Source organism: Pandoraea pnomenusa (assembly GCF_040391475.1).
GTDB classification, from domain to species: Bacteria; Pseudomonadota; Gammaproteobacteria; order Burkholderiales; family Burkholderiaceae; genus Pandoraea; species Pandoraea pnomenusa_C.
The window spans coordinates 115,344-230,686 of the sequence record NZ_JBEBXS010000001.1; the positions used below are offsets into that span (position 1 = coordinate 115,344).

88 protein-coding genes (1 of these 88 only partly in view) are annotated in these 115,343 nt (G+C 65.4%); 31 read left to right on the top strand and 57 right to left on the bottom strand.

What is annotated here, in order from left to right; all coding sequences use genetic code 11:
• The 4 genes from ABWO90_RS00485 to ABWO90_RS00500 all read right to left on the bottom strand — a co-directional run.
• Positions 1-706, bottom strand: partial view of a PAS domain-containing sensor histidine kinase gene (locus tag ABWO90_RS00485; RefSeq protein ID WP_353189235.1) — the 5' portion only. Its footprint begins 407 nt before the window's first position; the window shows 706 of its 1,113 coding nt (coding positions 1-706); its start codon is at positions 704-706; its stop codon lies beyond the left edge, outside the window.
• Between the two features lie 186 nt (positions 707-892).
• Positions 893-2,515: an AAA family ATPase gene (locus tag ABWO90_RS00490; protein ID WP_353189236.1), complete on the bottom strand. Its 1,623-nt coding sequence runs from the start codon at positions 2,513-2,515 to the stop codon at positions 893-895.
• 62 nt (positions 2,516-2,577) lie between these two features.
• On the bottom strand, positions 2,578-3,333 hold the full coding sequence (locus ABWO90_RS00495) for an alpha/beta hydrolase (RefSeq protein WP_502922515.1): 756 nt from the start codon (positions 3,331-3,333) through the stop codon (positions 2,578-2,580).
• Positions 3,334-3,427: 94 nt separating this feature from the next.
• Positions 3,428-4,318 carry a LysR family transcriptional regulator gene (locus ABWO90_RS00500; protein WP_353189237.1) on the bottom strand — a complete coding sequence of 297 codons (891 nt, stop codon included), beginning with the start codon at positions 4,316-4,318 and terminating at the stop codon, positions 3,428-3,430.
• Between the two features lie 104 nt (positions 4,319-4,422).
• On the opposite strand from ABWO90_RS00500, the gene ABWO90_RS00505 reads away from it, so the two are divergent.
• Positions 4,423-5,436 (top strand): NAD-dependent epimerase/dehydratase family protein, encoded by a 1,014-nt coding sequence (locus tag ABWO90_RS00505; RefSeq protein ID WP_353189238.1) that lies wholly within the window; start codon positions 4,423-4,425, stop codon positions 5,434-5,436.
• Positions 5,437-5,445: 9 nt separating this feature from the next.
• Here the strand turns inward: ABWO90_RS00505 and ABWO90_RS00510 are convergent, their stop codons facing one another.
• Positions 5,446-6,297, bottom strand: coding sequence for an IclR family transcriptional regulator (locus tag ABWO90_RS00510; protein ID WP_353189239.1), 852 nt, complete (start codon positions 6,295-6,297; stop codon positions 5,446-5,448).
• Between the two features lie 33 nt (positions 6,298-6,330).
• Positions 6,331-7,008: a hypothetical protein gene (locus ABWO90_RS00515; RefSeq protein WP_353189240.1), complete on the bottom strand. Its 678-nt coding sequence runs from the start codon at positions 7,006-7,008 to the stop codon at positions 6,331-6,333.
• A gap of 212 nt (positions 7,009-7,220) precedes the next feature.
• Between ABWO90_RS00515 and ABWO90_RS00520 the strand changes: the two genes are divergently transcribed.
• Entirely contained in the window at positions 7,221-8,483 is a 1,263-nt protein-coding gene (locus ABWO90_RS00520; RefSeq protein WP_353189241.1) for an MFS transporter, read from the top strand.
• Between the two features lie 114 nt (positions 8,484-8,597).
• Here ABWO90_RS00520 and ABWO90_RS00525 read toward each other — a convergent pair whose 3' ends face one another.
• From ABWO90_RS00525 to ABWO90_RS00545, 5 genes are all read right to left on the bottom strand, one after another.
• Positions 8,598-10,490, bottom strand: coding sequence for a feruloyl-CoA synthase (locus tag ABWO90_RS00525; protein ID WP_353189242.1), 1,893 nt, complete (start codon positions 10,488-10,490; stop codon positions 8,598-8,600).
• Positions 10,475-11,647 carry an ABC transporter substrate-binding protein gene (locus ABWO90_RS00530; protein ID WP_353189243.1) on the bottom strand — a complete coding sequence of 391 codons (1,173 nt, stop codon included), beginning with the start codon at positions 11,645-11,647 and terminating at the stop codon, positions 10,475-10,477. Before ABWO90_RS00530 ends, ABWO90_RS00525 begins: the two co-directional genes overlap by 16 nt.
• Before the next feature lie 63 nt (positions 11,648-11,710).
• On the bottom strand, positions 11,711-12,631 hold the full coding sequence (locus tag ABWO90_RS00535; protein ID WP_353189244.1) for a beta-keto acid cleavage family enzyme: 921 nt from the start codon (positions 12,629-12,631) through the stop codon (positions 11,711-11,713).
• Between the two features lie 69 nt (positions 12,632-12,700).
• A complete protein-coding gene (locus ABWO90_RS00540) occupies positions 12,701-13,627 on the bottom strand; it encodes a 3-hydroxyacyl-CoA dehydrogenase NAD-binding domain-containing protein (protein WP_353189245.1) in 927 nt (308 codons plus the stop codon).
• Positions 13,628-13,655: 28 nt separating this feature from the next.
• A complete protein-coding gene (locus tag ABWO90_RS00545; RefSeq protein WP_353189246.1) occupies positions 13,656-14,414 on the bottom strand; it encodes a crotonase/enoyl-CoA hydratase family protein in 759 nt (252 codons plus the stop codon).
• 218 nt (positions 14,415-14,632) lie between these two features.
• Between ABWO90_RS00545 and ABWO90_RS00550 the strand changes: the two genes are divergently transcribed.
• From ABWO90_RS00550 to ABWO90_RS00570, 5 genes are all read left to right on the top strand, one after another.
• Positions 14,633-15,550 carry a helix-turn-helix transcriptional regulator gene (locus ABWO90_RS00550; protein WP_353189247.1) on the top strand — a complete coding sequence of 306 codons (918 nt, stop codon included), beginning with the start codon at positions 14,633-14,635 and terminating at the stop codon, positions 15,548-15,550.
• Between the two features lie 210 nt (positions 15,551-15,760).
• Positions 15,761-16,270 carry a sigma-70 family RNA polymerase sigma factor gene (locus ABWO90_RS00555; RefSeq protein ID WP_353189248.1) on the top strand — a complete coding sequence of 170 codons (510 nt, stop codon included), beginning with the start codon at positions 15,761-15,763 and terminating at the stop codon, positions 16,268-16,270.
• Positions 16,267-17,289: a FecR domain-containing protein gene (locus ABWO90_RS00560; protein ID WP_353189249.1), complete on the top strand. Its 1,023-nt coding sequence runs from the start codon at positions 16,267-16,269 to the stop codon at positions 17,287-17,289. The genes ABWO90_RS00555 and ABWO90_RS00560 overlap by 4 nt, the downstream gene beginning before the upstream one ends.
• Positions 17,290-17,508: 219 nt before the next feature.
• The gene (locus ABWO90_RS00565; protein ID WP_353189250.1) at positions 17,509-20,010 is read left to right on the top strand and encodes a TonB-dependent siderophore receptor; all 2,502 of its coding nucleotides are present in this window, start codon (positions 17,509-17,511) and stop codon (positions 20,008-20,010) included.
• 8 nt (positions 20,011-20,018) lie between these two features.
• Positions 20,019-21,491 (top strand): alpha/beta hydrolase-fold protein, encoded by a 1,473-nt coding sequence (locus ABWO90_RS00570; RefSeq protein WP_353189251.1) that lies wholly within the window; start codon positions 20,019-20,021, stop codon positions 21,489-21,491.
• A gap of 36 nt (positions 21,492-21,527) precedes the next feature.
• Here the strand turns inward: ABWO90_RS00570 and ABWO90_RS00575 are convergent, their stop codons facing one another.
• Positions 21,528-21,989 carry a helix-turn-helix domain-containing protein gene (locus ABWO90_RS00575; protein WP_353189252.1) on the bottom strand — a complete coding sequence of 154 codons (462 nt, stop codon included), beginning with the start codon at positions 21,987-21,989 and terminating at the stop codon, positions 21,528-21,530.
• Between the two features lie 112 nt (positions 21,990-22,101).
• On the opposite strand from ABWO90_RS00575, the gene ABWO90_RS00580 reads away from it, so the two are divergent.
• Entirely contained in the window at positions 22,102-22,623 is a 522-nt protein-coding gene (locus tag ABWO90_RS00580; RefSeq protein ID WP_353189253.1) for a DUF2938 domain-containing protein, read from the top strand.
• Positions 22,624-22,775: 152 nt separating this feature from the next.
• Positions 22,776-23,561: an FRG domain-containing protein gene (locus tag ABWO90_RS00585; protein ID WP_353189254.1), complete on the top strand. Its 786-nt coding sequence runs from the start codon at positions 22,776-22,778 to the stop codon at positions 23,559-23,561.
• 12 nt (positions 23,562-23,573) lie between these two features.
• Here ABWO90_RS00585 and ABWO90_RS00590 read toward each other — a convergent pair whose 3' ends face one another.
• Complete coding sequence (locus ABWO90_RS00590) at positions 23,574-24,974, bottom strand: diguanylate cyclase domain-containing protein (RefSeq protein ID WP_353189255.1); 1,401 nt, start codon at positions 24,972-24,974, stop codon at positions 23,574-23,576.
• Between the two features lie 428 nt (positions 24,975-25,402).
• Here ABWO90_RS00590 and ABWO90_RS00595 point away from each other — a divergent pair, with 428 nt between their 5' ends.
• Together ABWO90_RS00595 and ABWO90_RS00600 are read left to right on the top strand one after the other, a co-directional pair.
• Complete coding sequence (locus ABWO90_RS00595) at positions 25,403-26,938, top strand: amidase (protein WP_353189256.1); 1,536 nt, start codon at positions 25,403-25,405, stop codon at positions 26,936-26,938.
• 57 nt (positions 26,939-26,995) lie between these two features.
• Positions 26,996-27,466 (top strand): VOC family protein, encoded by a 471-nt coding sequence (locus ABWO90_RS00600; RefSeq protein ID WP_353189257.1) that lies wholly within the window; start codon positions 26,996-26,998, stop codon positions 27,464-27,466.
• Positions 27,467-27,497: 31 nt separating this feature from the next.
• On the opposite strand, the gene ABWO90_RS00605 is transcribed toward ABWO90_RS00600, so the two are convergent.
• Positions 27,498-30,440 carry a VTT domain-containing protein gene (locus tag ABWO90_RS00605; RefSeq protein ID WP_353189258.1) on the bottom strand — a complete coding sequence of 981 codons (2,943 nt, stop codon included), beginning with the start codon at positions 30,438-30,440 and terminating at the stop codon, positions 27,498-27,500.
• Between the two features lie 90 nt (positions 30,441-30,530).
• Entirely contained in the window at positions 30,531-31,124 is a 594-nt protein-coding gene (locus tag ABWO90_RS00610; protein ID WP_353189259.1) for a DUF4142 domain-containing protein, read from the bottom strand.
• 658 nt (positions 31,125-31,782) lie between these two features.
• Here ABWO90_RS00610 and dapA point away from each other — a divergent pair.
• Positions 31,783-32,730 (top strand): 4-hydroxy-tetrahydrodipicolinate synthase, encoded by a 948-nt coding sequence (gene dapA / locus ABWO90_RS00615; protein WP_353189260.1) that lies wholly within the window; start codon positions 31,783-31,785, stop codon positions 32,728-32,730.
• Positions 32,731-32,864: 134 nt separating this feature from the next.
• On the opposite strand, the gene ABWO90_RS00620 is transcribed toward dapA, so the two are convergent.
• Together ABWO90_RS00620 and ABWO90_RS00625 are read right to left on the bottom strand one after the other, a co-directional pair.
• Entirely contained in the window at positions 32,865-34,502 is a 1,638-nt protein-coding gene (locus tag ABWO90_RS00620; protein WP_353189261.1) for a methyl-accepting chemotaxis protein, read from the bottom strand.
• Between the two features lie 239 nt (positions 34,503-34,741).
• The gene (locus ABWO90_RS00625; RefSeq protein WP_353189262.1) at positions 34,742-35,665 is read right to left on the bottom strand and encodes a LysR family transcriptional regulator; all 924 of its coding nucleotides are present in this window, start codon (positions 35,663-35,665) and stop codon (positions 34,742-34,744) included.
• A 137-nt stretch (positions 35,666-35,802) separates the two neighbouring features.
• On the opposite strand from ABWO90_RS00625, the gene ABWO90_RS00630 reads away from it, so the two are divergent.
• Positions 35,803-36,657 (top strand): NAD(P)H-binding protein, encoded by an 855-nt coding sequence (locus ABWO90_RS00630; RefSeq protein WP_353189263.1) that lies wholly within the window; start codon positions 35,803-35,805, stop codon positions 36,655-36,657.
• 65 nt (positions 36,658-36,722) lie between these two features.
• Here the strand turns inward: ABWO90_RS00630 and ABWO90_RS00635 are convergent, their stop codons facing one another.
• Both ABWO90_RS00635 and ABWO90_RS00640 read right to left on the bottom strand, forming a co-directional pair.
• The gene (locus ABWO90_RS00635; RefSeq protein ID WP_353189264.1) at positions 36,723-37,394 is read right to left on the bottom strand and encodes a glutathione S-transferase; all 672 of its coding nucleotides are present in this window, start codon (positions 37,392-37,394) and stop codon (positions 36,723-36,725) included.
• Between the two features lie 93 nt (positions 37,395-37,487).
• Positions 37,488-38,240, bottom strand: a complete 753-nt coding sequence (locus ABWO90_RS00640) for a TSUP family transporter (protein ID WP_353189265.1) — start codon at positions 38,238-38,240, stop codon at positions 37,488-37,490.
• Between the two features lie 160 nt (positions 38,241-38,400).
• Here ABWO90_RS00640 and ABWO90_RS00645 point away from each other — a divergent pair, with 160 nt between their 5' ends.
• On the top strand, positions 38,401-39,384 hold the full coding sequence (locus ABWO90_RS00645; RefSeq protein ID WP_353189266.1) for a LysR substrate-binding domain-containing protein: 984 nt from the start codon (positions 38,401-38,403) through the stop codon (positions 39,382-39,384).
• Here the strand turns inward: ABWO90_RS00645 and ABWO90_RS00650 are convergent.
• From ABWO90_RS00650 to ABWO90_RS00685, 8 genes are all read right to left on the bottom strand, one after another.
• On the bottom strand, positions 39,317-40,189 hold the full coding sequence (locus ABWO90_RS00650; RefSeq protein WP_353189267.1) for a helix-turn-helix transcriptional regulator: 873 nt from the start codon (positions 40,187-40,189) through the stop codon (positions 39,317-39,319). The two genes, ABWO90_RS00645 and ABWO90_RS00650, sit on opposite strands and share 68 nt — an antisense overlap.
• A gap of 129 nt (positions 40,190-40,318) precedes the next feature.
• Entirely contained in the window at positions 40,319-41,134 is an 816-nt protein-coding gene (gene tam / locus ABWO90_RS00655) for a trans-aconitate 2-methyltransferase (protein WP_353189268.1), read from the bottom strand.
• 39 nt (positions 41,135-41,173) lie between these two features.
• Entirely contained in the window at positions 41,174-42,028 is an 855-nt protein-coding gene (locus ABWO90_RS00660) for an anti-sigma factor family protein (RefSeq protein ID WP_353189269.1), read from the bottom strand.
• Positions 42,021-42,689, bottom strand: a complete 669-nt coding sequence (locus ABWO90_RS00665) for an RNA polymerase sigma factor (protein ID WP_353189270.1) — start codon at positions 42,687-42,689, stop codon at positions 42,021-42,023. The genes ABWO90_RS00660 and ABWO90_RS00665 overlap by 8 nt, the downstream gene beginning before the upstream one ends.
• 115 nt (positions 42,690-42,804) lie before the next feature.
• A complete protein-coding gene (locus tag ABWO90_RS00670; RefSeq protein WP_353189271.1) occupies positions 42,805-43,176 on the bottom strand; it encodes a cupredoxin domain-containing protein in 372 nt (123 codons plus the stop codon).
• A gap of 25 nt (positions 43,177-43,201) precedes the next feature.
• On the bottom strand, positions 43,202-44,134 hold the full coding sequence (locus ABWO90_RS00675) for a metallophosphoesterase family protein (RefSeq protein WP_353189272.1): 933 nt from the start codon (positions 44,132-44,134) through the stop codon (positions 43,202-43,204).
• Positions 44,135-44,350: 216 nt separating this feature from the next.
• Entirely contained in the window at positions 44,351-44,995 is a 645-nt protein-coding gene (locus tag ABWO90_RS00680; protein ID WP_353189273.1) for a M23 family metallopeptidase, read from the bottom strand.
• A 523-nt stretch (positions 44,996-45,518) separates the two neighbouring features.
• Entirely contained in the window at positions 45,519-46,670 is a 1,152-nt protein-coding gene (locus ABWO90_RS00685; RefSeq protein WP_353189274.1) for an acyltransferase family protein, read from the bottom strand.
• A gap of 275 nt (positions 46,671-46,945) precedes the next feature.
• Between ABWO90_RS00685 and ABWO90_RS00690 the strand changes: the two genes are divergently transcribed.
• Entirely contained in the window at positions 46,946-47,632 is a 687-nt protein-coding gene (locus ABWO90_RS00690) for a phosphatase PAP2 family protein (RefSeq protein ID WP_353189275.1), read from the top strand.
• A 488-nt stretch (positions 47,633-48,120) separates the two neighbouring features.
• Positions 48,121-49,794: a PHA/PHB synthase family protein gene (locus tag ABWO90_RS00695; RefSeq protein ID WP_502922516.1), complete on the top strand. Its 1,674-nt coding sequence runs from the start codon at positions 48,121-48,123 to the stop codon at positions 49,792-49,794.
• On the opposite strand, the gene ABWO90_RS00700 is transcribed toward ABWO90_RS00695, so the two are convergent.
• Positions 49,776-50,366: a hypothetical protein gene (locus tag ABWO90_RS00700; RefSeq protein WP_353189277.1), complete on the bottom strand. Its 591-nt coding sequence runs from the start codon at positions 50,364-50,366 to the stop codon at positions 49,776-49,778. The genes ABWO90_RS00695 and ABWO90_RS00700 overlap by 19 nt on opposite strands.
• A 47-nt stretch (positions 50,367-50,413) precedes the next feature.
• Positions 50,414-51,157, bottom strand: a complete 744-nt coding sequence (phbB, locus tag ABWO90_RS00705) for an acetoacetyl-CoA reductase (protein WP_353189278.1) — start codon at positions 51,155-51,157, stop codon at positions 50,414-50,416.
• 462 nt (positions 51,158-51,619) lie between these two features.
• Here phbB and ABWO90_RS00710 point away from each other — a divergent pair, with 462 nt between their 5' ends.
• Genes ABWO90_RS00710 through ABWO90_RS00725 form a run of 4 tightly spaced genes read left to right on the top strand, consistent with a single transcriptional unit; the run spans position 51,620 to position 58,276 of the window.
• Complete coding sequence (locus tag ABWO90_RS00710) at positions 51,620-52,798, top strand: efflux RND transporter periplasmic adaptor subunit (RefSeq protein WP_353189657.1); 1,179 nt, start codon at positions 51,620-51,622, stop codon at positions 52,796-52,798.
• A complete protein-coding gene (locus ABWO90_RS00715) occupies positions 52,795-56,031 on the top strand; it encodes an efflux RND transporter permease subunit (protein ID WP_353189279.1) in 3,237 nt (1,078 codons plus the stop codon). The genes ABWO90_RS00710 and ABWO90_RS00715 overlap by 4 nt, the downstream gene beginning before the upstream one ends.
• Entirely contained in the window at positions 56,028-57,587 is a 1,560-nt protein-coding gene (locus ABWO90_RS00720) for an efflux transporter outer membrane subunit (RefSeq protein ID WP_353189280.1), read from the top strand. The genes ABWO90_RS00715 and ABWO90_RS00720 overlap by 4 nt, the downstream gene beginning before the upstream one ends.
• Positions 57,584-58,276, top strand: coding sequence for a TetR/AcrR family transcriptional regulator (locus tag ABWO90_RS00725; protein WP_353189281.1), 693 nt, complete (start codon positions 57,584-57,586; stop codon positions 58,274-58,276). The genes ABWO90_RS00720 and ABWO90_RS00725 overlap by 4 nt, the downstream gene beginning before the upstream one ends.
• Here ABWO90_RS00725 and ABWO90_RS00730 read toward each other — a convergent pair.
• Together ABWO90_RS00730 and ABWO90_RS00735 are read right to left on the bottom strand one after the other, a co-directional pair.
• Complete coding sequence (locus ABWO90_RS00730; RefSeq protein ID WP_353189282.1) at positions 58,189-59,436, bottom strand: MFS transporter; 1,248 nt, start codon at positions 59,434-59,436, stop codon at positions 58,189-58,191. The genes ABWO90_RS00725 and ABWO90_RS00730 overlap by 88 nt on opposite strands.
• Positions 59,437-59,589: 153 nt before the next feature.
• Positions 59,590-64,689 carry an ESPR-type extended signal peptide-containing protein gene (locus tag ABWO90_RS00735; RefSeq protein ID WP_353189283.1) on the bottom strand — a complete coding sequence of 1,700 codons (5,100 nt, stop codon included), beginning with the start codon at positions 64,687-64,689 and terminating at the stop codon, positions 59,590-59,592.
• Positions 64,690-64,900: 211 nt separating this feature from the next.
• On the opposite strand from ABWO90_RS00735, the gene ABWO90_RS00740 reads away from it, so the two are divergent.
• On the top strand, positions 64,901-66,160 hold the full coding sequence (locus tag ABWO90_RS00740; protein WP_353189284.1) for an NAD(P)/FAD-dependent oxidoreductase: 1,260 nt from the start codon (positions 64,901-64,903) through the stop codon (positions 66,158-66,160).
• Positions 66,161-66,288: 128 nt separating this feature from the next.
• Here the strand turns inward: ABWO90_RS00740 and ABWO90_RS00745 are convergent, their stop codons facing one another.
• From ABWO90_RS00745 to bcsB, 8 genes are all read right to left on the bottom strand, one after another.
• A complete protein-coding gene (locus ABWO90_RS00745; protein WP_353189285.1) occupies positions 66,289-67,224 on the bottom strand; it encodes a universal stress protein in 936 nt (311 codons plus the stop codon).
• A 172-nt stretch (positions 67,225-67,396) separates the two neighbouring features.
• Complete coding sequence (locus tag ABWO90_RS00750) at positions 67,397-68,392, bottom strand: aldo/keto reductase (protein ID WP_353189286.1); 996 nt, start codon at positions 68,390-68,392, stop codon at positions 67,397-67,399.
• Between the two features lie 147 nt (positions 68,393-68,539).
• Complete coding sequence (gene bcsG, locus ABWO90_RS00755) at positions 68,540-70,183, bottom strand: cellulose biosynthesis protein BcsG (protein WP_353189287.1); 1,644 nt, start codon at positions 70,181-70,183, stop codon at positions 68,540-68,542.
• Between the two features lie 12 nt (positions 70,184-70,195).
• A complete protein-coding gene (bcsA, locus tag ABWO90_RS00760) occupies positions 70,196-72,853 on the bottom strand; it encodes a UDP-forming cellulose synthase catalytic subunit (RefSeq protein ID WP_353189288.1) in 2,658 nt (885 codons plus the stop codon).
• Entirely contained in the window at positions 72,850-73,626 is a 777-nt protein-coding gene (locus ABWO90_RS00765) for a cellulose synthase operon protein YhjQ/BcsQ (protein WP_353189289.1), read from the bottom strand. The genes bcsA and ABWO90_RS00765 overlap by 4 nt, the downstream gene beginning before the upstream one ends.
• Positions 73,627-73,724: 98 nt before the next feature.
• Positions 73,725-77,591 (bottom strand): cellulose synthase subunit BcsC-related outer membrane protein, encoded by a 3,867-nt coding sequence (locus ABWO90_RS00770; RefSeq protein ID WP_353189290.1) that lies wholly within the window; start codon positions 77,589-77,591, stop codon positions 73,725-73,727.
• Positions 77,564-78,823 (bottom strand): cellulose synthase complex periplasmic endoglucanase BcsZ, encoded by a 1,260-nt coding sequence (gene bcsZ, locus ABWO90_RS00775; RefSeq protein ID WP_353189291.1) that lies wholly within the window; start codon positions 78,821-78,823, stop codon positions 77,564-77,566. The genes ABWO90_RS00770 and bcsZ overlap by 28 nt, the downstream gene beginning before the upstream one ends.
• Complete coding sequence (bcsB, locus tag ABWO90_RS00780) at positions 78,824-81,046, bottom strand: cellulose biosynthesis cyclic di-GMP-binding regulatory protein BcsB (protein WP_353189292.1); 2,223 nt, start codon at positions 81,044-81,046, stop codon at positions 78,824-78,826. It lies immediately after the preceding gene.
• Positions 81,047-81,473: 427 nt separating this feature from the next.
• Here bcsB and ABWO90_RS00785 point away from each other — a divergent pair, with 427 nt between their 5' ends.
• The 4 genes from ABWO90_RS00785 to ABWO90_RS00800 all read left to right on the top strand — a co-directional run bounded on the left by ABWO90_RS00785 (position 81,474) and on the right by ABWO90_RS00800 (position 85,559).
• Positions 81,474-81,689 carry a hypothetical protein gene (locus ABWO90_RS00785; RefSeq protein WP_353189293.1) on the top strand — a complete coding sequence of 72 codons (216 nt, stop codon included), beginning with the start codon at positions 81,474-81,476 and terminating at the stop codon, positions 81,687-81,689.
• 7 nt (positions 81,690-81,696) lie between these two features.
• The gene (locus ABWO90_RS00790) at positions 81,697-82,347 is read left to right on the top strand and encodes an HAD-IB family hydrolase (protein WP_353189294.1); all 651 of its coding nucleotides are present in this window, start codon (positions 81,697-81,699) and stop codon (positions 82,345-82,347) included.
• A gap of 22 nt (positions 82,348-82,369) precedes the next feature.
• Positions 82,370-84,295: an FUSC family protein gene (locus ABWO90_RS00795; protein ID WP_353189295.1), complete on the top strand. Its 1,926-nt coding sequence runs from the start codon at positions 82,370-82,372 to the stop codon at positions 84,293-84,295.
• 100 nt (positions 84,296-84,395) lie between these two features.
• On the top strand, positions 84,396-85,559 hold the full coding sequence (locus ABWO90_RS00800; RefSeq protein ID WP_353189296.1) for a methyltransferase: 1,164 nt from the start codon (positions 84,396-84,398) through the stop codon (positions 85,557-85,559).
• 135 nt (positions 85,560-85,694) lie between these two features.
• Here the strand turns inward: ABWO90_RS00800 and ABWO90_RS00805 are convergent, their stop codons facing one another.
• Entirely contained in the window at positions 85,695-87,029 is a 1,335-nt protein-coding gene (locus ABWO90_RS00805) for a TIGR03862 family flavoprotein (RefSeq protein ID WP_502922517.1), read from the bottom strand.
• 270 nt (positions 87,030-87,299) lie between these two features.
• On the opposite strand from ABWO90_RS00805, the gene ABWO90_RS00810 reads away from it, so the two are divergent.
• Positions 87,300-88,049, top strand: coding sequence for a class I SAM-dependent methyltransferase (locus tag ABWO90_RS00810; protein WP_353189297.1), 750 nt, complete (start codon positions 87,300-87,302; stop codon positions 88,047-88,049).
• 57 nt (positions 88,050-88,106) lie between these two features.
• Here the strand turns inward: ABWO90_RS00810 and ABWO90_RS00815 are convergent, their stop codons facing one another.
• The 6 genes from ABWO90_RS00815 to astD all read right to left on the bottom strand — a co-directional run bounded on the left by ABWO90_RS00815 (position 88,107) and on the right by astD (position 92,955).
• A complete protein-coding gene (locus tag ABWO90_RS00815; RefSeq protein WP_353189298.1) occupies positions 88,107-88,298 on the bottom strand; it encodes a DUF2964 family protein in 192 nt (63 codons plus the stop codon).
• A 160-nt stretch (positions 88,299-88,458) separates the two neighbouring features.
• Positions 88,459-88,671 (bottom strand): DUF2964 family protein, encoded by a 213-nt coding sequence (locus ABWO90_RS00820; RefSeq protein ID WP_353189299.1) that lies wholly within the window; start codon positions 88,669-88,671, stop codon positions 88,459-88,461.
• A 235-nt stretch (positions 88,672-88,906) separates the two neighbouring features.
• Positions 88,907-89,209 (bottom strand): DUF1488 family protein, encoded by a 303-nt coding sequence (locus tag ABWO90_RS00825; RefSeq protein WP_353189300.1) that lies wholly within the window; start codon positions 89,207-89,209, stop codon positions 88,907-88,909.
• A 205-nt stretch (positions 89,210-89,414) separates the two neighbouring features.
• Entirely contained in the window at positions 89,415-89,975 is a 561-nt protein-coding gene (locus ABWO90_RS00830; RefSeq protein WP_353189301.1) for an NADPH-dependent FMN reductase, read from the bottom strand.
• A gap of 73 nt (positions 89,976-90,048) precedes the next feature.
• Positions 90,049-91,431 carry an N-succinylarginine dihydrolase gene (astB, locus tag ABWO90_RS00835; protein ID WP_353189302.1) on the bottom strand — a complete coding sequence of 461 codons (1,383 nt, stop codon included), beginning with the start codon at positions 91,429-91,431 and terminating at the stop codon, positions 90,049-90,051.
• Between the two features lie 42 nt (positions 91,432-91,473).
• Positions 91,474-92,955, bottom strand: a complete 1,482-nt coding sequence (astD, locus tag ABWO90_RS00840; protein ID WP_353189303.1) for a succinylglutamate-semialdehyde dehydrogenase — start codon at positions 92,953-92,955, stop codon at positions 91,474-91,476.
• A 200-nt stretch (positions 92,956-93,155) separates the two neighbouring features.
• Here astD and astE point away from each other — a divergent pair, with 200 nt between their 5' ends.
• The 4 genes from astE to ABWO90_RS00860 all read left to right on the top strand — a co-directional run bounded on the left by astE (position 93,156) and on the right by ABWO90_RS00860 (position 97,926).
• Positions 93,156-94,217, top strand: coding sequence for a succinylglutamate desuccinylase (astE, locus tag ABWO90_RS00845; RefSeq protein ID WP_353189304.1), 1,062 nt, complete (start codon positions 93,156-93,158; stop codon positions 94,215-94,217).
• Positions 94,218-94,407: 190 nt separating this feature from the next.
• Positions 94,408-96,222, top strand: coding sequence for a hypothetical protein (locus ABWO90_RS00850; protein WP_353189305.1), 1,815 nt, complete (start codon positions 94,408-94,410; stop codon positions 96,220-96,222).
• 129 nt (positions 96,223-96,351) lie between these two features.
• Positions 96,352-97,545: an AI-2E family transporter YdiK gene (gene ydiK, locus ABWO90_RS00855; RefSeq protein ID WP_353189306.1), complete on the top strand. Its 1,194-nt coding sequence runs from the start codon at positions 96,352-96,354 to the stop codon at positions 97,543-97,545.
• A 126-nt stretch (positions 97,546-97,671) separates the two neighbouring features.
• Positions 97,672-97,926 carry a hypothetical protein gene (locus ABWO90_RS00860; RefSeq protein ID WP_353189307.1) on the top strand — a complete coding sequence of 85 codons (255 nt, stop codon included), beginning with the start codon at positions 97,672-97,674 and terminating at the stop codon, positions 97,924-97,926.
• Positions 97,927-98,026: 100 nt separating this feature from the next.
• On the opposite strand, the gene fahA is transcribed toward ABWO90_RS00860, so the two are convergent.
• Together fahA and hmgA are read right to left on the bottom strand one after the other, a co-directional pair.
• Positions 98,027-99,301 (bottom strand): fumarylacetoacetase, encoded by a 1,275-nt coding sequence (gene fahA, locus ABWO90_RS00865; protein WP_353189308.1) that lies wholly within the window; start codon positions 99,299-99,301, stop codon positions 98,027-98,029.
• A 100-nt stretch (positions 99,302-99,401) separates the two neighbouring features.
• Positions 99,402-100,721 carry a homogentisate 1,2-dioxygenase gene (gene hmgA / locus ABWO90_RS00870; protein WP_353189309.1) on the bottom strand — a complete coding sequence of 440 codons (1,320 nt, stop codon included), beginning with the start codon at positions 100,719-100,721 and terminating at the stop codon, positions 99,402-99,404.
• A 113-nt stretch (positions 100,722-100,834) separates the two neighbouring features.
• On the opposite strand from hmgA, the gene ABWO90_RS00875 reads away from it, so the two are divergent.
• Positions 100,835-101,740, top strand: coding sequence for a LysR family transcriptional regulator (locus tag ABWO90_RS00875; RefSeq protein WP_353189310.1), 906 nt, complete (start codon positions 100,835-100,837; stop codon positions 101,738-101,740).
• A gap of 33 nt (positions 101,741-101,773) precedes the next feature.
• Here the strand turns inward: ABWO90_RS00875 and ABWO90_RS00880 are convergent, their stop codons facing one another.
• The 9 genes from ABWO90_RS00880 to ABWO90_RS00920 form a co-directional block, all read right to left on the bottom strand.
• Positions 101,774-105,157, bottom strand: a complete 3,384-nt coding sequence (locus ABWO90_RS00880) for a hybrid sensor histidine kinase/response regulator (RefSeq protein ID WP_353189311.1) — start codon at positions 105,155-105,157, stop codon at positions 101,774-101,776.
• Between the two features lie 29 nt (positions 105,158-105,186).
• Positions 105,187-105,861 (bottom strand): response regulator, encoded by a 675-nt coding sequence (locus ABWO90_RS00885; RefSeq protein ID WP_353189312.1) that lies wholly within the window; start codon positions 105,859-105,861, stop codon positions 105,187-105,189.
• 214 nt (positions 105,862-106,075) lie between these two features.
• Positions 106,076-106,651, bottom strand: a complete 576-nt coding sequence (locus ABWO90_RS00890; RefSeq protein ID WP_353189313.1) for a hypothetical protein — start codon at positions 106,649-106,651, stop codon at positions 106,076-106,078.
• Between the two features lie 455 nt (positions 106,652-107,106).
• Positions 107,107-107,958, bottom strand: a complete 852-nt coding sequence (locus ABWO90_RS00895) for a sulfite exporter TauE/SafE family protein (RefSeq protein ID WP_353189314.1) — start codon at positions 107,956-107,958, stop codon at positions 107,107-107,109.
• Between the two features lie 220 nt (positions 107,959-108,178).
• The gene (locus ABWO90_RS00900; protein WP_353189315.1) at positions 108,179-109,504 is read right to left on the bottom strand and encodes a CaiB/BaiF CoA transferase family protein; all 1,326 of its coding nucleotides are present in this window, start codon (positions 109,502-109,504) and stop codon (positions 108,179-108,181) included.
• Between the two features lie 289 nt (positions 109,505-109,793).
• Positions 109,794-110,771 (bottom strand): magnesium/cobalt transporter CorA, encoded by a 978-nt coding sequence (corA, locus tag ABWO90_RS00905; protein ID WP_353189316.1) that lies wholly within the window; start codon positions 110,769-110,771, stop codon positions 109,794-109,796.
• 84 nt (positions 110,772-110,855) lie between these two features.
• A complete protein-coding gene (locus ABWO90_RS00910) occupies positions 110,856-113,561 on the bottom strand; it encodes a bifunctional acetate--CoA ligase family protein/GNAT family N-acetyltransferase (protein ID WP_353189317.1) in 2,706 nt (901 codons plus the stop codon).
• Between the two features lie 142 nt (positions 113,562-113,703).
• The gene (gene dps / locus ABWO90_RS00915) at positions 113,704-114,189 is read right to left on the bottom strand and encodes a DNA starvation/stationary phase protection protein Dps (protein ID WP_353189318.1); all 486 of its coding nucleotides are present in this window, start codon (positions 114,187-114,189) and stop codon (positions 113,704-113,706) included.
• A gap of 127 nt (positions 114,190-114,316) precedes the next feature.
• Positions 114,317-114,889: an HdeD family acid-resistance protein gene (locus tag ABWO90_RS00920; protein WP_353189319.1), complete on the bottom strand. Its 573-nt coding sequence runs from the start codon at positions 114,887-114,889 to the stop codon at positions 114,317-114,319.
• Positions 114,890-115,343: the final 454 nt, after the last annotated feature.

A 115,343-nucleotide genomic window follows, 5' to 3' on the forward strand; every position in this document is an offset into this window, starting at 1 on the left:
CGTGTCGTTGCGAGAACGATTCCGTGAGCCATTCCAGCGCGGCGTGCAGCCCCAGTTCATCGAGTACGGCCGGGCGCAGATCGGCGGCAATGCGATGAACCGCGTCGATCGTCTCGTCGACCAGTTCCTTGAGCATTTGAATATGCGCCGACTGGTCGGCAGGCGACGCATCGGAGGGGGTTTCCAGATAGCTCAGGCCGAGGCGCAAGCCGCCGAGCCATTGCCCCAGCTCGTCGTGTAGCTCGCGTGAGAGACGCGTGCGTTCGGCTTCGCGCACGGTTTGCAGGTAGGCCGATAACTGGCGCAATTGCGCGCGCGAATCGAGCAAGGCCATCTCGGAGCGTTTGCGGTCGGTGATGTCGCGTGAAATGCCGACGGTGCCGACGATGCGTCCGGCCTCGTCGCGCACCGGCATCTTGACGGTGTCGAACCAGCGCGGGGCGCCGTCGGCACCCGGACGACTCTCTTCGTAGCGCCGGCGCACACCGCTGGCGACCACAGCCTTGTCGGTCGCGAGATAGACTCGCCCCCATTCGGACGTCCAGACCTTGTCGGGGGTGCGGCCGATGATCTCGGCCTCCGTACGGCCACAGGCGGCCATGAAGGCTTCGTTGACCAGGATATAGCGCGACTCGGTGTCCTTGAGCCACGCCTGATCGGGGATGTTGTTCAGAATCGCCCGGTGTAGCTCGCCATGCGTCTCCACTGCTTCTCCTTGCCTCACCATGAAATGGCGCAGCGCAGCAGTGTCAGGGGTGTCCGGGCGGGGTCTGCGTCCCGCCCGAGGCACGTCGCGATGCTGGCGCCGGTCCGGCTTCAATATAGCCAGACCGGCGGGCGCGCGCGCCTCTAGTTTTCCCGTATATCGGATTGTTGCAGCACGCCATGATTTTCATTCATACCCGCGAAACAGTCCGCACAGCCGGAACACGTCCTCCGTGTATGGCAGGTTCTTGACCTTGCAATAGCGACTCGCTAGCTTCATCAACTCCTTGATGTCACGCCCGCTCGCCTTCGGGTAGCGGCTCGCCAGCGTCTCGATCAGACCGTCGTCGAGATACGCCCCCACCTGCTCGGCCTGCATGCGCCAGAGGCGTCTGGCGTCGGCCGCCGACGGCGTGTCGTAGTGAATCGTCGCGATGCAGCGCGACAGGATCGCGTCGTCCACGTCGCCGCTGCGGTTCGTCGTCATGAACAGCAGACCGTGGAAGTATTCGAGCGAGCGCAGGAACTCGGCCACGATGGCGTTGTGCTCCAGGTCGTTGTCGCGCCGCCGGATGTACACATCGGCTTCGTCGAGCAACAGGATCGCGTTCCAGCGCATGGCGCGGCGCAGGATGCTCATGAGCGTGGCGCCCACCGACGCCGCCGTCGTGCCCAGTTGCCCCGAATGCACGCGATACAGCGGCTTGCCGACCACCTCGGAATAGATCTCCGCCGTGAGCGTCTTGCCCAGGCCCGGTGCGCCCTGACAGAGGATCGTCGCGCCGCCCGATTTGCCCGGTACGAAGTCGGGCATCATCACGTTCATGTTCGACGTGAGAATGTCGATGAGGTCGTGATGATGCGCAGGCAACACCAGCTTGTCGCGCAGTTCGGGCTGGTACGCGTACTCCGTCATGTTCTGCACGTGCACCCAGAGATTGCGGTGCCAGTCGAGATGGAATACGTGCACATAGCAGTGCAGCGGAATCGTCTCGAAGGCCTGACCGATTTCGGCATTGCGCCAGAAGTCGGCATCGCACGCCATCTCGAAGTTGCGCTCGAGACGCTCCTCGTCGTTCACACACTTCGCGGTGGCGCCGTCCACCACGCGGATCAACTCCGTGGCGCCCTTCGGGTCGACCGAGAACGCGGCACGCTGGATCATGAATTGCGCCCCGAACGCGCGCTGCACTTTCAGGAACCGCTGCGCGTGCAGCTCGTACTCGTGCTTGAACTCCGCGCACTCCTTGTAGAAGCCGAACTCGGCGAGCAATTCCGGGATGGTCCGATTCGCAATGTCGTCACGCGTGAAGATGAGCGCCGTCGTCATGCCCGAGCGGCGCAAGCGCTGTTCCGTCAGATTCGAATTGGCCGACTGCATCGTATTGGCCAGCATGTCCATGACGACATACGGCGCGCCCTGCTCCGGCTCCACGTAGCGCAACCGACGCACCAGCCACGGCAGCAATGCGCCGTCGCGATGGCGCTGGTACAGCCAGCCGTCGATGACATCGCGTGCCAGGTACGCGACGAGCCCCGGCACCAGCTTGTCCAGACTCGGGATCACGCGCGCTTGCGGCGCGTTGTAGACGTTGTCGAGCGCCAGCATCTGGAACATCAACGCTCGCTCGTTCTGCGTCTTGCACAGCACGTAGAGCGTGTTGAGCGATTTGGCGTCGAACCACTCGCTCGACACCATCATGTTGCCTCGACACACCCCGTAGGCGGTCAACTGCTTTCCCAATGCGGAATCGGTACCGATCAGTTGCAGCAGCGGATGAATCAGTGACTCTGGAATTTCGAAATCCATGAACGGCACTCCCCGTAAGGCGTAGTTGCCCGTGCGTGCTTTGCCCCTCGGCAGCGCGCGTGTCAGGCGAGGAAGAAGTCGATGGCACGCGCCACGACGCCCGGCTCGATGATGTGCAGCCCGTCGAATTCGACGTACTCCACATCGTAGCCCGCCGCCTTGAGCTTGCTGGCATTTGCGCGGCCGCTGGTCGCGATGGGTAATTGCTCGTCGATCAGGCCATGCGCGACGAACACGCGCGGCTGGCCCTCCTGCATGAAGATCGACATGAAGCCACCGGAGAACGCGATGACATGGCTGGCGATGTCGCCGTTCGTCACGCCGATGGACAGCGCATAGCTCGCACCATCGGAAAAGCCCGCGAACGCCACTCGGCCTGCGTCGATACGATAGCGCTGCGCAACCGCGCGCAACGCCTGCTGAAGGCGCTCCAGATCAGGACCGCTGCCCCCGATCACGATGTCCCACGTCGGGAATGTCGAGTGCGGCGCAAGCACCACAAACTTGTGTTGCTCGGCGTGCGGTTCGATATGCGGCAGCACTTTCTCGGGGAAGCCGCCGGCCCCGTGGAACATCACGAACAGCGGGACGGGCCTGTCGTCCGGCAGATCGGTGGGCACGTAAAGCACCGCGTCGCGGCTCTCGCTCAGGCCAAGCGAATGACGCCCGGGCGGTAGCGGCGAATGACCGGTGGTGCAGACAGTCGGGGAAATCGAAGGCGTCGGCGCGGTGGCCGACATCGGGTCCGGCACGGCCGGTTCAGATGCGGACGCGAGAACGTCCGGTGACATGCGTCCGAACAAGGATGGGTCGAACATGGCGCGGTGATTGTCTCGTGATCGTTGATATTATTGATATATTGTATATCATGAATCTTCCCTGTTGAGACGTGTCATTTGCGCATGCAGCGGATTATTCGGCCATGTACGCGGACAATCCGGCCACCAGCGCGTCGAACGTCGCCTTGCAGCGCGGACTCGAGCGCAGGTCTTCGTGCATGGTGACCCAGGCCTGGAGCTTGAAGCGAAACGCGCCGGGCAGCAGGCGCACGAGTCGGGCATCGCGCCGGGCCAGCGGCACCTGACAGGCGCCGATGCCATACCCTGCGCGCAGCATCGCCAGTTGCGCGAGGTCGCTGTCGGCGCGAAAGGCAAACCGCTCTCGCGCCCAATCGGGATAACGCCGCGTGGCGTCGCGCAGAAACGGCGTCATCCGGTCGAAACCGATCACCGTGTGGTGGACCAGATCGACCAGTGTCGACGGCGCCCCGTAGCGCGCGAGGTAGTCGTCACGCGCATGCAGGCCGACGTCCACACTGCCGACACGACGCGCAATCAACGCCTCCTGCTGCGGAGGCGCCATGCGCACGGCAATGTCCACCTCCCGATGCAGCAAATCCTGGATGCGGTTGGTCGGCACGAGTTCGAGCGTCAGTTGCGGATACGCGCGGCGCAAGGCACTCAATATCGGCGGCAGGACCTCCACGCCCACGACTTCACTGGCGGAGATTCGGACGACACCGTTCACACCGTCGCCGTGAGTCGCGGCCGCGCGTTCGAACGCCGTTGCCGTGTGCTGCATCGCCTGCGCGTGCGGACGCAGCGACTGCGCCGCATCGGTCGCCAGCAGGCCAGTTTGCGATCGCGTGAACAGTGTCTGCCCGAGCGCTGCTTCCAATGCCGCGATGTGGCGCCCCGCCGTCGGTTGGGTGATGCCCAGTGCACGCGCCGCACCCGATAACGATCCTTCGGTGAGCACCGCGAGGAATGTCCGGTAGAGATCCCAGCTGAGATTCTGTGTCATACAAAAATGTATAGACGATAGATGGATTTCGGCAATTTTAATGCAATGGCTACGCGCGGAGAATGGCCTCATTCATCCCATTCCCGTGCTCAAGGAGCCATGTCATGACCCACCCGTCTCATCAACTCGAAACTCGCGCCCTCGTCCTTGGGGCGACAGGCGGCATCGGTGGCGAGGTTTCGCGCCAACTGCTCGCCGCCGGCTGGCAAGTCCGCGCGTTGCGACGCGGCGGCGCGCCGAATGCCACGCCGGACACGTCGATCGAATGGATCGACGGCGACGCCATGCGCGCCGAAGACGTGCTCGCCGCCGCGCGCGATTGCCGCGTGATCGTGCACGCCGTCAATCCTCCCGGCTACCGCAACTGGGACACGCAGGTGCTGCCCATGCTGGACAACACCATCGCGGCGGCCATGCTGCACGGCGCTACGGTGGTCCTGCCTGGCACGGTCTACAACTACGGCCCGGAAACCTTTCCTGTGCTGCATGAAGACGCGCCGCAACGACCGCTCACCCGCAAGGGACGCATTCGCGTAGCGATGGAAAGTCGTCTGCGCGACGCCAGCGGGCGTGGCATGCAGACGATCATCGTGCGCGCGGGCGACTTCTTTGGCGCGCAGACACGCAATAGCTGGTTCGGACAGGGGCTGATCAAGCCAGGACAGACGACGCGCGTTGTTCAGGTACCCAATGCACCCGGCGTCGGGCACGAATGGTCCTATCTGCCGGACGTCGCGCGCACGATAGTCGCGCTCATTGAACAGCGCGACACCCTCGGCGCCTTCTCGAACTTCCACATGGCAGGCCACTGGGATGCCGATGGCACGGCGTTGGCTGCCGCCATCGTGCGCGTGATGGCCACGCGCGGCGTCGCTGTGAAGACGCGTCGCTTCCCGTGGTGGCTCGTGGGCATGGCGGCCCCCTTCGTGACCACGCTGCGCGAACTGCGTGAAATGCGCTACCTGTGGACGCGGCCGGTGCGCATGGATAACGCGCACCTCGTGGCCGTGCTCGGCGAAGAGCCGCACACGCCGCTCGATCTCGCCGTGCACGCGACGCTCGAAGGCCTTGGGTGTCTGCCGGATAGCCCGGCCACGAAAGGCGCGTTGCAGGTGTAGCGATGCGGGTCAGTCCGCGCGGCCTCCGCCGAGCAGACGCGAGATGCGCCGTGCGGCGTCGGTGAGTGCGGCAACGGTTTGAGGATTCGGGTGTGCGGGGAGATAGTGAATCGAGCCGACGATGGCGAGCGTGCCGAACAGCGAACCGTCGTCCTGCACGATGGGCGCAGCCAGCGCGTTCACACCAAGGAAAACTTCCTCGGGGGCGTCGGCCCAACCGCGCTCGCGCACCAGCGCAAGCTCATGCGACAGACGCATGGCATCCGTGATCGTATGCGGCGTGCAGGCTTCGAGCGGCCCGGCCAGTGCCGCCTCGCGACGCTCCGCCGCACCGAACGCCAGCGCGATCTTGCCCTGCGCCACGCTGTGCAGTTTGAACTGCGTGCCCGGGTGCAGCAGGATCTCGAGCGGACTGCGTCCGCGCATCACGTCGAGCACGACCACGTCCGTCTCGGTAAACGAACTGATGACGATGGTCTGCCCGACCGCGTCGCGCAATTCCTCCATCACCGGGCGCGCCAGTCCCACCACGTCGAACTGCTTGACCAGCTTCTGCCCCAGCAGGAACAGTCGCCAGCCAATGCGATAACGACTCGTGCGCGGGTTCTGCACCACGTAGCCTTCCTGACGCAGCGCCGTCAGATGACGGTGCACCCGCGCCTTGGGCACGCCGAGCGCCTCTGCCAGATGCGTCACGCCGCACTCGGCATTGCGCTCGGCCAGCAACTCCAGAATGCGCAGCGAGATCACCGACGTCGACGACGTATTGAGTTCGTCCCCGCCCGCCTCGGCGTTCGATGCCACCGAAGTGGCGCGCGCACTGCGCATGACGTCGTTCGGGGTGTCCTTCGATGCTTTCACTGCGTGTCCTTTGTCACGATTGCCGTGCGATGACTACTCCGTGTCGAGCGAGATGAAACGCTCGCCGAACACATGGTAGCGCTGCGGCTTGTTCTTGTTCGCGTCTTCGGCGTTGACGTACCGGATCGAGCTGCGATTGCGGCACGCCCGCGGCAGGATGAAGCAGCGGATGAATGTCGTATCGCGCGCCTCGGTCGTCGGCGCCAGCACCGGCGCATGACCGAGTTCGAGCCAGGCATCGCCCGGTCCGTGCGTGTGCGACGCACCGAGTGTCTCGATCGTGATCTCGCCCTCGAGCGTGCAACGCACACCGGGCCCCTGATGCACGTGGGTATGCGCCACGCCGCCGGGGGGGAATTGTACCTTGTCGCAACGCATGAGCCAGCGCTGGCGCGGGTCCAGTTCGATCGGCGCATCGAGCTTCAACGTCGACGTGGCGCCCGGCGCCGAGGCGATCTCGCCCGGGGTCGGCGCGTCGCCCGACATCAACTCCCAGCGCCACAGCGTCGCACCTTCGCTCCCCGCCATCAGTGCCACGTCGCAGTCACCGAGCCAGGCGCTTTGCGCCGGATGATGCTGCGCGCCCGTCTCGTATTCCACGGCGACGTCGCCGCGCACCACATAAATGGCCCGGCGGGCCGCCGGCAGATAGACAGGCGCGTGGTTCGGCGCAATGACGTCTTCGTACAAACGCAATTGGAACGGCTTCACTTCTCGATCTCCTGTGATCAGTCGATGCCCCGACCATCGAGACAACACTGATACACAGTATCGATCATCGATACACAAAGTACTATTTATGGTTTACCACGACACACGATGTCGCGATGGCCTGTTACCATTCGAACGAAATCATTCCTTTTCGTATCGATAGTCGATACACAAGGCGTGACATTAGGATGGGTTCCATGAAGGAGACAAGAATGGACACTGGCACGACCGCGCTGAAGGCGGCGGGCACGGCACGTCGACCGTGGTATCGCGGCGCGAGCCCTGCGCAATGGCGGGCATTTGGTTCGGCCTATATCGGCTGGATGCTCGACATCATGGATTTGATGCTGTTCGCGATGGTGATTCGCTACATCAGCGTCGATTTGCATTTCGACAAGGGCGTGGCGGGCATGATCGCATCGCTCACCCTGCTGGCCACCGCGTTCGGAGGATTGTTCTTCGGGTTCCTCGCCGACCGTATCGGTCGCACCCGCTCGATGATTCTCTCGATCCTGTGCTATTCGATCGGCACCGCCCTGTGCGGCTTCGCCGATTCGGTCACGCAGCTACTCGTGTTCCGCTTCCTGCTGGGCCTGGGGATTGGCGGCGAGTGGTCGGCCGGTGCGGCGCTCATTACCGAGACGTGGCCTGCCGAGCATCGTGCCAAGGTAATGGCCTGGGTTCAGAGTGCGTTTGCCGTGGGCTATGCGGTGGCCGCCATCGTGGCTGCCGTGATCCTGCCGCACTTCGGCTGGCGCTGGGTGTTCGCGTTTGGTTTGCTGCCGACGGTGCTGGCGTTCTGGGTGCGCCGCCATGTCGAGGAACCGGCGATCTGGCGTGAGCAGCGTGTGCGTCTCACATTGGGTCAGACCCTCGGCATGCTGTTCGGACCGTACGCACGCAGCACGGTCGTCGGCCTGGCATTCACGGCGGCGGCCATGTGCGGCTACTGGGGACTGTTCACGTGGATTCCGGCGTATCTCTCCACGCCGGTCGATCAGGGCGGCCCGGGCTTCGACCTGATGCGCTCGACAACGTGGATCGTCATCATGCAGATCGGCGCCGCCGCCGGGTTCGTGTGCTTCGGCTACATTGCCGACCGCATCGGTTGCCGCAAGTCGTTCCTGCTGTTCTTCATCGTGTCGGCAGTCACGGTGCCGCTCTATGTCGCGATTCGCGAACCGCTGCTGTTGCTGGTATTCGGGCCGGTCGTCGCGTTTTTCGGCACCGGCTTCTATAGCGGCTTCGCGCCGACCTTCGCCGAAATGTTCCCGACACAGGTGCGTGCCACGGCACAGGGCTTCATCTACAACACGGGACGTGCCGCCAGCGCCCTCGCCCCGGCCGCCGTCGGTCTGCTCTCGCGCGGTGAAAACGTAAGCGCTGCGCTCGGCGCGACGGCCGGCTTCTTCCTGCTCGCCGCCATCATCGTGTACTTCTTCCTGCCGGAGAGCCACGGCGAGGCCCTCGCCTGACGGGCTTCGATCCGCGCTGGCGACTTCGCGCGCCGGTGGCCCTGCTGCCACCGGCGCGCGGTCGCTCTCACTTCCCCATGTTTCCCGCCGCGCAGGATACCGTCACCGACGACTTCAAGTCGGCGGCAGGTGGATAACCGACGTACACGCCGAGTAGAGTCTCGCGACATCGTCGGCGCGCAGGTTCAGCACCGCACGCTGATTGACGTAGCCCTTGTCGGTGATCTCGCCCTGCTCCAGCGACGGCGGCGACGCCAGAATCGCCGCACGCGCCGCTCGCTGCGAACTACCCGCGTCCTGCGCCAGCTGCGCGAGCGCAGCACCAATCGCCGCGCGCACCTCCTCGTGCATCGCCATCGCCTTACCTGCATGCGATTCGCCGTCGACCGCCGATGTCTCGTTCGAGGCTTGCGCCAGCTTCGCCCGCATCGCCGGACTCGGGAAGATCAGCAGGCCGATTTCGTCGCGATCGTGCCCGGCGATCACCACGTCGGACGCCAACGGCGCCAACGCTGTCACAGCGCGCAAGCGCAACGCCCCCACCGACACCCATGTGCCGCTCGTCAACTTGAAGTCTTCCGAAACGCGTCCGTCGAAGATCACCCCCGCGCTCGGGTTTTCCGGATCGGAAAGCTTTCCCGCGTCGCCAGTACAGTAAAAGCCCTCGTCGTCGAAGGCATCTGCCGTGGCTGCCGGATCGCCCGCGTAACGCTGAAACACGGACGGTCCGCGCACGCGCATCTCCAGCTTGTCGCCGTTGGGCACGAATTTCAGTTCGTTGCCGGGCGTCGGAACCCCGATGTTGCCTGCGCCCGGGATCGGGAAGTGCACGCTGGTAATGAGTGGCGAGGTTTCCGTCGCGCCCCACGCCGAGGTGAAGAACGGCAGCGTGTCGCAATGGCGCGAGGCGAGCCGCTCGAAGCGCTGCCAAACGGCGGGCGGCAGGCTCGCCGCCGCGTAGAACAACACCTGCAGACGGCCGAAGAATCGTGCCGCGAACGCGTCGTCGTCCTCCAGAAACGGCGCGAGCGCCTCGAACCCTTTCGGCACGTTGAAGTGCAACGTGGGCGACACGTCGCGCAGCGCCTCGACCGAGCGTCCGATCAACTCCGGCACCGGGCGACCGTCGTCGACATAGAACGCGCCGCCGTTGCGCAACGCCATGTGGAAGTTGTGGTTGGCGCCGAACGTGTGGCTCCACGGCAGCCAGTCGACCACCACGGGCGCCGCATCGTCGATGAAGTGCCAGCACTGGGCAATCATCTGCTGGTTCGCGGCAAGCATCCGATGCGTGTTGACCACGATCTTCGGCTTGCCCGTCGAGCCCGAGGTCAGCAACAGCTTGGCCGTGTCCTCCGGACGCACTTGCGCGAATGCCGTATCGACGGCAGACGACGCGGCCGTCGCCGCCAGCGCCGCGAAGGACAATCCGCCGGGCACCGGGTTACGCGTGGCGACAATCGGGCAGCGGATCGGCGCACCGGTCAGCGCACGGCCATAGGCATCGCCATCTTCGACATAGACGAGCGCCGGGTCGAGTCGCGCCAGAATGCCGTGCAGCTTGCTCATGTCCTTGGCGATGCGCGAATACGCCGACGACACGATGGCCGTCTGACGCCCCGCAAGCATCGCACCGAGCACGAGCAGTGCATGATTGACGCTGTTGTCCGAAAGGATCACGACCGGTCGCTCGTGCGGCACGTCGAGATCGATCAGCGACTGCGCGATGCCTCGCGCCATCGTCAGTGCGTCTCGATACGTCACGCGCCGCCAGAGACCGTCACCGGCCCCCCCCTCGCCCGGCTGCGCACGCTCGGCGACGAACACGGCATCGGGCGTGCGTGTCGCCCATTGCACGAGCCAGTCGGCCGGGCTGCGCGCGAACGCGCCCAGCGGCGTGCGCGAACGAATCACGAAGCTGCCGTCGGCACGTGTCTCGCGTTCGATGTCGGGCCGGGCCAGCCGCCGCGCGCCGCCGGCCGTCGTGGCGTTCAGTCGATCGTCCACTTGCCGCCCTTCACCGTGACGAGCACCCGACCATCTTCGCCATAGGCCGAATGGTCCTGCGCGTTGACATTGATCATGCCGTGCGTGCCCGCAAGGCTGCGCGTCTGTTCGATGGCCGTGACCAGCGCGTCGCGAAACGCCTGCGTGCCCGGCTGCGCGTTCTTCGCCGCAACCGCCACGGCGCGATCGAGCACCAGGTAAGCGTCGTAGGCGTAGCCTGCGAACAGATTGCGCGAGCCCGCGCCGTACTGGGCTTCGTAGCGCTTCACGAAGTCGGTGGCGACCGCCTTGCCCGGATGGTTCGCGCTCAGCTGCTCCGCGACGAGGATGTTGCCCACCGGCAGAATCGCGCCTTCGGCACTCTTGCCCGCCACGCGCAGGAAGTCATTGTTGGCGACCCCGTGCGTCTGGTAGATCCGGCCCTTGTAGCCGCGCTCGCGCAGTGTGCTCATCGGCAAGGCGCCCGGCGTGCCGCTCGCCGCGATGATGACCGCGTCGACATTGGCCGACATCATCTTGAGGACCTGCGCGGTGACCGACTGATCGTTACGCGCATAGCGCTCGACCGGCGCCACCTGGATCTGACGCGCCCCCGCCCGCGCCTGGATGTCCTTGAGCCACGCTTCGCCATACGAGTCGTTGAACCCGATGAAGCCGAGCGTCTTCACCTTGTGCGCCTTCATGTCGTCGAGCACCGCATCGGCCATCACGGCGACGGACTGTGGCAACGAGAAGACATAGCGCATCTGCGTGGCGCTCGGCACGAACGGACACAGGCCCAGTTGCGGCGTGCGCGTGTCGGCAGCCACCGCGGCTACCGCCAGGCAGGCCGGCGTGGTGGACGACCCGATGATGGCGTCAACCTTGTCTTCCGTGGCGAGACGGCGCGCGTTCTTCGTCGCCGTGGTGGGGTCGGTGGCGTCGTCGAGCACGATGTAGCGCACCGGCATGCCACCGAGCGTCGGCGGAAGCATGCCGATCGCCTGCTTCTCCGGAATGCCGAGCGAGGCGCCCGGTCCGGTCGACGACAGCGTCACCCCGACCGTTACGCCGGCCGGTTGCGCGTTGGCTTGCGTTGATGCACAGAAGGTGGCCACGCACAGCGAAAGCGTGGACAGCGAGAAAGCGATACCGCGTGTAAACCTGTTTGCCGCCATGTGACATGTCTCCTTGTCTTTTCGTTTTTTGGGGCCCGACAGCTTGCAACGCACCACAACCGGTCAAATCACGGCAAACTCCGGCACCACTTCGCGGTTACGCGGCAAACCCATGATTTCGCGCGCCTCGGCCGGGGTCGCAGGCTCGTAGCCCATGTCGCGCACCATGCGCACGATCCGCTCGGTCAGTTGCTGGTTCGTCGCCAGCACGCCTTGTTCGTAATAAAGGTTGTCTTCGAGGCCCGTACGCACGTGCCCGCCGAGCAACAGCGAGTTCATGGCGGACGGCAACTGCGCCGGACCGATGCCCGACACGCAGAAGATGCTGCCCTTGGGCAACATGTCGACCATTTGCTGAAGCACGCGCGGCGTGTACGGCATGGCGTTCTGGAAGCCGCGATGCACGCCGAGCACGAGGTTCACGAAGAACGGCTCGTCGTCGAAACCGGCGGCCGTGAGCGTGGCGAGGTCCTGCACGATGTGCGTCGGGCTGAAGACTTCCCACTCCGGCTTGATGCCGCGCTTCTTCATCTCCACGGCGAGTTGCTTGCAGCGCTCCGGCGAGGTGTGCATGAGCAGTTCCTTGCCGCCGAAGCTCGCGATGATGGTCGTGGCGTCGAGCGTGCACATTTCGGCACCGGCATCCATGCCCTTGATGCGTTCTTCCCAGAGAATTTCCCAGTAGCCGCTGTCGGCCTGCCCGATCATGTCGCCGTGCACGCCACCGCCGGTGGAGTTGTTGATGACGATGTCGCACTTGTCGCGAATGCGGCGGTTGATGTCGCGATAGATCGCCGGATTGCAGGTCGCGCCGTCGTCTCCCGGCCGCCGTGCATGAATCGCCACGACGCTGGCGCCCGCGTTGTAGCAGTCGTAGACGTCGCGCGCGATCTCGTCGGGTTGCGTGGGCAGATGGGGGTTCTGCGACTTGTGGGCCATGCCGCCCGTGGGGGCGATGGTGACGATGACTTTCGGTTTGCTCATGCGTGTCTCCTTTGTTCGTTCGATGTGTTCTTGCGCCAGCCAGCGCTGCATTGCCCCGGCCTGGCGGGATTACGACTTGTTGGCGAGAATGCCGAGGATGACGGCGTCGCGCTGGGCTTCGAGCCGCGCATTGCCACGACCGGCCAACTCGGCTTCCACGCCTGCAGTGATGCGAGCCTTGAGGTCCTCCGTGAGTACCGGTGCCCCCAGATCTGCCCACCACGATTCGATGGGCGGACCCAGGTGGTCGAGCAGATGCGCAATCCCGCCCGCACCACCCGAGAGATGCAGGTTCAGGAAGGGACCGAGCGCCGCCCAGCGCAGCCCAGGGCCGTAGGCAATGGCGTCGTCGATGTCCTCGACCGACGCGACACCCGCGTCGACAAGATGGATCGCCTCGCGCCAGAGCGCCGCCTGCAAGCGGTTCGCGATGTGGCCCTTGACCTCTTTCTTCACATGGATGGCGCGCTTGCCAATGGCACGGTAGAACTGCATGGCGACATCGATGGCGTCTTGCGACGACTGTTCGCCACCGATGACTTCGACGAGCGGGATCAGATGCGGCGGATTGAACGGATGCCCGAGCACCACACGGCCCGGGTGCTGGCACACCGACTGCACCCGGCTCATCAGAAGGCCCGACGAACTCGACGCAATCACCACCGACGGCGGCAGCGCTGCGTCCATCTTGCGGAACAGGTCCTGCTTGAGGTCTTCGCGCTCCGGGCCACTCTCCTGCACGAAATCGGCACCGGCGAGCGCCGCGTCGAGCGTGTCGTGAAAGGTCAGCGCATCGCGCGTGGCGCCGGGCGTCACGCCAATACGGATCAGCGTCGGCCAATGGGCGTCGATCGCCTCGCGCAGACGTTCGCGCGCACCCGGGGCCGGGTCCCACGCGCTCACGCGCAGGCCGCGCGCAAGAAAGTACGCGGCCCAGCTCGCACCGATCACACCGGTGCCGATGACCGCGACCTGCTCGATGTTGTCGTATTTCATAGTCGTCTCCGTTGGGGGAATCCGGCGATCAACGCGCCGTGCGGCCCAAAAAGCCTTGCATTCGCTCGCGTGCCTCGGGCGTTGCCAGCATCAGCGCACTGGTGACCGACTCGGTGAACAACCCGTCGGACATCGACATATCGTGAATGCGCGAGAGCGCGTGAATCGTCGCCCAGTTCGACAGCGGACTGTTCGCCGCCGTGTCGCGTGCGAGTTGCGTGGCGAGGGCGAGCCCCTCGCCTGACGCCGTGAGATAGTGACCGAGTCCCAGGCGTTCGCCATCGACCGCGTCGTAGCGACGGCCCGTCAGCATCATCTCCGTCATGCGGTCGGGGCCGAGAATGCGCGCCACGCGCACCGACGCGCCACCGCCAACGAAGATGCCACGCTTGCCTTCGGGTAACTGGAAGAATGCACCGCGCTCGATGACACGCACGTGCGCGGCCAGCGCCAGTTCCAGACCGCCGCCGATGACGGCGCCGTGCAGCACCGCGACCACCGGGCGCCCGCCGAACTGAATCTCATGGAACACCTTGTGCCAGCGCTGGGAGACACGCAGCACGTCGACAGGATCGCGCGTGCTGTTCTCCGCGAGATCCAGTCCGGCGCAGAAATGCTCGCCCGCGCCGGTCAGCACCACGGCCCGGACGCTATCGTCGAAATCGCGAAACGCCGCTTCCAGCGAGTCGATGGCCGCGTCGCACAAGGCGTTGCGCTTGTCTGCGCGGTCGAGGGTCACGAAGGCGATGGCGTCTTCGATACGCACACGCAAGTGGGGATAGGTCATTGTCAACAGTCGCTCCAAATCGTGAAAAGTATCTTATAAGATATTTTTCGGTTTGCGCGACTTGTGCAATGCACTTCAGGGTTAACAGGGATAATTTCGCAACATCGGCAATTTAATGCACATTGCGACCGCCAGGTGCGGCTGATCCTCAGTTCGTTTTCCGCGCTGTTGGTATCTCATAGTATATTTATCGGCATCACTCGCGATGCCATTGCCCCATGCCAAAACTGCCTGCCGACGCCGCGCTGTCCGATCCGGTCGATGACATCGACTCGGGTGTGACGTCGCGTCTCGCCTCGCTGGCGCGGCAAGTTCGCACGCTTCGCGCGCAACGTGGCATGACGCGCAAGCAACTCGCGGCGCAGTCCGGCGTCTCGCTGCCGTACCTCGCACGTGTGGAAGCCGGCACCGGCAACGTCTCGCTGGCCGTGCTGCACAAGCTCGCGGAAGCCCTGAACGTGGGCGTGGAGACGCTCGTTGCCGAACGCACCGCTTACGACGGCGACCTGCTCATCCTCGTCGAGTATCTCCGTCAGCAATCGCCCGAGACGCTCTCGCGGCTGCGCCGTCAGATCGTGGTGCCGCAAGCGCTGGACAGCCGTCGCACGGGACAGCGCATCGCCCTCATCGGCCTGCGCGGCGCAGGCAAGTCGACGCTCGGCCCCGCACTGGCGCAAGCCATCGGCGCACCGTTCATCGAACTCGACAAGGAAGTGGAACGCGAGGCAGGCATCGCGATCGGCGAAGTCATCACGCTCTACGGTCAGGCTGCCATGCGGCGCATCGAGCGGCAATGCATCGAGCGGATCATTGCCGCGCACGAGCACGTGGTGCTTGCCACCGGCGGCGGCATCGTCTCCGAAGCGCCGACTTACGAACGCGTACTGCGGGCGTTCCGCACCGTGTGGCTGTGTGCGCGTCCCGAGGTCCACTTCCAGCGCGTGATGCAGCAAAACGATGCCCGCATCGCCACCGAAGCGCTGCGCAACGAGGCACTCGAACACATCCATCGCATGCTCGATGCTCGCGAGTCGCTCTATCGTCTCGCCGACGTGACGCTTGACACCTCGGACATCACGCCCGAAGACGCGCTCGCCGCCCTGAAAGCACAACTCTCCCCCGCGCGCGCGGCCTGACGCGCGACTGCACTCGTCCACGGCGCCTCACGCGCCGGTTGCCGTGTTTTCGCAGCAAGAGGTGAACGATCTCGTCGAAGCGGGCGCTGCTGCTGCCCGCCCGAATGTCACGCCTATTGCGTCCCCTCGCGATTAGCGCTTAGAATTAATAAGAATCATTATCATTTGCAGGCAACGCCCATCCGGCGTGTCATGCGAGCACGGGGAATCATGGAAAGTCATTTTCAGCGCGAGGTGGGCACGCTCTACAGCGATCATCACGGCTGGCTGCGAGGTTGGCTGCGCAAGAAGCTCGGCAATGCCATCGACGCCGCCGACCTCGCGCACGACACCTACCTTCGTGTGCTTTGCGCCGGCCGCGCCCCGCAAGCGGAAGACTCACGTCGCTACCTGGCGCGCATTGCCAACTGCCTTGTCGTCGACCTGTTCCGGCGGCGTCATCTCGAGGCTGCCTATCTGGAAACGCTCGCCGCGCTGCCCGAAGCCGTGGCACCGTCGCCCGAAACCCGGGCGCTCGTGCTCGAAGCCCTGGTCGAGATCGACACCCTGCTCGCACGTCTGCCCGCCAAGGTGCGTACCGCGTTTCTGCTGTGCAAGCTCGAAGGCCTCGGCTATCGCGAGATCGCCGGACAGTTGCAAGTTTCCGTGTCGTCGGTAGAGAAGTACATCGCGCACGCGCTGCGCGAGTGTTACGCGGTGCACTACGGGACAGTCGCATGAGTTCGGTGACCGACACGCGTGGCGCGCTCCCGCCGGAAATCGTGGAGCGCGCGAGCCTCTGGCTGGCCCGCCTGTGGTCCGAGACCGCGACGAAAGACGATATCGACGCTTGCGAACGCTGGCGGGCGGCGCATCCCGATCACGAGCGCGCGTGGCAACGGCTCGGCGTTATCGGACAGAAGTTCGACGCGGTGCCGTCACGTCTTGCGTTCGACACGCTGACGGCGCGTCCCTCACCTCGGGCGAGCGCCGTCGGACGACGCAGGGCCTTGCGAATGTTCGGCGGCATCGTCACGTTGGCGGGCGCCGGTTACACATTACGCCAGTCGCCCATGTGGGACACCGTCGCGGCCGACTACGCCACCGGCGTTGGCGAGGTCCGACGCATTCGGCTGGCAGACGGCACGCACCTCTGGCTCGACACAGCCTCCGCCGTGGATGTGCGAATGTCCGCCGGCGAGCGCCGCATCGTCTTGCGACGCGGCGGCATCTGCGTCGAGACAGCGCAGGCCGCGTCGACGGACTCGCGCCCGCCCGCATCGACCTACCGAAGCGCCCCGCTTGTCGTGGTCACCCGCCAGGGGGAAATTCGCGACATCGGCACGCGCTTCACGGTGCGCGACGACGGTGAACGTACGCAAGTGGCTGTTTTCGAAGGCATCGTGCTCGTGCGCACCGCCAACGGTGTGCATACCGAGCGCCTCGATGCCGGTCAGGCTGCCAGCGTCTCGCCCAATGCCATTGCGTTGGCCGCCCCCGCGGATGCGTTCGACGAGAACGCTGCGGCCTGGACTCGCTCGCAACTCATTGTCGAGCGCCAACGGCTGGGCGATCTGGTCGCGACCCTCGCCCGTTACCGGCGCGGCGTGCTCCGGTGCGATGCCGCAGTGGCCGACCTGCGCGTGAGCGGCGTGTTTTCGCTCGCCGATACCGACCGCGCGCTGGCCAGCCTCACCGTCGGGCTGCCGGTCGAGACGATCTATCGCACGCGTTACTGGGTGACGGTCAAGGCGCGGTAGTGTTGCCGCCAACGTCGGCGCTCCCCCTTCGGCCAATTCCCCCGACACGTCAATCTGCGACTCGGCAACCTGCCGACAACTTATTTCAATTTTTTTGCCATCGCCATTGAGGGTTTGTCGATCTCGTTCGGAATACCTGTATGGGCTGATGCGACGCGTGCGCATCGGTAATCCGTTTTCGAACATTTCGAACATTTCGAACCCTCAGGCACTCCGATCGTGTTCCATTCCGAAGCCGTACCCCTGCGCCCGACGCCCTTCGCTTCGGCGCTTCGTCCCGCCGTCGCCTTGTTGATTGCCGTGGCTGCCGCCGGCGTCGCCACCCACGCCGACGCCGCACCCGCCACCTTGTCGGCCCCGAACGCCGCGAACGCCCCGAATGCCCATCCTGCCCCCAACACGTCTGGCGCCGCCGACGCGCGCCGGACCTGGCAGATCCCCGGCGGGACACTCGACGCCGTGCTCAACCGATTCGCCAACACCGCCGGCATCGAACTGGTGATCGACGCTTCGTTGACGCAGGGGCGTCAGAGCACCGGACTCGACGGCGAGTACACGCTGAGTCAGGCGCTTTACCACTTGCTTTCGCCGCATCAACTGCAGGCGATGCGCAGCAGCCACGGTGTCTATACGCTGCGTGCCGCCGCGCAAGACAGCGCAGCAGCGGCGCAAAGCGACGGTGTCCTGCTGCCCACCACGCATGTCGTGGCGCGTGCCGTCGGCCTGCCCGAAGCCTACGACGGGGGGCAGGTCGCGCGCGGCGGCCGCCTCGGCTTGCTCGGCAACAAAGACTTCATGGACATGCCGTTCAGCCTCACGGCATATACCGCGCAGACCATTCAGGACCAGCAGTCGACCACCCTCGCCGACGTGCTCGACAACGACCCGTCGGTGCGCTTCACGACGTCGAGCGGGCACATGTACGAGAACTTCAGCATTCGCGGCTTCCCGCTCACGGCCGACGAAGTCTCGCTCAACGGCATGTTCGGCCTCTCGCCCTACGGCCACGTGCCGACCGAGTTCATCGAACGGGTCGAGGTGCTCAAGGGCCCGAACGCGCTGCTCAACGGCATGTCGCCGTCGGGCGCCGTGGGGGGCGCCATCAATGTCGTCACGAAGAAGGCCGAGAGCGAGCCGCTTACACGCCTGACCGCCGACTACCTGTCCGATTCGCAATTCGGCGTGCAAGCGGATATCGGGCGACGCTTCGGCGATCGCGAGGAAATCGGCATCCGCTTCAACGGCGCACTGCGCGACGGGCGCACTACGCTCGATGGCCAGAACAAGCAGCGTCAGTTCGGCTCGGTGGCATTGGACCTGAAAACCGACCGCGTGCGCATCGGTCTCGACGCCTACACCGACACCGAGAAATTCACCGGCGGCAGTCCGTGGATGGCGACCTTTGCGACCACTGTGGTACCACCGCCGCCTTCGGGCACCAATGTGCTGCGGGGCGAATTCGGCAATCTCGAAAGCAACGGCGCACAGTTGCGTGCCGAGGTCGACGTCACCGACGCGGTCACGGCCTACGCAGGCATCGGGGCATTGAGCTATCGCTATTCCGGGTTCATCACCGGCACGCGCACGGGCCCGATCAAACCTGACGGCAGCTACACCGGCGCGACCTACTTCCAGCGCGGCTGGACCGACAACCTCTCGCTCGACGCCGGCGTGCGCACGCGCTTTCGCACCGGTTTCGCCAAGCACGAGCTGACGCTCTCGGCCACCGCACTGGAGACGACCAGCGGGAACGTGTTCACCACGAGTGCGAACTACAACTCGAACATCTACGCGCCGGTCAATCCGACGCTCGCAAAAGATCCGGGCGCCGCACCGAAGACGGCCGAATCCACGCTGTCGAGCTTCGCGCTGGCAGACACCATTTCGATGTGGCAAGACCGCGTGACGCTGATCGCCGGGGTGCGCAGTCAGCGCGTGCGTGCGGCGGCCTTCGCTGCGGCAACCGGTGCACGCACTTCCAACTACGACGAGAGCGCCATCACCCCTGCGTTCGGTCTCGTACTCAAGCCGTTCGGGCCGAATCTCTCGCTGTACGGCAACTACATCGAAGGACTGACCCAAGGCGGCATGGTCACCGACGTGAGTGCGGCCAACTACGGACAGGTCTTCGCGCCTTATCGCAGCAAGCAGGCCGAGGTGGGCGTGAAGTGGGATGCAGGCAGCTTCTCCAACACGCTGTCGCTTTTCCAGATCACCAAGCCCGGCATGATCAAGGACGTGGCCACCAACACGTACAACCCCGACGGCGAGCAGCGCAATCGCGGCGTCGAGTGGAACGTCTTCGGCGAATTCACGCCGCGCTGGCGCGTGCTGGGCGGCGTGGCCTACACGCGTGGCGAGCTGACCAAGACCGCAGGCAATCTCTACAACGGCAACACACCGTATGGGGTGCCGAAGTGGACGGCCAACCTCGGGACCGAATGGGATCTGCCGTGGGTACCGGGCCTCACGCTTACGGGCCGCATGATCTCGACGAGCGCGCAGTACGTCAATTCCGCCAACACGCAGCAGATCGGCGGCTGGACGCGCTACGACGTCGGCGCGCGCTATCGCACGAAGCTCTACGGCAAGGGCGTGGTGTTCCGCGCCGCCGTGGAAAACGTGACCAATCGCATCGCGTGGTCGGGCACGTTCAACGACGGTTACGTGATCCAGAACGCACCGCGCACGTTCAAGCTCTCCGCCAGCATCGACTTCTGAGGTTCGTCATGACACGTCCCATGATCCGGTCGGCCGTGACAGCCGCCATCACCCTGCTCGGCGTCGCGTCGAGCCACGTCCACGCCTCGCCGGGCGCCGTTGCGTCGACGCCAGACGCCTGCGCGGGAGACCCGCAAGCGCCGAAGTACCGGCTTGGACTCGTCAGTCCGCAACTGCTCGCGCTCAACGCGGCCCTGTGTGCGGGCGGCACGACCGACGCCTTCTGGCAGGCCGTCGACGTGCAAGGCACGCCCATGATCGAAGCGGTGCCGCCGGGCACGCTCACGGGCGACGAGTCGGCTTCGCTGCTCGCGACGCCGAGCGATAACGTTGCATTGCTGACCTTCCTCTGGCGCGGGCATCCGCGCAACGTGCGCATTCTGGGGGCGCCATCAGGTGATCATGACGACATGCGCCAACTCGGCAACAGCGACGTCTGGTACCGCAGCTACGTGGTGCCCGATACCGCACGGCTGTCGTACCAGCTTGCGCCGGATGTGCCGGACATCGACGGTACGGCGATGGAACGTCGTCGTGCGGTGGTGAAGACATTGCAAGCCGATCCGCGCAATCGTCATCCGTTCGTGGTGGAGGGGTTCGACGGCAAGCGCAATACGAAGTCGTCTGTCACGCTCCCGGGGGCGCCGCCGCAGACGTGGATCGATCGGCGCACCGACGTGCCCGCCGGAACCGTACGGGCCACGCGTTTCACCAGTCAGGTGCTCGGCAACACGCGCGACGTCTACGTGTACCGCCCGGCGGGCTATCAGCCCGGCGACGCGTCGCAAGGCCTGCTCGTCGTGTTCGACGCGCACGCTTACGTGAACACCGTGCCGACGCCAGTGATACTCGACAACCTCATCGCCGAGAAGCGCATCCCGCGCACCGCTGCGCTGATAGTCGGTGTCATCGACGGCAACACACGGGGCAAGGAACTGCCGCCGAATCCGGCGTTCATCAGGTTCCTCGCCGACGAGTTGATGCCCTGGGCCAAGGCACAGGGCATCTCGGCATCCGCCGCGCACACGGTGGTCGCCGGGTCGAGCTACGGCGGACTCGCGTCGGCCTGGGCGGCCTTCGAAGCGCCCCAGTGGTTCGGTAATGTCCTGTCGCAGTCCGGCTCGTACTGGTGGGCGCCGTCGCAAGGCGACGCAGCCGCGCGCGAATCCGGCTGGCTGATCCGGCAGTACGCGCAGCGTGACCGTCTGCCGGTGAAGTTCTACCTGGAATCCGGGCTGTTCGAAGACCGACGCGGGCCGACCGGCATCGGCACCTCGGGCCGTCACATGCGCGACGTGCTTCGCGCAAAGGGCTATTCGGTGACTTACGCGTCGACGGCGACCGGTCACGACTACCTGCATTGGCGCGGGTCGCTGGCATGCGGTTTGATGGCGCTGATCGGCACACCCGAGACCCAACGTGCGCTTCACGAGACGTCGGATTCGCCGCAAAGTCTCGCGCGCCTTTGTCCGATGCAGTGATACGTCGTGGCAGGCGGTCATTGCGACCGCCCGCCCTCAAACCGTCTTGCGTGCCGCCTTGTGTTGCGGTATCGACACCGTGTCACCGGGCGGTTTGGCGCCCCTGGCACCGCGAGCACTGGCCAGGCGCATCAGACGCTGAAACTGCGGACAGGCCAGATGCTCGGGCGCCGGACACACGGCAGCGTGACGCAAGCCGTCGCGCAAAGCGCTCAACTGCCGGATCGTCCGATCGATGTCGTCTGCCCTTGACTGCAACCGCTCGCGATCGATGCTCGCGCCCCCCTTCGGCAACAACATGCCTGCGATGTCATCCAGCGAAAACCCCGCCGTGCGACCGAGCGCGATCAACGACAAGGTCTGCAATACCGACGCGTCGTACTGGCGGCGCAAACCACGGCGCCCTGTCGTCGCAATCAGCCCCTTCTCCTCGTAGAAACGCAACGTAGACGGCGGCACACCCGCGCGCGCTACGACTTCGCCGATATCCAGTGTCATGCCGAAACTCCCCCGCGTCGCTTGACTTCAAGTTGACTTGAATTCGTATATTGCCTCAATGGCGCGCACTTCGCTGCGCCAGGCATCTCGCAGATCGACTCAGGAGTTGAACATGACATCGACCACACTCTCCCTTGCTGCACAGATCCTCACGATCGGCGTTTGCGCGACCGCCGTCATGGACGTGTGGGCACTCATCCTTCGGCATGGCTTCGGGCTGACGTCGCTCGACTATGCGATGGTGGGCCGCTGGCTCGGCCACATGCCTGCCGGACAGTTCGCGCACGCGGGCATCGGACGCGCCGCGCCTGTCCCCGGGGAAAAGGCGATGGGATGGGTCGCGCATTACGCGACCGGCGTGGTTTTCGCCGCCGGACTCGTTGCATCGACGGGCGCCGACTGGCTGGACACGCCGACGCTTTTGCCCGCGCTCGGGTTTGGCCTTGTCACCGTGGTCGTGCCGTTCTTCGTGATGCAACCGGCGTTCGGTGCCGGTGTGGCGGCGTCGAAAACGCCGAAGCCCGCGCAGGCGCGACTGCGCAGCCTGATCACGCACAGCGTGTTCGGCCTCGGCCTGTATGCGGGGGCATGGCTGGTGAGCCTGACACCGCTGGCAAGCAGCCTTGCCAGGTGAGAGAACATTCGACGCCAGCGCTTGAGCTGTCACAGTCGCCGTACTATAGTGGCCGACGCCATGCATCGCTTGCGGTGCGTTGGCATCCTCACAAAAAATGGCACGGCGGCGGCTGACAAGGCCTTCGTGCCGCCTCAAGGATTGCGCCCACTATGGACACCACCGTCGTCGAAAGCTGGAAGGATTTCATGGAGTTGTCCTCCCGCTTCGAAGGATGGGCCTTTCGCGGGCAACAGGACGCACGCTGGCACTTGCAGAGTTCGCTCTCGCGCTATCTCCACGCCTTCGTATCGGACAAGGAACAGTGGCGCAGCCGCGAAGCGCGCGCCATTCGCATCTTCCGGCGCAAGGCGCACAATCACGTGCCCTGGCCGGATCTGCTGCGCGACGACCTGCGTTGCCTGGGCCTGATGCAGCACCACGGCGCGCCCACGCGGCTACTCGATTTCACGAAGTCGCCATTCGTTGCCGCCTTCTTTGCGCTGGAACGCGCCACGAGCGATTCCGCCATCTTCGCGCTCAACACGCCCGCGCTGTACGACGACCGCGCCCGGCCGCGCCACGCCCCCTGGCTCACCCGCGACACCATCGATCCACGCGTGAAGGGCAACATGGCGAAGTACTTTCTTGGCAACGACAACGAAGTGGTCTGGTTCGGCGAGCCGGAGGAAATGGACGGTCGTTTGATCGCCCAGTCCGGGACGTTCGTGGTACCGGGGGTCATCGACCGGCCGCTGCACCGCATTCTCGACGGGTATGAGAGCGACGAGCCGCTGCTGCGCAAGATCGTGCTGCCGGCCGCGTTGCGCGCCGACGCCATGAAGTGGCTCTACCGGATGAACGTCACGAACGCGTCGCTGTTCCCCGACCTCGACGGTCTCGCCCGTTCGATCGCCGTGGAAATCGAGATGGTCTGGCCAACGCAAACGCTGGGTTGAGCCCGCAGGCGGTCACTTCAGGCGCTGGAGGAAATCCACGGCGCCGCCTTTGCGCTCGGACTTGTTGACGTACATACGCTGGTCGGCCACGCGAATGAGCTCGCTCATCGACTCGCCGTCGTCGGGGAAGACCGCCACCCCCACGCTCACGCGCACATTGACGTCCGCGTCGTTGACCGGAATGGCCTGCTCGATCTCGGCACGCAAACGCGTCACCGCGAAGTCGATGCGCTCCACGACCTCTACATCCTGAACGATGGCGACAAACTCGTCGCCGGAATGTCGCGCAACGAACCCGCCCTCGGTGACCCCGGCCTTCATGCGCTGGCCGATTTCGCGCAGCAACTGATCGCCGACGGCATGACCGAGACTGTCGTTGACCCCCTTGAAGCCATCGATGTCGGCGAACAGCAAGGCCAGCTTCCCGTTGGTACGCCGAGCCTGCCGGACCGCCTCGCTCGCAAACTCGCCGAAGGTTCGTCGGTTGGGCAAGCCCGTCAGTTCGTCGAATCTCGCGGCGTGATAAAGCTCGTCGATGAGTTGCTTGCGCTCGATGGCCAGTGCCGTCTGGTCGCATACGAAGGCCAGCAGGCGCTGCGCCGCGTCGTCCTGTAAAGCACCGGCGGGGCCGTAGATCATCAGCGAGCCCACCACGCGCCGAGCCGTTTGCATGGGAAGCACCACCAGCACGGGCTTGCCGTGCCCGGCATTCTCGTCGGGCAAGAGCGCCTCGATAGGCGGCACGGACCCCGCCGTCGCGTTGACAGCCCCCGATTCGGCGGCGACGAGACACCACTGCGCACGTCGCTGCTGCGTGGCTTGTGTCGAAATGGCTTGTGCCTGCGCCCAGTCGACCAACACGACATCGGCGCTCTCGCGGTACTGATACGCCTTTTCCCACGTCGCGGCGTTCATGTCACAGGTCGCGACTACCATGCCATCGATGGGAAACAGGGTGGCCAGCGTGTCGTGCACGGCCCGGCAAAGGGTGCGGATATCGGCCGCGTCGTGCGCGGCTTCGGAGATCGAGTAGGTGGCACGTTGCAGGGCTTCGGCCTGCTTCCTGGCAGAAATGTCGCGGGCCACGCCGATGCGCAGTCCGTGGGCTTCGGACCAGCGGGCGGACCACATGATGTGGACGTAATGCCCGTCCTTGTGAATGTAGCGATTCTCGAATCCGATTCGGGGAATGCCGGCCATCACCCGTTTGGACTCCTCGATCGTTCGCTCGCGATCTTCCTTCGCGACGAAATCGATCATCGAGCGCCCCATCAGCTCCTCGGGTGAGTAGCCGAAAATGGCAGCGCAGGCCGGGCTCACATAGACCAGTGTGCCAGTGCGATCAACGAGAAATACGGCGTCCAGCAGCAGCTCCATGCAGCTCGCCAGTACGTCTTTTGTTACGAATTCCATGCGTTTCGAACAGACACGACGCGCTCGCTCCCCCGCATACCGATTTCATTCCGGTATGTGAACATTCCAACGATGGACTGCCTGCCACCCCGGCCCGTTTCGCTCACAAATTCCGTGGATTTACCCTCGGATCCTCCCCGACCGCTGGTTGCACCGCCGGGTGTTGTCGGGGATTGTCACTTGCGCGATTCAAATTGGCAATCACAAAGATTGCCCTCGCGTGGCGAGCGCGCCACGGCGGCACCCGGCCAATAATTTCGCGAAATTACCCGGGAAAACATGCATTTTCCTTCCAACATTTCCATCCTCCCGAAGCTTGCGTTGGAATACGAAGAAAACGAAGCTCAACCGCCGCATCGCATTGCGATATAGTCATTGCATCAGTGACTGCGTTGAATTCCAATACCTGATACTCAGGAGAACGATTCATGGTCGACCGTCGCGATTTTCTTCGTGTCTCCGGACAGATTGCAGGCTCTGCGCTCATGGCCGGTTCTCCGTGGCAGGTCCGTGCCGCGAACGTCGACCCGGGCCCGGCATATCTCAGTGCCACCGAGCTGATCGCGCACTTCCGTCGCGGCACGCTTTCGCCGGTCGACGTGCTCGAAGCGCAGATTCGCCGCATCGAGGCACACGACGCCGAAGTCAACTGCATCACGGTCAGACATTTCGAAGACGCGCGCGCCGCAGCGCGTGAATCGGCGGCGCGCTACCGTCGCGGCGCCCCCCGACCGCTCGAAGGGCTCACGGTCGCCGTCAAGGACGAGTACGCGGTCAATGGCTGGCGCACCACGATGGGCGCCACCTTGCTCAAGGACGCGCCGCCCGCCGAAGCGGACGGGCCGGTAGCCGAACGGCTGCGCGCAGCGGGCGCCATCTTCCATATCCAGACCACGGTGCCCGAGTTCTACGTGTGGATGACCACGGCCACGAAGCTCTGGGGGATTACGCGCAACCCCTGGAACCTGGCCTACACCCCGGGTGGCTCGTCAGGCGGGTCGGGCGCGGCACTCGCCGCCGGTTTCACCACGCTCGCGCTCGGCTCGGACATGGGCGGATCGATCCGGATTCCGGCGTCCCAGTGCGGACTCTACGGCTTCAAGCCGCCCTTCGGCCGCGTGCCGACAAGCGAGGTGCCTTATGAGGCCGAGGGGCCGATGGCGCGCACGTTCGACGACCTGACCCTGCTCACCGACGCGATGGTCGGCCCCCACCCCCTGATCCATAGCTCGCTGCGCCCAAGGCTGCGCTATCCCGCGCGCTTCGAGTCCGTCTCCGGCTGGAAGGTCGCCTACGACCCGATGCCACGGCTTACCCCGCTCGACCCCGCGGTGAACGCGGCCATGACAAAGGCCATCGCCGCGCTGCGACGCGCCGGGGTCAGCGTGGAGACGGTGGACGTGGGCTTCGATGCCAACGACATGGAGACCTATCTGGTCGGACTGATGTCGACTAGCATGGGAGGCATGATGTCCGAGGCGATGAAACATCCGGATCAGTTGATGCCGTACACCCGCTCGGTCTTCGAACGCATGCAGGGCAAGGCCGGGCCGGACGCGCTCGTACGCACGGAGGAACTGCTCAACGAGTATCAGCGCCGGGTTCAGGAGGCGGTGTTCCTCAAAGGGTATCGGGCGCTGGTCATGCCGACGGTGGGCACGCCGCTCATTCCGGCAGAACATGGCCTGCACCCCGATACCGACACCGCGAAACTCGGCAACGAGCGCGTCACCGGGCTGAAGTTTGCGATGACATGGGTGTGGAACCTGCTTGGCCTGTATCCGGTCGTATCCGCACCTGTCGGCATCGGTCCGGGCAATTTGCCGATGGGCATGCAGATCGTGGCCAATACGCTCGACGATCTGAGCGCATTCCAGCTCGCAGCGGCGTATTCGCGCGTCGCACTGCCGCTGTACTCGGGCAGCGCGAGTGCATTCCCGGACTTCCGCAACCAACCGGTATAGCCGCGCCGGCATGCCGCATCTGCCGCTCTCGCGAGTGGCACACGACAGGAGACCGTCATGACGAAGCTCGTCACGTGTGTTTGGTTCAATGGTGATGCCCGCGATGCGGCAGAGTTCTACGCTGCGACATTCCCTGACAGCAGCGTTGAAGCAGGCCACCCTTCGCCAATTCTCGGCGTGGGCGCCGGCAAGGAATTGACCGTCGAGTTCACCGTGCTCGGCCGGCCGTTCGTCGGCCTGAACGGCGGCCCGGAATTCAAGCCGAACGAAGCCATCAGTTTCATGGTGCTTACACAAACGCAGGAAGAAACCGATCGCTACTGGAATGCCATCGTGAACAACGGCGGTGCGGAATCCGCCTGCGGCTGGTGCAAGGATCGCTGGGGCTTTTCATGGCAAATCACGCCGCAGCGTCTGCTCGATCTCATCACCAGCACCGACGTGACGCAAGCGCGCCGCGCCATGGAGTCGATGATGACCATGCGCAAGATCGACATCGCCGCACTCGAACGCGCGGTCGCCGACTGACGCCCCGACATTCGCGCCGCGCCACGCTGCTTCAGGCCGATGTGTCGTCGGCTGTCGTTGCGGCGGCATCGTCCTGTGAAATGTCGTGCGTGGCACGTATCGGTTCGATCACCGGCGGCAGGCCACGCAGCGGTGCGGTCGTGCGCAGCGCCGCCACCAGCGGCAAGTGGTCCGACGCGCGCCGGGCAAGCGGCGACGCATGACGCCACACCGCCCCCAAGTGCGCTCGCGGCGACGTCCAGATGCGGTCGAGCGCCAGTAATGGCCAGCGCGACGGGAACGTCGCCACATGTGGCGCGCGCTCGAAGTAGCGATGCAGCCAGCGCAGTGGGCGGCCCCACAGAAACCATTCATTCACGTCGCCCAGCAGCACCGTCGCCGTACGCGGCTGATTCGCCAGACATTCCAGGAGACGACGCACCTGCTCACGGCGCTCGCCCGGGCGCAGCCCCAGGTGTGTGGCAATCACGCGCAGTTGCATCTCGCGCCCGTGCGTGTCGTGCCACATGAGGGTGGCGTCGATGGCGCCGCGCGGTTCCCGGCCGGTCACGCTCAAGTCGATGTGACGTACCGTGACCGGTGCGAAACGCGTGACGATGGCATTGCCGAAGTCGACGCCGGCGCGCGTGAGCGTCGGCCCCGGAATCACGTGCATGCCCCGCGCCTCGGCCAATTGCGCAAGCATACCGACACCCGTCGCATTCGCTTCGACTTCCTGCAACGCCACGATATCGGCGTCGATTTCGTCCAGCACACGCGCAACGCGCTCCGGTGCATGCAGCCCGTCCGCTCCCACACCGCCGTGCACGTTATAGCTGGCGACCGTCAGTTCGCGGCTCACGGCTTCGGGGCGCGAGTCGACACTGTCCTGTGCGTGCCTCGTCCCTCCTTGCGCGCGCCGCTGTGTCTTGCCGCCAATGCGCCGCTTGAGCAGCACGATGCCCATCCCCGGCAGCACCAGCACGGCAGCCAGCAACGCGGCCGTGGCGCCGCTCGGTCGTTGTGCCACCGCGGCAATACGATCGACCAGCGCGGCCGCCACGAGAATGCCCGGAGACATGCCGATCACGGTGCCGAGCAGGCAATCGCGCAACCGGATACGCGAGGCCCCGACCACCAGATTGACCAACGTGAACGGCGCAAGCGGCATCAGGCGTAGCACGATCATCGCGAGCAATCCGTGATTGCCGATCTGCTGACTCAACTTGTTCAGATGGTGGCCGCCGAACCGTCGTACGGCGTCGCGCCCCGCGACACGGCCCACGCCGTAGCCGGCCATCGTGCCGAGCACCGTGCCCAGCAGCGCGTAGGCCGCCCCCATGAACGGCCCGAAGACAATGACCGTCACCACGATCAGCACCGTCACCGGCAACATGATGAGCGCGCCGCCGAGATAAACGCCCATCATGACGAGCGGCGCCATCGACATGTGGTGGATTCGCTCGACCATGCCGAGCACGCGCCGTACGTCGGCCCATTCGCGCAGCGGCGTATAGCGCCACGCGAGGGCGAGACTCGCCAGCACCAGGAGCAGCACCACGAGCGACGCAATCCGCCCGATCAGGCGCGGCCGGGCCTCGGTGGCGATGAACGTCCCCATGACGTTCTCGAAGTCGATGGGCTCCATCGGATCGAGCACCACCGAGCCCGGCGACGCGGCGTCGTCGGCCTCGCGCAGTTCGGGCGTGAACGCCTCGAGCGTTCTCCCGCCGTCGCGATGCAATGCGTCGATGGCACCGTGCAACCCCTTGTCACGCGAGAACGCGTCCGATACAGCCGACTCGGTCAAGTCGAGGTGCTCTGCCATCAAGCGATTGCGCGCCCTCGCGATGCCCGCCGCGATGCGCGCGTCGCCGTTGGCCGCGATGGCGAGATTGCATTCCGTATCGAGCGCCATCGACCGGTTGTTGAGGTTGGCGGAGCCGATGACCAGCAGCGCGTCGTCGACGACCATCACCTTGCTGTGGACATTCACGCAGGCGGGCGCTATGCCGGGCACCTCCGGGCAATACAGGCGAAAGCGTCGCTTCGGATCGGCTTCGCGCAGACGCCGGTACAGGCGCGCACGCAACACGCCCATGCTCTGCTCCTGCAACCAGCCCGACTCCGCCCGACGCGACACCACGGCAATGTCGGGGCAAGCCGGCATCGACAGCCGCGCGGTAAGCGCGTCGCCGATCGGACTGGCCGTGAAGTACTGGTTCTCGAAATAGAGCCGGTGCCGCGCGCTGGCGATGGCGTCGAGATAGAGCGACTGGATTTCCTGTACCGCCGGGCGACCGTCGAACGCGGGTGCCGTGCGCGAGATGCCGACGTCGACGTCGGTCAGGTCGGGCGCGATGGACGCGGGCCACGGATCGAGTGGCGCGTACGGGGCATCGCGTGCGTCGCGCAGACGCAAATCGACGTGAATGCCGGTAGCCCGATGCCAGCGCGCCTCGGCCAACGCCGCAAGCGCATGCGCGGCTTCGCCGTCGACCATCGCGTGGACGTCGTGAAATGGCGGGTACTCGTGCCCCGACGGATCGCGTCGCCCCGGTTCGTCGGGCGCATGCTGCGGCGTGTCCCAGCGACAGCGCGTGAGATCCAGCCCGCCCACGAACGCAAGCCGATGATCGATGACCACCACCTTCTGGTGATGCGACGCGCCGCTCGGATGCTTGCCGTCGAGTCGGAAGCACAAACGGCGATGCGTGCGCCAGTCGAGCTTGACCGACGGCAGCCACTCGCGCTCCAGCGCGTAGAGCATCGCGAAGTCCCAACTCAATCCGTAGATGTGGAGTCCCTTGCGGCGACGAACGAGCGCGTCGAGAAAATCGCGCAGCCCCGAAGGCAGCCCGTCGTCGGGGCCCTTGGGCGTGAGCTGCATTCGGCTGTCGATGTCCCAGCCGAGAATGAAGACGGTGTGGCGCGCCGAGCGAAGCGCTTCACGCAGTGCGCTGAAATACGCCTCGCCGTCGACGAGCATTCGCATGCGCGCGGCCGGCGCGATACGCCAGCAATTGCGGCCCTCACACAGCAACGGTTGCGCAGCCGGCGCGTCGGGGGGAGTCGCGCTGCGCACTCATTTCCCCATCTCGACCTTGGCGGACACTTCGCGCGCCTCACTCAGGTGGTGACGCAACGTTGGCAAGGTCTCGCGCGCAAAAGCGCGCAAATCGGGGTCCTGCCCCTTCTCGGCTTCGGCCTGGAATAACGCGAGCGCCTGCTCGTGGGCATCCGGTCCCGCAAGCGCCATGTAGGCAACATCCAACTCGCGTCCCTTCTTGCGCTTGAGCGCTTCGACATCGGGATCGACCGCCGCATCGTTGGGGACGCTCACCCCCTTCTTCGCCGCCAGTTGGCGCAGCGCTTCGTTCGCCTTGCTGTGATCGGTGACCATCTGTTGCGCGAAACGCTTGACCGCCGGGTGGTTCGAGTGCTGAAGCGCCAATTGGCTGGCCTGTACCTCCGTCTTGCCCGCCTTCTGTGCCTTGTCGACGAACTCGACGTCCGGTCCGGCTGTCGGCTGCGCCGTGCGCACGATCGCAGGTTTGGCCTGCGTGACCTCCTGCCCCGCGCCGAGGCCGGCCTGATCCGTACCGCCGTCTTGCGCAGGCACGCCCTTGGGCAATTCCTGCGCGCTCGCCAGTGCACTGCCGAATAGCGCAGCGCTCATCAGTACCCCTGTCAGCGTGCGCCTCGTGATGTCTGTCAGACATGTCTTACGCGTGCGTGAATGCCGTAATCGGTATCGCGATTGCATGCAGCCCTCCCGGTATGGATCTGGGCGTTCGAAGCTGATGCCATTGCCATTCGACGCCCACTCGATGCGCTTCCCCGTTCGACTACGTCATTTGCGAAGCCGTTCGGCCGGCCTTCATCGAAACTTCCTATGCGCTCGGCGCATCGACTACACAATTTCAATCGACGTGACGGCACCGGTGGCCCAATGGCGATGCATCTCCTCGCGCCACACGATCGCCGTGCACGCGCTTGACGTATCCCGCACAAAACGGATACAGTGCCCCGATGACGAATTCCAGCACCGCCCGCTCGCAAGCCTTGCGCGTTGTCCCGATGGGACAGCGAGGTGCGTTCGTCAAAAGCAAAAAACAGTCGCTCAACTGACCGGAGCGTGCTGTTCCGTCAGTTGAGCGACGGAATAGCCACGTGGACCCGGCAGTCCCGCCCGCGCCTTGCGCCCTCTTGCACCACCCGGCCGATCTGCCTCGTAGTTCCCGCACGTTCTGGTTGTCACGTCGCCCCGCTGAACGGTTTCCGTACAGGTCACTACTCGTTCGTGCCCACGTATCGTATCGTCCAGGGAGACACCCATGCAGATCGCGCAACCCCATTCCTCGTCGAATGCCTCGTCAACCTTCCACGGCATCTGGCTGCCGCTGGTCACACCGTTTCGCCGCGACGGCGTCGGCACACCGGTCGATCACGCCGCGCTGCGACGTCTCGTGGCCCAATATCGTCACTCGGGCATTGCGGGTCTGGTGATCTGCGGCACGACCGGAGAAGCCGCCGCGCTGGACGACGACGAGCAGATGGCCGTGCTCGATACCGTGCTCGGCGAAGCGGGCAATCTGCCGGTCATCGCCGGCCTCGCGGGCAATCATCTCGGTCACACGCTCGCGCGCCTGGACGCCTTCAATGCACTGCCGTTGGCGGGCGTGCTCGCACCCGCGCCGTATTACATCCGGCCGTCGCAGGCGGGGTTGATCGACTGGTTCCAGACGCTCGCCGAGCGGTCCCGGGTGCCATTGGTCCTGTATGACATTCCGTATCGCACGGGGACCACGCTCACCCTCGACACACTGCTGACGCTCGCGGGTCACGGCAATATCTGCGGTGTCAAGGATTGCGGCGGCAACGCCCTCACAACGCAGGCACTGATCGCCGATGGACGTTTGTCCGTGCTCGCCGGTGAGGACCATCAATTGCTCTCGACCCTCGTCATGGGGGGGCACGGTGCCATCATCGCGTCGTCGCATTGCCGACCGGCCCACTTCGCGGCGCTGTATCGCGCAGTCAAGGCGCAGCAACTCGATGTCGCCCGCGTGCTGTTTCACGCCGTCATGCCGATGATCAAATTGCTCTTTGCCGACGCGAACCCCGGCCCGGTCAAGGCCTGGCTGGCACGGGAGGGGTTGCTGGAGGACGTGTTGCGTGCGCCGATGACGAGTGCGTCACCCGCCTTGGCACAACAGTTGGTGGAGGCGGTCGCCGCGATCGATGCCGCCTTCGGTGCGAAGGGTGCGGCCAACGCCGCCTGACATGCTCGGCGGCGTTCGGTGAGATAAGCCAACGCCGCCGGATGTCCTCGGCGGCGCGCGGTTGGATAACGGAATGCGCCGCACGAATGCAGCGCGTAATGCCAGACTACGGTCAGCCTGCGCTCAGACTGCGGTCAAGCTGCGGCGCGGTGTTCGAGACGCGGCGTGCCGCTCGACGATGCCGCAAGTACCGGTGCCGCGCGCACGACAGGCTGATGCTGGCCGGCGTCGCCGTCCACGCGGAATTTCGACGCTTCGTCGACTAGGTCGGCAGCCTGCTGACGCATATGCTCGGCAGCGGCAGCGGCCTGTTCGACCAGCGCGGCGTTCTGCTGCGTGACGTGGTCCATCTGGGTCACCGCCTGATTGACCTGTTCGATGCCTCGCGCCTGTTCGTCGCTGGCCGCCGCAATTTCGGCGATGAGTTCGTTCACGCGGCGCACCGAGACCACGATCTGATCCATCGTGCGACCAGCCACTTCGACCCGCGAGGTACCGTCTTCCACTTGCTGGACCGACGCCGCGATCAGTTCGCGAATGTCCTTGGCAGTGCCTGCCGAGCGCTGTGCCAACGTGCGCACCTCGCCCGCCACCACGGCAAAGCCGCGCCCCTGTTCGCCCGCACGCGCCGCTTCCACCGCCGCGTTGAGCGCAAGAATATTGGTCTGGAACGCAATGCCCTCGATGGCCGCGATCATCTCGCTCATGCGGGCCGAGGCGTTCGCCATCGATTGCATCGTTTCGATGACGGCCCGCACACTCTGCGCGCCGGCGTCGGCTACGCCCGACGCTTCCTGCGACAGACGGCGTGCCTGCATCGCGTGCTCCACGTTCTGCCGGACGGTCGACGTCAACTCTTCCATGGACGCGGCGGTCTCTTCGAGCGAGGCCGCCTGCTCTTCCGTGCGTTGCGACAGATCCGTGTTGCCCTGTGCGATCTCGCGCGCCGCATTGTCGATGGCACCCGATGCGCTCTGGATGTTGCGTACCAGACCGCTCAACTGGCCGATGGCCGTGTCGAGCGCATTGGCCATCTGGCCGATTTCGTCGGCGCGTTCGGCATGCACGCGGTGCGTCAGATCGCCGCGCGCAAGGGCGGCGGCGCCTTCGGCTGCGGCCCGGACCGGGCGCGTCACGGAGCGCACGATAGCCAGCCCGGAGACGACGGACAGGGTAACGGACGCCAGCAGCGTCACGAGCAGCCAGATCCGTGCCGACGCATACGCTGCGTTCGCATCGGCCGCTTCCTTGGCACTGACGGCCTTGCCCACGCCCATCAGGTCGTCGAGCGGCGAGAAGTAGGCGAGCTGCACCTTCTGCATCGGCCCCATCAGATCCGCCTTGGCCTGCGCGAAGTCGCCGCTCTGCACATGCGACTTGAGGGTCTGGAGTTGCTTGCCGTACTCCACGCTGGCTTCGGTCAGCGAGCTATATAGCGCCTTACCCTTTTCCGTGTAGAACATCGTGGCCATGCCGGCGATGGTCTTGTCGTTAGCCGCCTTCAGTTCGTCGATCTTGGCCAGACGCGCGTCGATCTGCGAGGGGTCTGCCGACATCACGATGTCGCGCAGGATCACGGCGACGTATGCCGCGCGATCCTTCAGGTTATGGAATTCGAGAATCTTGTTGTTCAGGTCCGAAACGATGAGCTGGGTGTTGGCGTCCATCGTGGACATCTTGGTCACGGCGACGATTGCAACGACCATCAGCATGACGACATTGATGGAAAAGGCGGCGGTCAGCCGTTTGCTGATACTCAGATTCTTGAACATTGCCTGGCGCGTTGAGCGGTTCGTCCCGCGTGTCGTTGAAGTCCTTCTGAGAAGACTTAACGAATGCTTTCGGCGAAACTTGAGCCGATTCCCGAAAACCTATGGAATACCCTGAAGGCCTAGTCAGGCAAGGCTCAGGCCCGTGTTTCACTGGTGGAAACGCCTGCCCGAAATGATGCACCGCTTTAAGTAAATTGCAGCTCCTGTGCCGCGAGCGAGCCAGCGGTGCGACGGCTGCGTCATGATGACGCGCTCTGCGACGTCAATGCAGTGACGAAGTCGAGAAACGCATGGGTCTTGGCAGGCGGATGATGGCGCGACGGGTGATAGGCATACAACGGAAATCGTTCGTCCGGCCAGTCGGGGAACAACACCACCAATTCACCACTTTCGCGCCAGCTTTCGGTGCCGAAGGCCATCACTTGCGCAATGCCGTATCCGGCCAGACAGGCGCTGAGCAACGTACCCGCGTCGTTGACGACAAGACGCCCGTGCGTCGGCACGACGAGGTGCTTGCGCTTACGATGAAACTCCCAGGGAAACGGACGCCCTGTCAGCGGGTCGCGAAATTCGATGCAGGTATGCGTGCCGCCCGACAATTCCTCGGGGCGCAGGGGACGCCCACAGCGCTTCAGATACGACGGCGCGGCCACTGTCAGGATCGGCGTTTCGAGCAATTTCCGGGCCACGAGCGTCGAGTCCGGCGGCACGCCGAAGCGCACGGCCAGATCGAATCCATCGGCGATCATGTCCCCCAGACTGTCTCGCGTAATCAACTCCAGGTGCAGCAGCGGATGCCGTGCCAGAAAGGCCTCCAGCTTCGGACCAAGGATCAGCCGAGAGAAGAACGGATCGAGATTCACGCGCAGGCGGCCGCGCACCGTCGTCGCACCGTCCGACGCAGCCGAGGCGGCATCTTCAAGTCCGGCCAGCAATGGCGTGACCTGCGCGTAGAAGCGCCGCCCTTCGTCCGTGAGCGAGACCACGCGAGTCGTCCGGTCGAACAAGCGGATACCCAGCCGCTGTTCCAGCCGTGCCACCGCCCGGCTCACGCCCGGCTGCGACATATCCAGACGCTCGCCCGCCGCCGCGAAGCTGCCCGCCTCCACGATGGCCACAAACACGCTCATCCCGCCCAGCATTCGCACGTCGAATCCACGCATCCTGTTGCTCCGCCTCGCTTCGCATCACATGCCAAAACGGCATCAATCAAATGTCATTCATGTTATCGCGAAATGTCGTGGCGCTACCGACAATGGCGACGAGCGCGGTGTGGACCGCGACCGTTCGAGGATTCGGAATGTACGCCATTACAGGAATTACCGGCCAGGTAGGCAGTGTTGTCGCGCAAACGCTACTGGACCGTGGAGACGCCGTGCGCGCAGTGGTGCGCAACGCGGCGAAAGGCAGCGCATGGGCGGCACGCGGCTGTGAGGTGACGGTGGCCGACATGGCCGATGCGGACGCCCTTGCCCACGCCTTCGACAACACGGAGGGTGTGTTCATCCTGTTGCCGCCGAACTTCGATCCCGCGCCGGGGTTTCCGGAATCCCGCGCGATCATCGCGGCAATCGTGAAGGCACTGCAAGCGGCGCGACCAGCACGTGTCGTCTGCCTGTCGACGGTGGGCGCGCACGCCGTGCAGCCCAGCCTGCTCTCGCAACTGTCGCTTCTGGAACAGCACTTGAGCGCGCTTCCGCTGCCCGTCGCCTTTCTGCGCGCGGCATGGTTCATGGAGAACGCAGCCTGGGACGTGGCACGCGCGCGCACTGACGGCCGACTGGAGAGTTATCTGTCGCCGCTCGAACGGGCCATCCCGATGGTGGCCACCGCAGACGTGGGCGCCACGGCCGCCCAGTTACTGCGTGAGTCGTGGGAAGGAAAGCGCGTGGTGGAATTATGCGGTCCGCAAGCCATCTCGCCGGAGATCCTCGCCCGCGAACTCGGCAACGCACTGGGTCGTGGCGTGAGTCCGGTCGTCGTGCCTCGACTGGAGTGGGAGGCGCGCTTTCGCGCACAAGGCATGCAACATCCGGTGCCACGCATGCAGATGCTCGACGGCTTCAACGGGGGCTGGATGTCGTTCGAAGGTAAGCCACGACGCGGTACGACGCCGCTCTCGGTCGTGCTGAATGCGCTCGTGGCACAACACTGATGCCATGTGCCAGACAGGTCGACGTGCGCTAAAAAGGCGCACGGCCGCCTGTCAGTGCGGCAGTCTCACCCTGGAAGCGCGTAAGGTCCGCCGCGTGCGAGTGCACGTTGGTAGGCATCGCGAGCGTGAATGCGCTGCAGGAAATCGGTGATGGCGGGCCAGCGTCCCTGCCCGCCCGCCCGCGCCGCAGCCGCTTCGAGCGGAAAGCTCATCTGGATGTCGGCGGCACTGAAACTGTCGCCGACAAACCAGCCAGTCTCCGACAACGCATCGTTGACGTAATCGAAATGCAGCTTCAGCTGCGGATCGACGAAGCTCGATTGCAGCGTCTCGCTGATCTTGCGGGCAATCGGCCGTGCGAAGAACGGCATTGGCGCTTTCGCAATTCGCAGCGCCACGAGCTTGAGCAGCAAGGGTGGCATGGCAGAGCCCTCGGCATAATGCAGCCAGTACGTCCAGCGCAACCGCTCCGGCGTATCGCGTGGCGGCACCAGTCGGCCCTGCCCGTAGCGATGAACGAGATACTCGATGATCGCGCCCGACTCGGCCAGCGTAAGCGCATCGTCGGTCACCACCGGCGACTTGCCCAGCGGATGCACGTGCTGCAACGCCGGGGGCGCGAGCATCGTCTTCGGGTCGCGCTCGTAGCAGCGCAGCTCGTACGGTACGCCAAGTTCTTCAAGCAGCCACAGCACGCGCTGCGAGCGTGAGTTGTTCAGGTGGTGAACCGTCAGCATGGTTTCGGGCTCCGGCGGGAAATCCGCACGTCATTGTCGCCGTATTGCTGGCGGAATGGGCGGCGGGTATGTGCGTCGTTCCGGCTTCGACGCTCAACGCCACGCGGCACTAAGCATTACACCGCCCGAGATGACGAGCATGGCGTCGAGCAAGCGCTGGAACACCCCCGGGGCCAGCCCAAGCACGAATCGCTTGCCGAGAAAGGTGCCGAACATCAGCGTCATGCCGACGATCAGGCCATTGGCCCAGGACTCGGGCGGCAACGCGCCGAGGCCCGAAAACATGAGCACCTTGGCGACGTAGATCAGGACGGAACTCGCCGATTCCGCGCCGAGGAAGGCGCCGCCGGACAAGCCGTATGCCGCGAACGCGGGCACACTGAGCGGGCCCGTCGACAGCACGATACCGGTCAGAAATCCGACGACCGCACCGACGCCCGCCAACTGCCACGCGGACAGTCGCCATTGGCGGCGACGCAGGTAGTGCCGCACCGGCACCATGGCCACGAAGAACAGGCCGAGCGCGATATCCACCACCGTGCCCGGCAGGCTCCACAGCGTGCGCGCGCCGAGTGCGGCTGCCGGTGCCCCTGGCAGCGAATAGGCCAGCACGGCACGCCAGTCGATGTCGCGCCACCACGCGAGGACCTTGGAGACGTTGCCGACAATGGCCGCGACGGCCATGATCGGCACTGCCTGCTTCGGCCCGTAGGTGTAGACGAGCACGGGTAACAGCATCATCGACGACCCGGTGCCGACCACGCCGCTCACCACCCCCGCTGCCGTGCCCACAACGGCGATCATCGCCATTCCCAATGCATGGTCCGCCAATAGTTCTGCCAACATTCCCGCCTCGTCGGTTACCGTCTCCCCGCAACAGACGAATGCCGCGCGAGCCATGAACGCGACAATAATGCATGACGTTCTCTCACACCATCGACAAATTGGCCGGGCTTCTGTGATAAAAAGTCACAATTGCGGAGTCAATCGTTGATGAGAGGACAGGATGTCGCGTCGTGAACTCCCCCCGCTGCATGCGCTGCGGGTATTCGAGACGGCGGCACGCGCGCAGAGTCTGAGCGCCGCCGCGCAGGAACTGTCGATCACGCACGGGGCGGTGAGCCGTCAGATCGCCTTGCTGGAAGACTGGCTCGGGCAGACACTGTTCGTCCGGCAGGGGCAGCGCAACGTCGCTACGGATCACGCTCGTGCGTTTGCCGCCGAGATCAGCGCGGCGTTCGATCTCATCGGCGACGCCGCACTGCGTTTCGGCAAGGCGCCGCAGACGCGCGTCGTGCGTGTGAACGCCCAGACGACGCTCGCGATGCACTGGCTCATTGCCCGTCTGCCGGCTTTCCACGCCACACATCCGGATGTGCAGATCGTGGTCACCACGTCGAGCAGCGCCGACCCGGCGTTCCGGGGCGGGTTCGACGTGGCGATCCGCCGCGATCCGCCACCACGCCCGGAATGGCAGCCGTATGAGAAGTCGGTACTGTTCACCGAGCGCGCGACGGTCGTTGCGGCCCCCGCACTATTGCGCGCACTCCCTGTGCGACGGTTGAAAGATCTCGCGAAGCACACGTTCATCGCAACGCAAACGCGCGTGGGCGCATGGGAAGACTGGCTGAGTGCCGCCGGCGTGCCCGCGCTGCGCCCCGTGCGATTCCATCGCTTCGACCATTATCACGTGAGCTTGCAAGCCGTGATCGACGGGTTGGGCGTGGGGATCGGCTGTCTGCCGACGTTGAGCCGCGAACTGGCGGCCGGCCGCCTCGTCATGCCGTTTCCGGATATCGAGGTCGACGGACCGACCTACGTCACGCTCGTGCCGCGCGACGCCGACAAGTCAAAACCGTTGCGGGACTTTCTGACGTGGGTGCACGGCGCGGTCACCACGCCCGATACCCCCACCGACGAACTTATGCCTGCGGTCCAGCACGCCACTTCCCGGGCGACACGCCGAACGCGCGCCGGAAGTAGCGAGTGAAGTGCGACAGGTCGTTGAAGCCCTGCGCCAGCGCGACATCGGTCGCCGACGCCCCGGCGCGCAGTGCCGGCAAGGCGCGCGCCACACGCAGCTGATTGCGCCAGGCGTGTGGTGCGAGCCCCGTCTCGCGCGAAAACAGACGCGCGGCATGGAAGGGCGACAAATCCACCGCCTCGGCCAGCGACGTGAGCGACATGGATTCGGTAAGGTCGGCAGACAAGCGTGCCTTCATGGTCTCGACACGCACCGCGTCGCGATGCACCGGCATGTCGGGCACGCGCGCCTGCGCATGCCGGATCAGCATCATCGAGACGGCATCGATCAGCGCACTCTCGGCCACCAGGGGATCGGCACCGGTCTGGAGCAGACGATGCGCCGCGACCAGACGCTGCATCGCCTGTGCGTCGCGCACGACATTCTCGCCGAACCATGGCAGCGCATCGTCCGGCGCCGCCAGTCCGGCCAGCGGACTCGTCAACTGGCGCTGCACGCCCTGCACGAATCCGACCGGGAGGTAGAAAACGCGATAACGCCAGCCGAAATCCGTCTCGCGCGCGCCCGTGTGCACCTCGCCCGGGTGGATGATCGCCACCGACCCGGCGTCGGCCACGTGCTCGCCGCCGCGATAGGCGTATCGCTCGGCCCCTTCGATGATGCAGGCGAACGTGTACGCGTCGTGCCAGTGGGGCGCGAAGGTATGGTCGTTGTATTCGGCCGTCACCATGTCGCCCTCCGGTACGAGCGACGAGCGCCAATACAGGGGAGCGTTGCGGAACGGCTGAAGGGGTGAGCGCACGGCGGTCATGGCCGCTACTTTACACCGGGCGGCAAACGGCTGCCCGCATGCACGAGGCACGCGGTTCGCCCCTCGTGGTCAGCGTTACCGCACTCGCTGCCATGTCTCGCACAGCCGCCGTGCGGCCCCCTGCTCCGATCAGCGCGTGGCCACCACGAAGAGCCGTGGAAACGGCAGCAGCACCGTGCCGTCTGCCAACGCCGGATAGGCCTTGGCGATCTCGTCGGTGTAGCGCGCGAGAAATGCCTCGCGCTCGGCGTCGTCGAGCTTCGCCAGAAACGGGCGCAACGCGCTGCCCTTGAACCACTCCACGACGGCCGATGCGCCGCCCGCGAGCGGGTGGTAATAGATGGTGCGCCAGATATCGACGCGCGAGCATGTCTCGCGCAGCAGCGGGTAGTAGAAGGCGGCACCGTGACGCGCCGTGCGCTCGACCCCTTTGAGCTTGTCGGCCCATCGCGCATCGGACGCCACTTCGCGCATCAGACGATGGGCGGGTTCATCGAGGTTGTCCGGTGTCTGTACGGCCAGCGAGCCGCCAGCGGCGAGACACGCCACCAGTCGCGGATACAGCGTTTCGTGCTCCGGCAGCCATTGCAGCACGGCGTTGGCGAGAATCACGTCGAACGGCCCATCCTGCCAGGTGGCGATGTCCGCGACATCGAACCGGAACTGCGGCAGACGCTGGCGGGCAGCGTCGATCATGTCCTGCGAACTGTCCAGTCCGAGCACATCGGCCTGCGCATAGCGCGCAGCAAGGACTTCCGTCGAATTGCCGGGGCCACAGCCAATGTCCGCGACGCGTTGGGCCGCCCGCGCGGGCAGGTTCGGGATGGCGGCGACGAGATCGCGCACCGGACGCGTGCGCTCGTCTTCGAACTTGACGTACTGCGCCGCCTGCCATGCCGGATTCACGGGCGTGCCCGGGGCGGAAGACGATGAAGCGTGCGACATGGATGACTCCAGAAAGCGGTCGGGTATGTCCGCACGATATCAGGTCGCCGCCTGCATTGCCTCTACGAATACGCGCAGGTGCGACGGTTCCGCGTCCGTGATCGCCCAGTAGGTCATGCCACCGCGCCGCCAGCGCGCGATGGCGTAGCCGTCGGCACCGGACAGCGTCGGCGCGGCGGCCGTCTTGTCGCGCGCAGGAAAGACGTAGACGTCGATGGGATGCTTGTCCGTCCGGTAGACGAGCACTGCCACCGTGCGACCACCGATGTAGTCCAGGCGCCCGCCTGCGAGCGGAAAGCCCTTGGCCGACAAATCGACCACGGGTGGCGCATAGTCGATGCGCCCGTTGAACCACGGCTTGACGGTGTGTTGATCGGTCGAGATCACGTCGATCGGATGCTGCGACAGTAACGCGCGCACATGACTCGACACGATCTCCGTCGCCTGCACGCCCGATGAGACCTCCGCCTCCGGGGCTTGCGAGGGCGTCGACGGACGCCCCACAAGCAACGCCATCGCCACTGCCAGCCCGCCCAGCAGCGCGCCGCCCGCGCCGCCGAACAGCCATGGCGCAAGGCTCGGCCCCCACGCCGCTTCGGCAGGTTCGGCATTGCGCGCAGGCCTGGCCGGTGGCGTCCGTGGCTTGGCCTCGGTTGACGGCTTTCCCGGCGCCGACACTTCGGGAGACGGCTTTTCGCTCTGGCGCTCCGCGCGTGCGAGCTCGTCGCGCAACCGTTCGCGCAGCGACGCCGGCGCGTCATGACGCATCGAACCGTCGCGCAGCAGTTTGCCCAGCGTGGTGACGTCGCCCGGGACAGCCCCTGCTTCCGGGCCTTCGCCGCGCGTCATGTCGTGGGGATCGTTGGGATCGTTGGGATCGTTCGGTTTATTCATCGCGCCCTCCCCGCGTGGTGCCGTCGGACGACAAGCCGTTCGACCGTGCAAGCCGCGTGACCTGTGCCGATGCGCCGGCCGCCGCGCTCGCGCGGCGAGCCTCCTGCGCGACGCGTACGGCATCGGCCAGCATGCGTCGGCCGCGCGCCAGACGCGACATCACCGTGCCGGCAGGCACCCCGACAATCGTCTCGATCTCGCGGTAACTCAAGTCTTCCATCTCCCGTAACACCAACACCTCGCGAAACACGACCGGCAACGTCGCCAGGGCTTCACGCACCAGCGCCCCCTCGTCGCGTCGCACGGCCAATCGCTCCGGGTCGCCTGCCAACGCGTCGTCCCACCCGGGCAGGCGCGCGTCGTCGTGCAAACCGTGCGCCGCTTCGTCGAATGGCGTGCCGTCGGCCGCGTCGGAGCGGCGGCGCCACTCCGTGAGCCATGTGTTGCGCACAATGGCGAGCAGCCACGCGCGCGCATTCTCGCCACGGAAGCCGTCGAAGAACCGCAACGCGCGCAGGTAAGCTTCCTGCACGATGTCGTCGGCGTCGCTCGCGCTGCCCGACAGCCAGCGCGCCAGGTTGTATGCCGCATCGAGATGCGGCAGTGCCAGTGCTTCGAACCGCCCCGGCGCCTGTGCGCCGGGTTTGTCAGTGTCGGTCACCGGGATCTCCCGAGAACGGGCAGCGCCGCTGCCCGCGATGAGTCGGCCGGACGTTGCCGCCGCAACGTCACTGCGCCCATTGAATCACATCTGCCGCAGTAGCGACCGCGCGCGCTCATTTCACGACGATCACGCCGGTCATGTGCGGATGAATCGCGCAGTAGTACGCGTAGGTTCCCGGCTTGTCGAACGTGAAGGCGAACGTGCCATCGGTGTCGAGCGCCCCCGACGCGAAGGTGCGTGGATTGCCCGAGCTCGTGACCGTGTGCGGCTCGTCGTCGCGATTGACCCACGTCACACGCGTGCCCGCCCGGACGGTGAGTGTCGCCGGAGAAAAGGTGAAGTTATCGATGTGAACGGTGTCGGGGTCCCCGGCACGCGCGGACACCGACACCGTGAACAGGACGAGGCTGGCAGTGGCCAATGCAAGACCACCCAGGATGGCGCGTCGCGACATGCCGCGCGCAATGAGGACAAGCGGGTTCATGAGAGCGCTCCGGAAGACGGTGGCGTCAGGACGCCAGCGTGGTATCGCCAAGCATCGGCGCGCCGTCGAGCGTCGTGAAGTCGACGCGACGGATGCCGAGCGTCTGGCGCAGTTGCGACGCATCGACCTTCAGCGGCCCCGGCCCAGGACCGTCGCCCGGCGCGGGCTGCGGGAAGGCCGTCGACATCGCCGTTTGCAACCGGACATTGCCCTCCACCTTCTGCAAGACCTGGTGGATGTGGCCGTTGAGCACCGTGACCGAGCCGAAGGGCCGGAGCAAGGCCAGCGCCCGCTCGCCGTCGTCGGTCCCCCAGCCCCACGCCGGATACACCGACCACAGCGGCATGTGGGTGAAGACGACCAGCGGTGTGCTGGCCGAACGCCCTTTGAGATCGGCCGCGAGCCATGCCAGTTGCGTGTCACCGAGATAGCCCATGCCGCCGGCCTTGAGGTTGAGCACGTTGACCAGCGCGACGAAGTGCACGCCGTGATCGTCGAAGCTGTACCAACCGGTGCCTTGCGATCGGGGCGAGAAGCGAGCGAAGAACGCACGACCGTCGTCGCCGATCACGTCGTGCTCTCCGGGCACGTAGTGCGTGTCCAGCCGCGCCCCGTTCACGATCTGCTGCGCCGTGTCGAATTCTTCCGCGCGGGAAAGATGGCTGACGTCCCCCGTGTGCAGCATGAATGCAGGGCGCTGCGAGGCGGTGCGAATGCGTTCGATGGCCGATTGCAACGTGGCGGCCGGATCGGGGTTGGGTGCCTTGTTGAAACCGATGTGACTGTCGCTGATCTGCACGAACGACAGCACACCCGATGCGGCGGGCATCTCCGCTGCGGCAGCGGACGTGCCCATCGCATTGACGATGGAGGTACCGCGCGGCACACCGCCATCGAGCGTCCACAGGATGCCGGCGCCGGCCCACGCGAGACAGGCCATCGCACGGCGACGGGACATCGAAGGCGCATCAAGGACTTGCCCGGGGAAGGCGTCGACGCCAGCGTCGGCGCTCGGGGGACGTGTCGTTTTCCGGCTCATGGCAGACCTCCACGCATTACGAGTGAGACGTGCGCTGGCCCGGGCCGTCGGGGCGACGGTTTTCGGTAGCGCCGTTACTCGTATTACCGCGTCAGGTCAGGAATTATTCCCGGTCGGTGCAGCCGTGCGGAAAACTCAGAGGGGAGCGTATTGCCAGTGTGTCGCGGCCGCGCTGCCGCCATGCAGATGCCCCGGTGCGACAGCGCTCTCCGCGCTCTCGCAGTCGTGGGTGTTCGGCGCGCTCGCTACATGCGTGTCGCCCGTCGCTTCGTTCGTGGCGGCAAGCGCGGCGCGCCGCAGCAACGGGCCGGGGTCAACCGGTTCGCCGCCGCGCCGCAACTCGAAGTGCAAGTGCGCACCGGTCACCATGCCCGACTTGCCAACCGCGCCGATCACATCGCCCGCACGGACGGCCTTGCCAACGCGCAGACTCCGGGCTGTCGCAGACAGGTGTGCGTAGACCGTCTCGCTGCCGTATCGGTGGGAGAGCACGATGTAGCGTCCAAATCCTCGACGCTCGAAGCCGATGACCTTGACTACGCCCTGGGCAGCCGCGCGTACCGGCGTGCCGATGGGTGCGGCGAGATCGATGCCGGTATGAACGTGCGAAACGCGCTTCACCGGATGACGGCGCGCACCAAAGGGCGACGTGACACGCGCGTTGTCCACCGGCATCACCACACGCTGCGCTGCGCGCGCCGCCGTCATCGACGAGAACAGCCTCGCCCCCCCGAAGCGGCCCGCGCCACGCCAGGATTCGACAGGGGTCGAAGCTGACATGGTGGACTGTGACGTGACAATGCCGCACACGGACCGAGTGACGGTCGCGCGCGCGAGGGCTAAAACGTACTCGGGTTTCGGAGGTCGGGCGGACAGGCCAAGCGGGTGCGGTGCGATCAGGCGTGGATGCAAGTGCAACGTATCGTCCCTCTCGTCCCTCTCGCCCCTCTCGCCCGCCGCCGCCAACCCGGACAACGGAACGGTCAAACATAGCCAGACCCACGCGGCCCACAGGCCGGAACGACGTCGCCCGGTCAGACCCCACAGACCGTGCCCGCCAATGTCCGATACCGCGCGCCGCCGCCCCGTTGAAGGAGAACAGAAAGACATCGCTTGAAAGACAAATCGGAAGCGACGCAGTCTACGGTGCTACAAACCGATATATGCCGGGAAAGTCCCCAATACGCGTACCCGCACCCGTTAAAGCGACCACTTTCGGGAACATACCCAACGTCGTGCACGCTGACGGCGCCCGAAGCGCGCCTGCACGGTGCGCCGTCCTGCGCTCAGGATGGCGGCCGTCTCACACGACTTCGGCGGTCGTCGGCGCCATGCGACGGCGCGTCAGCCGCCGCGCCGCCGGGCCACTGACGTGGCGATGCAGCGCCCCGCCGAGTAGTGTGCAGACGACCAGCACCGGCACATAGACGAGGAAGGTCCAGCGCATGTCACCGCCCGCGAGTGCGAGATAGGCGGGGGTGACCGCCAGCACCACGAACATGTGGCTCAGATAGATCTCGTAACTCCATCGGCCCATCTGCGTGAGCCAGTTCAAGGCGCGCGGCACCGTGCGCGACGAACCATGCGCCGCCGCGAGCCAGAGCGCCGCGCTCACGCAGAGCAACAGCATCAGGTGATCGTGCAGCAGCCGCCACATCACGTCGCCGAAGAAAACCACGGCGACCAGACCGGCCACGCCCAGCGCCCCAGCTACGCGAGCGATGCGGCGCGGCAGCGTCACACGCTGCACTGCCAGCGCGGTCAGTACGCCCCACGCGATCGCCGCCATGCCCGGCAGATAAGCCTTCTCCTGCCAGATTTCGTTGCCTGCCAGCGCTGCCCGCGTCCAGGGCAATGAGAGCGCCAGTGCCAGCAGCGCCACCACGCGCACCGGTCCGCGGAGCATCAGGCAAAACAACGGGAACGCCAGATAGAAACACTCTTCGATGGATAGCGACCAGAGCACATCCCAAGCGCCGGGCAGCCAGTTGGTGCGGCCCTCATACCAGTTCAGCGTCATGGTGAGTGCCGACGCCAGCGCCCCGCCGAGCGACTGGCCGGGTTTGTTGATGATGAAACCGGGTACCGCGAGCCAGTGCATGACGGCCAGTATCGCGAGCAGCAGCAATAGCAACGGAAAGATGCGCACGGCGCGCATCGCGTAGAAATTGCGCCACCGGAACGTGTCCAGCGAACCGTAGCGTTCCAGCGACCGGCGGGTAATGACAAAGCCCGATATCACGAAGAAGACGAATACGGCTTCGTAGCCGTTGAAGCTCAACCCCTTGACGACGCGCGCCGGCAATACGTCGCCCAGCAGGCTGGGGCCGAGCGGCAAACGGAATTTGAGGGCGAGGTGATGAACGACCACGAACAGAATGGAAAGGCCGCGCAACAGATCGATGCCGTCGTTACGCGTGCCGGGCGGCGTCGGGTGCGCCGGTGGCAGAACCATGCAGTCTCCTGAGGTGTGTGTCGAGGGACACATCCGCGGGCATCGTACTACGGCCGCGTGCAGACTTCAGCTCACGAAACCGGCAGGCGTGCCCCGGGGCACGCCGCCGTTCGTGTCCCTTGCCCCCTGCCGTGCATCGAACGAACGCTCACAAGCGCTGTCCGACGCCATGAGTCCGCGTGCGCCGGTACTCACGGCGTGTTCATGCGACGCCTGCACGCGTAAGATACTGCTTTCGCCCAACGCGCCAGCCGCCGGGCCGTTTCTCGGTCGTCATGTCAAGCTCCTGGATCACTATTACCAACTTCGGCGGTGCCGCCGTCACGGTGCCCGCCGCTGCGGCCCTCACGCTCTGGTTACTCTCGGCTCGCGCCTGGCGCATGGCGCTCACCTGGGGCGTCCTGTTCGGCGCGGGGGCGCTGGTCGTTGCCGCCTCCAAGGTCATGTTCCTCGGCTGGGGCATGGGTGTGCGCGAACTCGACTTCACCGGTGTGAGCGGCCACACGATGCTCGCCGCCACCGTGTACCCGGTCATCGCCTGGCTGCTGCTGCGCCGGGTCGCGTGGCCGTGGCGCGTGCTGGGCATGGCGCTCGCGATGGCGGGCAGCGTGGCCGTCGGCGTTTCGCGTGTCGCGCTCTCGGCCCACTCGATTTCGGAGACGGTGGCAGGCTGCGTCGTCGGCTTTACCATCTGGGCGGCGTTCGCGTGGTTCACCCGACACGACGACGCCCCCAATCTCAAGACACTGCCGATGGCCGCGAGCCTGTTCGTGCTCGTCATGTGGTTGCACGGCGAGCGCGTGCCCACGCAACGCTGGATCACGCACATCGCCCTTACCCTGTCGGGCCGCGAGCAACCGTTCCGTCGCCTCAGTTGGCACGCACGCAAGCCTGTGCCCACGCCCGCTGTCCCGGCAACCGCGCCGCTCTCCACGCCCCCTGCCCCGTCCCCCGCGCGGTAAGCCCCGCCGCCGTCGCATGACCCGCCGACGTCGATCGCCGGCGCCCCCCGATGCAACTTGTCGCAGATCACGGAAGTCATACGTGGTCTGCGTTATATTGGATCTCATGTTCGCAAGATTCGCATTCCGCCACCTGCATTGACGTCACCGTACGCGGCGTCGATACGCGTTGCCGCCAGCCCTCGTTGCCAGCGCCGCATGCGCGAACGCGTGTGCCGCTGACCATCGGAACGGAGTCCGCCATGCCTGCTCGCAGTGCCAAGACGTCCCCGTCGACCTCCCCGAAGTCAGTCTCTCCCGAGTCGTCGACGTCATCCACGGTCGCATCGCGCGCCAGAGGTGCTTCGAAGACCGCGGGCTCTCGCACACGCCGCGCCACACCGCCCGGGCCAGCGCCCGCTCACGCGACACCCCCCGTTCCCCCCGAGGCCGCGCCCTCCGAACCTGCTTCGGCCCCGACCTTCACCGAGCACCTCGACCGCGCGGCGATGGCCACGACGGCCCGCTTCACCGGCAACGTCTCACCCGCGGCTGTCGCGTTGGCCTGGGCCGACTGGGCCATGCATGCGGCGACCGCACCCGGCCATCAACTCAACGTTCTGAAAGCGTTTGCCGCCATCGACAAACCGGACGCCACCCAGCCGACGCAGCCGAGCGGTCCACCCGACATCGACCGGCGCTTTCGCGATCCGGCGTGGGACAAGCCGCCGTTTTCCTGGTGGCGGGCGAGGTTCCTTCGCACCCAGCACTTCGTCGACGAGATGACGGGCGAGATTCCCGGGGTCGATCCGCATCATCGCGATGTGGTCCGGTTCATGGCGCGCCAATGGCTCGACATGTTCTCGCCCAGCAATCTGTGGTGCCTGAACCCTGAGGTGCTCGCCGCCATCCGCGAGTCGAACGGGGAGAACCTGCTCAAGGGTGCGCAACGCTTCTGGTCGGACTTGCAGGACATGGCCGCCGGCAACGCGCCGGGCGCGGGGCCAGACGCGTGCAAGGCGTTCCGCGTGGGCCACGAGATCGCGGCAACGCCAGGCAAGGTCGTCTTTCGGAATGCCTGCTTCGAACTGCTGCAATACGCGCCGTCCCAACCGCAGACGTGGCGCGAACCGGTGCTGATCGTGCCGTCGTGGCTGCTCAAGTACTACATCCTCGATCTCGAAGCGCAGCATTCCCTGGTGCGGTATCTGGTGGCGCAGGGGCATACCGTCTTCATGATCTCGTGGCACAACCCGGGCCCGGAAGCGCGCGATCTCGGACTCGACGACTACCTCGAATCGGGACTGCTCACGGCGTTGCGGGAGGTGCAACGCTTGACCGGCAACGTGCCCGTACATGCTTGTGGCTACTGCCTTGGCGGTACGCTGCTGGCCATCGCGGCGGCCACCCTCGCGCGACGCAACGGTCGCGGGGACGACGCCCGCCCGCTCGCCAGCGTGACATTACTCGCCGCGCAAACCGACTTCAGCGAACCGGGAGAGCTGGGATTGTTCATCGACGCCAGTCAGGTGGCCTATCTGGAGGCGATGATGTGGCGACAGGGATACATCAGCGGCGAGCAACTCGCGGGCACATTCCAGTTACTCAATTCTCGCGATCTGATCTGGTCGCGCCTCATGCGCGATTACCTGCTCGGCAAACCCGCACAAACTGCCGATTTCACTGTCTGGAACGCGGACACCACGCGCATTCCGGCACGGCTTCACAGTCAATGCCTGCGTGAGTTGTATCTGGACAATGCGCTCGCGACCGGCACGCTGAAGGTCGACGGCCAGCCAGTTGCGCTCTCTGACATTCGCGTGCCGGTGTTTGTCGTGGCGACCGAGCGCGATCACATCTCGCCGTGGCGTTCCGTCTACAAGATGCACCTGCTCTACAACGGCGATCTGACGTTCGCCCTCGTCTCGGGGGGGCACAACGTGGGGGTGGTGTGTGAACCGGGCCACGCCCGCAGTCATCATCGCGTTGCGGCGCGCCCCGCTGGCGCGCCGTATCGAGATCCGGACGAGTGGTTCGCCGCCACACCCGCCATGGCAAGCTCATGGTGGCCAGCCTGGCAAGCCTGGCTATTGGCGCAGGGCAGCGGCCAATCCGTCACCGCCCCCTGGCCGCCAGCGAAGTCGCTGGGAGATGCCCCCGGCGATTACGTGCTGGAGCGATGAGCGTGTGCGCCACCGCGCTTGGGCGGCACGCGGCCGTTGAGCGGCGACTGCTGTGATACGGCCGCCTCGGTGGCCTGCGCGGCTTCCGTCGACATCCGGCGCCAGGCATCCATCGTGCCCTGCGTGGCGTCGTTGAACGCCTGGAACCACTTCTGCAGCGGGGCTTCGGCAGCCTTCGCGGCGTCGCCCGCTGCTGTGCCGGCACTCATCAGGTCGGGCATCGTCATCGCGCCCGCCATGCCATGCTGGAGTTCCTCGCCCGTCTTGCGGCAGTGCTCCGCCCACAACATCTGATTGTTCGCACACACGGCAAGCCATTCGCGCCAGAACTCGTTTTGCTGGGCAAGCTGCCCGTTGAGCAGTTGCAGATGCGTCGTGAACAACGCGTTGAAATCCTTCGCGGCACCCAGCGACTTGGCGGCTTCCGAATGCGTCTTGAGCAATTCCGTATCGCGCTCGACTTGCAGTTGATGCATGCGTTGCGCCGCTTCGAGCGCAATGCCGTATGCCCCCAACGCACTCGCGGTACCGAGTTTGACCAATGCCAGTGCGGGGTTCGTTTCCTTTGCCATTGTGAATCTCCTGAGTCAGTAATGAGTTGCCGATGTGTCGCTGCGCGTTACTCCATGTGCATGCCGCCGTTGATGGCGATATTGCTGCCGGTGATGAACCCGGCATCGTCCGACGCGAGAAAGGCGACGAGCGCTGCCACCTCATCGGGACGGCCGAGCCGTCCGACCGGAATCTGCGGAAGAATGCGCGATTCGAGCACTTCCTGGGGAACTGCCGTGACCATCTTCGTGGCGAGATAGCCCGGCGAGATCGTATTGACCGTGACACCCGACTTGGCGACTTCCAGTGCAAGGGCTTTCGTGAAGCCATGCATGCCCGCCTTCGATGCCGCGTAGTTCGCCTGCCCGAAGGCGCCACGGCTGCCGTTGACCGACGAGATGTTGACGATGCGGCCCCAGCCGCGCGCCACCATGCCGCCGAAGATCGGCCGGGTCATGTTGAAAACGCTATCGAGATTCGTGCGCAATACCGACTGCCAGTCTTCAGCCGTCATCTTGCGCATTGTCGCGTCGCGCGTAATCCCCGCGTTATTGATGAGAATGTCCACCGGACCGGTGTCGGATTCGACGGCCTTCGCACACGCTTCGCACGACGCGAAATCGGCAACATCGACACGATAGGCGGCGAATTCGCGCCCCGTTTCGCGCATGCGTTCGACCCAGGCTTCGCAATCGTGATTCTGCGGGGAACAGGTGACCGCCACGCGGTACCCGGCATCGGCAAGGCGCAGGCTGATCGCCTCGCCCAAACCGCCCATGCCGCCTGTGACCAAAGCAATTCGTGTTGTCATGGCTATCCGTCTCTGGTTAACGTCGATCGTTAAACTTCGGATACATCCAGCATAGTCCCGAACCGTAGACTCGCCGCCCCATTCGACACCCTGGCATGACCTTCGCTTGATGCCGGTCAAGCCTCGCCTTCGGAAATGTCTCTCGCCGGCGTTTGGGCGCCGGTCATGTGCTGCCGGGTGTCATGGCTTTGATGCCGCCAGTCGTTGCAACTGGCCCGAGTGCGACCCCAACCACATGGTAATGTTCCTCGGATGTGACAATATTTCCCGATCGAGTCATCGTACTCCAAAACATTTCGCCGGTCGGCGTTTGCCGGGGACTTCACAACAATCCAATGACACGCCCCTATCGATAGTCACAGGCCCCTGTGAAAACGGCGTGACGCCCGTTGCGGCGCATCTGCAATCCATATATCATCGCCCGTAGATTTAATTCCTCACCTTGTGAGCCACGAGCGCATGATGCCTTCTCATATCGATACCGCACCACGCCGCCGCCGGCTCGCGCTGGCGATCGCCACCACGGCCATTGCCGCCGCCGCCCTCACCGCCTGCTCCCGCAAAGCCCCGCCGGAAGCGCCCCCCCGGCCGGTCGTCGCCGTGGCCGCCAAGCTCACGGATCAGGCGCCCATCGCGTCGCTGCCGGCCCAGATCGAGGCGCGTTACACCACGCCGCTGTCGTTCCGTGTCGGGGGCAAGATCATCGAGCGTTCCGTCCGGCTCGGCGATGCGGTGAAGGCCGGGCAAGTCGTCGCACGACTCGATCCGGCGGACCTCTCGAAGAATGCCGCCAGCGCCCGCGCACAACTCGACGCTGCCCAGCATCAGCTCGACTATGCGACGCAAACCGTCACCCGGGATCGCGCGCAGGCGCGTGAGAGTCTGATTGCGCCCGCACAACTCGAGCAATCGGAGAACGCCTACGCGAGCGCCCTCGCGCAACGCAATCAGGCGAACGAGCAGGCCGCGCTGGCCGGCAATCAGTTGAGCTACGGCAATCTGACGGCCATCCGCGACGGCGTGATCACGGCCGAGCAGGCCGATACCGGGCAGAACGTGAACGCCGGACAACCGGTCTACCAACTGGCCTGGACGGGCGATGTCGACGTGATCGCCGATGTGCCCGAAGTCGCGCTTGGCGCGTTTCGGATCGGACAGACCGCGAGTGTCACGCTCCCCGCGCTGGCGGGCAAAACGTGGCAGGCCCGCGTGCGCGAGATCTCGCCTGCGGCCGATCCGCAGAGCCGGACGTATCGCGCCAGACTCACGCTTCTCTCGCCCGGCCCTGACGTCAAACTCGGCATGACGGCGAATGTCGCCTTCGCCCAGCCGTTCGCTGCACCGGTCACGGCGTCAGCCGCTTCCGCAGCAGGCGCGGCAGGCCAGGCGACGCAACCGATCACGCTGCCGTCGACCGCACTCTTCCACGATGGCAACCAACCGGCCGTGTGGGTCGTCAAGCCAGACGACACGCTGGCCCTTCGCCGCGTGCAGATCGCCCGCTATGGCGAGCGCACGGTCACGGTCGCGGGCGGTATTTCGCCGGGCGAGCGAATCGTCTGGCAAGGCGTGCATACGGTGACCGCCGGCGAAAAAGTCCGGGTCATCGCCCCGCTCCACCCCGAGGACTTCGCGTCATGAGCACGCAGGACGGGAAGCCGCCCGTGCCCCAGACGACACCGCCAGCCCCCGCCGCCGAGCCGCAGGACTACCGTCACGAAGAGGGGCGCTTCAACCTCTCCGCGTGGGCCCTGCGGCATCGCTCGCTCGTGGTCTTCCTGATCGCGATGGCGACGATTTTCGGCATCCTCGCGTACTCGCGCCTCGCCCAGTCGGAAGACCCGCCGTTCACGTTCCGCGTGATGGTGATCCGCACCTTCTGGCCGGGGGCGACCGCCAAACAGGTGCAGGAGCAGGTGACCGACCGGATCGCGCGCAAGTTGCAGGAAATGCCGTCGATCGACTTCCAGCGCAGCTACTCGCGCCCCGGTGAATCGCTCCTGTTCTTTTCGATGAAGGATTCCGCACCCGCCAGCGAAGTGCCGGAGGAGTGGTATCAGGTTCGCAAGAAGGTCGGCGACATCGCCTATACGTTGCCACCCGGCGTGCAGGGACCGTTCTTCAACGACGAGTTCGGCGACGTCTACACGCACATCTTCACGCTCGAGGGCGACGGCTTCGGACCGGCGCAACTGCGCGACTACGCCGACGCCTTGCGCACGGTGTTGCTGCGCGTGCCCGGCGTGGCGAAGGTCGACTACTTCGGCGATCAGGATCAGCGTGTCTACGTCGAGATCAGCAACACGCAACTCACGCGCCTGGGCATTTCGCCGAACGACATCGCGCAGGCCGTGAACGGCCAGAACGCCGTCTCGCCTGCCGGCACCATCGACACGCCCAACGACCGTCTGGTCGTGCGCCCCAGCGGTCAGTTCCGCAGCGTCGACGAGCTCGCCGACACGCTCATCCGCGTGAACAACCGCACCTTCCGCCTCGGCGACATTGCCACGATCAAGCGCGGTTACGTCGATCCGCCCGTTTCGGAAATGCGATTTGGCGGCAAGCCCGTGCTCGGCATCGGCATCACCATGCAGAAGGGGCAGGACGTCATTCACCTCGGCCGCGCACTCACCAACACGATGGGCGAATTGCGTGCCCAGTTGCCGGCCGGCCTGACGCTCACCGAAGTGGCCAGCATGTCGCAGTCGGTGTCGCACTCGGTCGACGACTTCCTCGAAGCCGTGGCCGAAGCGGTGGCGATCGTGCTGATCGTCAGTCTCGTGTCGCTGGGGTTCCGCACGGGCATGGTGGTGGTGATTTCGATTCCGGTCGTGCTCGCCGTCACCTCGCTGTTCATGTACATCTTCGACATCGGGTTGCACAAGGTCTCGCTCGGCACGCTTATCCTGGCGCTCGGCCTGCTGGTCGACGACGCCATCATCGCCGTCGAGATGATGGCCGTGAAACTCGCGCAAGGCTGGGATCGCAAACGCGCCGCCGCCTTCGCCTATACCAGCACGGCGTTCCCGATGCTCACCGGCACGCTCGTCACCGTCTCGGGCTTCCTGCCCATCGCACTGGCCAGATCGAGCACCGGCGAGTACACCCGTTCGATCTTCGAAGTCTCGGCCATCGCGCTGCTCGCGTCGTGGCTTGCGGCCGTCGTGCTCATTCCGCTGCTCGGCTACAAGATGTTGCCCGAGCGCCCGCGCGAAGCGCATCACGGCGACGATCACGAACACGAGGTCTACGACACCAAGTTCTATAACCGCCTGCGCGGCTGGCTGACGTGGTGCATCGAGCGCAAGATCGTGGTGCTCGCCATCACGGTGGTGCTGTTCCTGATTGCGATGGCCGGTTTCTCGCTCATCCCGCAGCAGTTCTTCCCGAGCTCCGACCGTCCGGAATTGATGGTGGATCTGCGCTTGCAGGAAGGCGCGTCGTATCAGGCCACACTGCGCGAGACGCAGCGCCTCGAGAAATTGCTCGAAGGCCGCAAGGAAATCAATCACACCGTGAGCTTCGTCGGCACGGGCGCGCCGCGCTTCTATCTGCCGCTCGACCAGCAACTGCCCACGCCGAACTTCGCCCAACTGGTCGTCACGACCAGGTCGGTGGAAGATCGCGAGGCCCTTGCGCAGTGGCTTGAACCGAAACTGCGCGAGACCATGCCCGGCGTGCGCACGCGCCTGTCGCGGCTGGAAAACGGACCGCCGGTCGGTTTCCCGGTGCAGTTCCGCGTGAGCGGCGACGACATCGGCACGGTGCGCAAGATCTCCGAACAGGTGGCCGACGTCATGCGCGCCAACGGCAACACCGTCGACGTGCAGTTCGATTGGGACGAGCCGTCGCAACGCTCCGTTCGCTTCGAAGTGGATCAACAGAAGGCGCGCGCGCTGGGCGTGAGTTCGGCGGACATCTCGAACTTCATCGCCATGTCACTCACCGGCTACGACATCAGCCAGTACCGCGAGCGCGACAAGCTGATCTCGATTACGATGCGGGCGCCGAAGGCAGAGCGTGTCGATCCGGCGAAGATCGCCACGCTGGCGATGCCCACGCCGAACGGCCCCGTGCCGCTCGCCACGCTCGGTCGTGTGGTCAATAAACTCGAGTACGGCGTGATCTGGGAGCGCGATCGTCAGCCGACGATCACCGTGCGCTCGGACGTGCGCGCCGGCAAGCAAGGGATCGACGTGACCGACGCCGTCTACAGGAAGCTCGGCGATATTCGCAAGGCACTGCCGGTCGGCTACCGCATCGAGATCGGCGGATCGGTGGAAGAGTCGGCCAAGGGACAGGCGTCGATCAACGCGCAGATGCCGATCATGATCATTGCCGTGCTCACGCTGCTGATGATCCAGTTGCAGAGCTTTGCGCGCACCATGCTGGTGGTGCTCACCGCCCCGCTGGGCATGATCGGTGTCGTGGCCACATTGCTGCTTTTCGGCAAACCGTTCGGCTTCGTGGCGATGCTCGGCGTGATTGCCATGTTCGGCATCATCATGCGCAACTCGGTGATTCTGGTCGATCAGATCGAGCAGGATGTCTCGGCCGGGCACCCGCGTTTCGATGCGATCGTGAGCGCCACGGTGCGGCGCTTCCGACCGATCACGCTGACAGCCGCGGCCGCCGTGCTCGCGCTGATCCCGCTGCTGCGCAGCAACTTCTTCGGCCCGATGGCCACGGCGCTGATGGGCGGCATCACGAGCGCGACCATCCTGACCGTGTTCTTCCTGCCCGCGTTGTACGCCACGGCATTCCGCGTGCGGCACGACGAGCGTGCGTCGCATGGCACGAATACACCCGGCGCCCCTGGCGCAACCGGTACGCCCGCAACGCCGTCCGGCACCCCGCAAGGAGACCCATCATGACTTCGCGTCTCACCCTGCGCCGCTGGGCCCCGCTCCTGCCGGTCCTGCCGTTCTGGCTCGGCGCCTGTTCGTTCACGCCGGGCGACAAGCCGCCCGCGATGCCCTCGCCCGCGCACTACGGCGTCGATGCCGTGCCGGCGCGTACGGTGAGCGCACAGGGGGCGTCTCAGCAGTTCGACGTCGGCGCCGCGCCCGTCAAGGCATGGTGGTCGGCCTATCGGTCCGACAAACTCGACGCGCTCGTCGACGAGGGGCTGCGCAACAGCCCGAACCTCTCGTCGGCCGATCACGCATTGCAAGCCGCCCGCGAGCAGTTGAAGGCACAGGTCGGCTCGTCGCTCTTCCCGTCCATCGACATCGGCGGCGAAGCCGCACGCGAGCGCAATCTCGGCATTCCGACCTTCGGGCCGCCGACCGCGCTGTACAACATGTTCGTGGGACAGATCCAGGCGCGCTACACGTTCGACTTCTTCGGGGCATCGCGCTTCGCCAATGCGTCGCTCGCGGCACAGGTCGATCAGCAGGCGTTCCAGCTCGCGTCGGCGCGTCAGGCGCTGGCGGCGAACATCGTCTCCGGTGCCATCAGTGCATCGGTGCTCGGTGCACAGGTCAAGGCGACCGAGCGGCTCGTGACACTCGCGCAGACCGATGCCACGGAGATGGCACGGCGCGAAGCACTCGGCGCCGTGTCGCGTGCCGATGCGCTGGCATCCGCACAAACGGCCGAATCGCTCGCCGCCTCGTTGCCGGGGCTGCGCGCGCAATGGCAATCGACGCGTCATGCGCTGGCCGTGCTGCTCGGCCGCACGCCAGATCAGGCACCCGACGACCTCTCGCTCGGCGAACTGAAGGTGCCGGAGCGACTGCCGGTCGTGGTGCCTTCGACATTGCTGCAAACGCGCCCGGACATTCAGGCGGCGGAGATGGCGCTCAAGGCGGCATCGGCCGAGGTCGGCGTCGCCACCGCGCAAATGTTCCCGAGCCTGTCGCTGACGGCATCGATGGGCAAAGGCGGCTTCAACTGGCCGACGGTCATGTCGAACGCCGGATCGTTGTGGAGCATTGCAGCATCGATCTCCCAGCCGATCTTCCACGGCGGCGCGTTGCTTGCGCAGCGGCGCGCGGCGATGGCGACCTACGAGGCGTCCGTCGATCAGTACAAGCAGACTGTATTGACCGCGTTCAAGAACGTGGCGGACACGCTGGCTTCGCTGGAGGCGGACAACACTTCGCTGCTGCACGCGGACAACGCCAGCGCCGCCGCCGAGCAGATCTACCGGGACACGGCGGCACGCGTGCGTCTGGGGGCGCTCCCCGCGTCGGCAGCACGCGGACGTGAGCAACAGTACTGGAACGCCTATCTGACGACAGTGCGTGCAACCGGCGCGCGTTTGTCGGATACTGCGCTACTGTTTTACGCGATGGGGGTGCCGCAGGAACCCGCCGCCAACGGTGCAGCCCAGTCCGGAACGCCCGACACCGGGAACCCCGGTCAGACGCCGGACGCCGCGCTCGCACCGGTGGCTCGCCCCGCGCAAGATGTCGCCAGACGATGACTGCCACACCGATTACCCGGGGTCGACGCCCCAAACACCTTCCCGATGGCCGCGCGGCGCTGCTGAGCGCAGCCATCCACGCCTTCTCGCAACACGGTTACGACGGGGCCAACCTGCGCGGCATCGCCCGTACGGCGAAGGTCGACGCGAGCCTCGTGCGCGTGCATTTTGGCTCCAAGGAACAACTGTGGCGCGCGTGCGTCGACACGCTCGAAGCGGCCCTCGCCGAGCCGGGCGAGCGTTTGCGGGCGCTCTCGCTCGACACGTCCCGCCCGGTCACCGACCGCCTGAAGGAAGCCATCGCGATCATCGCCGCGCACGCAGTGAGTCATCCGGAACACAAGCAGTTCATCGCCCAGCACGCGTCGGAGACCGGCGAGCGCGGCGCGATTCTTCACCGGCATCTGGTCATGCCGGTGTACGACTGCATGGAGCCGCTGATCGTGCAGGGTATGGAGACGGGCGTCGTGCGCGCCGAACATCCCGCCATGTACTTCTGCCTGCTGGTGCATGCGCTGCATCCCCCGCCCGGCTCGCCGGTGCTGATGCAACTGATCGCACCGCAAGTCGGCGGGGACGCATTCGGCCCAGCACTGCTCAATCAGGTCGCCATGCTGTTCTTCGCCTCCCCCGACGGCAAGGCCGCGCCGGTGTGCAGCACCACACCGCGACGTTCGCGTCCGAAGTAGACCATCACCGCAATCACAACAGCCACCGTCCCGGCGACGAGCGCCATCGCCAGCCCGAAGTTGCCGTCGTGCGCTTTCGCGATCATGGTCTGCAAGTTTGCGTTCACCGAAGCGAACAGATTGCCGAGTTGATAGACGAGCCCCGGAAAGGTGGCGCGAATCTCGTCGGGCGACAGCTCGTTGAGGTGAGCCGGGATTACGCCCCAGGCGCCTTGCACCGAGATCTGCATCAGGAACGCGCCAACCGCCAGTAACACTGCACCACTCGAGAACGCCCACAACGGCAGAACAGGCAAGGCGATCAACGCGGCGATGATGATGGCCCGACGTCGGCCGATCTTCTCGGAGATCGCACCGAAGAACAGCCCACCGATGATGGCGCCGATGTTGTAGGTAATCGCAATCCAGCTGACCGTATGCGGCGCGAACTGATGCTGCACCTGCAGGAATGTCGGGTACAGGTCCTGCGTGCCATGAGAGAAGAAGTTGAACGCCGTCATCAGCACGATGGCGTACAGCGCGAGCTTCCAGTCACGCGAGAGGACCTGAAGGAAGTTGGCGCGCGGTGCTGCGCTCGTGGCATCGCCCTTTTGCCACGCGGGCGACTCCGGCACGTGTCGCCGGATGTAGAAGACCAGCAACGCCGGCAAGACCCCCACGAAGAACATGCCCCGCCAGCCGAGGCTCTCGTAGAAGAGGCCGTACACGACGGATGCCAGCAGGTAGCCGCTCGGGTAGCCCGCCTGCAGCAGCCCGGAGACGATACCGCGCGAGTGCGTCGGCACGCTCTCCATCGTGAGCGCCGCGCCCACCCCCCACTCGCCGCCCATCGCGATACCGAAGAGCGCGCGCAGGATCAGCAGCACCGTCAGACTCGGGGCGAAGCCCGAGGCCAGTTCGAGCAGCGCGTAGAGCAGCACGCTCGCCATCATCGCGGGCCGTCGCCCGAACTTGTCGCCGAGCCGCCCGAAGACGAACGCCCCGACCGGGCGCATCGCCAGCGTGAGCAGCAACGCAAACGCCACGCTGCCCAGCTCGGTATTGAACTCCTTCGCGATGTCCTTGAGCACGAACACCATCAGGAAGAAATCGAACGCGTCGAGCGTCCACCCAAGATAACTTGCCGTTACCACATGCTTCTGTTCTTTGGTCCAGGACATGGTGTCTCCTTCATCGGCGGCAATAATGCGCGACGAATTGACTCTACTCCTGAATCCGGATCGTCATGCGAGCCGGGGCCGAATCGCCCCGGAACCCGTATGGATGCTCGGCACAAAGCTTTGCGACGAAGGTTTTACCTGCTACAACACTCGTCAAAAGCGATAACTCAGGCCAACGCGCGCAGCCTGCGCCGACGTGTTGCCGGTACCGACCAAGGCGTCGACACTCAGATCGAGATCGAGTGCCTTCGTGAGCGGAAGCTTTGCACCGGCGCCGACCGTCAGCATGGCCCGCGAAGGCGCGATCCCCGCGATGACGAAGCCGGTACCGTCTGCCGCAGTCACGGCGACGTTGCGATCGGTGCTCATCGTCTCGTAGGCGAATCCGACGCGCGCTTCGATCATGGCCGGGCGTGCCGAGGGGGAAGCCAGCGGCAACCCGATCGACAGTCCGACGTACGGTTGCAGACTGCGCAGACTAATGTTGCCGACGCCAAGGTTCTGGCTCGTCGGCCCCGTCTCCGAGAGACTCTGACCACCGTAATACGCGTATCGTGCACCCGCGCGCGGCGTGACGACAACCGGTCCGACCGTCAGAGGCAGGCTCGCCTGCAGTCCTGCGTGGAACTCCTGTGCGTGACCGTCGGCCTGCGCTTTGCCGAGCGTGCCGAAGCTGCGCGCCGTCGAGAGGAAATCGTAGGCATAGCCTGCCGTTGCTCCGACGTTGACCGGCCCAAACCAGCGGCCGCCGTACCCGGCAAGGCGAATCGCGTCGACGGTTCCCTTCGTTCCGGTCGACTCCGACACATCGACATGCGTGTAGCCCGCCGCAGCGCCGACCGTCCAGTCGCCAGCGCGGTGTTCCAGACCGGCAAGGAAGCCGAACGTGCGGCTGTCGTAGGAAGGAATGCCGTTCTCGCTGTCCGTGCGTGCCTTCTGGCCGGTGAGTTGCATCCAGCCCGCGGTGTCGGGCCCTGCGCAATCGGCTCGCGCCGTCGTCGACATGTCGCATGCATTGCCCAGACGCGCAAGCAACGTCTCGTTGGTTCGCTGCGTTTCGCGCATCGCCGACCCCGCCAGCGCGCCGAAAAGCGTTGCGTTGGTCGGCGCGACGACAACGCCGCCGACCGTGCCGTTGCCTGTCAGCGACGCCACCACGCCGTCGGTCAGTGTGCTGATGTCTAGCGCAATGCCTGACGGCGCGTTCGACACGACATTCGAGAACGTACCCGCGACCGAGTTGGCCGCGATAAGTCGGTACGTCGCCGCCGAATACGTGCCGGGGCCGAACAGCACCTGAATCGTGCCCGCCAGCGTGGCCGTGCCGTTGACGATCAGTTGCGACGCCGACGTCGGACTGATGTCGAACATCAGCGTGGCCGACGGCGACTGCGTGTAGTTGCCGTTGATCGTGAGCGTGCCGATGGAGCCGCCGGGACGCACGGTGCCATCGTTGCGCACGCTCCCGGCAACCGTGCCGTGACCTCGCAAGGTACCGGCGGCATTCACTTGGACGTCACCCGCGAGTCGCGCCGTCGGCGTGTTCAGATCGCCGACTTCGAGCGTCCCGCCGTTCACGCTCGTCAGGCCCGTGTACGTGTTGATGCCATTGAGGATCAGCATGCCCGTGCCTGACTTCGTCAGCCCGCCGCTCCCGGAAAGGGTGCCGGAGAAAACACTATCGAGCGCGGAGTCCGACGTCAGTGTCGTCGCACCAAGCAGTACGCTGCCCGAGCCACCGAGCGTGCCGACCGTCTGCGCACCCGCCGTCGAGACATCGAACAGCGCGCCCGACGCGACCGCCACGCCCGACGAACTCGCAATCGACGCGTTGGGCGTGAGCCGCAGCGTGCCTTCGTTCACACGCGTGGCGCCGGTATAGGTGTTTTGGGCCGCCAGGACCAGCGTGCCCGGCCCGGCCTTCGCGACGCTGCCGCTGCCGGACATCGTCCCGTTCACGGTGAACGCATTCGAGGCGGCTTCGATGTTGATCTCCCCGCCGTTTGTGCCGAGCACGATAGGACGCGATGTCGACGCGTAAGCGGTGCTCGTCACATGAAACGCGCCGCCGTTGAGCGTGAGCGCGCCTGCGCTTGCGCCGAGACTGGCGTCCTGACTCACCGCCAGAACGCCGGCATCGACGGACCATGGCGTGACACCGGTGGACGTGCCCGTGAGTGTCCAGACGTTGCTGTCGCGCTTCGCATACGCGCCGAATCCGATGAACGTGCTGCCAATCTGCGAGACGTCGAAGGAATCGTTGGTCGTTCCGCCAAGCGCAAGTATGTCGGGACTCGCCGCGCCGCTATGACTGACCGCGTTGCCAACCAGCGTGTAGCCGGTCTGGAGGACGAGCGCGTTGCCACCCCCGGTCATCGATATCGCGCTGGCGCGGGTGCTGCCGGAAAAGTCGGTGCCACCGACAATGGTGCCGCTCAGATTGATGGTCGCGCCCCCGGTGGCGAGCAAACCGACACCGCCAGCCGTGACGGTGCCCTGCCCGTTGCCCCCGCTTGCCCCAAGGATTTGCCCGGCGTTGGTCACCGTGCCGCCCTGTCCCACTACCACGCCTGCGGCGCCGTCGGCCTTGTGGCTCTCGCCCGCTTGAACGGTTCCGCTGCTGCCATTGACAAGCGTTGCGCCCGAGCTCACGCGCGCGCCCACGCCCCCGGTACCGTCCAGAAAAAGGACGCCGAGATTCTCCGATCCATTGCCGCCTTTGACGATGCCTTGGTTCGTCAGTGTCGCCCCTGTGAGGAGCGTGACGCCGTCTCCGCCCGTCCCGCCATGTCCTGAATAGACGATGGTGGTAGGTGTCGTGCCGTCTGCCCCCCCGTCGCCGCCGAAGATCATGCCGTAGTTGGTCGCGCTCGCGCGGTTCGAAAGGATGACGCCGCTCCCGCCGTTGCCGCCGTCGCCAACCAATCCGGGGAAACCGGCATCGCCGATACCGCCTCGCCCCCCAGTGCCCCCCGTGATGCTGCCGCTGTTGGTCAGTACGGCGCCCAGCCCGGAAAGGTCGACACCGGCGCCACCGAGCCCGCCCGCGCCGGCACCGCCTCCTGTGTTGACGAGCGTGTTACTCCCTGCGCTCCCTCCCATGCCACCGTTACCGCCAACCAACGCCCCTGGTGCCCCAAGGACACCGCTTCCGACATTGGTAATGGTCGTACCCGCGCCCGCCACGATGGCGGTGCCACCTGCCCCTCCCGTGCCGCCGGCGCCCGCCCGTCCGCTGGTGGCAAGCGTTGCGCCATTGCCACTGTCGCCCCCCTTTCCCCCCTCGCCGCCTAGCCCTCCGGAGATCGTCCCTTCGTTGAAGATGGACGTGTCGACGTCGACGACCAGCACGCCCGCCGCCCCCGAACCGCCGCGACCTCCGGCGCCACCCTTCCCTCCCGTGATGCCCTGACCGTTGCCGAAAATCGTCCCTCCCGGCACACCATTTTCGCCGGCGCCTCCGCTTCCCCCCATACCGCCCGAAATCTGCTGACGATTCGCAATCGTGGTGTTTGCCCCGGCAATCAATCCCGCACCGCCGGCACCGCCGTCGCCGCCAGCGCCGCTGTCCCCAATCGTGCCTTCTAATTCGATCACGGACCCAATCGCGTCGGTCAGAAAAATCACCCCCAGGCCGCCCAGGCCGCCGTTTCCCCCGCGTCCGCCTGCGCCCCCCATGATCTTTCCTGATCCGTTCGTGACCAATGCGCCGGCCCCTACCTGCGCACCTGCCCCCCCTGCGCCACCGTTACCCCCGACGCCTGCCGTGCCGCCAACGCCACCGTCGCCGATATCGCCACCGGATGCGCCGGTCGTATCGAACGATATGAGGTTGTACCCTCCCGTTCCGCCCACCCCGCCATCCCCTCCCGCGCCACCGGTGATGACGCCGCCGTTCCCGGTGCCGTCTTCCACAGTGACTATCGGGCCGCTTCCGGCGGCAAGTCCGAGGCCACCATTCCCGCCCGCGCCGCCGCCTGCCCCCAACCCGCTTCTCTCACCCGTGCCCCCGATCGAAACCCCAACGTCCGCGCCCGCCCCACCCTGACCGCCTGCGCCGCCGTTGCCGCCCGAAATGGTGCCTGCACTGCTTCCGGTCGAAACGACACTCGTATCCCCGACTCGCACACCATCGCCTCCGTTGCCGCCTTGCGACGCAACGCTCCCATCGCGACTGCCCGCGCCAGAAATCGAGCCCGCCATGCCGTCGGCCCCAATTCCTCCGTTGCCACCCGTTACCGTGCCAGGAAGTGTCAGCTGAGCGCCGCTTCCCAAATCAATACCACGACCTCCCGCCCCGCCGCGGCCGTTGTCCGCGTTGCCTCCGGTCGCGCCGTTGCCGCCACTCCCGCCCATCACGAGGCTTACAGCGCCAAGGACAACGGAAATGCCGTCAGCACCGCGAATTCCCGCGCCTCCCCCGCCGGCAATCCCCTGCACGAGGCCCCCACCCGCATCCCCCCCTAGTCCTCCAACGGCCGCAGAAACAGTGTTCGCCGTGGACATGTCCAATCGGAAAGCGCCATCGATGAATATGCCGTCGCCACCGTCGCCTCCGCTACCGCCAGTCCCACCGCTGCCTCCTGCACCGCCATCACCACCCACCCCGGCAAACCAGTTGGTTGGCTGAAGATCGCCCGTCACCCTGATCGCGGTTCCCCCCGCTCCACCACCTCCGCCGCCACCGCCTGCTCCAGGTCCCGTGATGCCGCCTGCTCCACCATTCCCGCCGCTCGGGCCATACATCAACACGGCCGTGGTGGGGTCCAGGATGCCGTCCACACCATAGCCTGCGGAAGCACCGCCCCCGCCGCCCGCATTGCCGGTGCCGTCGCCACCGTTGATGTTCGATGACCCCGCCACACCGCCGGCGCCGCCAGCATTGCCGAGCGAATCACCTCCGCCCGCGCCGCCATTACCGCCGTTGCGCCCTCCGCCACCGCCCGCGCCGCCGTTGTTCGTCGACGGATCGAGCGCGCTGCTCTGCCCGTTGCCACCGTTTTGCGTTGTCCCGCTCGCCCCCGCGCCACCTGCCGCCGAAGGACTGCCCCCCGTCCCGGCGCCACCGTCACCACCTGCGGCCTGTGCGCTCGCTTCCGTCACCCCAGCGACTGCACCGATCAAAATGGCCGCAGCCATCGCCGCGCGTCTGGTGCGGCGGCCAGCGCCCCGGGTGCGCGAGCGTCCCGACTCCGACACGACCTGAAACAGCCCCAGACTCGTGTTCCATACCACTCGATAGACGTGATTCACGCGCAGCCCCCGATTTCTTTGATTTGTCGATGGGGGCAGGCTATCGGCGACGCGGCATCAGCACATTGGACTAAAGTCGTAGTCCGAAGAAAAAAGTCGGAATTTCGGGGTCGCCGAACGCCGGGTTCGGTCGCCGCTTCGCGGTATCCGGGACGCCGGCGACCCCGCAATGCATTACACTGGCGGCCGAATTCCTACGCCCTACACGTTCATGTCCGAAGCTACTTCCACCACCGTCATCCTCGGCGCCGGTCAGGCCGGCGGCGAAACCGCCCTCGCGCTGCGTCAACTCGGCTACACCGGCCGCATCGTTCTGGCCGGCAGCGAAACGCATCTGCCGTATCGCCGTCCGCCGCTCTCCAAGGCCTTTCTCGCCGGTCAGGCCGACGAAGCCAGCCTGCTGATCCGCCCGGCCGACGCCTGGGAGAAGGCCGAGATCGACGTGCGCCTCGGCGTGACGGCCACCGCCGTCGACCGCGCCGCGCGCACCGTGTCGTTCGACGACGGCCAGACGCTCGGCTACGACCACCTCGTCCTCGCCCTCGGCGGCCGCGTGCGCCCGCTGCCGATGCCCGGCGGCGACGCATCCAACGTCTATTACCTGCGCAACATCGCCGACGCCCAGCGTCTGCGCGAAGCCCTCACGCCGGGCAAGCGCGTCGTCGTGATCGGTGGCGGTTACATTGGTCTGGAAGTGGCAGCCAGCGCCGTCAAGGCAGGCACCTCGGTGACGGTGCTCGAAGCCGCACCGCGCCTGCTCGCACGCGTTGCCGAGGCCGACCTGGCCGGCTTTTTCGCCACGCTGCATCGTGAGAACGGCGTCGACGTGCAAACCGGTGTCGGTGTCACGGCGCTGGAGCAAGACGCCTCCGGTCAGGTCGTGGCCGTCGTCGCCGGCGACAAGCGCTTGCCCGCCGATGTCGTGGTCGTGGGGATCGGCCTGATTCCGAACGCAGAACTCGCACAGGCGGCAGGTCTGACCGTGGACAACGGCATCGTCGTCGACGAATTCGCGCGCACCAGCGACCCCGCGATTCTGGCAGTGGGCGACTGCGCACACCATGAACATCCGGCACTGGGCCGCCGCATCCGTCTCGAATCGGTGCCGAGCGCCAGCGAGATGGCCAAGGTCGCCGCCAGCGTCGTTCACGGCGACGCCCCGAAAGCCGTTGCCACGGCACCGTGGTTCTGGTCGGATCAGTTCAACGCAAAGTTGCAGATGGTCGGGATGACGGACGGTCACGACGCCGTGGTCGAGCGCCGTTTGCCGGACGCGCAGGGTGCGCCCGTCTTCATGCTGTTCTATCTGCGTGATGGCGCCGTGGTGGCTGCGGCCAGCATCAACCGTGCACAGGAGTTCATGGCGGCACGCGAACTGGTCGGCCGCCGCGCAGTGATCGACCCGGCGCGTCTGGCCGACGCCGCCACGCCGCTCAAGACGTTGCTCGCCGAACTCGGCCCGGCTGCCTGACGCGTTCGACGTCACGTTCGACACCACGCTCGACACCACGCTCGACGTCAATCACGCCGCACCTCCGCGATGCCGCCGGCGCCGTTCCGGCACATCGCGGAATATCGCCGCGCGACCGTCTGCACCGCCTAAGCGTGACGCGCGTGGGCGGGCAAGAGCAGCACCGGACGGCCCGCATGACGGGCCGTGTCCTCCGCCACGCTACCCAACGTAAAGCGACGGAAACCGCGCCTGCCGTGCGTTCCCAGCACGATCACGTCGGCATCGGCATCCCTGCCTGCCGCAATGATCTGGTCGGCGACACCCTCGCCCACCGGCTGAATTTCGCGCATCTCCACTTCCCCCGGCACACCCGCCTCCGTCAGACGCTGCGTCGCCCAGGCGCGGACCTGCTCGCCCACGGCACGGACGGCGTCGAGCATCGGCTCGGGGTCGAAGCCCGCGAGAAACGGCCCCGGCATGTCCAGCACGTGAACGACGCGTAACGTTGCCCCGTGGGTTCGCGCCAGCGCGAGCGCGTAGTCAAACGCCCGGCGCGCGGTTTCGCTGTCGTCGAGCGCAACGAGAATCTGAGCGTAATGCCCACCGGCGCGCAGTGGCTCATGGGGACGCGCTTCACCTGCGACCAGCATCACCGGCACCTCGGCGCTGCGCAGAATCTGTTCGGCGACGCTGCCCAACATGGCACGACTCACCCCGCTACGGCCATGCGTGCCGACGATGATGATGTCGGCCCCCCACTCGTTCGCCTCGCGGGTCATGGCTTCGGGGACGGTCTCGCCCGTGGTGCGCAGATCGAGCAGATGCGCCTGTGCGTCGAACCCCTCCTCGCGCAAGTACAGCACCGCGCGTGCCAGATGCTCCTCGCCTTCGCGCTGCATGTCGCGACGCACCTGTTCCAGATCGATGAGCTTGCTGAATGCCGACGTGAGCAGCGTCACGGGATCTTCGACGGTATGAATCACGCGGATCAGGTCGCCGTTGCGCGCAAAGGCAGCGGCCTCGCGCAGCGCTCGTCGCGACGATTCACTACCATCGGTTGCCAGCAGGATGCGTTTAGTCATGGGCGGCCTCGCATGGAAAGTGGCAGAAGGTCGCGCGCGCCGCGTCGAACTCGTTGTTTCGACTGACGAACTGCCAGCGCGACCCTTCCACTATACCGCCCGATAGTGGCCAAAGACCACCCATCAAGCCTGACATCGCGTCAGGCTCTGATGCAGATCAGTCTTCCGGGCGTTACCGCGCGGCGTCACCCCAGCGATAGGCGTGCGAGGCGTCGTCAAGCTTCGCCTTGAGCGCCGGGTCGAGGGTGTAGTCGATGGTGCCGAGCGTTTCGTCGAGCTGTTCCACGCGGCTCGCACCGATGATGGCCGAGGTCACGACCGGGTTCGAGAGCACCCAGGCCAGCGACAGACGCGTCAGCGACTCGCCGGCATCCTTCGCAATGCCCTTGAGCGACTCGATCGTCTCGAACTCGCGCTCATGCCAGTAACGCTGCTGGTACATCGCCCCCGCCTTGCCGACGGTCGCGGTGAAACGTCCTTCGCTGGGTGCGGCGTCGTGACGGTACTTGCCTGTCAGGAGCCCGCCGGCGAGCGGGTTGTACGGAATGACCGCCAGCCCTTCTTCGCTCGCGAGCGGCAGCAGTTCGCGTTCGATCTGACGAAACAGCAGGTTGTAGCGCGGCTGTACCGACACGAAACGCGCCACGCGCAGCACGTCCGCACGACCCAGGGCGCGCGCAAGACGATACGCCAGGTAGTTCGACACACCGACATACCGCGCCTTGCCCGACTTCACGATGGTGTCGAGTGCCTCGAGCGTCTCGTCGATCGGCGTATCGGTGTCGTCGGAATGGAGTTGGTACAGATCGACGTAGTCGGTGCCCAGGCGGGCGAGCGATGCGTCGATGGCGCTGAGCAGGTGCTTGCGCGAAGCGCCCTTGTCCCACGGCGACGGCCCCATCTGGCCACAGGCCTTCGTCGCCACGATGAACTTGTCGCGACGCCCCTTGAGCCAGCGGCCGACGATCTCTTCGGTGCGCCCGGCGAGCGACGTGTCGGCACCCAGCGGGTAAACGTCGGCGATGTCGATGAAATTGACGCCCGCGTCTGTGGTGCGGTCGAGGATGGCGTGGCTCGCGGCCTCTTCGGTCTGCAGACCGAACGTCATGGTGCCCAGGCACAGGCGGGAAACGCTCAGGCCGGTACGGCCGAATTTCGTGTATTGCACGGTAACTCCCGGAAGGTTCGGATCAGGCGGTGACACTGCACGGCGCCCGCATGCGCATCGCACTTGACGAAAGCGCCTGCGGGAAAACGCACAGTATGCGCGATTCCGGAAAATTTCGCGCAGCCCTCCGGCGTGCCTCGCCGTGCCCTACTCGAGCGACTTCAGGTCGACCCAGACGCCATCCGCGCCACGAATGAGCATCTTGCCGCCGTATCGCATGACGGTCGTGTTCTCGTTCTCGGAGACGAACGCCGTCTGTGGCAGATCGTTCGCGTACGAAGCGAGATCCGGCGTACCCGCGAACGGATTGTTCGCGATAAGGTGCGAGACGAGCGTCATCATTGCCAGATAGCTCGTCGGCGTCGAAATCACCGTTGGCCCGCCGTGCGAACCGCTCGCGGCATCGCCGAAACCCACGAGCTTCACGGCCACCGGCACGTGCGTGATTTCCGGCAACGGAATTTCGCGCATGCCCGCGATCTGCAGCTTGCTGCCGCGCAGTGCCGCACCGTGCTCGGGCACGAACACCACGATCGCCTTGCGTCCCGACTTCTCGATCGTATCGATGAACTGTCCGAAGTCGTCGAACATGGCCTTCGCGCGGATTGGATAGCTTTGCACGCTGGTGAGCTTCGAGCCTTCGAGGCGATTGCCGTCGTGCAGCGAGATCGTGTTGTAGTAAAGCGCTACGCGCTTGTCCGGCAGGGCCGTGCGCTGCTTCCACCACGATTGCAGCACGTCGCCGTCGGAGCGGATCGGCGTCTCGTCGAATGCGCGCATGGCCACGCGCGTGCGCGTGTTGTCGAAGGGCGTCACACCCTGCACGTTGAAGTTCTGCTGCACTTCCTGCATGAAGTTGTCGAAGTGCCCGTCGTGATTCATCGCGAGCTTCGGCGTAAAGCCCAGGCTCTGCAGGTTGCTCATCACGTAGCACTGCGGCCCCGCCGGATCGTACAGGGCCTTGTGTGTCGGTTGCCCGCACCCGGCACGCAGCACGCGAATGGCTGCCGGGCCGCTATAGCTCGCCGCCGAATTGAAGTTCTTGAAGATGTAATCGAAACGCGCGAGCAGCGGCTGGTTCTCGAGTTTGTCGTAGTCGAGATCGTCCTGCGCGAGCGAGCAGATGTGCAGGAAGATGATGTCGAAATCCGGCCCGGCCCCTGCCTGTGCGGGCATCGAGACCGAGCGCGTCAGTTCGCGGGCAAAGAAGGTGTTCAGCGCCGCATTCGGATTCGCCCCCGGGGGCACCTCGCCGTCACCGCTGACGAACTCGCTCCCGCCACCGCCTGCCGTCGCCGCCGCATCCGCCGCATTGGCCGGCCCGCTCGCCAGCGACGTCGGATGGCCCTGCGAGGCAACGACCGGCGGGACCGAGACCAGCGTGCCCACGCGCAGCACGCCCGGCACGATCAGTAACGCGAGCAGCACGAACGTCGTGACCCGCACCCAGCGATTCACGATCCAGTACGCCAGCAACAGAATCGCCAGCAGCAACCAGTCGCGCGCCGAAACGAAGCGGCCGAGCAATTCGATGATGTACGAGAAGCGGAACTGCATCAGCGCGGGCAACTGCTCGATGAAGCGCGCAAACGGCGGCAGGTTCGAGTCGTAGTAGAGCAACGCCGCGCCTGCGGGAATCGCAATCACCTGCCGCGCGATACGCGCCCATCGCGGACGCAGCCGAATCGTGAGCAGCAACGCGAAGATGAAGTTCGGCACCACGTGAAAGCCGATGATGCCGGCCCACAGCAGCAGAAGCTTCAGAATGAAATAGAGGTTCCAGATGCCCATCTTGGGGTTCCCTCAGGTATGACGTGCGCCGCGCAGACGATTCTGCCAACGCGTCACCAGTTTGCTCAGCAAGTAATTGGCCAGCACCTGATAGCCGCGCAATCCCATGCCCAGCATTTCGAACAGTGCCTTGATCGGTTCGTCGCGCGTACGCTCGGCGTCCCAGTCGCGCCACGCGTCGGCCCGCCCGAACGTGAATTGCACGAGATGCTTGTCCTGCTCTGCCGTCAGCGGCATGAAGGCGAGGAACAGCTGTTGCCCACGCGCGCCGACCACGCTCACCGGAAAACCGTATTCCGTGGTGCCGCGCGTGAGCGCCACCTGCGCTTCGGTGCCCGCCGGCAAGTCGAGTGGCGTCGGCAGTTGCAGCGCCAACCCGCCGCCCGAGAAGTCGCGCGTGTGGCACACGAGCGTGCGACCGTCCGGCAGATAGAGCGTGGCGGGCAAGCGCATCGTCACCCGGTGCGTGCGGCGCACCTGCCTGACCTCCGTGGCTACCGCGACCGCGGCGCCCAGCACGGCGAGGTTGAACGTCACCCACGCCAGGTTGAAGACCAGTGCGCCGGTCTCGTGCTCGGGACCGTAGAAGAAGCGCAGGATGCCCGCGAGGAACCCCAGCAGGTTGAATCCGAGCAGCACCAGGTAAGGCTTGGAGATACTCCAGTCGAAGAAGCTTTGCTCGATCAGCCCGCCCTTGGCCGTCACGTTGAACTTGCCGTACCGCGGATTGATGAAGGCCACCGTCGTCGGCAACGCCACGTACCACGCGAGTACCGCCTCATAGACATCAGACCAGAACGAATGCCGGTACTTGCCCTGAATCCGTGAGTTGGCAATGTTCGCGTGCGCGATGTGAGGCAGCACATAGGCACAGATGCTCAACGCCGCCGCCTGCACGATGTGCAGCCCGAAGAACAGATAGGAAATCGGCGCGAGCAGGAAGATGATGCGCGGAATGCCATAGAAGAAGTGCAGCATCGCGTTCGCGTAGCAGATCCGTTGGCCGATTTTCAGGCCACGTCCGAAGAGCGGATTGTCCACGCGGAAGATCTGCGCCATGCCGCGCGCCCAGCGGATACGCTGGCCGACGTGCCCCGACAGCGACTCGGTGGCAAGACCGGCCGCCTGCACGACTTTCAGGTACACCGTGTTCCAGCCGCGGCGATGCATCTTGAGCGCCGTGTGGGCATCTTCCGTCACCGTCTCCACGGCGACGCCACCCACTTCGTTGAGCGCCGTGCGCCGCAGCACCGCGCACGAGCCGCAGAAGAACGCCGCGTTCCAGAAGTCGTTGCCGTCCTGCACGATGCCGTAGAAGAGCCGCCCCTCGTTAGGCACGGCGCCACGCGTGGCAAGGTTGCGCTCGAACGGATCGTCGGAGAAGAAGTGGTGCGGCGTTTGGACGAGCGAGCATCGTTCGTCCTTGAGGAACGCCCCCATCGTCGTTTGCAGGAACGAGCGCACGGGAATGTGATCGCAGTCGAAGATGGCGATGTACTCGCCCTGCGTCTTGCCGAGCGCATGGTTGATGTTGCCCGCCTTGGCGTGACGGTTGTCGGGACGCGTGACGTAATGCACCCCGGCCTGCGCCGCGAAATCGCGCATCTCCTCGCGACGGCCGTCGTCGAGCAGATAGATGTTGAGCTTCTCGGGCGGCCAGTCGATGCCGCACGCGGCATACACGGTCGGGCGCACCACGTCGAGACCTTCGTTGTACGTCGGGATATAAACGTCGACGCTTGGCCACAGCCGCACGTCGGGTGGCAGCGGCGTGATCCGGCGCTGCAGCGGCCAGACCGTCTGAAGGTAGCCGAACAGCAGGATCATCCACGTGTACATCTCGGCAGCGACCAGCGTGTAGCCGACCGTGGCCTCCGCCAGCGTGTCGAACGTCAGCGACTGGGTCAGGCGCCACCACACGTAACGCACCGTGCAGATCAGCGACAGGCCGATCAGCACCAGCACCGAGTACTGGCTGTCGAGCCGCCGGAACACGAGCGCCAGCGTGAGCGTGCAAATCGAGAACAGCAACTGTTCGAGCGGCTCGAAAGGCGTGGTGACAATCCAGAACACACCGATCAGGCCGATCAACGCCACGATGGCCGACGTGACCCGCCACTGCATCACCTGTTCGAGTTTCTGGTCGAACTTGTGCGCCAACTGTGCAGGCGTATCGGGCGGAATGCCGAAGAGTGTCTGCACCAGCCACAGGCGAACCCGCTCGTTGTGCTCGCGAAACGCCAGCCACGCCATGTACGGCGGAAAGGCCGGACGCCGGTCCGCACGACGCCAGAACAACGCGCGCATGATCTGCCAGAAGCTGGCATCGGCGGGCAGATCGAGCCGCTGTGTCAGGCGGTCGTTGCACCACGCGAACGCGCGTCCCGGGTAGTCGGGGCGTCCGGCGCGCGCAGGTTGAAACAGGGCGCGCAGCCACCAGTCGCGCCACTGGTCCAGTTGGCGCACGTCGAGCCGCATGGCCAGACGTGCCACCACATGGTCACCCACCTGCGTCACCCACAGCCGATGGCGCGGCGAGCGCAGCGTGGCGGCGAGCAACCATTGCATGACGCCCGGCGCGCGTCCGTCGGGACGGTTCGGCACCGCCAGACGCAGCGCCACGATCTCGAACCCGAGCCGGTAGAGGGAGCGAAGTGCGTCGGTGATCATGGCATCCCTCCGGTCGCCGCACCTTCCGCCCCATCGTCCGGTCCCGTGGCGCGCATCACCCAGGCGGCGAGTTCGACGATGTCCAGCGCGGCCTGCGAACCGTGCCCCGCCCTGGAAAGCGGCTCACCGGCGGCGGCCACTGTCCCGATGGCATCGTCGCGATGAATTCGCAGGGGCACGACGGCCTGATCACCGCGTGCCTGGATCAGATGCAGCAGATCGTTGTTCAGCGGCGAGTTCGAGGCTGCCAGATTCGGAATCATCTGCGCGCGCCCCGCGCACGCCGCGATCAGATCGGGCTGCGTCACGTAGCCGGTCGTCGTCACCGGCACCACACCGAGCACCAGATCCGCCGCCGCAGCCGCCGCCAGTGCGATGACGTCCGGCAGGCGGTGCGTGTCGATGAAAACACGCGTGCCGTCGGGCCATCCCAGCGCCTCGAGCTGACGGCGCAAACCGCCGGTATCCTCCTGCAGCCATTTGGCCACGGCCGCGACACTCGTCGCGTCGTTGGCACCGGCGGGCAGCAGCGGCACGCCGGCAGGCGTCTCGCGCACGACGTCGCGCCAGCGATCCGGCGCAACGCCGGCCGACAGCACGCCCCGTTGGCACGTCTCGCGCAATCCGAGCAACGCGCCGATGCTGTTCTGCGCATCAAGCTCAAGCACGGCGCCCGGATGCGACGCCTCGGCGAAATGCGCCGCCAGATGCGCACTCACCGAACTGCGGCCTGCTCCACCGGCACTGGACACCACGGCGATCAGGATCAGCATGTGCCCTCCCCGGCCCCGTGGCACAGGCGCGAAGCGATCGGACGGCAGGCACGATGCCGGGTGAACTGACGCACAATTGCGATGCGAGCGCGCATAGGTCAATAACTCCAGATCGGACGTACCGGCGACGGCGGCATCGGCACATCGCCACGGCGGGCATCGAAGTGATAGCGCATGTAGACAAGGAAACGATTCGGCGCGTAGTAGTCGGAGCGCTCGAACTGCACCTGTCCGCCGATGACCCAGTGACGGTTGACCCAGTACTCGGCGCGTCCGAGGATCGAGAAGCCGACACCGAAACCGCCGCCCGAGCCATACGTGAGATTACCGCTCGCCGCCTGCAGCGCGCCATCCGTCGGGAAGTACGGCATCGACTTCTCCTGACTCTGCGAGAGCGACACCGAGCCACGCAGGTAGTACGACCAACGCTGGGTACGGCCGTACCATTCCAGCGGCAACGTCAGCGACACATAGGTTTGCGGGCTGTAGTAACCGCCGTGGCCATAGGTGTAGTAGCGTTCGTTCTGCGCGAAGCTGTCGAAGAACAGCGTCACGCCGGTGTTCATCCGCATGTCGCGCTTGTAGATCAGCGGCAGGTCCACCCCGGCACGCGCCGAAATCTCCGAGTTGTTCAACACATTCTCGCCGGTCAGCCGCGCCACACTCGCCTCACCGAAGATGCCCCACTTCGGGAAGTCGCGCGATGCGTGGAACGTCAGCGCATCACGCCGCACACCGCCCCATTTGCCGTCGCCAAAGACCTCCGGTAACGGTAGATAGGACCCGGCGTAGGACACCATGCTACCGGTCATCGGCCGACGCGATGCGTCGACCCAGTAGTTGTAGCGGCCGAGATTGCCGTACAGGCGCACGCCCCCCGTCACGTACGAGACCGGGAAGCCGATGGGCGTATGGCCGATGTCCGCACGGATCCAGTCGTTTTCGTAGCCGAGCATGAGCGCCTGGCCGTGCGCCTTCTGCCGCTTCGTGCCGTAGTCGGAGAGCACGCCGGGGTTCGCGGCGCGAAATGCCGGTACATTCAGGAACGGCAGCGTGCCGATCTGCGACGTGCCGTTGAGCGGCAGATCGCCCGAATCCGCACTGACATAGTCGGTCTGCGCAAACACGTGCCCGTCGTACCCCACGGCGTACTGACCGTACACCGGCACGGCGCGCGCATTGAACATCGAGATGCCGCCGTCGCCCTTCTTCTGGTCGATCTCGTAGCCCGCCGCCACGTAGCTGTTACGGCGCGACTCCAGCGAATCGATGGCCGACTCCGCCGACGTCATGCCGTCGTAGCCCGGTAGCGCACCCTGCACGATCTCCTCCTTGCGCGCCTGGTCGTACCATCCCTTCGCCTCGTTGAAATGACGCTGGGACTGCGCGATGCGTCCGCGCTGCACCGTGACGGCCGGGGTATCCGGGAATTGCGTGCGCAGCTTCTCGTTCAGGGCAATGGCCTCGTCATACCGCTCCATTGCCGTGAGACGCCTCACCGCGGCGAGTTGCGTCCATACGTCATCGGGCGGCGCCTCGGCCAGCGCACGATCGAGTTCGCGGTTGGCGGCCTCGTCGTCCTGAAGTTCGTACAGCACCCGCACGAGCGACAGACGCGCGTCCTGATTGCCGGGGTCCTCCCGAAGCTGGGCCTCGGCGATCTTGCGCGCGTCGTCGAAGCGACGCTCGTCGAAATAGATGTCGCCCAGCGTCGACAGCGCGCGCTTGTCGGGCGGCTGACGCGTGAGCAACGGGTCGAGCTTTTCGCGAGCCGTCTTGAAGTCGCCCAGCGCGCGCGCACGATCCGCCTGCCGCAGCGCCAGGCGGTCCTGCAAGTCCTGCCATTCGTCGCGCTGGTCCGCGCCCAGGGTCGACGGATCCATTCCCGCGAGGAAGGTGCCGAGTTCGCCGTCGCGCTCGGCCGTGTTGAGCAGCTCTGCGTATCGCAGTTGGGCGTCGGGCTGCGGCTTGTCCTGATGCGCCGCAAGCCAGTCCCGCATGAGCGCCAGGCCCTGATCGGGCTGCCCGGCCGCGACGCGCGCACGTGCCACTTCGCCGATCAGTTCGGGGTCGTCGCCTGCCAGCGACAGCGCTTCGCCATAATGACGCTCGCTTTGCGTCTCGTCGCCCGCCGCACGGGCTTCTCTCGCCTGCCGTGCAAGGTCGCGAATCGCAAGCGTCGTCCGCATGCGCTGGATCGATGGCGTGACGTTCGCGGCCGGAATCTGCGCGAGCGCCGCGCGTGCACCCACTTCGTCGTCGATCACGTTCAGATAAATGGCTTGCGCATAGAGCATCTGCGCACGGTCGTCCGGTTCGAGCGGCTGACGCATGCCCTCGGCCATGACCTCGCGGCCGATTTGCGGCAGACGCAGCTTCCGGTAGAGGCTGGCGAGCGAATAGCGTGTCCACGCGTTACCCGGGTCGAGCGCAACGGCACGCTCGAGCGCCGCGAGCGCCGGGCCGTTGTGGCCTTGCGCGATCAGCCGGTCCGCGTCGTCGGACAATGCGGCCGACTCGGCCTTGTCGAAGCGCGCCTTCTCCTGGGGGAAGCGCTGCCGCAAGTCGCCGAGCAGGTTCGCCAGTTCGGTTCGCCGTTGCTGGCGCGAGTACAAGGTAATCATGCCCCGCAGCGCCGTATCGTTGTCGGGTTCGATCTTCAACGCCTGCTGGAAGAGCCGTTCCGCGTCTTCGTCGCGCTTGTCGTCGAGCGCGATGTCGCCGAGCAGTGCCAGTCCGTCGGGGTTGCGCGGATCGCTCGCCAATGCGCTGCGCACGAGCCGGTCGGCCTCGTCCAGACGCCCCGCGTCGCGAGCATCGCGCGCCTGCGACATCGCGCCCCAGAATTGCGACGTCTTGAGCAGGCTGCGCCATTTGCCCGCGTTGTCGGGGTCCTTGCGCAAGGCCTGTTCGAACAGTTCCTGTGCGCCCTTGTGGTCACCCTGCCTCATCTTCACGAGTCCCAGCGAACCCAGCAATTCCCCATCGTTGGGACGCTTGGCCCGTGCGGCGTCGAGCGACTTCTCGGCATCTCCCAGGCGTCCCTGATCGAGGGCCTTGATGCCCGCCTGACGCGCCTTGTACGCCGGGTCGTTCAGCATGCGCGTGCGCGCCGCCTGCTGGGCGTTGAGCTTGTCGTAAGCGGCGCGAATGTCGGTGTCGTTCGGCACGAGCGCCAGATAGCGCTGATACAGGGGCAGCCACGCGAGGTTGCCGTCCGCCTTCGACAGCCCGCGCTGCCAGAGCGGCAGCAGCGCATTCATGTCGGCGTTCGGACGCGCCGCGAGTTCGGCCACCATGCGCGTGCCCGCCAGACGGCTCTCGGAGCGGTCGATCATCAACTCGGCCAGCGATTGCGAAGCCCGCGTGTCGTTGGGCGACGTTTTCGCCAGATTCGCCAGACCCTGCTGTGCGGCAGGCCAACCGTTTGTCGCGTTGGCTTGCGCACGGAAGTACTCCACGCCGAGCGCGCCACTGGGCGGGCCGTCGGGAAAGAGCGCCTTGTATTCGGCGAACGCGGCGTCGGCCTGGCCGCTGCGTTGGAGCAAGCGGGCGCGGGCGATGCGGGCCTTGTCGGTGGTGTTCACGCGGATCACATCTGCCAGCGCCTTGGTGGCCGGGGCGTTCGGATACCGGGCACGCAGCGTTTGCAGCGCCTTGTTTGCCTGTTGCGCTCGGTTCTCCTCGATGTCGATCTGGCCGAGAAGCGACAACACATCGGGCTGGTCCGGCTGAACCAGCAGCGCTTTTTCGAGCGCCGCGCGGGCAAGATCGTTGCGATGGCGCGCATGCCAGAGCGTGGCGCTCGCGAGCAGGTTGCTCACATCGCGATTCGCCGCGACGGGCCCTGACGTATTGGCGGTATTCGGTGCAGGTGCCGCGCGCACGTGCCCCGTGCCCGCCGCCATGAGCAGGCACGTCATGCACGCGGAGCGGATCAGCGTGTGGCGCAAGCCGCCTCCCATGACACCTGCAGCGTGCCGTCGGCTGCGAACCGGTAATGGCCGTCCTGCCAACCGAGGCCGAACAGTGAAAGGACCGAACTGTAATAACCCGGCGGGGACTGCGCATCGAGCGAACGGGCCCGCGCCACCTGCGCCTGCGCTTGCGCGGTATCGCCCAGGGCTTGAAGCAGCGGCACCAGCGCCGCCGAGAACCCCGAATTGCCTTCGCGATTGGCCTCGCCTGTGCGCGTGTTGACACGCTCAGGGGGTGCGCCGCGCGCCGCCACGAACTTCAGCATGCCGCTGAAGCTGTGCATCACCGCGTGAAAATCGTCGCTGCCCGGGGCCAGCATGCCGGCCCACAGGTAGACCCGGATCGCGTTGTAGCTGCCTTCGCCTTGCGTCTCCGGGTCCATCTCGAAGCCGTGTCCCGCGCGATACAGCGCCCATTCGGGCGCGAAGCCCAGGGGCGGCGTCGTGAGCGTGATCTGCTTGATCGACGACGGAATCAGTTGCCCCCAGCCGCTCTCCGGGAACATGCCCGCCAGACGGCGAACCACCTGCATCGGGACATAGCTGGGATTCAGGCGCCACACGTCCTTGGCCGGATGAAATCCGACGGGCGCGGGCAGCAGCGTTCGGCCAAGTCCGGGAATGAAGTCGGTCTCTTCTGCCGCAATCCGACGCGCGAGCAATGCGCCCAGCGCGAAGTAGCGGCGCTCACGCCAGAGGCGTCCGGCTTCGCCCAACGCGTATGCGATCCACATGTCGGCGTCGCTGGCAGGGTTGGTGTCGAGCACGCCCCAGCCGCCGTCGTCCTTCTTGCCCCATAGCCACGACGGCAGATGCGCCGTCAGATCGCCTTGCGCCAGATTGTTGATGGTCCACGCGAGCACCTTGTCGAACGTGGCACGATCATTGGCGACCAGCGCAAACATCAACGCATACGCCTGCCCCTCGGACACCGTGCGCTGGTCGTCCATGCTGTGATCGATCACGCGTCCGTCGTCGCTCAGGAAGCCCGCCTTGAAGCGAGTCCAGTCAGGCCAGTCCACCCCCGGGCACGACCGTGCACCGCCCGCCCCGCCGGCGGCGGCGGGATTGGCGGGTGTCTGCGTCGTCCCCGCTTTCGATGTCGCTGGCGCGGCGTGCGTCGTGTGCGAGAGGCCGGCGAGCATCGGCCCCGTGCCGCACGCGACGAGCGCGCGCAACACGGCACGACGGCGCCGGCCGTAGGCCTCGGCGCGTTTCATTTACTTCTCCAGACGGCGTGCAGCGCGACGCTGCAACCAGCCGAAGCACTTGAGCGCAATCGCAAATGCCGCGAGCAACGCCACAAGGCCGACCAGAATCGGGTGACTCGACAGGTGGTAACGGATTCGGGTCCACCAGCTCACGTCGCCGACGAAGTACGTCTTGCCGAGCCGGAACGATTCGGTACGGTCGTCGCTCACGACCGCCAGATCGCCGTGAATGGCCGAACGCTGGACAGTGTCGTCGATGGCGTCGACCACCTTGAGCAAGGCGGCGTCGCTCGACGCGTTGATCGCCACAACCGAGCGCGCACCGCTCACGGGCGACTCGAAGCCGATGAGGGCCGCCAGCGAGCCGTCGGAAAGCGCGTCCATGTGTGCCGGCCCGACCCGGCTCGCCGCCAGCGCCGAGCCCGTCGCCCCGTCGCCCCGGAAGTCCCGTGGCTGAGCCGACAGCACGCGGCGCGTCTGGTTGATGATCAACGGCAGGTTCTTGCCCCACTTGTTGAGCAGCTCGGCGATATCCTTCCCGCCGACGAGCAACAGGTCGCGATCCTTGAAGCGATCGGTCTGCGTTGTGTCGAGCACCTCGAAGCGATCGGCATAGGTGCCGGTCGAACGGCCGAACTGGCCCAGCGCCGAGAACACCGTTTCGAGCTCCGCCGCATCCGGCGTCTTCGAGACGACGACCGATGTCTGAGCGAGATCGGCGTACTTCGTGAACGGGAAGCCGCTGCCGACGAAGAAATTCAGATTCGGCATCTCGGCGTAATGCGGCAGGCCGCTGAAGTCGATGGTCGAATCGGCGTCGATGGCCGAGCGCGACGCATTGCCGATCGTCTGGCTGCACAGCCCTTGCTTGTGCGGCTGCATCGCGAACTGGAACGACAGCGAATTACGCGCGCCGACCTGGAACGCGGGAATACGCACCGACTGACGGTCCGCCATCGTGCCGTCGGAGAGCAGGTCGACCAGCATGTGGCTACGGTCGTTGCTCGTTCCGGCGGCCCGCAGACGGTAGGCACGCACGAACTGGTCGTTGATCGAAACGGTCATCGACGAGTCGTCGGGCATGACTGGCGGCGTATAGCGATACCGCAGATCCATCGGTACCCCGGTGTTCTGCCATGTGAGCAGATCGGCCGGGAGATTGAGCGGAATGCGGATCGGCCACGGCATGTAGCCGCTCGCCTGGAGATCGTTCGGATTCTCGACCAGTTCGCCGAACTTGACCGGCCGATCGGTACGAACCCAGCGCGGCGCATCGTAGGCCGGGCGCGGCGCCAGTTGGGTCAACGCCTCGATGCGCATCGACTCGCCCGAGAGCACGGCGCGGCCGGAGACGAGTCCCAGTGCGGCCGTCTCGAGATCCTTGGCGTCACGCCCCTGAATCACCAGGAGCTTGAGCGACGGGTCGTTGGGATTCGACACCATGCGCAACGTGGGCGCGTCGACCTTCGGCAGGTCCAGCCCCGGCAACATCGTGTCGTTCGTGACGAAGACGATGGCGTGTTTCGTCGGCAGCGCATTCACCGTCACCGGGAAGCGCGTGCGTCGATAGTCGCCGATGGCGCCAGCCCAGGTCGCAACCACACCGGCCGCGTGCACCACGTCGAGCGACGGCGGCTTGGCAAAGACGAACGGAATCGACTGGTCCCGGTTGTCGTGACGGTCGAAGAACGGCGCCGGCAGCGTGGCCAGATCGTTGCGAAGCGTGAGCGGCTGGGTACTCGTGATGATCTCGCTCTGCGGGCTGATGTCGGCCCACAGACTGGAATGCATCGGGTCTTCGCACTCCAAAGTGTAATGCCCGATGAGCACGAGCCGCACCCGGTTGAAGCCCGAGAGCATGCGCGGATCGAGCGGAATCTCTCGCACCAGATTCTTGCCGGCCTCTTCCTTGTTGAACGGCAAGGTGGCGATCAGCTCTTCGTTCAGATAGACCTTGAGCTGCGAGAGATCCGGCAACATCGCCGGCGAATAGGTGTAGCGCAGGCGCAGCAGCGCCGAGGCGACCGTCTGATCGAGTCGGATACCGAAGTTGACGTCGCCCGAACCTTCCGTGCCACGCAAGCGCAAGCCGTTCGTCTGCCCGAGCTGAGCGAACGTGACGGTGCGCTGACTGGTCCCCGGCGCCGGTGGCGCGAGGGTGACGGTGCTGCCTGCGGCATCTGGCGACGCCTGGGTCCCGGAGGTCGAATCCGGCGCGACGGCGGCTGGCACCGACGCTTTTCCTGTCTTGCCACCTCCCGTGGGGGCTGCTCCCGCAAGCCTGACACCCCCCGGGTCCATTGCCGCCGCGACGAGCAGGCAGATGGCAGTGACCTTTGTGTAACGCGACCAAGACGCTCGAAGCTGCATTTGCGATGCCTCATCTGTTCTTGTGATGCATTATCGACACCTCCGCACGAGCGTCGCCCGATCGACCCGACGTCTCACCACGTCGCGTTCCGGCAATCCGAAGATCGCCGGGGTCCGGCGGGACAGCGCTGCCCGTGTTTCTGGAAATGGCACGTTGCGCCATGCTAGCCTGCCTGCGCGCAAGTAATCAAGCGAACCTTCGCCTTCGGGTGTCGTGGTTCGGGCACACCAAACGAGCGGCCGACAAGCCAATTGCCGTGCCCGTGCGCCAACGTATAGAATGCCCGGCATGAGCCAGAGCGAACTGTCCTACAACGCCATGTCAGACGATGCTGACACGATGATCGAGCGGCGCTATCCCTCGGATATCGATCGCCTGCGCGAAGTCGTCGGCCGCGACGTGCTGCCGTTCTATCGCGACGAGCAAGCGCTGGTCGCCCGCCAACAGGCCAGCGAACGCTGGCCGCATCTGGTCGCCGTCGCGAACTCGCGCGACGCGATCTGATCCGCCCATGCGAGACACCTCCGTCGTTGCCGCCTTCGACTTCGACGGCACGATTTCCACCACCGACAGCCTGCGCGTATTCGTGCGCGAGACCGTCGGCACACCACGCTTTCTCATGGGTGCCCTGCTCGCGTCGCCGTGGCTCGTCGGTGCCGCCCTGAAGGTCGTCGATCGCGGCGCGGCCAAGGCGGCGTTCCTGCGCGCCTCGCTCGGTGCCCGACCGCGCGATCAGCTCGAGCAGGACGCGCATCGGTTCATCACCGGTCATCTGCTGCGTCTGATCCGCCCCGAGATGCTCGCCCGCGTGCGCCAGCACCGGGCGCTGGGGCATCGTGTCGTGCTGGTGAGTGCATCGCCGGGGCTGTATCTGCGTCCGTGGGCGGCGTCCGCCGGCATCGAGACGGTCTTGAGCACCGAACTCGCCTACGACGACCAGTCCCGCTTCGCCGGACACTTTGCACAGCCGAATTGCTGGGGCCCGGAGAAGGTCCGACGACTCGAAGCGTGGTGGGGAGACACCCCGCCACGCGTGCTGTTCGTCTACGGCGACAGCCGCGGCGACAAGGAAATGGCCGAACGTGCCGACCATGCGTGGATTCGCGGTCAGGGCAAGTTCATGCCGCTCACGGATGCCGACGCCGCCCGGCGCGCCTCCTGAGCGCCAGACGACCGTTTCGCTCATGTCGCCCTCGCCCGAGCCCGGACGCCGTGTTGCCTGGATGTCCCGGCTGGCGCGGCTGGAGCCGGTCGCGTTCTCCCGCTGGGACGCCGCGCATGCCGCGCTTTCCGTCGCCGTCCCCACCGCCATCGGCGCCGCGATCGGATACGGGGCAGACGCATCGCTCATTGCGCTGGGCGCACTCCCCGCCATCACCGGCGACCGCACCGGCCCCTATCGCTCACGCGCGCGCTCCATCCTGCTGACCATTGGCACCGGCGTGGTCGGCTTCCATGCCGGCATGCTGATCCACGACGTGGGGGTGTCGCACCCGTGGCTGGCCCATGTGCTGCTGCAACTGGCAATTCTGCTGCTCAGTTTCATCGGCACGTTCGGCAACGTGGCGTCCGCCGCGACGTTGCAAGGGGCGATCTATCTTGTCGTGGGATGGGGGTTGGCACTGCCGCCGCCCGAATGGCGAGCACCGCTGCTGCTGGCGGCCGGCGGGGTGTTCAGCGTACTGCTCATGGCGGTTCACTGGTTCCGGCACCCCGGGGCCGCCGAGCGTGACGCGGTCGCCGCCATCTATCAACAATTGGCCAATGTCCTCGAAGCGAGCGGCACACCGCGCGTGCGACTCGCCCGCCGGTCGCTGGAAAATGCGATCGCGGCCGCCTACGACACGTTGCTGACGGCCCGCGCCAGCACGGCGAGCGGCTGGGACGTGCTCGAACGCCGTGCCGCCCAGATTCTCGCCGCCGAGCCCATCACGTCGGCCGTGATCGCGCTGGCACAGGGCGGGCAGCCCCTACCCGCGCCACTCGGACGTGCCCTGTTCGGTGTGGCGCGCAGCATCGCCCGGGACCGCCCGATCGATATCGAGGCAGCCGCCAAGGCAGCGAAGGACAACGATGCGCCGTCGCTGGCGGCCGCGCTGCGTCGGGCGCAACCGTTGCTCACCGGCACGGCGCATGCTGCCGAAGCCCCCCTGGTGGCACTGGCGCGACATCAGGCCCGCGCCACGGCCCACCCGCGCTGGACACCGAAATGGCCCTGGCCCGACGTGTGGCGGTATTTGCTGCGCATCGGCCTGTGCGTGCTCGTCGCGCAGATCTTCATCGCCCTGACCGCGCTGCCGCGCTCCTATTGGGTGCCACTCATCGTCGTGGTGATCTTCAAGCCGAACTACGGCTCCGTGTTTGCGCGAGCGCTCCAGAGCGGCGTGGGCAGTATCGTCGGCGTGGCGGTCTCGGCGGCGGTGGTCGCCGTCGATCGCAACGGGCTGGTCAGCCTGGCCGTCCTGATTCCGCTGGCGGCGTGCCTGCCCTGGGCGTTGCGACGCAACTACGGACTGTTCAGTGCACTGCTGCTTCCCATCCTCATGCTGGTAATGGGTGCGTTGCAGCCGGGCAGCCAGGACATTGCGATCGCGCGTTTCATCGACGCCGTCGCAGCATGCGCCATCGTCCTGCTGGTGGGCTACCTGCCTTGGGCAAAGTGGGAGCGGCGGCAGCTCGACGAGCGCGTCGCCAACGCGCTCGATGCGCTGGGCCGGTATGCGGCGCTGGCCGACACGCACGACACCGACGCCGCCTTCGCGGCCCGACGCGCCGCCTACAAGTCACTGGACGACGCACGCATTGCGTTGCAGCGCGCGCTGTCGGAACCGCCGCTGGTGAGTCACCGCGCAGCGCACTGGTGGCCGGCGCTGGTGAGTCTGGAGCGCGTGGCGAACGCCATCACGGACACTGTCCCTCATGGCGAAGATCACGAGGCGCCGGTGCACCCGGCGGCGGCCATTCTCACGCATATGGCTGCCGCACTCCGCCATGACGGGCCATCGCCGTCGATGCCCGACGCCCCACTGCCGGGCATCGACCCGAGGCTCGACGACGCGTTGCGCGAGGCCATCGCCCTGCTGTTCGCGGCGCCCGCCAAGCCGGCCTGACGCCGCGCGCTACCGCCGTTTTCGTACGGCCCCCCGTCAACGCAGGCATAATGCGGGCTTCCGGCGCGCAAGCGCCGCTACGCTTGAAAGAAGACACCGCATGAACACAATTCCGACGCTCGCCTGGACCGAAGAAGGTCGCCCCGTGACAGCGCACTGGCGCTCCGAAGCGGGTGTGATGGCACCGCGTCGCGTTGAAGTCGTCGACGACACCCTGACCGCCGACGACGCCTACCACCTCGCCTGCGGCGGCACGGCCCTGCTGTATCGCGGCGATTATCAGAACGCTCGTCAACTGATGCAGGCGATGGCACGTCGCGTGGATCGCCCGCCCCATCGTCAACGCCGCAAGCCGCAGGACAAGGACGCCGCCGCCGTCGCCAGTCCGGCCGATGCGTTTCACAAACACCGCATGGCGCAGGCCCAACGCGCGCGCATTCTCGGCATGGTGCTCATTCCGCTGGACGCCGATTACGGCATTCCGTTGCGCCGTGCGCCAGATGTGCGCGAGGCCTGCACGGAAGCCTGGGGCCAGCCGGACGACCAGCCGTCCGTCGCGTCGCTTCGCGAGATTCTCGGGCTGATCGGCGCGCACGAGTGGCGCAAGAAAGGGGTGGCGATTCCGGCACTGGGCGCGTCGATCCATCCCTGGTATGGCGTGTTCTCGCCGGTGCGTGGCGAGTATCTCCAGTTGATCGATCAGGCGCCGTTGCCCGCGACGTCGACGGCATTCGACGTGGGCACCGGCACGGGCGTAATCGCGGCGCTGCTCGCGCGGCGCGGTGTGCAGCAGGTCGTGGGCACCGATCGCGATCCGCGTGCGCTGGCGTGCGCCCGCGAGAACATCGCGCGGCTCGGCTACGAGCGCACCGTTAAGATCGTCGACGCCGATCTGTTCCCGGACGGCAACGCCCCGCTTATCGTGTGCAACCCGCCGTGGCTGCCCGCGAAGGCCAACGCCCCTATCGAGCACGCGATTTACGATCCGGACAGCCAGATGCTCAAAGGCTTCCTCAACGGGCTGGCAGCCCATCTGAGCCCCGGCGGCGAAGGCTGGCTGATTCTGTCGGATCTGGCGGAGCATCTGGGGTTGCGCACGCGTGAGACGTTGCTCTCGTGGATCCATGCCGCCGGTCTGGTGGTGCTCGCGCGCCACGACGTCCGCCCCCATCACCCTAAGGCTGGCGACGCCAACGATCCGCTGCATGCGGCGCGTCGTGCCGAGGTGACGTCGTTGTGGCGTCTGGGCGTTCGCCCCGCTTGAGAATCAGCGCACCACGCCGACGGGCGGCCGACCGGCCGCCCTGCGTGAGCGCCGCACCGCGTTAGTGCGGCGTTAGCGGCGTTAGCGGCGTTAGCGGCGTTAGCGGCGTTAGCGGCGTTAGCACCGTTAGCACCGTTAGGGCAGCGACCGCAGGTAGGCCGTGGCGCCGTCACCTGCGACGCACGCGCTGGCGAAACAGGCGGTCAACAGATAGCCGCCCGTGGGGGCCTCCCAGTCGAGCATCTCGCCGGCACAGAATACCCCCGGGAGCGCCTTCACCATCAACCCGGCATCCAGCGATTCGAGCGCCACGCCCCCGGCCGTGCTGATGACTTCGGCAATCGGGCGGGTGCGCAACAGTGTCAACGGCAGCCGCTTGATCCCGGCTGCGAGCGCTGCGGGTTGGTTGAACGCTTCACGCGGCAGGCACTCGCGCAGCAAGCCGGCCTTCACGCCGGCGATGCCCAGGCGGCTTTGCAAGTGGCTCGCCATCGAGCGAGAACCGCGAGGCCGTCCAACCTCGTCGAAAACGCGCTCGAGTGTCCAATCCGGCAGCAGGTCGAGATAGACCGTCGCCCGGCCTTCGGCCAGGATCTCGTCCCGAATCGGTGCACACATTGCGTACACCAGACTGCCCTCAATGCCATGCGACGAGATCACGAATTCGCCCTGACGTGTCGTGCCGTCACGTAGCGTCATCGTGACCGACTTGACCGGATGGCCTGCGAAGCGCTCCTGCATATGCGGGGTCCAGTCCGTCTCGAACCCCGCGTTCGCCGGACGCAGCGGCGTTACGTCAACGCCCTGCTCACGCAGCCAGGGCACCCAGGCGGCGTCGGAACCCAATTGCGGCCAGCTCGCGCCGCCGAGCGTGAGTACGACGGCCTTCGCCCGCACCTGACGCTCACCGCCGGGCGTGGCGAAGCACAGCAGGTGGCCGTCGCTCGGTGTGCGTGGTGCGCGAGGTACGCGACCTTCCCAACCGAGCCAGCGATGGCGAACGTGCAACCGGACCCCGGACGCGCGCAAGCGCGTTAGCCAGGCGCGGAGCAACGGCGCCGCTTTCATGTCGACCGGGAAGACCCGGCCGGAGGTACCGACAAACGTATCGATGCCCAGCCGATGCGCCCACGAGCGCACATCGTCCGCGCTGAATCGACGCAGCCATTGCGCGACCGCGTTTGCGCGCTTGCCGTAGCGCGCCACGAACGGCTCGGCAGGTTCGCTGTGGGTGAGGTTCATGCCGCCCTTGCCCGCCATCAGGAACTTGCGTCCCACCGACGGCATGGCGTCGTAAATGTCGACTCGCCACCCCGCGCCCGCCAGCACTTCCGCCGCCATCAGGCCCGCGGGCCCCGCGCCGATCACCGCAACATCGACGGTCTCGGCGATCTCGACGGACGCAGGCGTTGTGACGGCAGCGTGCGTCGCATCGTCTGACGGAGAAGGCGGTGGGGTGATCGGGGGCATGCTCAAGGTAGCGGTGACAGGAAAAGCGATACCGCGCACGCGAAGGCGACGGACAAACTTCCGGCGGTAAAGGCCGTCATTGTCCCACATCGGCGTTATACGGACACCCGATTCTCCCTCGGATATTGCCCTTTCAAGCACCATCGAGTGTACGTTCCGACACCGTCACCTGCCTGACTTCTCCGGACGCCGGACCGGTACCTGCCAAGGCAGTCTGTCGCTTTGGCGTTACAATCGCCCCCCGCATTTCCTTTGCTCCGGGAGTCGCAGATGTCATCAAACGATTCAGCGTCGATGGGACGCACCGCCTACGCCAGTTTTGCCGAACGCTACGCGGAAATCGCCGTCACCAAGCCGCACAACGCACTCTACGAGCGCCCGGCAACGCGCGCCCTGCTCGGCAGCGTGTCGGGCCTTCACGTGCTGGACGCAGGGTGCGGACCGGGGATCAACAGCGCATGGCTCGTCGAACAAGGTGCCACGGTGCATGGCATCGACGTCACACCTGAAATGATCGCGCTTGCCCGTCAGCGATGCGAAGGCATGGCCGCGACGTTCGACGTTCAGGATCTCGGCACGCCATTCGACACACTGGGTGACGACCGCTTCGACGCCATTGTGAGCGCGCTGGCCCTCGACTACGTGGAAGACCTCGCCCCGACGTTTCGCGAGTTCGCCCGCGTGGCGCGCCCGGGGGCGACGCTCGTCTGGTCGATGGGACATCCGATGCGGGACTGGCTCGACGAACGCACGCGCCGCAATCGCACTTATTTCGAGATCACCCGCTTCGGTATGTATTGGAGTGGCTTCGGGGAACCGAAGCCGTATGTGGAGTCCTACCGGCGGCCACTGGCGAGCATTCTGAACGCCGCTGCCGACGCCGGCTGGCAACTGGAGCGCATGGTTGAGCCTCTGCCGTTGCCGGAGATGAAATCCGTCGACCGGCGCCTCTACGACGAACTGTCGCAAGTCCCCGCATTCATGTGCTTGCGCGCACGGCTAAACCCGCCAACGCGTTGAAGCGTTGGTGCACCGCGCCGATTTACCGTGCTGCACAAGTCAGCACGGACCGGCACGTTACGACTCTTCGCGTGCGCCCCACGGAATCAACATGGTTGCCGTGCAGGTCGCGCCGACCAACACCGCCGCCACGCCATAACGCGACACTTCGGGCAGGTTGAACAGCAGTCCGTGGATGGTGGCGAAAATACCGCCAAGCATCACGAATGCGGCGACGGAGGCAATGAAGACGCGGGTATCGGAGCACATACGTCACCTCACAACGAGGCCACGCTCGTTGCGAAGTGTTACATGCGGGGAATCGACGCGACCGGCAGTCGCGCGACGCTCGCGACGACTTCGACGGCGTCCCTCACTTACCAGTGTAGGACGCCCTTCGCTGGAAGGTTAGCCGGGGCTGGCGGCCGAATCAGGATTTCGATTGCGTATCGCTGCCCGCTTCGTCCCGCGGCCACGGTGTGAGCATGACAACGATGAACAGAATGCCGAACAAGACCGTAATCACGCCACCGTGCATGACGTGCGTCTTGTCGTAAAGCAGTCCGTGAATGGTGGCGAATGCCCCGCCCAGTGTCATGAAGGCCGCTATCGAGGCGATGACGACGCGGAATTCCGAGCCCATGGCGACTCCTTATAGTTATCGGCAATGGTGCCGCCAGCGTGGCGGATAGTGCGGCAACCCCGACGGCAATCCCAGTGTACGCCGAACCCCGCGACACGCCAATTGAGTCGTATGCCTAACCATCCCGGTGTTTGACGCGCGTCAACACCCCCGCGGAAAAGCCGCGATCGGCGCGAGTTCCATCCGCGTGTTCTATCGACAGGACCCGCGCGCTTTTACCGGCGATGGGCGATGTCTAGCGCAATACCCCTTGCCGCTTGGCTTCCCGCACCCAGCGGAAGTGCCCGCTGCGCAGCAAGACAGGCCCCGACAGGCCCATCGTCAGGTATTGGCGCGTCAGCGCATGGATATCGTGGCGCCCGTGTTCGAAGGCATGCAACAGATCGTCTGCACGGGCCGAATAAGCGCCGAAATGGTCCTCCAACGCTTCGGCCGACACCGCGCAATCGATCGGACGGCCGTTGACGACAACCGCGAATTCGATCGTGAGATCTTCATAGTTGAACACGGGGCGGTGATCCGGAAACTCGATTTGCATGGCGGCACCCCCGGTGGATGAAAGGACGCGGTCGACGTGTCGGCCGACACGTTGAATCCAGCATAGTGCATCGCCGGACAATGGGTAAGCCGCGTCACTTATCGGTTCGTCATCTCCGATTGGGGAAGGTTCAGATCATTGACCGACAATAGAATCCACATGCGAAGTCCATCGCAAGTCATTGATTTAAATAATCAAATGCCTATCAGGAGTTTCGTTGCTTCAGAAACGCGGCGAAGCCCTCGACGAAAGCCGCCAATTGCTGCCGTACGGCATCGTCCTGAAGGTTACCGTCGACATCGATGATCTTGTTGGCGTGCGAGACCATCAATCGTCCCTGCCACCACGGCGTGGTCTGGAGCGTGCGCAACACCGGCAGCCAAGCCTCCTGGCTGAGGATGGTGCCGAACCCGCCGGGTGACGCCCCCATGAGCGCCACCGGCTTGTCGCGGAACACGCGCGCGCTATCGGCAGGCGGACGCGATAGCCAGTCGATGGCGTTCTTGAAAACACCCGGCATTCCGTTGTTGTACTCGGGAGTCGAGAGCAGCAGCCCGTCGGCCTGGGCGATCGCGTCCTTCAGTGTGGTGACTGCGGCCGGGATACCTTCGCTGGCTTCAAGGTCGCCGTCATAGAGCGGAATACCGTGCAGCGTGTGGATCTCGAGCGTCACGCCCGATGGCGCGAGCGCCTTGGCAGCCGCGAGCAGCGCCGTGTTGTACGAGCCCTTGCGCAGGCTGCCGGACAAACCAATGATGGTGGTCATCGAATCGACTCCTCTGGATGATCGGTAATGGGGCAAGACACATGTCGGCCGTACGGCCTGGGCCTCCGGTGGATCAGGTCAATCGCGTCGTTGTCTCTGCGTCGCGCTGGAACGGGTAGACGCTCCCGATACCGAGCAGCCGTGTCAGTTCGTCGAGCGCGGTTCGGCACTCGTCGAGCAGTGCAGGGTCGGCCAGATCCTCGACACTGAGCCGATCACGATAGTGGCGCCGCACCCATTCGCTCAGCGAGGCGTAGCGCGCGTCGTCGATCCATAGCCCGGCGTGCGTCGCGAGACGCTCCTCGTCGGTCAGGACGACGCGCAGCCGCAGGCACGCCGGGCCTCCGCCGTTGCGCATGCTCTCGCGCAAATCGAACACATGCAATTCGCGGATCGGCCCGCCGCTGGCCACGATCGACTCGAGGTAACGCCACACGGCCGGTCGCTCGCGGCACTCCTGCGGCACGACGAGCCGCATGCCACCGCCCGCCTCCGGTGCGCGCGCAAGCAGTTGGCTGTTGAAGAGATAGCTGCCGACGGTGTCTTCGAGGGAAACGGCGTCTGCGGGGACTTCGATCACTTCCAGGGGAACACCCCGCACGGCGAGCCGTTCGCGCAGCCGCGTCAGCACGTCGGTCTGGTCGAGGAACGCCTGTGCGTGACAGAACAACACGTTGCCGTTGCCCACGGCAATCACGTCGTTATGGAATACCCCGGCATCGATGGCATCGGGGTGTTGCTGTGCGAAGACGACGTCCGCATCGTCGAGCCCATGCAATCGCGCGATCGCCTGACTTGCCTGTAATGTCTGACGCGCAGGAAAGCGACGCGGCGCCGGCGCGCTTGCCAGATCGTCGCGACCATAGACGAAGAACTCGACACCACGCTCGCCATACGCACCGCATAGTCGCGTGTGATTGGCCGCCCCTTCGTCGCCCAGCGACGGCCAGCCCGGCAACGCGTCGTGATGCGCAAAATGCGACGACGCCGGAAACGCGGCGCGCAGCACCCGCGATGTCGTCGCGTGCTCGATGGCCCGATGCAACTTGCTGCAGAGATTGGCAGCCGTGAAGTGCACGCGCCCGTCTGCCGTATCGGCGGATGGACTGACCGTCGCGGCATTGGCGGTCCACATGCTGGCCGCCGAGCTTGCCGCACCAAGCAGCGCCGGGGCAGTGCGCGCGACCTCTCGAATGACCGTACGGTCGTCTCCGGCGAAGCCCATTGTGCGCAACAGCGCAACCGACGGCCGCTCCTGCGGCGGCAGTACCCCCTGCGCGTAACCGAGATCGGCCAGCGCCTTCATCTTCGCCAGCCCCTGAAGCGCCGCCTCGCGAGGATTGGAGACGCGATTGGCGTTGTTCGCAGAGGCGACGTTGCCGAAGGACAATCCCGCATAGTTGTGCGTGGGGCCGACCAATCCGTCGAAGTTGGCTTCGAGCGCGAAACGCGTCATGACGATTCCTGAGAAAGCAAACTACGGTTCGATGAAGCGGACTTAGCGCGATGCGAAGTCCAATCCGGGGCTGAGTGACTCGGGCATGACGGCATGCGCCGCTTCCATCGACGCAATGGGATAGGCGCAATAGTCCGCCGCATAGAAGGCGCTCGGCCGATGATTGCCCGAGGCACCGATGCCGCCGAATGGCGCAGCGCCGGCCGCCCCGGTCGTCGGCCGGTTCCAGTTGACGATGCCCGCCCGGATGTCCGCGAGGAACTGCGCATAGCGCGAGGCGTCGTCGCTGATCAGCCCTGCTGCCAACCCGTAACGGGTGCGATTGGCCAGCGCGATGGCTTCATCGAAGGTGTCGTATCGCAGCACCTGCAACAACGGACCGAAATACTCTTCGTCGGGCAAGGCGTCGCGCGCCGCGAGGGCCGTCACGTCGATCAGCCCCGGCGTAAGCAGGGCCGTACGGCCATCCGGCTGCGCCAGCGGCACGATCGCGCGCCCGCCCAGCGCCATCAGATCGGCTTGTGCCGCCGTCATGCGTCGCGCCGCCTGCAGCGACACAACCGGGCCCATGAACGGTTGCGGCTCGGCGTCGTAATGTCCGACGCGGATGCGTTTCGTGACGAACGCCAGACGCTCGATGAAGGCGTCGCCTTGCGGACCGTGCGCGACCATCAGACGCCGCGCACAGGTGCAACGCTGCCCGGCGGACAGAAATGCCGACTGCACCGCGATATGGACGGCCGCATCGAGATCGGCGGGCGCGTCGACGATGAGCGGATTATTGCCGCCCATCTCCAGCGCGAGGATCTTGTCGGGACGCCCGGCGAATTGCTGATGCAGTGCGCGGCCTGTGGCCGAGCTGCCGGTAAAGCACACGCCGTCGATGCCATCGTGCGCGGCGAGCGCCGCGCCCGTGTCTCTGCCGCCTTGCACGAGGTTGAGCACCCCGGACGGCAGACCGGCGTCGATCCAGCATTGCACCGTGCGCCGGGCAACGCCGGGCGCCAGCTCGCTCGGCTTGAACACCACCGTATTGCCCGCCAGAAGCGCCGGTACGATGTGCCCGTTGGGCAAGTGCCCCGGGAAATTGTAGGGACCGAAGACCGCCATCACGCCGTGCGCCCGGTGTCGCACAACGCCGTGACCGTCTGCGATGGCCGTGCGTCGCTCGCCAGTCCGCGCTTCGTAGGCCTTGGCCGAATGCGCGACCTTGGCGGCCATCGTCGCCACTTCGGTGCGCGCCTCCCACAACGGCTTTCCGGTTTCTCGACCGATATCGTCGGCGAGCGTCTCCGTCTTTTCGGTGACGATCGCGGCAAAGCGTTGCAGGATCGCGAGTCGCTCGTCGACACTGCGTCGCGACCAGTCTCGCTGCGCACGGCGGGCGGCTTGCACGGCGACATCGACATCGGCCGCGTCGGCGGCGTTGCCATGCCAGACGACTTCGCCCGACATGGGGTCGACCGATTCGAATGCCGCGCCGTTGGCAACTCGCCATACCCCTTCGATATACAGATCGGCCATGAACGACGCTCCCGGAGGCCACGCCCTGTCTAGCGGCGTGCGATGCGAGTCATGATGACACGGATTCGGCAGCCGGAACAATGCGCGCCCCTCGCGCATGCCCGGAACCCCGCAACCGGCGGACGTGCGCAACGTCACATGACGGTCACGCCATCGACACGCATAGAATACGAGTCTGAGATTTGCGGAGATTCCCCATCATGGCCCATGCCAATCGTTCTGTCCTGCGTCGCTGGTTGAGCGACGTGCGCGAATCGCGCGACGCGCCTCACGACGAAGGCATCGACCCGTGCGGCGTACGCTGGCAACGTCATGCCGAAGGCGTCCTTGAACTCACGCCGGCCGCCTCGGCCCGCAGCACGCATGACACGAACGACACGGATACGCCGGGCAGCGCGCACCGGTACGACGCGATACTTTCCTGCGGCATTCACGGCGACGAGACGGCGCCGATCGAAATCGTCGACGGTATCCTGCGCGACATCGCCGACGGCCAACTGACGCTACGTGAGCGTCTGCTCGTCGTGCTTGGCAACCCCGATGCCGTGCGGGCAGGCAAGCGCTACCTCGAATACGATCTCAATCGCCTGTTCCAGGGGGCGCACGCGAAGCGCGCCGAATCCCCGGCGGTGCAACGGGCACGCGAACTGGAAGTGATCGTGGCGCAGTACTTCGCGGGCGTGGACGGCGTGCGTCGCCAGCGTCGTCACATCGATATGCACACGGCCATTCGGCCGTCCCTCTTCCCTCGCTTTGCCGTCGTGCCGGGCACTGCGCAGCATGTGCCGAGCGAGGCGTGGATCGACACGCTCGCCGCCGCCGAAATCGAAGCCGTCATGCGCACGGAGCAACCGTCGGTCACTTTCTCGTATTACACCTGCGCCCGCTTCGGCGCGCAGAGCTGCACGCTCGAACTTGGCAAGGTGGCACCGTTCGGGCAGAACGACCTGGCGAATTTCGCGGGCATCGACGCGGCGTTGCGCCGCTGGTTGTCGGGGGGCGAGATGGGTGCACGCGAGGACGGCAAGGTACTGCGCGCGCAGCGCTTTCGTGTTGCCGCTGAAATCGTTCGGCGCACCGATGCGTTCGTGCTCGATGTGGCCGCCGATACACCCAACTTCACACCGTATCCGGCAGGCACCGTACTCGCGCGCGACGGTGAGAACACGTACACGGTGTCACACCCGGAAGAGCGGATCGTGTTTCCGAATCCGAACGTTGCGAACGGTCTGCGCGCCGGTGTCATGGTGGTGCCGGACTAAGGGCCGACTGTCCGGTTCCTGTCCGGACGCGCGAAGCTACGCAGGTTCGCGCATGAACGTTTCTAAACGCGTGTGCGAGCGTCGTCGGGGCAAAGGGATACGGGTAAGATCGCCCACTCTTCTCACCTGCAAATGGCGGCCAGCGGTGCGGGCAAAGGCATTTGCGCGTGTCCGGCCGTCCATCCACGACATGTTGAACGCCCACGTTTCCACGCAGCGGTGCGATGCCGGCGCGCTCCGCAGTCCTGCCACGACGGCACAACCCACACGTTCCACCTCGCGTACGCATCCGCGCTTGCCGCTCGTCGATGATTTCTCCAGCGCGCGGCAAGCCGATATGGCCTCGGGCGTTGCACAGCGCCCGGACGGCATGCGCTCGCGCACCCTCTCGGAGACGCACGAGCTATCGCTCGTGTTGCGTCGGACGACCAATGCGCTCGCCGCCGGCAGGAACGCGAGACGTTCGCCAGATCACGTTGATGCTGAAGGTGCGTTCGGTCAGGTCGAGCAGATCTACGCCATGCTGCGTGACGAGGTCGCCGTTCCGGCACTTCGCCGGTTCAAGCGTCAGCATGCGCTTCACGATAAGTCGGCGCCTCATGACTCGGCGCACTCGCGCGGCTCCGCTTACCATCCTCCATGGTTCGACGACTTGCAGCCGCACCTGCGTACCGAAGCGCATGTGCTGGCACAGCGCGGGCTGGACGCCGCCAAAGTGCGCCATCGCCTGGAGGCCTTGTTGCGCCACGAGCATCCCGGCATGTCGTGGCATGCGACTCGCGTTGGCATCGAGCGCGACGCCCTGCCCTTTGCGCTTGGCTCCACGTTACTTGCCCTGCTGGCCGACACGGTGGATCCGAAACGCTCACAGGCGCTGGCCTGGCCACCGCTGGAAGCGCTCGGCGTCGTACTCGTCAATCTGATCGGCGTGGCGCGCTTTCATGCGGCGCACCCCGCATTGGGCAGCCGATTGGGGCGCATCACGCCGGCGCACGCTCAAGAGGCGCTGGCACGACTACTACGCAGTCCGGTGCGACAAGTTACCGGACACGTCATCGCCTTCGTCGCCTCCTACGGCTTGCTGCGCAATCTGGCCCGGTTGGCGGCCGAAGCGGGATTGAACGCCTGGGTGCCCGGCATCATGTCGCATCGGTTTGGCAGCACGATCCATGCCGGACTGGAAATTCTGTTGGCCCCTCTGCCCGGCGCCTTGCTCGGCCCGGCCATCGATCGCCTTGGCATGCCAAGAGAATATGCGGCGCTGGAGATCGCGATACAGGACCGCTTTGCCGACCTGATTGCCGATGCCGGCGCAACCGCCACTCCCCCTTTCTGGCCGACCTTCTGGCGCGCGTTCAGCGGCCTGATGCGTTCGGGGGCGTCTGCCGCGATCTGGAGCACGCTGACGCTAGGCTTCTATTTCTTGTCGACACTGCCGGGCGCGGCGACATCCACACGAGACGAGGATGTCGCCGCGCTCGCTGCCAACGCCACGACGACGGCGTCTGACCTCGGGCCACCGGACGCCGCCGGAACCGATATCGACTGGCATGGACTGTCGATACTCAGCCTGCTGTACGGCATCATCGCGTCCGCCGTCGCGTTGCAGAACATGGCAACGAGAAACCACGACATCGCCACGGCATACACGCGACGACGGGGACGCCCGAAAATCAGCACGATCACCCTGTCGTCACAGGCCGATTCCGGGCGGGCGTCGACCCTCTCGAACCTGTCCAACGCAGAGGGCATCGACAGCCCCATGAGCGACATGAGCGACGGGCAAACCGATGGGGGGGACACGCCCGGTGACGTCTCGGGTGACGACTCGGTTTTTCTGCCAATGCACGACACGGAAACGTCGCCGGATGCCACACCCTCCCTTCCGTCATCGCCCCGGGCGACTCTCACACGGAAATGGCAAGTGCGCAGGCATGGCACCGCCGTCGCACCGGACACGCTGGCAATGCCCGACGAGGACGCGCCCGCGATGACACGATTGTGACGAAGTGTTGCGACGCACTTGCCGTAGCAAGCCCGGCGTGGCATCTTGCTCTCAAAGCGCGTTCCTTGCGCATCAATCCCTTGCCGGACGCACCGCACGACGCGTCATCTTCTGCCTGCCGGAGCGCCTATGCTTGCCACCACACCCAGCGAACTCGCCCGTAACCTGCTGGTCATCCTCGTGCTCAGTCTTCTGATGATCGGGACCCTCTGGGTGTTGCTGCCGTTCCTTCCGGCGTTCATCTGGGCGGTGACGATCGTGGCATCGACGTGGCCGCTGCTCATGGGGCTGCAACGGCGTCTGTGGGGAAAGCGCTGGCTCGCCACGACGGTCATGATCCTCGGCATGCTGGTGATCGTGGTCGCGCCGTTGTCGGCCGCAATCGGCACCCTGATCGGACACGCGTCGGACATCAGCGAGCAGGTGCACTCCTTTGGCCAGCGGGGCCTGCCGATGCCGCCGGACTGGCTGGCGCGCATTCCGATGGTGGGTGAGCGCGCGAGCGACGAATGGCAGGCACTCGCCGACGCGGGGCCGGACGGACTGGTCGCCAAGGTGCAGCCATACGCTGCGAAGGCGGCGACGTGGGCCTTCTCGAAGCTCGGCTCGGTCGGCCTGCTGGTGGTTCACCTGGGCCTGACGCTGATCATCTCGGGCCTGCTCTTCATGCAGGGCGAGCGTGCCGCACGGGCGCTGATTCGCATGGCGCGGCGCCTCGGCGGCGATCGTGGTGAGGAATCGGTGAGGCTCGCCGGCATGTCGATTCGCGCGGTGGCGCTCGGTATTGTGGTGACTGCCGTGACGCAGTCGCTGCTCGGTGGGCTCGGCTTGTGGCTGACGGGTGTGCCGCTGCCGGGCTTCCTCACCGCCCTCATGCTGGTGCTGTGTATCGCGCAGATCGGGCCGTTCCCCGTGCTGCTGTCGAGCGTCGCATGGCTCTATTGGCAGGACAGCCCCACGCTCGCAACGCTCTTGCTGGTGCTCTCCGTTTTCATCGGCATGCTGGACAACGTGATGCGACCGATGCTCATCCGTCGGGGTGCCGACCTGCCGATGACGCTGATTCTTGCAGGTGTGCTGGGCGGCATGCTCACGTTCGGGATCGTCGGATTGTTCGTGGGGCCGGTGATTCTCGCCGTCACCTATACGTTGCTGACCGCATGGATCAACGAAGGACTGAACCGTCCGCCGCTGACACCCGCCGGGTCGCCGCCTGCGGCGCCCAGCGCAACGCCGGGTGTCGAAGCGTCCGAGACGAGTGCAAACGCATCAGCCACTTCCACGCCTGCGAAACCCGCAACCGGCGAGCGCAAGCCGTCCTGAAATGACGGTGCGGCGCACGTGAGCGTCACGCGAGTCGGACATGTTTTTCGGACTTCCCTACCTGTCGCCCCGTGCCACAACGTGGCTAAATGTTTCCCGTACTCACACGATTCCGGGAGATACCGAATGCCACAGATCACGTCCCCAGGCACGCCACCGAGCGCGCCACGCGCGCGCCGTCCGCTGCGCGTACCCCGTCGCGCACGTCTGGGCGACCCACCACTCTTGCGTCGCGTCGGCAATGAACTCGCCTACACGCCAACACGTTGCCGCGTGAGTGCGAGCTTGCTGGTCGGACGCGTCAACCCATGGTGGCAGCGCTTTTCCGGCACGTTGACCGATCCGCCCGGCGTGCATGCGTCGGCGCCGACGTCCAAATGACAAACGCGCTGGCCGGACAACCGGCACAGCGCGTTGTGTGTGCGACGTGTGGCGCCCGGCGTAACACCAGGCACCCTGCCGGGCACCGCTTGCGTGTGGCTTAGCGAGCCTTCGCCGGCAGGATCTTGCCCGAGACTTCGCCGAAGCCGACGCGATAGCCGTCGCCCTGGCACCAGCCTGCCATCACGACCGTGTCACCGTCTTCGATGAACGTGCGCTTTGCGCCGCTGTCCAGCGTGATCGGGTTCTTGCCGTTCCATGTCAGTTCGAGCAGGCTGCCGAACGAATCCGGCGTCGGCCCGCTGATCGTGCCGGAGCCCATCATGTCGCCGACCCGCACATTGCAGCCGGAGACCGTATGGTGAGCGAATTGTTGCGCCATGCTCCAGTACATGTGACGGAAGTTGGTGCGGCAGATCGACGTGGCCTGCGCATCACCCTCGCCTTGCATGAGCACTTCGAGCTCGATGTCGAATGCGTGCTTGCCCGATTGCTGCAGATACGCGAGCGGCTCCGGGGACTGTTCCGGGCCGGCCACACGGAAGGGCTCGAGCGCTTCCATCGTCACCACCCACGGCGAGATGGAGGTGCCAAACGTCTTCGCGTTGAACGGGCCGAGCGGTACGTATTCCCACTGCTGCAGATCGCGCGCCGACCAGTCGTTGAGGATCACCATGCCGAAGATGGCGGCTTCGGCGGCCTCGACGCTCAGCGACTCGCCAAGTGCGGTCTCGCGACCGACGATGAAACCGGTCTCCAGTTCGAAGTCGAGCTTGCGACAGCCGTCGAAAATCGGACGCGGCTGATCGGGCAGCTTGATCTGTCCGTTCGGACGATGGATCGGCGTGCCGCTCACCACCACCGAGCTGGCCCGACCGTTGTAGCCGATGGGGATCTCCAGCCAGTTCGGCAGCAGCGCATTGGCCGGGTCGCGGAACATGCTGCCCACGTTCGTGGCGTGCTCTCTGGACGAGTAAAAGTCGGTATAGCCCGGCACCTGCACAGGCAGATGCAGCGTGGCTTCGGCGAGCGGTACCAGCGCCTGTGCGCGCAGCGCGGCGTTCTCGCGCAACGCAGCGTCGCCGTCGGCAGCAAGCAGCGACGTCAGGCGCGCGCGCGTGGCACGCCAGGCAGCGCTGCCGAGTGCCACGAACGCGTTGATCGACGGTTGCGCGAACACGGCGGTGTCGCCGGCCTTCAGCACACCGGCGGCTTCGAGGGCTGCCAGGTCGAGTACCTGATCGCCAATCGCGACGCCCACGCGCGGCGACGGTTGCGATGCAGTGCTGAACACGCCATACGGCAGGTTTTGCAGCGGGAAGTCCGTCACGCCGGTATTGGCGGACGCGACCCAGCTTTGCGGGAGAGCGGACATGTGGAATTCCTTCTTCGAGGTAGCGCTTCGGCCGGCCCTGAACGCGAGTTACAGGAGGCCGGCCGTCTCAGGGATCGGTGAAGTGACGGCGCGAGGCCGCTTACTTCTGGTTCGGATTGAAATGCTTCTTCAGACCTTGCCAGCAGGTGTAGTAGTTGTCCTGCAACTGCTTGGTCTCGAGCGCGAAACGCGTCGGGCGAATGACGGCCGGTGTTTCGAACATGAACGCCATCGTCGCGTCGACCTTGTGCGGCTTGCTCGTATCGGCCGCCGAGGCCTTCTCGAACGTATCGGCATCGGGACCGTGGCCCGACATGCAGTTGTGCAGGCTGGCACCGCCCGGCACAAAGCCTTCGGCCTTGGCGTCGTACACGCCGTGGATGAGGCCCATGAATTCGCTGGCGATATTGCGATGGAACCAGGGCGGGCGGAACGAGTTTTCCATCGCCAGCCAGCGCGGCGGGAAAATCACGAAGTCGATATCGTCGACGCCCGGCGCATTGCTCTGCGATTGCAACACCAGGAAGATCGACGGATCCGGGTGGTCATAGCTGATCGAGCCGATCGTGTTGAACCGGCGCAAATCGTATTTGTACGGCGCGTAGTTGCCGTGCCAGGCCACCACATCCAGCGGCGAGTGACCGATATCGGCTCGCCACAGGGCACCGCCGAATTTCGCCACGAGTTCGAAGTCGCCTTCCACATCTTCGTAGGCCGCCACCGGCGTGAGGAAGTCGCGCGGATTCGCCAGACCGTTCGAGCCGATCACACCGAGATCCGGCAAACGGAACAGCGCGCCGTAGTTCTCGCACACGTAACCACGTGCGCGGCCATCCGGCAACGTCACGCGAAAACGTACGCCACGCGGCAAGACAGCGATCTCGTACGGCTCGACCTCGAGCACGCCGAACTCGGTGGCGATACGCAGACGCCCTTCCTGCGGCACGATCAGCAGCTCACCGTCGGCGTTGTAAAAGAAGCGGCCGTCCATCGACTTGTTGGCAGCGTACACATGGATACCGCAGCCGTGGCCACCGTCCGGACCGCCGTTGCCCGCCATCGTCACCATGCCGTCGACGAAGTCGGTCGGCGTCTCCGGCATAGGCAGCGGGTCCCAGCGCATCTGGTTCGGCGGCGTGGGGACCGCATCGAAGCGGCTCAGCCAGCGCGTCTGCTCAATCGCCGTGAACGGCTTGTGCATGGCCGCGGGACGGATGCGGTACACCCAGGCGCGGCGGTTATGGCCGCGCGGCGCCGTGAATGCCGTACCGGAGAGTTGTTCCGCATAGAGGCCGTATGGCGCACGTTGCGGCGAGTTCTGCCCGATGGGCAATGCACCGGGCAGCGCCTCGGTCGCGAACTCGTTGGCAAAACCGGACAGATAGCCCAGTTCCCCCTGAATTTGATCTGCTTGGCGCATGACGGCCTCGTCTCCTGATTTCGAATGCGACCATTTTCCGATATGCGACCAAATTTTGCGATATAAATAGACGAATCCACTATATTCACAATACGAATATTGCCAGACACCTCATGATTTCCTTACGCGATGTCGATTTGAACCTGCTGGTCGTCTTTCATGCGGTGCTGACGCACCGGAGCATTTCCCAGGCCGCCCGCGAGTTGGGCCTGTCGCAGCCAGCGGTCAGCAATGGGCTGGCGCGCCTGCGCCAAAGCTTCGATGACGAACTGTTCACACGCACCGGTGCAGGCATGCAACCGACGCCCTTTGCCGAAGCGCTGGCGGAACCAGTCTCTGCGGCACTTGCGGGGATTTCGCGGGCGATCAACCATCGGGAAGCGTTCGATCCGGCGAGCAGCCAGCGCGAATTCACGCTGGCCATGACAGACGTCGGGGAGGTGTACTTCATGCCCGCGCTCGTGGATTTGTGTACCCGGCTTGCCCCGGGCGTGCGCGTCAGGACCGTGCGGACGACGTTGCCGGAACTCAAGGAAGCGATGGCCGCCGGACATGTGGACCTGGCGGTGGGCGCGTTCGACGACCTGACCGGGCCGTTCTTCCAGCGGCGTCTGTTCAGTCAGAAGTATGTCAGCATGTTCCGGATCGGCCACGCCCTCGACAATCCGGAAGCGGGGCTCGCCGAATTCCAGGCCGCGCGGCATCTTTTCGTGGCGACCGGCGACAACCCCTACGCACGGGTGAACCAATTGCTGGCGCAGGCAGGTTTCGGTGCCGACGCCAACTACTGGGTACCGCACTTCATCGCCGTGCCTTACGTCGTCAGTGCGAACGATCTCGTCGTCACCGTGCCCCAGAAGTTTGCCGAACGTGCTGCCGCGCCGTTCGGCCTGCGTTTCGTGGAGCCACCATTACGGCTTCCCGCACTACAGACGAACGTGTTCTGGCACCGGCGATACCATCAGGACGCCGGTAACCAGTGGCTGCGACAGTTGATTTCGGAACACTTCGTGGAATAACGGACGCTGCGGGTGCTGACGCCAGGCGTTGGGTCAGGCATCGCTGGCGATCGCATGGCCTTGCGCGCGAAGCCACTCGTTCCATGCAACGTCAAGGGCTTCAAACGCCGCCCCCATCTGCCCTGCCGACGCCTGCGGTGCGAGATGCTCAAGGTTCGCGGCGAGCGTCGCCAGTGAACTCAGGCCGAAGGCCATGAAGCCGCCACGCAAACGATGCGCGGAATGACGAAGCGACTCACGCGAGACTTCGGCCAGCGCCGCCCGACAATTCGCGATGTCCTGATCGGCAATCTTCACGAACGTGTCGAGCATGTCCGACAGTGGCAGATGCCGATCCTTGCCTGCCGCTGCATTCGGCGATGCCGGCACGGCCTGGCTGATCGCGCGCTCCGCATCCGGCAACGGCGCGATCTCGACACTGAGCGACGGGTAGCGCTTGCGAACCAACTCGATGACACGCAATAGGGATCGCGCGTCGACCGGCTTGTACACCACGGCATCGTAAGGTGAATTCGGATCACGATCGTGGCGCAGAGTGACGTCCGCCGTTGCCACGATAACAGGCACATGCGGTGCACGCGCCTTGATCTCGGTCGCCAAGGCATGACCGGACACGTGCGGCATGTTGGCGTCCGTGATCACGAGCATATGCGACTCTGCGTCGAACGCATCGAGCGCTTCGCGCGGATCGTGGTAGCAGTCGACCATTGCGCCGAGCCCCTCCAACTGACGCGACAGCAACATGCCGCTGATCGGATGGTCGTCCGCGACCAGCACGTACCACCCGGCCAATGGGCGCACACGCGCCTGCGCACGCGTCGCGCCGGCCATGTCGCCCGTCGATGCACGCCCACGGTGAGGGGCCGCGCCCAAGGCTTCCCAAAGCTCCGCCTGCTGGAACAACGCAATGTCGCGCGGCCAGGCCGGTGCGATGCCGGGCGGACGATCCACCGGCGTCGAACGCAGCAGGTACACCTGCGCGCCCGCCATCCCCCGCACAGGCCATTCGTCAGCGAAAAGGAGCAACCCGGCGTCCTGCGTCCGGCCGTCGCCGGTCGACCACGACACGGCGTCGTCGTAGCGCACCGGCGTATAACCGGCACGGCGGATGAGCGCCTCGAGATACCAGTGCCGGCGGGGCAGTTCGCTGACATAGGCAAAGGTTTCGCCCAGGTCGATGATGGACGGCGACTCGCTATCCGGTGCCCAGGGCAGATGCAGCGTGAACCGCATCGTGGTGCCCTCGCCCTTCGTGCTCTCCACCTGAAGCACCCCGCCGAGCATCCCGACGAACTGCTGCGAGATCGCCAGCCCCAGACCCGTGCCGTGCTGCATGCCGGGCTCCGTGGTGCTCTTGCCGAACGGTCGGAACAAATCGGAAAGATCGGCCGCCGCAATCCCCACCCCACTGTCGCTGACGGTGAACGCCACGTCGCAGCCTTGCCTGTCGGCCCGCGTGACCATCGCACTGAACGCCACATGCCCCTTCGCCGTGAACTTGATGGCGTTGCCTACCAGATTCGTAATGACCTGGCCGAGCCGTAGCGCATCGGTGTGCACGGCGCGCGAGAGCTGCGGGTCAATCATCCAGTCGAGCGCGAGCCCCTGCAAACGCGCACGCCCGGTAAACGACAGCCCGACGGCTTCGAGTTCCTTGAGCAACGAGCCGTCGCGCGAGTTCAGTTCGAAGCGCCCCACCTGCATGCGAGAGTAGTCGAGCAAGTCGTTGATGAGATCGAGCAAATTGCGCGTCGAACTCTCCATCACGTCGACGTAATAACGATGGTCGTCGCCCAGATTTTGCGCGCTGAGCAGTTCGAGCGATGCCAGCGTGCCGTACAGCGGCGTACGCATTTCATGACTGACCGTGGTGAGGAAAACGTCTTTCGCGCGATTCGCGCTTTCGGCGGCGAGCCGCGCCTTGCGCTGCTCCAGCTCGAAGCGACGCTGCTCGGTAACATCGGACAACGTGCCGATCAGCACCGGTTGCTCGCGAAAGACCGTGTCGACGAAACTCACGGCGTAGTGGCGCTCACCCGCGTCGTCCGTGGCACTCAGCAACCGCCGCACCGGACGCGCCACCACACCGCTGTGCAACTGTCGATACATGCGTGTCAATTCGCCGTCGCCAAGATGTCGCAGCAGATCCACGGTACCCGCGTATGCCGGGTTGCTCATCACCACGGCTGGCTCAAACGGATCGATGATGGCCATGCCGACCGGTGCGGTCTCGATGAGCGTCTGCGTGAAGGCATCGCGCTCGAGTAGCGCCGTCGTGCGCTGGCGCGCCGGTTCGATAATGCGCTGACGCATGTAGCGCATTCCGGCGTACACACCGCCCGCGTAGAGGCACAGCAAAAGCGTGGCACCGAGCAGCAAGGTCGCGTTCTCGCGCAGCAATGCCTGCGGCCGCACGGCATAGCGGACAAACCACGGCGTGGACGACAGTCGCCGCTCGAAGATGAGTCGTTGGCCGTCCGAGCGCAACGTCATCCTCGCGCCGCCAAAGAGCGGCAACGTCACAAGCGTGCGCAAGCTGGCCGACGCCGAGAGCGGGACGCCCGCGCTCGCGATGACCAGACCATCGTCGGAAATGAGTTGCAGGGCTTCACCGGAGCGTTCGAGATTGCGCATCCGGGGCGGCACGATCATGTCGGGCGACATGCTGGTGCCGACGTAAAGCACGAGATGTCCGTCGAGATCGCGTATCGGGACGAAGCTCGATACGGTCTTCAGGTGAGTGACCGGATGCTCGTAGTTATACGTCCAGAATGGCCCGTCGCTGTTATTGCGAATGCCCGCGTGATAGCGCTCGACCTTGTTGATCTCGACCATCATCGCCTCCGTGTCCCTTGCCAGCTTGACCGGGGTAAACGACTCCCGGCCGATGGCGGGACGGTACGCCGCAAAGGCGCCGTCGGCAGAGATGATGAAGGTTTCGTCCTGACCGTCGAGTGGGCTCCAGAAGTGGGCGTCGAGCACCATGAGGCGCAGCGTCAGCCGCGCATACTTCGCCGCGTCCTCAGGTGAAATCGTCGCCAGCTTGACGATCTCGAATTCGCTGTCCCAGCCAACGCCATTGATACGTCGGGCCGAGCCGACGGGCATGTCGAGCAATGGCAGGAGAATCCGATCGGTCAGCGCCTGCTGGGTACCGCCCGGACGCACCTTGCTCGCCTGCGTCGCCTGGGACATCGCCCGCGCCTGCTCGTTGAATATCTCGAGATCGCGGATTTCCTGACCGACGGCCGCGAAGAACGCCTCGGTCTTCTGGCCGCTTTGCCACAACGTGCCGAACAACGCATACGAAACGGTCGCCACCCAGATCGATATGCCGAAAAGCAGCGCAAGCAAGCCACCGATGCGAAGCAGGCGACCGGCGATGGCGATGTCACGTGTCATCGTTCTGGCGGGCATAGACTCCAATATCCGGTGTCGGAATGAATTCAGGCAGCACTCGGCGTTTCGGTCTCGCCTTCTCGCGAGAGCTGAACCGGGCTGGAAACATGAAGCTTGAACAGTTCCATGTCGGTACGGCATCCCAACTTGCACATCGCCATGCGCTTCTGATTATTGATCGTCTTGGCCGATCGCTTGAGGGCGTCGGCGATCTGCGACACGTTCTGGCCGTCCAGATACATGCGCAGCACTTCCATTTCCTTGGGCGAAAGCGGACGACGCGCGGTCGGCTTGCGACGCATCTGCTCTTCGAGGATCTGTTCGGCACGCCCGCCGCGGTAGCTCATGCCCCGACGGCAACGCTCGACACACACGGTGATCTCTCGCAGATCGTCGGACTTGGTCATGACGCCAAGTACGCCGCAGCTGTCGAGCGCGTGAATGATCGCGGGCTGCTCGATCGAGGTGAACACAATGATCTTGACGTCCGGATACTTGCGACGCACGCGGTTGATCATGACCAGACCGTCGCCGAAAGCCCCACCCGGCATGCAGTAGTCGGTGATCAGCACGTCGACCGAATTCTTCTCGAGCGCATCGAAGAGTTCCGTCGAGTTCGAGACCGGGGGCAGGACGTGAAAACCCGGGTCCGGGGAGAGCATTTCACGCAACGTAGAAGCGACGATCGGGTGATCGTCGGCAATCAGAATCTTAACCATCATTTGCAAAATCCTATTAAAAGAAGTCAGCCGTGGGCGCGTGCGATCCTTCGCCGTGTCTACGCGTCATGGCTTCAAAAAAGAGGAATGTGGGTCGTCCGACACACTCGTAGGTCACGTAAGGCGTGACCGCATTGCTGCCGCGCGGCATCTGCGAAACGACTTCCTCGCAGTCCTGCCGCGCTCGCGCTATCAGAATTCGTTGAGCCTTCCCGGCTTATCCGGCAATATCGCCCGCTCGCGGGCCGCCGACGGTCGTCCAGGCCGAGCACGTCTTGTGCCCCACCAGCCGCGTAGCACCCGTACCGATCACCGGTTTGACGCAGTAGCGAAGGCGTACGCCGCGCAGCCCTGCGGACGGCATCATCTCGCGCGCTCGCCCGACCACGCGCATACGTGTCGGCCCCGACGCCGCCTCCCACAGATGCAGGCTGTCGGTCTCAGGCCAATCGGCCATCCAGCGATATGTGCCGCTGACGACAACGCCCACTTGCGGTGTGCCGCTCATCGCTACCGCAGCAGCCACCGGCCGCATACGCGATTCGACTTCGCGCGACGCCGCAACGGGTTGTCCGGATGTCGACATCGACGCGCTCGCGCTTTCCGGCTCGTGACCGGTCGTCGATACGCTCGCTGTCGTCCCTTGATACTCGCTGCAACCCGCCAACCACATCGCCGCCGCAGCGGCGATCAGACAGGTTCGCGCTACAACGCCAAACCGGAACGCGTGTTGATGCGTGTCCGGACGGAAGATCGAATCGAGCGTGGAAGTATCAGCGTGTGTCGTGGTCATTCATGCAAAAGTCGGTCGCGACGCCGCGCAACATATCGGCCACGCACCGTTTCTACGACGAACCGAAATATAGGACAAATCTATAAAATCCTGCCGTTTTTGAACCGATTATAGGAATCATCCTAGTTCAAATTAGGAGGAATACCGATCGCGTGACGCGCATTTCACGTGAAATGCATGCCTTCCGTGCGGAAATCACTCATATCACGTAACAGCAATGCTCGGGCAGCGTTCAGATGGACAGCGACATGACGAAAAGATTCATTTAAAGCGTCACCATCGCGGGTGCGAGGTAGCTCAATGTCGCGAAATCCAATGATTCAAATGCAGACAAACACCATTTAAAAATTTACTTAAAAGGTGTCTTTATTTCAGAGGTAATTGGAAGGACATTACGACGTCGGGCATTCGCATTCGGGACTCAAATGGCGATGTCCCGGAGCCCGGCGCGGGCGTCAAACGCCCAGTGCTTTGCCGATCATGCCAATGGCGACGATGGCCATCAGCATCGAAAAGATCTGCTGAAGCCGCGATGCGGCCAGTCGAGGCGCAAGTGCACGTCCGAACACCATGCCCACGATGGCCCCGGCGACGAACACCCAGCCTTGCGTGCCCGGATGCATGCCATGCCACCAGGCGTTGGCCACCGTGCCTGCGGAAATCAGCGCAATGACGAACAATGACGTCGCCACCACGCCGTGCACGGTAATGTCGGTAAAGCGCCGAAGCGCGGGAACGATCACGAAGCCGCCCCCTACGCCAAGCAGCCCGGAAGCAAACCCCGAGACCGCCCCGATCGCGCCGAGTGTGCCGGCGACACGCCGCGTCCAATGCAGCCGCCCTGTCGCCGGATCCAGCCGGCAAGGCGGAAGCGCTGCGCACGCGGCATCCCCCTCACCTGCGGCATTGCGCGTTGCCTTGGCGGCAGCCCCGCGCGACGCGCGGTACATCCGTGCCGCGACCACCATCATTGCGATGGCGAACAGCCCGACCAGCCAACGCTCGGGAAGCTTGTGTGCCATCCATGTGCCCAGCGGCGCCACGCATACACCGATCACGGCCATGAGCATCGCTGCGCGATAGCGCACGAGCCCTGCACGTAGTCCCTGAGCGCTGCCGACTGCGGCACTCGCCCCCACCGCCAGCAACGCCACCGGACCGGCTTGCGGCACGCCCCAGCCAAGTCCGAATACCAGGGCCGGTACGGCAAAGATTCCCCCGCCCGCGCCAGTCAATCCCAGCACAAGGCCGACGGCAGCGCCCAGCAAGGCAGCCGTCGGCGAAACACTCGAGAGATCGGGAATCATGCGCGGGAGTCCAGCAAAACGTGACCGGCAGCAAGCCAAATCACTATTAGTCATAAGCTTATGACGTTGAATTATATAGACAACACCGGCGGTAGGAAAGCGCCCTCTGCCGGCCGCTTGGGCTGGGCCACCGGCAGCACGACCGCTTTTCGACGTTCGAAATGACAACGGCGCCCTGATGGCGCCGTCGAATCGAGAAATGCAGGCTGAATTTGCAGAATTAGCGCTGGATGTCGCCAGAAGACAGCATTTTTTGCGCAGCAACACCTTCGTCTGCGTCGAGTTCGGCAAGAATGTCACCGGTATGCGCACCCGGCGCGGGCGGGTCCGAATGCGTTACCGGGCTTTGGCCATTGAGTCGGACTGGCGAGCCGATCGTATGTGTCGTCTCTCCGGTAGGCAGTACCATCGGCTGCACCCATCCCATATGCGCCACCTGCGGATCGGCAAGCACTTGCGAATACGTACTGATCGCCGTACAGGGCACGCCCACAGCCGCCAGCCGTGCCAGCCAGACACCGCGATCATCCAGGACGAAAACCGCTTCGAGGACGTCGCGCAGCGCGGCCTGGTGACGCGCCCGCTCCCTGGGGGTGGCGAATCGCGAGTCGTCGAGCAGATCGACCCGGTGGACCAACGCGCAAATCGCTTGCCAGTGCGCCTGTCCATCGAGATCCATGCCGAAGTATCCATCGCGCGCCCGGAACGTCGGCCAGGGGGCCGAAGGACCGCCAAAGCGTGCCTGGTCGTCACCAATTTCGTCGTGCCCCGAACCGCTGGCACGATCGTCGCGGCGGCCGACACCCTTCATGGCCCACCCGGGCGCAGCGTCGCCGACGACGCCAGACATCCCTTCATAGGGGGCTGCCACGGCCGACGCGGGCACCAACCCCGCTCGCTCGGTCGCTGCCGCGCCGATGTCACCCGCGCGCAATGCCGCGATAGCAAGCGTTGCGCCAAGGATGGGCACGTCGATGTGAACGCCCTGCCCGTGTTGCTTGGCCGCCACCAACGCCGCCGACACGGAAAATGCGGCATACAGTCCGGCCGCCAGGTCGGCGACCGGCAGATCGCGCGGCGGCTCCAGCCCATTCGATGCGGCACCGAGCATGCCGCGCAGCGCTTCAAGCGCCGGCACGCCGGCCGGCTGCGTCGCCGAGCGCGGACCGTCCTGGCCAAAGGCCGAGATCGACACATAGACGAGATGCGGCTGAACGGACAGAAGTGCCTCGTGCCCCAACCCGGCGCGCGCGAGTGACCCCGGCGGCAGCGACTCGATCACGACGTCGGCCCCGCGGACCAGCGTATGGGCAAGGCTACGGCCTTCGAGCGTGAGCAAATCCAGCGCGACGGAACGCTTGTTTCGCCGCAGCCCTAACGGGGCGGCCTCGCCGAGCAAGCGCTGGCCTTCATTGGAAATGTCGTCGACAGGATCGTCGACCATGATGACGTCCGCACCCATGTCTGCCAGCAGCAAGCCGCAGTAGGCGCCCGCCGCGCCACGACAGAATTCGATGACGCGGATCCCCGAGAGTGGTGCATTCAATATCTGACCCCTATTTGCCTGGTATTTGTTGTATTTCTGAACCTTGGCAACCGTCTGACGCGGCGTTGCAGCATTTTAGTGCAATTCCTCGACGCCGGTCACTGCGGAAAAAAGCGGGGGAAAGTCAGCTCGTTGCCTCGCGACAACAAGCCTGCCGGAAGTGGCCGCGACGACACGCGGCAGACACAGACGCCCGCCAGACACCTTCCCGGCGCCACCGGGCGCACCCTGGCTGAAAACGCGCTGCGATACCGCAGCGATACCGCAGCGATACCGCAGCGACGCCGCGCTACAGCCAGCCGGCCTTGCGGAATTTGAGGAACAGGAAAAGATCGATGAGGATCATCACGGCGATGCACAGCGGGTAGCCGAAGCGGAACTGCAGCTCGGGAATATTCGTGAAGTTCATGCCGTAGATCCCCGCAATCATCGTCGGCACGGCAAACAGCGCGGCGAACGATCCCAGGCGCTTCGTCGTCTCGTTCTCCGCGAGCGAAATCATGCCGAGATTGACCGACAGTGCCGTGGTCACCATTTCCCGCAACAGATCGACGTTCTTCGTAATGCGCTGAAGGTGGTCGAACACGTCGCGGAAATACTCCTGCATGCCGCCGCACAGCTTCGGCGCCATCGCCCCGAACAGCTTGCTGACCGCCTCCATGAGCGGCACGCTCGCGTGTTGCAGTGTGATGAGCCGACGCTTGAGCTGATAGAGATCCTCGATGATCGCGCGCCCTTTCGCGGGCATGTTCGGCGTGAATATTTCCGCTTCGATGGCTTCGAGTTGCGCTTCGAGATCGTCGAACACGGGGAAATAGCTGTCGACGATGGCGTCCATGAGCGCATAAAGCACGAAGATCGAGCCCTGACGCAGCAAATGCGGTTCCTTCTCCGCCCGCGCCCGTACCGCCCCAAGTCCCTGCAAGGCGTTCGTGCGCACGGACAACACGTAGTTGTGCCCGGCGAAGATCGCCACCTCACCGATCGAGAAATCGCCGTCCGCGTCTTTGTTCAGCACATGCAGCACGGCAAACAGCGAGTCGCCGTACTGTTCGATTTTCGGGCGCTGATGCCCGTGCTGTGCATCTTCGACAGCGAGGTCATGCAAACCGAACTCATGCTGCATCTGCGCCAGTTCGCCGGGGCCGGGGTCCTTGAGCGCCACCCACACGAAGCAGTGCGGGCGCTCCAGATAGTCGGAGATTTCATCGGGGTGCAGATCGGCAATCTTGCGGCCATCCTCATAGGCCACGCAGTTCACTAGCATTCGTCGTCCTGGTCGAGGCGGCCGCCCCTGCCTAAGTTGCGAGCGTCGCGAGCGTTGGATACGGGCGGCGCCACGACCGAGTCGTTACGTCTTGCGCGTCTCCTGCGCCTGCGCCGTCTGTTGCAGCGGCAGCCGGATATGAAGAATGCCCGCCTCCATTTCCTTGTCTTCAACGAAGCCAAGATGACGGGCGAGTGTCAGCATACGCGTATTTGCCGTCAGCACATAGCCGATGAGCTCGCCGGTGCCGCGCTTGCGGCTGTAGTCGACGATGTGCTCCATGAGCGCGCGGCCCAGTCCACGCCCTTGTGCTGCGGGACTCACCGTCACCGCGAACTCGGCGACCGTGTTGTCCGGATCGGCCAGCGCCTGCACCACGCCGAGCAGCCGCGTGTTGCCCGCCTCGTCCTTTTCCGTGGCGACGAACGTCATCGCGCGGTCGTAATCGATCTGCGTCACGCGCGCCATCTGCGAATGCGAGAGTTCCTTGATCAGGCCGAAGTAACGGAACTGCACGTCCTGCGGCGTGAGCGTATGGAAGAACGCGCTGTAGGCGGGCTCGTCTTCCGGGCGAATCGGACGCACGCGCACCGGCCTGCCGCCCGCATCGACCGTGCTCTCGAGTTCCTGCGGATACGGACGAATCGCCAGCCGACCATGGCCGGGCAACGCGGGCGGGCGGGCCACGATGCGTGCGTCGAGCGCGAGCACGCCATGCGCATCGGCAAACAAGGGGTTGATGTCGAGTTCGGCGATCTCCGGCACGTCGCATACCAGTTGCGAGAGCTTCACCAGCGTGAGGTAGATGGCCTCGTGATCCGCTGCCGGACGACTCCGATAGCCCGCGATCAGCTTCGATACGCGCGCCCGCGCCACCATGTCGCGCGCCAGGTTCAGGTTCAACGGCGGCAATCCGATCGTGCGGTCGGCGATGACTTCCACGGCGGTGCCGCCCTGGCCGAACAGCAGCACCGGGCCGAACACGCTGTCCGTCGCCACACCGACGATCAGTTCGAACGCCTCGGCACCGTTCGCCATGCGCTGCACCGAGTAGCCGGTCACCCGGGCGTCCGGCTTGGCGGCGAGCGCGCGTTTGCGAATCTGGCGCGCGGCGTCGCACGCCTGCTCGGCCGTCTCGATGTTGAGCACCACGCCACCGACATCCGACTTGTGCGTGATGTCCGGTGAAATCAGCTTGACGGCCACGGGAAAGCCAATCCCCTGCGCCAGTTGGCCCGCCTGCTCTGGCGTCTCGGCCACGAGTGTCTCGACAACGGGGATACCGTAGGCGGCGAGTACCCCCTTGGCCTCGGGTTCCGTCAGCAGTGAACGCCCCTCGTGCATGGCGCTGTCGACAATCGCCCGCACCCTGGCCACATCGGGCGCAAACCCCGGCGGAATCGACGGCGGCGTTTCCATCAGCAACGACTGGTTGCGTCGATAGTTCACGGCTTCGAGGAAGGCGCGCGCCGCGTTCTCCGGCGTGTCGTAGGTCGGCAATCCGGCCTCGCGGCAGATGCGGCGCGCATGCTCTGCGGTCTCGCCGCCCAACCAGCAGGTGAACACGTTCTTCGGCGGCTTGGGCAATGCCGCAAGCGCGTTTGCCAGATCGAGGCTCGGCATGGTCGCCGTCGGCGCCTGAATGAACAGCACCGCTGCCGTCTCCGGGTCTTCGCACAAGGCGGCCAGTGTCGCCGTATAGCGCCCCATGTCTGCGTCGCCACCGATATCCACCGGATTGGCGCGACCGAGGGTCTTCGGCAGCGCAGCGTCGAGCGCTTCGCGAGTCTTGTCGGCCAGATGCGCGAGCTTGCCGCCGGCGAGCACGAGCGCGTCCGTCGCCATCACGCCGGCGCCACCGCCGTTGGTCATGATCGAAAGCTTGTCGCCATAAAACGGCCGCAGCCGCGCGAGCGTCTCGACAGCCGCGAACAGCTCGTCGGTCGTGTCCACGCGCAGCATGCCGGCGCGACGTATCGCCGCGTCATAGACATCGTCCGAGCCCGCCAGTGCGCCGGTATGCGACGCGGCCGCCTGCGCGCCTTCCGGCACGCGGCCCGACTTGATCACCACCACCGGCTTGTTGCGCGCTGCGGCGCGCGCAGCCGACATGAACTTGCGCGCGTCGCGAATCGACTCCATGTACATCAGAATCGCGTCGGTGCCCGGATCGCTTGCCAGATAGTCGAGCATGTCGCCGAAGTCCACGTCGGCGCTGTCGCCCATCGAGACGAAGTGCGAGAAACCGATTTCGCGGGCATCGGCCCAGTCGAGCACGGCGGTCGTCAGCGCGCCGGACTGCGACACGAAGGCGAGCTTGCCCGCACGCGCCCCCATATGCGCAAAGCTCGCATTGAGCCCGATGCCGGGACTGAGCAGGCCGATGCAGTTCGGACCGAGAATGCGCAGCACATGCGGTTTGGCGTTCTTGAGCATGCGGTCCTGCAGCGTCACCCCGTGGCGATCGCGTTGGCGCGCCAGCCCGGAGGTCAGCACCACGACCGCGCGCGTACCGCGCTCGCCCAACTCACGAATCAGGCCCGGCACAGTTTCCGGCGGCGTACAGATCACCGCCAGATCGGGCGCCTGCGGCAAATCGCTCACGTCGCGATAGCACTTGCGGTCCGCGAGCATCGAGTATTTCGGATTGACCGGATAGATGTCCCCGGCGAAGCCCCCGTCGATGACGTTTTGCAGCACCGTCGTGCCCACCCGCAACTCGCGATTGGACGCACCGATGATGGCGACCGACTTCGGCTGGAACATCTGGCTCAGATTGCGGGTGGTCATGGCGACTCCGGGGGATGTTGGATAGACGCGCAAGCGCGCACACCGGACCCATCCGGTGCGCGCGCTCGGGCGTCATTTTATGAGCAGTCCTACACGGCGAGCCGCCTGCCGACACCCGAACGGGTGCCGGACAGCGTCACGCTCATTCGCCGCGCAAATGCGCCTCGACCTTCCAGAGATGGTCGTCGACGCCGCGCGAGATTTCCGTGAAAACGTCCGACGTGGTGGCGTCGCCAATCTCGGCCGAAGATTCGATCAGCCCGCGAATGATCTCGCCATAGGCGGCCAGCGCCTCGGCCAGTGCCGCTGCGTGATCGAGCCCGCGCTTGAATTCGTTCTTGCTCGGCGGCAATTCCGTCGCCTTGGCCACGGTCTGTACGCGACCGTCGGCCACACCACCCAGCGCGACCAGACGCTCGGCACACAGGTCGGTCCATTCGATCGCGGCGTTGTAAACCTGGTCGAACAACAGGTGCAGTTCGATGAAGCCCGGCCCGTGCACGTTCCAGTGCGCCTGCTTGGCCTGGCGCTGCACATCGATACCGTTGACCAACCCGCGGTTGAGCTGGTTGACCGACTCGATACGGATCTTTTCACCGAGGGTGTTGCGCGTATGATTCAGAGCCATTTGACACTCCTGACGTCAGGCAGTCCGCAGACTGCCCAGGGGGAAGCCGTCGGCATCGGGCGGCACACCGCCCGTGCGGACGAAGGGAAACGCGACAATCCCGGGACTACAGAACGCTCCGGCATGATTACGGATGCGCATGCCCCGGCGGCACTTGCGACGCGCCATGCGTGGCGCCCCGCAGCTTGAAACCGGCCATCACGAGCAACACGCCCCAGACGATGGCCCATGCCCCGATGGCCCAGACCAGCGCAAGCGCGCCCGCGCCCGGCTGCCACATGACGAAGATGGCAAACAGAATGCTGAAGACACCGGAGAGAATGACCCACAGCTCGCCCTTGACCTCGCGACGCAGCGCGATGCCGGCGGCCACCTGCAGAATGCCGGTGACGAAACTCCAGGCCACGATATAGATAAGCAACGCAACGGCGGTCAACGCCGGGTTGTGAAAAGTGAGCACGCCGATCACGATGCCGGCAATGCCCTGCAGCAGCGGCAACCACCAATCGGCATGTTCGCGCCGCGCGCCCCATGCGCCGCCGAGCGAGAAAACCCCGTCGACGAAAGAAAAGGCGCCGAAGCACAGCACCAACACTGCAATCGTCACGCCGGGTAACGCAAATGCCGCGACCCCGAACACGACGGCCAGTACACCGCGCAGCACAAGCAACCACCAGTATTTCGACAGAAGTCCGAGCATGGCATCCCTCTCGTGAAATATCCGCAGGTAGCGAACACGGGCAACGGACGATCTACCACACGTCTGGCATGGATGGTGTCCGATGCACGCCAAGAAGTCATTCTAGAGACTGCTTTGTTGCGAGATCAAGTGAAAAATGCACGATAGCTTGCGCCACTGGCACGCATTTTGATTGACATCATTCCGCCGCAATTCGCGCGTTGCCAATCGCACCGGACGCTGCGCGCTTTCAGACCACCTCCTCCAGCCGATCGAGCCACTCGGCCCACTGACGCTGCGTCATGGCGTCACATACCGATAGCACATCACCGCAACACGACCACCCCATGCGCACTGCGTTCATGAAAAACATGCGCTTTGCGCGTAGGTACGCACCGCCCCACGCCGCGCGCCCCAATCTACGACTAGGACGATTCCGAAAGATTAATGCAGTCCCGCGTTTCAGGCGATTGCC

Excerpts from the sequence above, each read along its gene's own strand:
- ABWO90_RS00585 (WP_353189254.1), top strand. The coding sequence starts at position 22,776 with ATGGACACCACCGTCGTCGAAAGCTGGAAGGATTTCATGGAGTTGTCC.
- ABWO90_RS00530 (WP_353189243.1), bottom strand. The coding sequence starts at position 11,647 with ATGGCGGCAAACAGGTTTACACGCGGTATCGCTTTCTCGCTGTCCACG.
- phbB (WP_353189278.1), bottom strand. The coding sequence starts at position 51,157 with ATGACAACACGAATTGCTTTGGTCACAGGCGGCATGGGCGGTTTGGGC.
- astB (WP_353189302.1), bottom strand. The coding sequence starts at position 91,431 with ATGACGCGTTTCGCGCTCGAAGCCAACTTCGACGGATTGGTCGGCCCC.
- ABWO90_RS00790 (WP_353189294.1), top strand. The coding sequence starts at position 81,697 with ATGCGAGACACCTCCGTCGTTGCCGCCTTCGACTTCGACGGCACGATT.
- ABWO90_RS00595 (WP_353189256.1), top strand. The coding sequence starts at position 25,403 with ATGGTCGACCGTCGCGATTTTCTTCGTGTCTCCGGACAGATTGCAGGC.
- ABWO90_RS00880 (WP_353189311.1), bottom strand. The coding sequence starts at position 105,157 with ATGCCCGCCAGAACGATGACACGTGACATCGCCATCGCCGGTCGCCTG.
- ABWO90_RS00490 (WP_353189236.1), bottom strand. The coding sequence starts at position 2,515 with ATGGATTTCGAAATTCCAGAGTCACTGATTCATCCGCTGCTGCAACTG.
- ABWO90_RS00740 (WP_353189284.1), top strand. The coding sequence starts at position 64,901 with ATGTCCGAAGCTACTTCCACCACCGTCATCCTCGGCGCCGGTCAGGCC.
- ABWO90_RS00720 (WP_353189280.1), top strand. The coding sequence starts at position 56,028 with ATGACTTCGCGTCTCACCCTGCGCCGCTGGGCCCCGCTCCTGCCGGTC.
- ABWO90_RS00570 (WP_353189251.1), top strand. The coding sequence starts at position 20,019 with ATGACACGTCCCATGATCCGGTCGGCCGTGACAGCCGCCATCACCCTG.
- ABWO90_RS00745 (WP_353189285.1), bottom strand. The coding sequence starts at position 67,224 with ATGACTAAACGCATCCTGCTGGCAACCGATGGTAGTGAATCGTCGCGA.
- ABWO90_RS00670 (WP_353189271.1), bottom strand. The coding sequence starts at position 43,176 with ATGAACCCGCTTGTCCTCATTGCGCGCGGCATGTCGCGACGCGCCATC.
- ABWO90_RS00635 (WP_353189264.1), bottom strand. The coding sequence starts at position 37,394 with ATGCTGACGGTTCACCACCTGAACAACTCACGCTCGCAGCGCGTGCTG.
- ABWO90_RS00590 (WP_353189255.1), bottom strand. The coding sequence starts at position 24,974 with ATGGAATTCGTAACAAAAGACGTACTGGCGAGCTGCATGGAGCTGCTG.
- dapA (WP_353189260.1), top strand. The coding sequence starts at position 31,783 with ATGCAGATCGCGCAACCCCATTCCTCGTCGAATGCCTCGTCAACCTTC.
- ABWO90_RS00890 (WP_353189313.1), bottom strand. The coding sequence starts at position 106,651 with ATGACCACGACACACGCTGATACTTCCACGCTCGATTCGATCTTCCGT.
- ABWO90_RS00770 (WP_353189290.1), bottom strand. The coding sequence starts at position 77,591 with ATGGGAGGCGGCTTGCGCCACACGCTGATCCGCTCCGCGTGCATGACG.
- ABWO90_RS00815 (WP_353189298.1), bottom strand. The coding sequence starts at position 88,298 with ATGTGCTCCGATACCCGCGTCTTCATTGCCTCCGTCGCCGCATTCGTG.
- ABWO90_RS00725 (WP_353189281.1), top strand. The coding sequence starts at position 57,584 with ATGACTGCCACACCGATTACCCGGGGTCGACGCCCCAAACACCTTCCC.
- corA (WP_353189316.1), bottom strand. The coding sequence starts at position 110,771 with ATGCTAGTGAACTGCGTGGCCTATGAGGATGGCCGCAAGATTGCCGAT.
- ABWO90_RS00610 (WP_353189259.1), bottom strand. The coding sequence starts at position 31,124 with ATGAGCGCTGCGCTATTCGGCAGTGCACTGGCGAGCGCGCAGGAATTG.
- ABWO90_RS00820 (WP_353189299.1), bottom strand. The coding sequence starts at position 88,671 with ATGGGCTCGGAATTCCGCGTCGTCATCGCCTCGATAGCGGCCTTCATG.
- bcsG (WP_353189287.1), bottom strand. The coding sequence starts at position 70,183 with ATGGGCATCTGGAACCTCTATTTCATTCTGAAGCTTCTGCTGCTGTGG.
- ABWO90_RS00920 (WP_353189319.1), bottom strand. The coding sequence starts at position 114,889 with ATGCTCGGACTTCTGTCGAAATACTGGTGGTTGCTTGTGCTGCGCGGT.
- ABWO90_RS00715 (WP_353189279.1), top strand. The coding sequence starts at position 52,795 with ATGAGCACGCAGGACGGGAAGCCGCCCGTGCCCCAGACGACACCGCCA.
- ydiK (WP_353189306.1), top strand. The coding sequence starts at position 96,352 with ATGCTTGCCACCACACCCAGCGAACTCGCCCGTAACCTGCTGGTCATC.
- ABWO90_RS00765 (WP_353189289.1), bottom strand. The coding sequence starts at position 73,626 with ATGCTGATCCTGATCGCCGTGGTGTCCAGTGCCGGTGGAGCAGGCCGC.
- ABWO90_RS00540 (WP_353189245.1), bottom strand. The coding sequence starts at position 13,627 with ATGAAATACGACAACATCGAGCAGGTCGCGGTCATCGGCACCGGTGTG.
- ABWO90_RS00505 (WP_353189238.1), top strand. The coding sequence starts at position 4,423 with ATGACCCACCCGTCTCATCAACTCGAAACTCGCGCCCTCGTCCTTGGG.
- ABWO90_RS00785 (WP_353189293.1), top strand. The coding sequence starts at position 81,474 with ATGAGCCAGAGCGAACTGTCCTACAACGCCATGTCAGACGATGCTGAC.
- ABWO90_RS00805 (WP_502922517.1), bottom strand. The coding sequence starts at position 87,029 with ATGCCCCCGATCACCCCACCGCCTTCTCCGTCAGACGATGCGACGCAC.
- ABWO90_RS00800 (WP_353189296.1), top strand. The coding sequence starts at position 84,396 with ATGAACACAATTCCGACGCTCGCCTGGACCGAAGAAGGTCGCCCCGTG.
- ABWO90_RS00710 (WP_353189657.1), top strand. The coding sequence starts at position 51,620 with ATGCCTTCTCATATCGATACCGCACCACGCCGCCGCCGGCTCGCGCTG.
- ABWO90_RS00850 (WP_353189305.1), top strand. The coding sequence starts at position 94,408 with ATGTTGAACGCCCACGTTTCCACGCAGCGGTGCGATGCCGGCGCGCTC.
- ABWO90_RS00695 (WP_502922516.1), top strand. The coding sequence starts at position 48,121 with ATGGCCACGACGGCCCGCTTCACCGGCAACGTCTCACCCGCGGCTGTC.
- ABWO90_RS00520 (WP_353189241.1), top strand. The coding sequence starts at position 7,221 with ATGGACACTGGCACGACCGCGCTGAAGGCGGCGGGCACGGCACGTCGA.
- ABWO90_RS00680 (WP_353189273.1), bottom strand. The coding sequence starts at position 44,995 with ATGTCAGCTTCGACCCCTGTCGAATCCTGGCGTGGCGCGGGCCGCTTC.
- ABWO90_RS00640 (WP_353189265.1), bottom strand. The coding sequence starts at position 38,240 with ATGTTGGCAGAACTATTGGCGGACCATGCATTGGGAATGGCGATGATC.
- ABWO90_RS00550 (WP_353189247.1), top strand. The coding sequence starts at position 14,633 with ATGCCAAAACTGCCTGCCGACGCCGCGCTGTCCGATCCGGTCGATGAC.
- ABWO90_RS00685 (WP_353189274.1), bottom strand. The coding sequence starts at position 46,670 with ATGGTTCTGCCACCGGCGCACCCGACGCCGCCCGGCACGCGTAACGAC.
- ABWO90_RS00660 (WP_353189269.1), bottom strand. The coding sequence starts at position 42,028 with ATGAATAAACCGAACGATCCCAACGATCCCAACGATCCCCACGACATG.
- ABWO90_RS00600 (WP_353189257.1), top strand. The coding sequence starts at position 26,996 with ATGACGAAGCTCGTCACGTGTGTTTGGTTCAATGGTGATGCCCGCGAT.
- ABWO90_RS00620 (WP_353189261.1), bottom strand. The coding sequence starts at position 34,502 with ATGTTCAAGAATCTGAGTATCAGCAAACGGCTGACCGCCGCCTTTTCC.
- tam (WP_353189268.1), bottom strand. The coding sequence starts at position 41,134 with ATGTCGCACGCTTCATCGTCTTCCGCCCCGGGCACGCCCGTGAATCCG.
- bcsZ (WP_353189291.1), bottom strand. The coding sequence starts at position 78,823 with ATGAAACGCGCCGAGGCCTACGGCCGGCGCCGTCGTGCCGTGTTGCGC.
- ABWO90_RS00860 (WP_353189307.1), top strand. The coding sequence starts at position 97,672 with ATGCCACAGATCACGTCCCCAGGCACGCCACCGAGCGCGCCACGCGCG.
- ABWO90_RS00690 (WP_353189275.1), top strand. The coding sequence starts at position 46,946 with ATGTCAAGCTCCTGGATCACTATTACCAACTTCGGCGGTGCCGCCGTC.
- ABWO90_RS00795 (WP_353189295.1), top strand. The coding sequence starts at position 82,370 with ATGTCGCCCTCGCCCGAGCCCGGACGCCGTGTTGCCTGGATGTCCCGG.
- ABWO90_RS00730 (WP_353189282.1), bottom strand. The coding sequence starts at position 59,436 with ATGTCCTGGACCAAAGAACAGAAGCATGTGGTAACGGCAAGTTATCTT.
- hmgA (WP_353189309.1), bottom strand. The coding sequence starts at position 100,721 with ATGCGCCAAGCAGATCAAATTCAGGGGGAACTGGGCTATCTGTCCGGT.
- ABWO90_RS00630 (WP_353189263.1), top strand. The coding sequence starts at position 35,803 with ATGTACGCCATTACAGGAATTACCGGCCAGGTAGGCAGTGTTGTCGCG.
- dps (WP_353189318.1), bottom strand. The coding sequence starts at position 114,189 with ATGGCTCTGAATCATACGCGCAACACCCTCGGTGAAAAGATCCGTATC.
- ABWO90_RS00580 (WP_353189253.1), top strand. The coding sequence starts at position 22,102 with ATGACATCGACCACACTCTCCCTTGCTGCACAGATCCTCACGATCGGC.
- ABWO90_RS00645 (WP_353189266.1), top strand. The coding sequence starts at position 38,401 with ATGTCGCGTCGTGAACTCCCCCCGCTGCATGCGCTGCGGGTATTCGAG.
- ABWO90_RS00885 (WP_353189312.1), bottom strand. The coding sequence starts at position 105,861 with ATGATGGTTAAGATTCTGATTGCCGACGATCACCCGATCGTCGCTTCT.
- bcsA (WP_353189288.1), bottom strand. The coding sequence starts at position 72,853 with ATGATCACCGACGCACTTCGCTCCCTCTACCGGCTCGGGTTCGAGATC.
- ABWO90_RS00875 (WP_353189310.1), top strand. The coding sequence starts at position 100,835 with ATGATTTCCTTACGCGATGTCGATTTGAACCTGCTGGTCGTCTTTCAT.
- ABWO90_RS00545 (WP_353189246.1), bottom strand. The coding sequence starts at position 14,414 with ATGACCTATCCCCACTTGCGTGTGCGTATCGAAGACGCCATCGCCTTC.
- ABWO90_RS00825 (WP_353189300.1), bottom strand. The coding sequence starts at position 89,209 with ATGCAAATCGAGTTTCCGGATCACCGCCCCGTGTTCAACTATGAAGAT.
- ABWO90_RS00830 (WP_353189301.1), bottom strand. The coding sequence starts at position 89,975 with ATGACCACCATCATTGGTTTGTCCGGCAGCCTGCGCAAGGGCTCGTAC.
- ABWO90_RS00650 (WP_353189267.1), bottom strand. The coding sequence starts at position 40,189 with ATGACCGCCGTGCGCTCACCCCTTCAGCCGTTCCGCAACGCTCCCCTG.
- ABWO90_RS00555 (WP_353189248.1), top strand. The coding sequence starts at position 15,761 with ATGGAAAGTCATTTTCAGCGCGAGGTGGGCACGCTCTACAGCGATCAT.
- ABWO90_RS00495 (WP_502922515.1), bottom strand. The coding sequence starts at position 3,333 with ATGTTCGACCCATCCTTGTTCGGACGCATGTCACCGGACGTTCTCGCG.
- ABWO90_RS00560 (WP_353189249.1), top strand. The coding sequence starts at position 16,267 with ATGAGTTCGGTGACCGACACGCGTGGCGCGCTCCCGCCGGAAATCGTG.
- astD (WP_353189303.1), bottom strand. The coding sequence starts at position 92,955 with ATGGCCGATCTGTATATCGAAGGGGTATGGCGAGTTGCCAACGGCGCG.
- ABWO90_RS00605 (WP_353189258.1), bottom strand. The coding sequence starts at position 30,440 with ATGCGAATGCTCGTCGACGGCGAGGCGTATTTCAGCGCACTGCGTGAA.
- ABWO90_RS00910 (WP_353189317.1), bottom strand. The coding sequence starts at position 113,561 with ATGACCACCCGCAATCTGAGCCAGATGTTCCAGCCGAAGTCGGTCGCC.
- ABWO90_RS00700 (WP_353189277.1), bottom strand. The coding sequence starts at position 50,366 with ATGGCAAAGGAAACGAACCCCGCACTGGCATTGGTCAAACTCGGTACC.
- ABWO90_RS00810 (WP_353189297.1), top strand. The coding sequence starts at position 87,300 with ATGTCATCAAACGATTCAGCGTCGATGGGACGCACCGCCTACGCCAGT.
- ABWO90_RS00625 (WP_353189262.1), bottom strand. The coding sequence starts at position 35,665 with ATGCGTGGATTCGACGTGCGAATGCTGGGCGGGATGAGCGTGTTTGTG.
- ABWO90_RS00500 (WP_353189237.1), bottom strand. The coding sequence starts at position 4,318 with ATGACACAGAATCTCAGCTGGGATCTCTACCGGACATTCCTCGCGGTG.
- ABWO90_RS00535 (WP_353189244.1), bottom strand. The coding sequence starts at position 12,631 with ATGAGCAAACCGAAAGTCATCGTCACCATCGCCCCCACGGGCGGCATG.
- fahA (WP_353189308.1), bottom strand. The coding sequence starts at position 99,301 with ATGTCCGCTCTCCCGCAAAGCTGGGTCGCGTCCGCCAATACCGGCGTG.
- ABWO90_RS00575 (WP_353189252.1), bottom strand. The coding sequence starts at position 21,989 with ATGACACTGGATATCGGCGAAGTCGTAGCGCGCGCGGGTGTGCCGCCG.
- astE (WP_353189304.1), top strand. The coding sequence starts at position 93,156 with ATGGCCCATGCCAATCGTTCTGTCCTGCGTCGCTGGTTGAGCGACGTG.
- ABWO90_RS00675 (WP_353189272.1), bottom strand. The coding sequence starts at position 44,134 with ATGTCCCGTCGCCGTGCGATGGCCTGTCTCGCGTGGGCCGGCGCCGGC.
- ABWO90_RS00895 (WP_353189314.1), bottom strand. The coding sequence starts at position 107,958 with ATGATTCCCGATCTCTCGAGTGTTTCGCCGACGGCTGCCTTGCTGGGC.